At 50.7% G+C, this 92,745-nt stretch carries 68 protein-coding genes, 2 CRISPR repeat arrays and 1 riboswitch; of the genes, 14 read left to right on the top strand and 54 right to left on the bottom strand.

Annotation, left to right across the window (positions count from 1 at the left end):
- Positions 1–6: 6 nt before the first annotated feature.
- A CRISPR array of direct repeats spans positions 7–562; the repeat unit is 32 nt; unit sequence GTTTCAATCCACGCTCCCGCGTAGGGAGCGAC.
- Between the two features lie 193 nt (positions 563–755).
- The 12 genes from M6D81_RS22080 to M6D81_RS22025 all read right to left on the bottom strand — a co-directional run bounded on the left by M6D81_RS22080 (position 756) and on the right by M6D81_RS22025 (position 17,025).
- Entirely contained in the window at positions 756–1,730 is a 975-nt protein-coding gene (locus tag M6D81_RS22080; RefSeq protein ID WP_262679221.1) for a DUF6602 domain-containing protein, read from the bottom strand.
- Complete coding sequence (gene cmr6 / locus M6D81_RS22075; RefSeq protein WP_262679220.1) at positions 1,724–2,512, bottom strand: type III-B CRISPR module RAMP protein Cmr6; 789 nt, start codon at positions 2,510–2,512, stop codon at positions 1,724–1,726. Before cmr6 ends, M6D81_RS22080 begins: the two co-directional genes overlap by 7 nt.
- Positions 2,513–2,517: 5 nt before the next feature.
- Positions 2,518–2,868, bottom strand: coding sequence for a type III-B CRISPR module-associated protein Cmr5 (gene cmr5 / locus M6D81_RS22070; RefSeq protein ID WP_262679219.1), 351 nt, complete (start codon positions 2,866–2,868; stop codon positions 2,518–2,520).
- Positions 2,865–3,815 (bottom strand): type III-B CRISPR module RAMP protein Cmr4, encoded by a 951-nt coding sequence (gene cmr4, locus M6D81_RS22065; RefSeq protein WP_262679225.1) that lies wholly within the window; start codon positions 3,813–3,815, stop codon positions 2,865–2,867. Before cmr4 ends, cmr5 begins: the two co-directional genes overlap by 4 nt.
- A complete protein-coding gene (cmr3, locus tag M6D81_RS22060; protein WP_262679218.1) occupies positions 3,799–5,115 on the bottom strand; it encodes a type III-B CRISPR module-associated protein Cmr3 in 1,317 nt (438 codons plus the stop codon). Before cmr3 ends, cmr4 begins: the two co-directional genes overlap by 17 nt.
- Positions 5,084–6,916 carry a type III-B CRISPR-associated protein Cas10/Cmr2 gene (gene cas10, locus M6D81_RS22055; RefSeq protein ID WP_262679224.1) on the bottom strand — a complete coding sequence of 611 codons (1,833 nt, stop codon included), beginning with the start codon at positions 6,914–6,916 and terminating at the stop codon, positions 5,084–5,086. Before cas10 ends, cmr3 begins: the two co-directional genes overlap by 32 nt.
- Entirely contained in the window at positions 6,898–8,358 is a 1,461-nt protein-coding gene (cmr1, locus tag M6D81_RS22050; protein WP_262679217.1) for a type III-B CRISPR module RAMP protein Cmr1, read from the bottom strand. Before cmr1 ends, cas10 begins: the two co-directional genes overlap by 19 nt.
- A gap of 287 nt (positions 8,359–8,645) precedes the next feature.
- Positions 8,646–9,663: direct repeats of the CRISPR family, unit length 32 nt; unit sequence GTTTCAATCCACGCTCCTGCATAAGGAGCGAC.
- Positions 9,664–10,164: 501 nt separating this feature from the next.
- Positions 10,165–11,727, bottom strand: a complete 1,563-nt coding sequence (locus M6D81_RS22045) for a response regulator (protein WP_262679216.1) — start codon at positions 11,725–11,727, stop codon at positions 10,165–10,167.
- Entirely contained in the window at positions 11,724–13,391 is a 1,668-nt protein-coding gene (locus M6D81_RS22040) for a sensor histidine kinase (RefSeq protein WP_262679215.1), read from the bottom strand. The genes M6D81_RS22045 and M6D81_RS22040 overlap by 4 nt, the downstream gene beginning before the upstream one ends.
- A 220-nt stretch (positions 13,392–13,611) precedes the next feature.
- Positions 13,612–14,499 carry a carbohydrate ABC transporter permease gene (locus tag M6D81_RS22035; RefSeq protein ID WP_262679213.1) on the bottom strand — a complete coding sequence of 296 codons (888 nt, stop codon included), beginning with the start codon at positions 14,497–14,499 and terminating at the stop codon, positions 13,612–13,614.
- Between the two features lie 17 nt (positions 14,500–14,516).
- Positions 14,517–15,464 (bottom strand): ABC transporter permease, encoded by a 948-nt coding sequence (locus tag M6D81_RS22030; protein ID WP_262679212.1) that lies wholly within the window; start codon positions 15,462–15,464, stop codon positions 14,517–14,519.
- Between the two features lie 37 nt (positions 15,465–15,501).
- On the bottom strand, positions 15,502–17,025 hold the full coding sequence (locus M6D81_RS22025) for an ABC transporter substrate-binding protein (protein WP_262679211.1): 1,524 nt from the start codon (positions 17,023–17,025) through the stop codon (positions 15,502–15,504).
- Positions 17,026–17,232: 207 nt separating this feature from the next.
- Here M6D81_RS22025 and M6D81_RS22020 point away from each other — a divergent pair, with 207 nt between their 5' ends.
- Positions 17,233–17,988, top strand: coding sequence for a sugar phosphate isomerase/epimerase family protein (locus M6D81_RS22020; RefSeq protein ID WP_262679209.1), 756 nt, complete (start codon positions 17,233–17,235; stop codon positions 17,986–17,988).
- Positions 17,989–18,487: 499 nt separating this feature from the next.
- Here M6D81_RS22020 and M6D81_RS22015 read toward each other — a convergent pair whose 3' ends face one another.
- From M6D81_RS22015 to M6D81_RS22005, 3 genes are all read right to left on the bottom strand, one after another.
- Complete coding sequence (locus M6D81_RS22015; protein ID WP_262679208.1) at positions 18,488–19,363, bottom strand: DMT family transporter; 876 nt, start codon at positions 19,361–19,363, stop codon at positions 18,488–18,490.
- A 64-nt stretch (positions 19,364–19,427) separates the two neighbouring features.
- Entirely contained in the window at positions 19,428–20,591 is a 1,164-nt protein-coding gene (locus M6D81_RS22010) for a CAP and S-layer homology domain-containing protein (RefSeq protein WP_262679207.1), read from the bottom strand.
- A gap of 48 nt (positions 20,592–20,639) precedes the next feature.
- Positions 20,640–21,863 carry a GNAT family N-acetyltransferase gene (locus M6D81_RS22005; RefSeq protein ID WP_262679206.1) on the bottom strand — a complete coding sequence of 408 codons (1,224 nt, stop codon included), beginning with the start codon at positions 21,861–21,863 and terminating at the stop codon, positions 20,640–20,642.
- A 127-nt stretch (positions 21,864–21,990) separates the two neighbouring features.
- A riboswitch (ZMP/ZTP riboswitch) is annotated at positions 21,991–22,075 on the top strand.
- Positions 22,076–22,168: 93 nt separating this feature from the next.
- On the opposite strand from M6D81_RS22005, the gene M6D81_RS22000 reads away from it, so the two are divergent.
- The gene (locus tag M6D81_RS22000) at positions 22,169–23,026 is read left to right on the top strand and encodes a bifunctional 5,10-methylenetetrahydrofolate dehydrogenase/5,10-methenyltetrahydrofolate cyclohydrolase (RefSeq protein WP_262679205.1); all 858 of its coding nucleotides are present in this window, start codon (positions 22,169–22,171) and stop codon (positions 23,024–23,026) included.
- The gene (locus M6D81_RS21995; protein WP_262679204.1) at positions 23,023–23,664 is read left to right on the top strand and encodes a cyclodeaminase/cyclohydrolase family protein; all 642 of its coding nucleotides are present in this window, start codon (positions 23,023–23,025) and stop codon (positions 23,662–23,664) included. The genes M6D81_RS22000 and M6D81_RS21995 overlap by 4 nt, the downstream gene beginning before the upstream one ends.
- 347 nt (positions 23,665–24,011) lie before the next feature.
- On the opposite strand, the gene M6D81_RS21990 is transcribed toward M6D81_RS21995, so the two are convergent.
- The gene (locus M6D81_RS21990; protein ID WP_262679203.1) at positions 24,012–24,215 is read right to left on the bottom strand and encodes a zinc ribbon domain-containing protein; all 204 of its coding nucleotides are present in this window, start codon (positions 24,213–24,215) and stop codon (positions 24,012–24,014) included.
- Positions 24,216–24,408: 193 nt separating this feature from the next.
- Here M6D81_RS21990 and M6D81_RS21985 point away from each other — a divergent pair, with 193 nt between their 5' ends.
- The gene (locus M6D81_RS21985) at positions 24,409–24,915 is read left to right on the top strand and encodes a P-loop NTPase family protein (protein WP_262679202.1); all 507 of its coding nucleotides are present in this window, start codon (positions 24,409–24,411) and stop codon (positions 24,913–24,915) included.
- Positions 24,916–24,978: 63 nt separating this feature from the next.
- On the opposite strand, the gene M6D81_RS21980 is transcribed toward M6D81_RS21985, so the two are convergent.
- Positions 24,979–25,311, bottom strand: coding sequence for a winged helix-turn-helix transcriptional regulator (locus tag M6D81_RS21980; RefSeq protein WP_262679201.1), 333 nt, complete (start codon positions 25,309–25,311; stop codon positions 24,979–24,981).
- Positions 25,312–25,479: 168 nt separating this feature from the next.
- On the opposite strand from M6D81_RS21980, the gene M6D81_RS21975 reads away from it, so the two are divergent.
- Positions 25,480–26,403, top strand: coding sequence for a DsbA family protein (locus tag M6D81_RS21975; protein ID WP_262679200.1), 924 nt, complete (start codon positions 25,480–25,482; stop codon positions 26,401–26,403).
- Positions 26,404–26,491: 88 nt separating this feature from the next.
- Here M6D81_RS21975 and M6D81_RS21970 read toward each other — a convergent pair whose 3' ends face one another.
- From M6D81_RS21970 to M6D81_RS21955, 4 genes are all read right to left on the bottom strand, one after another.
- Positions 26,492–27,094 carry a Uma2 family endonuclease gene (locus M6D81_RS21970; RefSeq protein WP_262679199.1) on the bottom strand — a complete coding sequence of 201 codons (603 nt, stop codon included), beginning with the start codon at positions 27,092–27,094 and terminating at the stop codon, positions 26,492–26,494.
- 108 nt (positions 27,095–27,202) lie between these two features.
- Positions 27,203–27,808, bottom strand: coding sequence for a LysE family translocator (locus M6D81_RS21965; protein ID WP_410795776.1), 606 nt, complete (start codon positions 27,806–27,808; stop codon positions 27,203–27,205).
- A 68-nt stretch (positions 27,809–27,876) separates the two neighbouring features.
- Entirely contained in the window at positions 27,877–28,212 is a 336-nt protein-coding gene (locus tag M6D81_RS21960; RefSeq protein ID WP_262679196.1) for a hypothetical protein, read from the bottom strand.
- A 142-nt stretch (positions 28,213–28,354) separates the two neighbouring features.
- Complete coding sequence (locus M6D81_RS21955) at positions 28,355–29,104, bottom strand: hypothetical protein (RefSeq protein ID WP_262679195.1); 750 nt, start codon at positions 29,102–29,104, stop codon at positions 28,355–28,357.
- Positions 29,105–29,358: 254 nt separating this feature from the next.
- Between M6D81_RS21955 and M6D81_RS21950 the strand changes: the two genes are divergently transcribed.
- Complete coding sequence (locus tag M6D81_RS21950; RefSeq protein ID WP_262679194.1) at positions 29,359–30,108, top strand: WecB/TagA/CpsF family glycosyltransferase; 750 nt, start codon at positions 29,359–29,361, stop codon at positions 30,106–30,108.
- A 313-nt stretch (positions 30,109–30,421) separates the two neighbouring features.
- On the opposite strand, the gene M6D81_RS21945 is transcribed toward M6D81_RS21950, so the two are convergent.
- Positions 30,422–31,195 (bottom strand): alkaline phosphatase family protein, encoded by a 774-nt coding sequence (locus M6D81_RS21945; protein WP_262679193.1) that lies wholly within the window; start codon positions 31,193–31,195, stop codon positions 30,422–30,424.
- Positions 31,196–31,493: 298 nt separating this feature from the next.
- Between M6D81_RS21945 and M6D81_RS21940 the strand changes: the two genes are divergently transcribed.
- Positions 31,494–33,530: a 5'-nucleotidase C-terminal domain-containing protein gene (locus M6D81_RS21940; RefSeq protein ID WP_262679192.1), complete on the top strand. Its 2,037-nt coding sequence runs from the start codon at positions 31,494–31,496 to the stop codon at positions 33,528–33,530.
- A gap of 61 nt (positions 33,531–33,591) precedes the next feature.
- Here M6D81_RS21940 and M6D81_RS21935 read toward each other — a convergent pair whose 3' ends face one another.
- From M6D81_RS21935 to ligD, 5 genes are all read right to left on the bottom strand, one after another.
- A complete protein-coding gene (locus M6D81_RS21935) occupies positions 33,592–34,164 on the bottom strand; it encodes an SF0329 family protein (RefSeq protein ID WP_262679191.1) in 573 nt (190 codons plus the stop codon).
- Between the two features lie 21 nt (positions 34,165–34,185).
- Complete coding sequence (locus tag M6D81_RS21930) at positions 34,186–34,491, bottom strand: RNA polymerase alpha subunit C-terminal domain-containing protein (RefSeq protein ID WP_262679190.1); 306 nt, start codon at positions 34,489–34,491, stop codon at positions 34,186–34,188.
- Between the two features lie 176 nt (positions 34,492–34,667).
- A complete protein-coding gene (locus tag M6D81_RS21925) occupies positions 34,668–35,624 on the bottom strand; it encodes an ABC transporter permease (RefSeq protein ID WP_262679188.1) in 957 nt (318 codons plus the stop codon).
- On the bottom strand, positions 35,617–36,537 hold the full coding sequence (locus M6D81_RS21920) for an ABC transporter ATP-binding protein (RefSeq protein WP_262679187.1): 921 nt from the start codon (positions 36,535–36,537) through the stop codon (positions 35,617–35,619). Before M6D81_RS21920 ends, M6D81_RS21925 begins: the two co-directional genes overlap by 8 nt.
- A 119-nt stretch (positions 36,538–36,656) precedes the next feature.
- Positions 36,657–39,086, bottom strand: coding sequence for a DNA ligase D (gene ligD / locus M6D81_RS21915; protein WP_262679186.1), 2,430 nt, complete (start codon positions 39,084–39,086; stop codon positions 36,657–36,659).
- 242 nt (positions 39,087–39,328) lie between these two features.
- On the opposite strand from ligD, the gene M6D81_RS21910 reads away from it, so the two are divergent.
- Both M6D81_RS21910 and M6D81_RS21905 read left to right on the top strand, forming a co-directional pair.
- Positions 39,329–41,002, top strand: a complete 1,674-nt coding sequence (locus M6D81_RS21910; RefSeq protein ID WP_262679184.1) for a methyl-accepting chemotaxis protein — start codon at positions 39,329–39,331, stop codon at positions 41,000–41,002.
- A 123-nt stretch (positions 41,003–41,125) separates the two neighbouring features.
- Positions 41,126–43,693, top strand: a complete 2,568-nt coding sequence (locus M6D81_RS21905; RefSeq protein ID WP_262679183.1) for a winged helix-turn-helix domain-containing protein — start codon at positions 41,126–41,128, stop codon at positions 43,691–43,693.
- 61 nt (positions 43,694–43,754) lie between these two features.
- Here M6D81_RS21905 and M6D81_RS21900 read toward each other — a convergent pair whose 3' ends face one another.
- On the bottom strand, positions 43,755–44,273 hold the full coding sequence (locus tag M6D81_RS21900; RefSeq protein WP_262679182.1) for a VOC family protein: 519 nt from the start codon (positions 44,271–44,273) through the stop codon (positions 43,755–43,757).
- 216 nt (positions 44,274–44,489) lie between these two features.
- Between M6D81_RS21900 and M6D81_RS21895 the strand changes: the two genes are divergently transcribed.
- Both M6D81_RS21895 and M6D81_RS21890 read left to right on the top strand, forming a co-directional pair.
- Positions 44,490–46,019 carry an MDR family MFS transporter gene (locus M6D81_RS21895; protein ID WP_262679223.1) on the top strand — a complete coding sequence of 510 codons (1,530 nt, stop codon included), beginning with the start codon at positions 44,490–44,492 and terminating at the stop codon, positions 46,017–46,019.
- 78 nt (positions 46,020–46,097) lie between these two features.
- Positions 46,098–47,075 carry a helix-turn-helix transcriptional regulator gene (locus M6D81_RS21890; protein ID WP_262679181.1) on the top strand — a complete coding sequence of 326 codons (978 nt, stop codon included), beginning with the start codon at positions 46,098–46,100 and terminating at the stop codon, positions 47,073–47,075.
- Between the two features lie 236 nt (positions 47,076–47,311).
- On the opposite strand, the gene M6D81_RS21885 is transcribed toward M6D81_RS21890, so the two are convergent.
- From M6D81_RS21885 to M6D81_RS21795, 19 genes are all read right to left on the bottom strand, one after another.
- Positions 47,312–47,923, bottom strand: a complete 612-nt coding sequence (locus M6D81_RS21885) for a Uma2 family endonuclease (RefSeq protein WP_262679180.1) — start codon at positions 47,921–47,923, stop codon at positions 47,312–47,314.
- Positions 47,924–48,062: 139 nt separating this feature from the next.
- Positions 48,063–48,917, bottom strand: coding sequence for an alpha/beta fold hydrolase (locus tag M6D81_RS21880; RefSeq protein ID WP_410795777.1), 855 nt, complete (start codon positions 48,915–48,917; stop codon positions 48,063–48,065).
- Positions 48,918–48,977: 60 nt separating this feature from the next.
- A complete protein-coding gene (locus M6D81_RS21875; RefSeq protein WP_262679178.1) occupies positions 48,978–49,562 on the bottom strand; it encodes a TetR/AcrR family transcriptional regulator in 585 nt (194 codons plus the stop codon).
- A 76-nt stretch (positions 49,563–49,638) separates the two neighbouring features.
- Positions 49,639–50,346 carry a DNA alkylation repair protein gene (locus tag M6D81_RS21870; protein WP_262679177.1) on the bottom strand — a complete coding sequence of 236 codons (708 nt, stop codon included), beginning with the start codon at positions 50,344–50,346 and terminating at the stop codon, positions 49,639–49,641.
- A 285-nt stretch (positions 50,347–50,631) separates the two neighbouring features.
- A complete protein-coding gene (locus tag M6D81_RS21865) occupies positions 50,632–51,402 on the bottom strand; it encodes an ABC transporter permease (RefSeq protein ID WP_262679176.1) in 771 nt (256 codons plus the stop codon).
- Positions 51,403–52,161, bottom strand: a complete 759-nt coding sequence (locus M6D81_RS21860) for an ABC transporter ATP-binding protein (protein ID WP_262679175.1) — start codon at positions 52,159–52,161, stop codon at positions 51,403–51,405. It lies immediately after the preceding gene.
- A 13-nt stretch (positions 52,162–52,174) separates the two neighbouring features.
- Positions 52,175–52,525: a DUF1048 domain-containing protein gene (locus tag M6D81_RS21855; protein WP_262679174.1), complete on the bottom strand. Its 351-nt coding sequence runs from the start codon at positions 52,523–52,525 to the stop codon at positions 52,175–52,177.
- Between the two features lie 9 nt (positions 52,526–52,534).
- The gene (locus tag M6D81_RS21850; RefSeq protein WP_262679172.1) at positions 52,535–52,882 is read right to left on the bottom strand and encodes a DUF1048 domain-containing protein; all 348 of its coding nucleotides are present in this window, start codon (positions 52,880–52,882) and stop codon (positions 52,535–52,537) included.
- A 5-nt stretch (positions 52,883–52,887) separates the two neighbouring features.
- Positions 52,888–53,187 carry a PadR family transcriptional regulator gene (locus tag M6D81_RS21845; RefSeq protein ID WP_317259157.1) on the bottom strand — a complete coding sequence of 100 codons (300 nt, stop codon included), beginning with the start codon at positions 53,185–53,187 and terminating at the stop codon, positions 52,888–52,890.
- 210 nt (positions 53,188–53,397) lie between these two features.
- Positions 53,398–57,669 (bottom strand): S-layer homology domain-containing protein, encoded by a 4,272-nt coding sequence (locus tag M6D81_RS21840; RefSeq protein ID WP_262679171.1) that lies wholly within the window; start codon positions 57,667–57,669, stop codon positions 53,398–53,400.
- Between the two features lie 1,063 nt (positions 57,670–58,732).
- A complete protein-coding gene (locus M6D81_RS21835) occupies positions 58,733–61,789 on the bottom strand; it encodes a sensor histidine kinase (protein ID WP_262679170.1) in 3,057 nt (1,018 codons plus the stop codon).
- Complete coding sequence (locus tag M6D81_RS21830) at positions 61,786–62,928, bottom strand: response regulator (protein WP_262679169.1); 1,143 nt, start codon at positions 62,926–62,928, stop codon at positions 61,786–61,788. Before M6D81_RS21830 ends, M6D81_RS21835 begins: the two co-directional genes overlap by 4 nt.
- Positions 62,929–63,203: 275 nt before the next feature.
- Positions 63,204–66,212 (bottom strand): flagellar hook assembly protein FlgD, encoded by a 3,009-nt coding sequence (locus tag M6D81_RS21825; protein WP_262679168.1) that lies wholly within the window; start codon positions 66,210–66,212, stop codon positions 63,204–63,206.
- A gap of 22 nt (positions 66,213–66,234) precedes the next feature.
- Positions 66,235–67,989: a type 2 periplasmic-binding domain-containing protein gene (locus tag M6D81_RS21820; RefSeq protein ID WP_262679167.1), complete on the bottom strand. Its 1,755-nt coding sequence runs from the start codon at positions 67,987–67,989 to the stop codon at positions 66,235–66,237.
- Positions 67,990–68,024: 35 nt separating this feature from the next.
- Positions 68,025–68,912, bottom strand: a complete 888-nt coding sequence (locus M6D81_RS21815) for a carbohydrate ABC transporter permease (protein ID WP_262679166.1) — start codon at positions 68,910–68,912, stop codon at positions 68,025–68,027.
- A 22-nt stretch (positions 68,913–68,934) separates the two neighbouring features.
- Complete coding sequence (locus M6D81_RS21810) at positions 68,935–69,873, bottom strand: ABC transporter permease (protein ID WP_262679165.1); 939 nt, start codon at positions 69,871–69,873, stop codon at positions 68,935–68,937.
- Positions 69,874–70,044: 171 nt separating this feature from the next.
- Complete coding sequence (locus M6D81_RS21805) at positions 70,045–71,880, bottom strand: cache domain-containing sensor histidine kinase (protein ID WP_262679164.1); 1,836 nt, start codon at positions 71,878–71,880, stop codon at positions 70,045–70,047.
- Positions 71,870–73,495 (bottom strand): response regulator, encoded by a 1,626-nt coding sequence (locus M6D81_RS21800; RefSeq protein ID WP_262679163.1) that lies wholly within the window; start codon positions 73,493–73,495, stop codon positions 71,870–71,872. The genes M6D81_RS21805 and M6D81_RS21800 overlap by 11 nt, the downstream gene beginning before the upstream one ends.
- Before the next feature lie 219 nt (positions 73,496–73,714).
- Positions 73,715–76,627, bottom strand: coding sequence for a glycoside hydrolase family 78 protein (locus M6D81_RS21795; RefSeq protein ID WP_262679162.1), 2,913 nt, complete (start codon positions 76,625–76,627; stop codon positions 73,715–73,717).
- Between the two features lie 164 nt (positions 76,628–76,791).
- On the opposite strand from M6D81_RS21795, the gene M6D81_RS21790 reads away from it, so the two are divergent.
- From M6D81_RS21790 to M6D81_RS21780, 3 genes are all read left to right on the top strand, one after another.
- Positions 76,792–77,688 (top strand): AraC family transcriptional regulator, encoded by an 897-nt coding sequence (locus tag M6D81_RS21790; protein WP_262679161.1) that lies wholly within the window; start codon positions 76,792–76,794, stop codon positions 77,686–77,688.
- A 173-nt stretch (positions 77,689–77,861) separates the two neighbouring features.
- A complete protein-coding gene (locus M6D81_RS21785; protein WP_262679160.1) occupies positions 77,862–78,842 on the top strand; it encodes a zinc-dependent alcohol dehydrogenase in 981 nt (326 codons plus the stop codon).
- Positions 78,832–79,836 (top strand): alcohol dehydrogenase catalytic domain-containing protein, encoded by a 1,005-nt coding sequence (locus tag M6D81_RS21780; protein WP_262679159.1) that lies wholly within the window; start codon positions 78,832–78,834, stop codon positions 79,834–79,836. Before M6D81_RS21785 ends, M6D81_RS21780 begins: the two co-directional genes overlap by 11 nt.
- A 122-nt stretch (positions 79,837–79,958) precedes the next feature.
- Here M6D81_RS21780 and M6D81_RS21775 read toward each other — a convergent pair whose 3' ends face one another.
- The 7 genes from M6D81_RS21775 to M6D81_RS21745 all read right to left on the bottom strand — a co-directional run bounded on the left by M6D81_RS21775 (position 79,959) and on the right by M6D81_RS21745 (position 92,350).
- The gene (locus M6D81_RS21775; RefSeq protein WP_262679158.1) at positions 79,959–83,384 is read right to left on the bottom strand and encodes an S-layer homology domain-containing protein; all 3,426 of its coding nucleotides are present in this window, start codon (positions 83,382–83,384) and stop codon (positions 79,959–79,961) included.
- Positions 83,385–83,435: 51 nt separating this feature from the next.
- Positions 83,436–85,043: a hypothetical protein gene (locus M6D81_RS21770; protein WP_262679157.1), complete on the bottom strand. Its 1,608-nt coding sequence runs from the start codon at positions 85,041–85,043 to the stop codon at positions 83,436–83,438.
- Between the two features lie 25 nt (positions 85,044–85,068).
- Positions 85,069–86,847 carry a type 2 periplasmic-binding domain-containing protein gene (locus M6D81_RS21765; RefSeq protein ID WP_262679156.1) on the bottom strand — a complete coding sequence of 593 codons (1,779 nt, stop codon included), beginning with the start codon at positions 86,845–86,847 and terminating at the stop codon, positions 85,069–85,071.
- A 161-nt stretch (positions 86,848–87,008) separates the two neighbouring features.
- The gene (locus M6D81_RS21760) at positions 87,009–87,932 is read right to left on the bottom strand and encodes a carbohydrate ABC transporter permease (RefSeq protein WP_262679155.1); all 924 of its coding nucleotides are present in this window, start codon (positions 87,930–87,932) and stop codon (positions 87,009–87,011) included.
- Entirely contained in the window at positions 87,926–88,834 is a 909-nt protein-coding gene (locus M6D81_RS21755; RefSeq protein ID WP_262679154.1) for an ABC transporter permease, read from the bottom strand. The genes M6D81_RS21760 and M6D81_RS21755 overlap by 7 nt, the downstream gene beginning before the upstream one ends.
- A gap of 214 nt (positions 88,835–89,048) precedes the next feature.
- A complete protein-coding gene (locus M6D81_RS21750) occupies positions 89,049–90,608 on the bottom strand; it encodes a response regulator (protein ID WP_262679153.1) in 1,560 nt (519 codons plus the stop codon).
- Positions 90,605–92,350 carry a sensor histidine kinase gene (locus M6D81_RS21745; protein WP_262679152.1) on the bottom strand — a complete coding sequence of 582 codons (1,746 nt, stop codon included), beginning with the start codon at positions 92,348–92,350 and terminating at the stop codon, positions 90,605–90,607. The genes M6D81_RS21750 and M6D81_RS21745 overlap by 4 nt, the downstream gene beginning before the upstream one ends.
- Positions 92,351–92,745: the final 395 nt, after the last annotated feature.

The raw sequence follows: 92,745 nt of genomic DNA, 5'->3' as shown, positions 1-92,745 counted from the left end.
GAGAATGTTTCAATCCACGCTCCCGCGTAGGGAGCGACTGATAGAAGCGTTTATTGGTCTTCCAGGACAAGGGTTTCAATCCACGCTCCCGCGTAGGGAGCGACCCGCCTGCCAGTGCAGCAAGGTATTGTCCTTGAACGTTTCAATCCACGCTCCCGCGTAGGGAGCGACAGCTGCTGCTGCTACCTTGTGTATCGAAACCCATGTTTCAATCCACGCTCCCGCGTAGGGAGCGACGACTTCGCTCATATCGAACGATCGCCTAAACGTGTTTCAATCCACGCTCCCGCGTAGGGAGCGACTTGGCGGCGCGGGGAAAGCAATCGGCGGGGATGGGTTTCAATCCACGCTCCCGCGTAGGGAGCGACCGATTTACGCCATCAAAGTGCAAGTATTATGTTGTTTCAATCCACGCTCCCGCGTAGGGAGCGACTCTCCGAAAAGATACAGTTAAATTCAAAAAGGTGTTTCAATCCACGCTCCCGCGTAGGGAGCGACCTAGGGCAGCACTGAACATGTACCTGCTACGAGTTTCAATCCACGCTCCCGCGTAGGGAGCGACTGTACCCCATGGGAGGCTTGGTGGTACTAGAGGTTTTAAGCGAATTTGCGCGAACCCCTTTGCTTCGCAACAAAACGATCTGTCCAATTTCCTACAAAACAGCCGCAATCCCAGTCTTATCAAGGGATTGCGAACCCCCCTGGATTTTAATGTTCACTTGGGGTTCGCACCGGACCACAAATCTCATCTCAATCTAGCTTGTAGTTTGTGAATCCTTCTTCTTATCCTTTGCAACCACATTATCAATAACGTCATTGAACATTTTAACATACGCGATATGTGGAAAAAACATTGGATTATTAATCAACATTAATAACTGATTTAATTGAATGGTTAGCGATAGAAGTGAAACTTCTTCAGAAGCAATTGTCCCACCGCCAACACGGAAATCCTTCAATGTGGTCGTTCGATCTGCCGAATTATCAAACTTACTATCCTCAGAAGCATGATTCAACTCATGGCACCAGCGCTCCAATGAGTACTCCTCTTCCTTTGATACTTTAACCCGAAGTCGATCTCCCGACAAACATATACTAATGTCAAATCGATCTTGAATATCCGCCGATGTTTTATTTTCCATATGACACAATATTCGGATTGGTCTGGTCGCTGTTTGTGATGCTTTTGATTGTTTATCACCACTTATGAGCTCTTCAGATTTTCCCTGACCATATAAAATCCCGGATACAGTTCTGACAACTGACTGAGATGACGTGCGCAGATTTGTAATACTTTTCACCCACTCATTAAGATCGTCGAATACAACCTTTTTACTTTTGCATTGAACAACTACCGCTACAGCTTCAATCGGTATGTACTTGATGTTGCCATGCCGGAATACATACGGCGTATATTGTTCATCAAATATAACGAGATCGACTTCCCTGGACACACGAGCATTAGAATCTACGATGAAGACAGATTGCTCTATGGCAAACTTGCGCGGAATGATCCGTTCAAACATCTCCCTCCATACTTCTTCACGATATGACCCCGTTGTTAAATGATGATCCACTATTCCAATCTCTAAAGCCTCTACAATGTTGCGTTCAATTATTCGATAGTTCTCTACTACTCTCCCCATTTTTTCATAGGACTTAACGTCATTAAGGATTCCCTCACTTGTTTTCTCCTCAACCCCATTAGCCTCTTTCAATTGCTCTACCATAGCTGGTCCCCCTGCAGAGTCATTATTTCAAATCGCCCATATCCTGAATTTGTTTTGCTGCCTATTCCTTCTTGGGCAAGGGCTTGCATTAAAATATCTTTCGCAATCTGCAACCAATATGTCCCCGCCTCATCTTGCCTCTCGCAAGTGAGCATCACTCTGAAAGCCCCCTTCGCAGCAATGAATGGAATAGGCTCAGGCGAGTCATCATCTCTAGGCGCTGGCACGGTACGCCCATGTTCATCGCTCACCTGATAGTACGTTTTGTGATGCGGAGTGATAAAATCTAACTTGAGTGCATTCTTCACACAACACGGATGTGGGAACGCATCGTAAAAGCAAATAAAACCTTGCTGTCCTTGCGAGCCAAATAATATGTTGAAATAGTCTCCGCCTTGTTGAAATCGATTATCTTCCCTTCCTAATCGGCTATGGCAGTAATTAGCCGTCAATCCTTTCAACGCCGTACCTGGAATATATGGCACGCCATATAGGCGATGCAACGCCAGCCCTGTCTCCAATACGGTCGTCGCACTCGTCCCTATCAAAAGATTTGATTGCGCAATAATAGAGAAGTCTTCATTGGCCGCATGTCCAGCAAACGGTCTATAAAGCAAATCTTGAAATCGTTGACGATACAATTTCATTGCATCGCCCATATCATCTTCATAGCCTTCTTTATGCTTATCAATTGCATATGTCATGACATCCGTCTTGTACTGTTTGCTTCCCATCTTACTTTCTATATCTCTATACTTCGACAATAAGTAATAGGCGTTCACTTGATTCACTCCCCATCGCCGGCATTTACCTCCAGAATAACCTGCGCATATCGCTTGAACCAAGCTGACGCTCTGAGCGATCTCTTCGTAAGTACCCGATAATCCGTGCTGCTCTTCTGTTTCAACGCTTGGTTCAGATCCATCCCCAGCACTGTCTCCAAGTCCTTCAAAAACTGCTTGTGTTCCTCCTTGTATTTGGATTGCAAAAATGCGACAGTCAATCGCAAACCATTAGCCAAAACCATATAAGGAAATTTGTGACTCAGTGCTCCATATTCCTTCTCATAACCTTTACCAACTACCTCATGGACGCAAGCCATCGCTCTCTCTGCCAATTGCTGCTCCAATGACTTCATCGACCATCCTCCCGACTGAAGCGACAGCTTACTCTTCCTTTGCCCACTGATGCATTGCCGCCTAATTGCAAGTACATTGTCCCGTCGAGCCGTTCATAAACATTCTCCCGATGAAGAGCGCTCTGCTTCAAGTGAATATTGTCACACCAGACTACCCCGTATAATAAAGACTCTGACGGCAAATATTCCTCATACCATAACGCTCCATCCTCAACAATCTTCGTCTCTGAACTAATCCGTATACGTGGTGTAACTTCACAACATACAGTTGAAAAATATTGAAATGCCTCGTCACTGACAAGCATGAATCGTTCTCGAAATAATTGCCGCGCGTCTTCAGTAGGGAATACACACCGGGCAAGACTGCTAGCACAATTCACCAGCCTATCGTCGTCTTCCAACACAACAAATTCAAATTCATCTATCGCGATACGCTCATTCCGAACAATAAGCGATTGGGAGCGCTGTCCGACAATAGCACCACTATCATCCCCTCGTTGACGCAAGACGTTATCCCACTCGTCAACAGCGTCTATTTGAAGGTGGTCGATCGTCACTCCCGCCGCTGCAGCATCCCTGAGTAACCGACGTAAAGCCATAGGACAGCTAACATATGCGAATGTGCCGTGCTCGCTCGCAACCGGGAAAGCCAGTAATCTGCTGTCTGTGAATGATAATGCTCCCGCACTGGTATCCTCTGCTTCGCTACCGCTTCCTGCCGCTTTGCCGAATGCAGCATCCACCCAACGTTGCGATTCCATACTATCACCTGAGAGCATATAATATTCCCTAAGCACGCCTTTCACCGAACTGCCGGGTATCAACGGCCATTGCGTTATTCGCTCTCTCATTATTGGCATGTCAATAATGCCGACTCCTTGCCCCGCACCTATATGTGTCGGCGTCATGCAATGGATGAAGTATAATTGATTATAATAACTCGCCATCACGTTTCCCCTCTCCTGTCATTCCTTCGGCCGGTCGCCATGCTCCCCACAGAGCAAGTCCGAAGCCATCCTCTTGATCAAAGCTTCCTTTCCGTCTATCCGTATCCGATACTGATGCAAGCCAGTATGACTCAGCGAGTACTCCGGCATCACCTTCCAGTACTTCAAAGAAATAGACGCTTCCAGCAGGAACCATTCTCCGCACTGCTTTCTCATGCCCAGTCTGCTTCTCATTCTCATCACTCTTCTGATCATTGCGCTTCGAGCCACCGGAGTAGCTCCAGCCGGATACAGGCACATATCCGGGAACACATGCCCAGCGCAGTTGAAGCTTCAGCTTATTCTTGCACATCCACTCGTCTTTCGTGACCAACGACTCGTCAAGCCAGTTCGGCTTCCATCCTTTGCGAAAGTAAGCCGGTGTCGACAATACCATACGTACGTAACGTGCTTCACGCAGTGATGTAAGGATCGATTCATTGCACGCAGGGAAAGTCAGGCTCTCCTCCTCCTGAAAGTGTGCGAGCCTTCTCTTCCCCCCCATAGAATGTATTGTCGTCAACCCATGTGGCCACTCCCACTCTTCCTTCCATTGCACTTCTGCCAATAAGCTTACATCATGGGGCAACGCTAACATCTTCACTGTAAACAATGCTGAATCCTTGGCAATATATGTATTGCGGTCAATAGCCGTAGAAGTTCGCTCATCCATTTGGAAAGGCGCTAAATAATGCTCGGAACTCTGCCCCCTCGACCACTCTTCCAATTCACTAGCCAATCGAGTCTGCACCGCCTCATCATCACTGCGAATTAACCATTCATACAGACGCTCTTCTGATATATAAGAAGGGGTATCCAAGCAAGCTTTGCCCCGCGGCATCGCTATTGGCCATAATTCCGATTCATGTGCTCCCTGTTTGCCTGTTCCAAGAAAGCCTCCCCTATCCCCTTCTTCATACTGCCCATCTACAGGGCGGAGAGCGTACACATCGATGCTGTTATTCCCTTTATGTACAAACATATCAATTGGCATCGGGTAGAATCGTCTGCCATTGCACACATAGATCGGTCCCTTAACAACTAATTGTCTGATCTTTTGAGATTGCTTGGTATGGAACACTTCTGCTATGTGCTCATGAGCGGATAGTGCTTTCGCCAGCATCGTGCGAATCGAACCTGCCAGCACACTAGGCATGACATCGCTCATGGAATGTGCCGTCTCTCCCGGAGTCGCGTCGAAAGGACGTCCGTCCCGCAGCAATAGCGGATCAAGCGGTCGGACCTGAATATATTTCCTCATAACAGCCTCCTTCTTTTTCGATTGTAATCGCGATGATCATCTTCTCGGCTAGCTCTTGTATAAGCTGTAAAGAGTTTTGCTGCTCATTGTGAAAGCCATTCTGAAAAAATAGCCCTAACCACGTGGACATATCTTCGAGCTTCTGGCGTGAAAATGAGGCGGGCTTCTTCTTCATGAGCAATCTCATCACATCCTGCTGCATGAATTGCATCAGCGACTGGAAGTTATCTCCCGATGAAGTAAGATCCGGAATTAAGCGATTATATTGCAAATATAGTTCCCTCAACTCATGCGGAAACTTAGCGGAATAATAGCCTTCCCGATAACATTGCTGCAAATGCTTGATCTGCTCTGTTGGAAATGAATGAAAGCGATCGGGAGCGAACTTTGCCTCTTCGGCTGCTGCTGGAAATGACATACTGACGGTCGATAACGTTCCTCCATTGCGCTTCTGCAAAATGAACGCAAGCTTATTTTTACCGTCCGATTTGGCTTTACGCTCCGCTTGCCGGGCAAGCTCGCAAGCTACCTCAAGCCGTTCAAGCATATGGACAATCGCAACTCCAATCGATAATGTTGGTCTGCTTATCCCTTCAGGCAACGATTTATCGATAATTTCCGAGAAGCTTCGTTGCAGTTTTTTGCACACATCCATACATTCGGCTAAAGACACATACGCCATCACATCGTCTCCGCCGCTATAGACTAACTTCCCTCCCGATGCGATCAATTCCGCCTCCTGAGCGAATTGCGACAAACCTCTAGACAAGTCAATATGCTGCTTGCTGTCTTTCAATTGACGTAGCGTCTCCCCCATATTATCTCCGTCGCACATAATGAATGCGTAGTAATTTGGCAGCCCGGTCAATTGAGAGGAGTGTAGCAAATCGGCAATTTCCTTGACTGTTTTAGTTATCTGTTCACTACTCTCCTGTTTGTTCGATAACCGCTCCGTCACGAACTCTTCCATTCGGCTTTCGTAGAACAAAGCGGACTCGTAAGCTTCTATATTTCCGCTAACCAACTCCAAGTGTGCATTTACGCCGCATACGCGACTATAGTATCGTGAAACTTTCTCGTTCAAAGCATCGTCCCGCTCCAAGCGCTTACGATATGACTGGAATGCGATGTCACATACCGATGGAAATTGATTGAGAATTGTTTTATTGGATAACCGCTTCACTAAAGAAATAGCATCGAGAGATTCTTTCTCATATACACCAAATCGCGAAAGATTCTTCAAACGTCTCGGATAAACAACAGATTCACGTCCTCCATCCAACTTTGACTTTTTATCTCCGTATAACGCCCCTGGCTCATTCTGCTGAAAGTCTCGTAACGTCTTGCGAGATGCCATTAATTGATCGGCCTGTTCGACTGCAGCAGCGTAATTAGATGCGATGGGAACCCATACGGCATAGCATTCAATAAAATCTTTAATTTGCCGATCCCACATAGATTCGTTAATATATGGGCTTAATTTGCTCTTAACTTTATTTGCAATATCTATCCATGCACTTGCCACGGCTGTACGCGCTTCTATAGCTAACCTTCTAGCATCCGCTCCTCCGTGTACAATACCTACGATTTTGTTTGCTACTTTCATCGAATCCCATGACATAACCCCATCCACACTTGGAAAGATTAATGTCACTTCTCCGCTTTTATGTAATTGCCGTGCAGCCGCCTTACTTAACTCTGACAAGAGATAAGACCCATACCATAAGTCTCTCGTCTTGCGGGCCTGAGCGATAAAGGACTGAACAGGTCCGATCGTCATAATTATGATCTGTTGCTCCACCAATGGATGACCTCCTTACTGGATAGAAACGCCTCAATCGCTGAAGTGGTTGACGATTTTTCTGTAGCTCCTAGTTGTTTAGTGCTATACCCATGTTGCAGCGGATTACGATGACTATACTTCTCCAAATATTGATAATCAGGATATATATGTTCCTCTGTAATAGATAGGCGTTCGAGTTTCCTCTGAATGTTCTTCCAATGTCTTTTGTGAGAGGAGTGACCGTCATGGACAAGCCGCAGACTTAACTGTTTTAGCTTCGGCTGCTTCAATACTGCTATTATTGCTTGACCTCTCCCCTCCCATTTTGACTTTGCGGTAGAGCCAACAGCCAGTGCTTTCAATATTAAAGGAGATGCCAAGCGATTTTTATTGTCCGCAGGGATTAGTTCGGATTTATATGGCTCCCGATGTTTCTCATCTAAGTGTCTCTTGCTACGATTGCACTTGAATTGAAATTGTATAGGAAGACCGAACTGGGCGCGTGGGAAAGCCGGCTGCACTTCCGCAACTTGATCGAGTGTTTGTGAGTTTTTATGATCAGGCTCTGCCATGTCCGTATACTTACGGATGAAATCCGCCTCTGGCCAAAAACTTCTGCGTGGCTTTTTATTCGCAGTCTCTTTTTTCGGTTTCGGATTCGGAAGACGCCGGAAGTTCTTATAAACCGTAATTACTCTTTTCCAAGCATCATTGAAGGAATCTTTATGCGGATTGCACAGCAATTGGCTGCAAAGAACCGGCCATTCGTGCTTTGATTCTGTTTGAATGGAGGGAAGTTCAAGCTTATAACTGGATGCCTTATGTTGGTACCATGCATGTATGTTCTCATTTTCATTAGGAGAGAACTGTTGACAGTACAGACTGCCGCACCCTCTTCTCGTTCTTGCACCAATCCCCCCGAAATTAATCCATGCCCATATTGCCGGGCAAATCTCTTGTTCGTATGTTTCTTTCATATCTGATGGGACAGTAATCATTAATTTAAATGTACCGTATACAGCCTCTCTCATGCTTTCTTGGAATGGGAACGTCACATATCGGGGCAAATCAGAAAAACGGGAGTATTCATAATTCTTCTTCTCTTCCCCGCCTAGCAGTCGCTTCTCAAGCTCTTTTACTACCACCTTTAACGGACTAGGAAAATCGGGATCCCCGAATAGAATCGTTTCCTGCTTCCTCAGTTCGGCCGTGTTGTCATAGGCCGCACCTCGTGTCGCTCTCCACCAGAACCTTAATTGTCCCCGAATGGAAGTGCTGCGGAATGGGGCATCATCAATTATAGACTCCCTACTACCCTCATCCCCCCAAATCATTGGTGATACAACATGAATAGTATACTCTTGGGTAAACGACTTATCGTCTGCTCTAGCTGCCTTTAACAGTATCGATGCGATATTTTGTTTCTCTTCCTCATTCGGAAGCACTAAACTCCTTTCCATTCTGCATTCCCTCCTTCACTGAACATATCATCCACTATTTTCCTGCATGATGTGTTATTTCGACTTAGTGCTCTAATGTCCTGCCGGAAAAGATCTTTTTTTGTCAATTCATCTACGATTTTGCGGATAAAAAAGAGACCAGATGTTGGTCTGGTCTCTTAATTGACGTAATCTGATGGAGGTGGCTAATAAGAACGAGTTGCCGTACTGAGTTGAGATGAAATTCAATTCACACTTCTGCATGTGGAGCAAATTGCTAAGCGAGGCAATAATTCTAATAGCAAAGAGTTTCATTCCACGCTCCTGCATAAGGAGCGACGACTTACAACCTCAGTACGACGGTTTTTGTTCGTGTTTCAATCCACGCTCCTGCATAAGGAGCGACCCACTAGATAAACCAGAGCTTGGATTCTATGAAGTTTCAATCCACGCTCCTGCATAAGGAGCGACCCACTAGATAAACCAGAGCTTGGATTCTATGAAGTTTCAATCCACGCTCCTGCATAAGGAGCGACCACTAATGAACAGTTGGCGGAAACAGCAAAAATAGTTTCAATCCACGCTCCTGCATAAGGAGCGACCTCGGGCTTGGTCCAGAGAGCTTGAAGGATTCGTTTCAATCCACGCTCCTGCATAAGGAGCGACAAACATGATCGAATCAATTAAACACGCTGATGCTGTTTCAATCCACGCTCCTGCATAAGGAGCGACTCAGCCATTGAAGGATGCTGCTGACAAAGCAGCTGTTTCAATCCACGCTCCTGCATAAGGAGCGACTCCAGGCAGCGACACATGGGACAAGTCCAAAGGCGTTTCAATCCACGCTCCTGCATAAGGAGCGACCATCGACTCATACGCTGCATGAGCAGACGCAACGGTTTCAATCCACGCTCCTGCATAAGGAGCGACAACCGCGTCCGCAACAGCGCAGCCCATTCGAAGAGTTTCAATCCACGCTCCTGCATAAGGAGCGACTGGCGGTAAATTATGCGGATGGCTATACGAAAGGGTTTCAATCCACGCTCCTGCATAAGGAGCGACAGCCTCTTACGCTCTGCTGGCGGAAGCGAATATGTTTCAATCCACGCTCCTGCATAAGGAGCGACGGATGCCGCTGCCCGAAAAACCAACGGAGGTGTCTGTTTCAATCCACGCTCCTGCATAAGGAGCGACTTTTTGTAGATGATGGGTATAGCGCTAAAGACATGTTTCAATCCACGCTCCTGCATAAGGAGCGACTCCGCTATCAGTCAAGAAATTTGTGGAGGTAAGTGTTTCAATCCACGCTCCTGCATAAGGAGCGACGCGCCCACTATAATCCCTTGCTAGGCAAGAGATTATAGGACCGAAAGTGCGAACCTCTTTTTTGAAGTGTTCACTATTTCAATTTGATCGTTCAAAAACCGCTAATCCTTTGTCCTGCTTGAGGTGCGAATTCCCCAGGGTTTTCATGTTCACTTGGGGTTCGCACTACGTAAATGCGATAACCTTGCTTAACCTATCTAAGAAAATACTTATATCACACACTGAACTTGCAGTCCCTCTATCTCTTCCATCATTTTCATGTCATGAGTATACCATTTAATCAGATAGAATGCTGGATGAAAGTATAGAGAAAGATTCTGCGCGACCTTTGCGGGCAGTGCCCTCGGAGATATACATGGTGGCTGCCGATCGACTGAATATACGCTTCTACATACCAATTCAGTATGGCCCTGATCATGAAGACAGACAAGGCGGACCTCAGAGGCCCGCCTTTCCGTGATTTGATATCAATCCACGCCTTCTATAATAGGCGACTGCGTATTAAACATCGGATTGCTGGCGGTATTCCAGAGGAGTGAGGCCGCAATACTTCTTGAACACTTGCGAGAAATAAGAGAAATTGGAGTAGCCGACCTTGGAGGCGATCAGATGGACGGGAATCTTCGTGCTCGTAAGCAGCGACTTCGCAATCTCCATCTTTTGTGTAGCAATGAAATCGTTCAGCGAGATGCCCTTCGCCTTCTTGAACAGGCGCGACAAATATTCCGGATTAATGAAGATCGCTTCCGCAATCTCCGCCCGGCTGCAGTTCTTCTCGATATTCTGGTTAATATAGGCGATCGCCCGATCCACGGGAGAGTGGACGTGATGCTCGTCTTTGGCATGCTCCTGCACGTAGTCCAGTACGAAATCGACAAGCTCCAGCATCTTGTCCAGCGACGTATAAGCCCCGATGTAATCGGTATAGGAATACCGCTCGAAGAAGATGTCGCTCGGGTCCAGCTTCATATGCTTGGCCGCAGTCAGGAATACTTGAATGAAGTCCTGGTGGAACCGCGCCAGAAATTCAGCGGAAATAATGCCAAGCCGCTTCTGCTGCAGCAAGTAATCGTGTATCTCGTCGCGCACCGTCTTGCCGCTTCCGTGCGAGATGAGCATCGCCCAATTCTCCATGTCGGGGAAGGAATAAGAACTATCCTTCACATGCATCAGATGGTGCATGGCGAACACTTTGCTGTACAACGCCACATTATGCTGACGCATATGGCAGAGCGCTTTATAATGCTGCTTCAGCTTGTCGGCTTGTCCCATATCCGAGACGTAGCAGGCGACCGGGCATTGCAGCTCCCGCTCGGCAGCCGCAACGAACACCTTCATCTTGCTCTCTACTGCCTGAGCGGCAATCCCATCGCCGTAGAAGAGAGCCAGGCAATTGGCGCGATCCAGCTGTACGAACAGGAGAGCGCCTTCCATCGATCCTGCAAGGCTGGACAGCAGCCCCTTCAGCTCCGTCTTCATCGACGACCCGCCCGGCTTCAGCAATTGGATCAGAACCGAGCAGAACGGCGTGGAGGCTCCGATCAGAATGCCCAGATTGCTTAAGTCCCTCATCAGTTGTCCGGGATGCTTGCCGGAATCCAGCAGGAAGCTGCGAATGCAGTTCTCCAGCAGGAACTCCTCATTCTCCCGCCAATACGCGCCGTATTCGTAGATTTGCTGCATATGCGCCTCTGCATGAATTTTGTGAATGGCACGCTCGATCGACGCCTGAATATCCTCGTATCGGGCAGGCTGGAGAATGTAATCGAAGCAGCCCAGTTGAATCGCCTCCTGCGCATACTCGAACTCGGAATGCGAGGACAGGAAGATGCACTGCAAGGCGGGATAATGCGCCTTCACCCACTTGAACAGCTCCAGCCCGCTCTCCAGCGGCATCTCGATGTCGCAGAGCATGATGTGAATGTCATGCGCCGAGAGCAGCTCTCTCGCTTCATCCGCGCTGTAAGCGGGATAGATGTGCGCAATATGGAGCGACTCCCAGTCTATGCCGGCAATGACGCCTTGCACGACATCGTATTGATCATCGACGACTAGCACATTCATGATGCTTCCTCCTGACGGTTCATTCTGGAATTAACGGGCAATATCATCTCGGCGGCGGCTCCTTCCCCGATATTGAAGAAGGCGAGCGTCGCCCTGTCGCCGTACAGCATGGACAAGCGGTGCCGCACATTGCTTACCCCGACGTGAATGTCCGTGTAGAAGGAGCTGTCTCCGCAGTTAAGCTCCTCCAGTATCGACGGCTGGAACCCGTCGCCATTGTCCTGAATCGTTATATCGACATAATCTCCCTCGTCGCTCTGCAGCAACACGGCCTTCACGCGAATGTGAAGCTGTACTCCAGGCTTGGTCGCGTACTTCACACAGTTCTCGACGAACGCCTGGATCGACAGCGGCGGAATGACGAAGTCGTGCAGCTCGCTGTCGACGCTCCATTCGCATAAGGGAGGAATATGATGGGCAATATGCTGAATGCGGATGTAGTTCTGCACATGCTCCACTTCCTGCTGAAGCGAGACGAGCTGCAGATTGTCCCTGAAGTTGTAGCGCAGATGGCTGGATATGGCCAGAATCATGTTCTGCATCCGTTCATAACTCTGCTGCTGCGCCATGCCGTACAGACTCTTCAGGCAATTCAAGAAGAAATGCGGCTTGATCTGCAGCTGCAGATGCTGCAGCTCCGCCTTCTGTCGTTCGATCTCGTGCTCGTAGGCGACGATCTTCAACTGATTGATCTCGCTGGTCATCTGGGTGAAAGCTGCATCGACCCGCTTGAATTCCTCAACCCGATACTCCTCTTGCTGCTCCGGATCGGAGCCCTTGCCGATACGCGTTACCAGCCGTTGCCACGGCGACAGGATGGAACGATTCAAGTAGAACAGTCGGGTCATGACCAACAATACCGATAGCAGTGACAGCAAGAACAGGATGGCGAATCCTCCCCGGAACACTCCCGGCTTCGGCACGGCGAAGATGAGCTGCACATCGGTTCCGCCAATGGGCTCGCCTACGACAATGTAATCGTCGTTGCTCCATACATTGTGTTCGGTGACGAACTCGGCATTAGTCAGAGGAGCATATTCGTTCGTCGCATAGATGACCTTCGTATCTTCATGAATGAGATGCATGGCCGGAATCTGCTCGAAGTCCACCATAACGGCCGCGTACGTGCCGTCCTTGCCCAGCAGCCGGAACAGATAATAGTTCCCTTGTACCTCGAAGCTCATCCAGCCCTTGTGATAATAGTTGGCCTTCGTATACGTCAAGTGCCGCATCTGCATGCGGACTGCTTCCTTCAACTCATAGCTGTAGTTGTTCGCGAATATATCCCGGTAGGTGTTGTTCACCGCACTATAGATGAAGAAGGCATCGGCTATATCGTAGGAATTGAGCGCTGCCTTCAGCTGGGTCATTATTTCATGGGACGCCACATGGGACTGCAGGGTCTTGGCAGGACTGCTCAATATGCGGAAGTTATAATCGTTCACCGTGACATGGGTAAGAAAGGCGTCCAGCGTCTCCAGGTCCGTCTGCATGTTCTGCGCATAGAGCGACAGCGACTGCTGGTTGGATTCCACGAATTTATTGTTGAATGCGTTATAGGAGTAAATATTGAAAGCAAGCAGCAAGCCGATTAACGGCAGCGTAATCAGCAGCAGCGCGCGGAATACGTTCATCTTGAATGAAGCGCCGTACGTTCTAAGCATGTTCTCACCTTGCCCCATCACTTTGAAATGGTTAAAAACATTATAGCATGCGGCTTCGGAAGTAGTGTGTGAATAACTGTCAGAATGCGTAATATGCACGATGGAAAAATCTGAACATCCCAACAAGACAAAAGGCCAACACGGAGAAGGCGAGGAGTCTTGTCCGTGCTGGCAATATGGGAGTTGTTATGAGAGTTTCGCAGCACTGCTGGCCCTGGCCTTAGCCCTTGACCGCGCCGACGGTAATGCCTTTGACAAAGTACTTCTGGAAAAACGGGTAGACGATCATAATCGGCAAGGCGCCGACGACGGCGATCGCCATCTTGATGCCGACGCTCGGCATCTGAGCCGCGATCTCGCTTGCATTGCTGCCCGCCCCGCCGCTGGCCAGGAACTGTACGTCCTGCAGCATCGTATTCAGCATATTCTGGATGCTGAACAAGCTGGGATCGGTCAAGTAATACAAGCCGTTGCGCCAATCGTTCCAGTAGTTCAATCCGATCAGCAGCGATAGCGTAGCAACCATCGGCAGCGACATCGGAAGCACGACCCGGAACAGGATGCGGAATTCGCCCGCGCCGTCAATTCTGCCTGCTTCGATGACTTCATCCGGGATGTTGGTACTGAAGTATGTCCGCATCATAATGACATAGAAGGCATTCACGAGCAAGGCCGGAATAATCAGCGACCAGACCGTATTGTCGAGATGGAAATACCGCGTGTACATAATGTAAGTCGGAACGAGACCGCCGTTGAACAGCATCGTGAAGAAGACGAAGAACGCGAACGTTCCGCGATGCGGCAGATCTCTTCTGGACAGCGGGTACGAGAGCAGCACAGTCAGCAGCAGACTGCTCACTGTACCGACTACCGTCACGAACACCGTGATGGAGTAAGCCCGTACGATTGTGTCCAGCCTTTGAAACATATACGCATAGCTCTCCATGCTGAACTTCTCCGGGAAGAGCGAGTACCCGTTGCGAATGAGCGTACCCTCATCGGTGAAGGAGGATACGACGAGCAGGACAAACGGGAACAGGCAAAATATCGTCAGCAGAAACATAATCGCGTTGGCAAATATTTGAAATGTTCTACCATTCTCAACCATGGTCGATTCTCCTTCTATTAGAATAGGGCATTCTCTTTGCTATATCGGGTAACCAGCCGGTTCGCAATGTAGACGAGCGTGAAGCCGACCAGCGACTGGTATACGCCCGCCGCCGAGGACATGCCAAGGTCGTTCAGCTTGATCAGGCCGCGATACACATACGTATCTATCGTATTGGTCACGTCGTAGAGCGGACCGGAATCCATCGGCACCTGATAGAACAAGCCGAAGTCGGAATAGAAGATCGTGCCGATCTGCAGCAGCACAAGCGTAATCATCGTCGGCTTGAGCGCCGGCAATGTAATATGGACCATCTGCTGCCAACGGTTCGCGCCGTCGATGACTGCGGCTTCGTAGTAGCCACGGTCAATGCCGACCACCGTCGCGTAATAGATGATGCAGCTATAGCCGACCGTCTTCCACAAGTGCACGATGGTCAGAATATAAGGCCAGTACTTCGGCTCCGTATACCAGGACACCTTCTCAAGGCCTAGCGCCGTCAGAATACTGTGGTTGATGAAGCCCGACTCCGCGCTGAACATGGCGAATACGAGATAGCTGACGACGACCATCGAGATCAGATAAGGAAGAAGAATAATCGTTTGATAGCTCTTCTTCCAAAATTTCGATCGAATCTCATTCAAAATAATGGCGATGGCAACCGCCAGCACTGTGCCCAATATAATGAAGACCAGATTGTAGCCGAGCGTATTGCGCGTAATAATCCAGGCTTCTTTCGTCTTGAACAAATATTCGAAATTGCTCAGCCCCGCGAACGGGCTGTCCAGGATGCCCATGTTCCAGTTCACATGCTTAAAGGCGATGATAATACCTGCCATGGGCACGTAGTTGTTGAGCAGCAGGTATATCAGACCTGGAAGCATCATGATGTACATAGGAATGAACCGTCTATAGTTGTGTTTACGTCCAGCTCTCTTCGCCTTAAGCGATGTCATCATGGTCATTCTCCTTTCCCCCTACTGAAGCTGCAGCGCTTAGTCTTTATTGCTTCCGGTTCGCCGCCCACTTGTCCAGCTGAGCTTGTTTCTCTTTAATGATGTCGTCGATACCCGCAGCCTTCAGTTCCTTCTGGAAGATCGGCAGTGTTTCTTCCGGATCAAGCATGCCTGTCATAAGCGCGTTATGATACTTGGCCACGACGTTGGAGGTTGCCGTTACCTGGTTGCGTACTTTGCTTGAGTCGTACGTAAAGCCGTAAGCTGCCGAGCGGATAGCGGTGTTGTTGAATTCTGTCTGCACTTCCCAGTAGTCTTCCGGATTGCCGTTCCATACATGACCGATCGTCTGATTCGGCCATATCCAGCCGCCGCTTGGTCTGTACCCGCTGTTGGAGCCATCCATGCCTTCCGGATAGTCGATGATCGATTGGCCGTTAGCTGCATCGCCAACTTTCACATAGTGCTTGTCTTCAATGCCATAGATCAACAGGTTCATCACATCGGGGTCGGTATACATCAGATTAAGCAGCTTCATCGCTGCCTCTGGATGCTTGGAGCCGCTGCTGATCGCCCAAGTCGCCATCTGTACGTCTGATGTTGTGGAATATGCCGGAACGATCTCCGATACAACAATTTCCGTACCGTAGTTTCTAGTCTCCTGTACGTCGAAGCCTGGCTTCAGGTTAACGAAGCCGCCGAATGCGCTTCCCGCCTTCATAAGCGTGCCTGAATTTTCGGTATTGTTGATGGCGTCTTGCATAATGAGACCGTTCTTATACCATCTGTTCATGCGCGTAATAAAGTCCTTGTAGAAATCCGTCTCATAAAGGTTGACAACCTTCAGTTCCTTGCCGAAGTCCATCAAAACGCCTAGATTCGTCATATCGTCGCCCAGCGTGTCCCAGCCCCAGTTCCGAACCAGCTCGCCATTGGATGGTACGACCGGAATAATGTTAGGCTCATTCTCGTGAATCGTCATCAGCGCTTCTTCCAGTTGGTCCAACGTTTTGATGTTCTCGTAATCGATGTTGTACTTGTCCGCCAGATCCTTCCTCATCTCGAAGCCGTATGCCTTCGCCAGATCACGGCCGGTCGTGATGCCGTAGACGTCGTCGCCTACGCGGCCGCTCTCGATATATTCGGCTCCGATCGCTTCCACCAGCCCCTGACCGTATTGGTCTAGCAGCTTCGTCAGCGGAATGATCTGCCCATTGTTGGCAGCCGTCGCAAGCGGTGTCATATAGATCGGCAGCAAGTCTACGCCTTTGCCGGAGGACAGCATCATCGTCGTCTGCTGCACGTAGTTGCCGTACGAGATGAACGTGACATCCATCTCGATGTTCAGCTTCTCTCTCGCAATTTCGTTAACCGCCTTCACTACCTCATCTTTGTCGTCCTTGTTCGTGCTCATCATGACGACGTTGAGCTTGACGAGCTTATTCTCCTTCGCGTCGCCGTTGGCAGCGCCTTCACCGTTGCCGGCGGCATTGTTGTTCGGACTTCCGCATGCCGAGATCAAGGATAGCAGCATAACCATCAGCAGTGTGCTTGACAGCAGTCGTTTCATCGTTATTAACATCCTCTCCTTATTGAATTAAGAACTATATTAGCAAATATGATGTCCGTCTATCTGTAAAAATAATGTCTTAAATAATCAGAAAAATGACTTGTTGGGGCGCGAGCGCCCACCGGGTAGTTCCCGTGCGGCAGAATTGTGCTATGATATGGCTGCAATTGCTGCAATTACAGACATAACGATAGGAGTGAATCGGACATGGCAAGTTTGAAGGTGGCATTGCAGCTGTACACGCTGCGCGATTACGATAAGGGAGATTTCGCCGCGAAGCTGAGGAAGGTGCGCGAAGCCGGTTATGACGGCGTCGAATTCGCAGGCTTCGACGATGTTCCGGCGGAAGAGATGAAAGCGATGCTGGAGAGCAACGAACTGCAAGCGATGGGAAGCCATACGCGGATCGAAGAGTTGCTGGAGAAGCTGGACGAGGTGATCGCTTACAACAAGGTGATCGGTTCCTCTTATATCGTCATTCCTTACTATAAAATCGAATCCATGGACGATGTGCGATCGCTTGTCGGCATCGTGAAGGAGATGGGGCCGAAGGTTCGGGCCGCCGGCATGGATCTTCTCTACCATAACCATTACCATGAGTTCGTCAATGACTTCGGGAACCGACCGGTGCTGGAGATGCTGCAAGACGCGACAACCGACGAAGAGCTGGGCTTCGAGATCGATATGTTCTGGACGACACATGCGGACCGCGAGCCGGTGAGTGTGATGGACGAATTCGGCATGCGCTGCAAGACGGTGCATCTGAAGGATATGGTGAGCCGCGAGGAGAAGGAAATGACGGAGCTTGGCACGGGCATATTGGATCTGGGCGGCATTGTGGCGAAAGCTCAGTCGGCGGGCTACGAGTGGGTTGTCGTGGAACAGGACAGAATCAAGATCGACGGCTACGCCAGCGTGAAGCAGTCTCTCAACAATGTGAAGGCGTTGCTGGGAGGGAAATAATGCTCTCACCTCTCGGTGAGCTGACTTCCCCCCTCTTCTGGCGGAACTGTGTTTTCTCGATAGCCGCTAACTGGGCTCTGTCCTTACATTCTTTCGATAGCTAATGGATCTGCGCTTATTCTCCTGTAAGAGCCAATCGGGATACCTAACGGAATCCTGTACTTAAATTCTTTCGATGGCTAACGGGTCTCTGTGCGCTTATTTGCTCCGTAGTAGCCTGTTGGTATAACTAGCGGGTCTCATTGCGCTTATTTTTCAGGATGTGGTTAATATGCACGTGGAAATGTCGGAATAAGCTCCACTGCATCCTTTAGAATGCTGAAAAGGGCATTTCGTGCATATTAAGGCTACTGACATCCGTTACATTTCACAATATGCCTCCGGTTCTTCCATCGGCCGGAGGCTGTTTATTGCTGTTGTTGCTGTTGTTGCCGTTGTTGCTGTTGTTGCCGTTGTTGCTGTTGTTATTGTGCCGATATGCCGATCCATATGCAACCTGTCAGCTTCCCCATAAGCCGAGAACGATCACTCCGGCTGTAATCAGCAGAGATGTCACCATACGTCTCGCGCCTTGCTTCTCGCGAAGGATAAATACGCCCAATATCGTTCCGAACACGGTGCCGATCTCTCGCATCGGAGCGAGCTGCGCCACTGGAGCGAGCGACAAGGCGAACAGGAACAACAAGTAACCGCCCGGAGCGATAATACCGCCAAGCAGCATGCTTCTCCAGCTTGACTTTACCTCCGCTCTCACGCCGTCGCCGCGGAAGGCCGCCAATGTCAACGCCAATAAATTGCCGATATGCGTGATCACAATCAATACGGCAGGCGATACATATTGCAACGCCACTTTGTCCACGACGATGTAGCCGGCAATACATATTCCCACTGCCAAAGCCAATAAAGGAGCTTGCGCCTGAGGCAGCGGTGCAGCAGACTCAGCCGAGCTCTTTTTGACACCGAGACTTACATTGCTCAAGAACACAATACCCAACACAATGAGTGCAACGCCTAGCCATCCCATGGCGCTCAACCTCTCGCCCAGCAGCGTCACCCCAAGCAACGGCACGAGCAGCGGGCTTGTCCCTCTCATAATGGGATACACCTGAGACAAGTCTCCGATCGAATAAGTCTTCGCCAGCAGTATGCTATACAACCCGTGCAAAGCAATGGAACCGAGAAGAACGGTAATCCCCGTTAACGTCAACCGGCTTACGTCCCACTCTAACACCGCCCATGGTATGAACACAATGATGCCGATGAGGTTCACGAACCAGAGAAACAGATTCTTGTTGCCGCTCTTCTTCGTATACAAATTCCATATGGCATGCAGCAGCCCGGAGCTGAGCACCAGCAGCACAGCCGTTCCGACCATGGGCATCCCCTCCTCTACCGGACACATCTCTTATTAGCCAGGATGCCTGGATTCATTCATTTAATCATTCCGAATAGTAACCCGCCGGGTCTTCTTCGATGCCGAACCACACATGGCTATACCCGCCGTGGATGCCTACTCCTATGACGTTCAATCCGCTCCAGTAGCCCTCTCCCGCGATAACGCTGTTATGCCCCGGAGATCCCTTCCACAAGTCCAAGGCAAGCTGCGGAGTCATCGCAGCCCCGTATTGGGCGGCGGATATCTCGAATCCGCTATCCGGATAATCCGTCAACTCCGAAGGCTTGCTCCACATCAGCTCTGCATACTCGTGATCGGGCGTATAAGCCACCGCCTTCCATAGGCCTTGATCGGACCAGCTGTGCAGATTGGCTTCCATGCCTCGCGCGTCAACCCCGTCCTCGGGACGGTGCGCGTTGGAGTCATATACATGATAACGGGCCACCTTCGTGAGCGACTTCGAGATTCTCATCGGTTCCAGCCCCAGCGATATCCGATAGTCGTTGATCAGATCGGCCAGTTCCCGCTCCTTATCCGTCAATGCATCCGGCAATTGATCCGGATGATAGTCGACCATCGCATTGCCCAGCCGCTTGAACGTAATATAGGCTTGCTGCCTCGTATATCTGCCATTCGGTTCGAAGCGGTCTTCCGATACGCCTCCCATTACTCTGGCATCATTCATCCTATCCGACGTCGAATAGACGAAGCCAACGGCTTCCCCGGCCCAACCCGCCACTTCATGGCCGTCCGCGAACCGATAGACCCGATCGCCTGCTTTCATTCCGAATAGCTTGGCCGTCCGATACAACATGACCGCCGCTTCCTGCCGCGTAATAAGCTCATCGGGCTTGAACAGTCCTTCTCCCTTGCCGCTTACAATCCCTAAGGCATGCGCGGCCAGAATAGCCGAATCATCCGTATCGCTGAATGCATCGGACATCGCTTGCTTGCCCTTGTCCGCTACAAGCTCCTCGGCCGTCTTCTCCAGCTTCACTGACAGGAAGTGTATCGCAAGCCGCGCGAATTCGGCGCGAGGTATATCGCCGCTGTAATCTCTCTGCATATCCGGTGGCACAATCCCTGCCGCAATCGCGCTCTCCACCTCTTGCTTCGCCCAGCCGGAAGGCTCATCCTTTGCTGCATATACGGCTGCGGGTACAGCCGTTAACATCATTATCACGACCAAGCAAATCATTCTTTTCATGTGTGCCTCCATATGTAAGTCATAAGCTATTCCGAAATGAGACAGCGATCAAAAGTAATCCGAGAAGTAAGGCTTCTCGCGCCTGATTAGCTGCTCAAGCAGCTCAATAGCCTCTTCCTCCGCCTGAATCCGGCCAATACGAGCCAAGTATGACGGCCGCTTGTAGCCCATCAGCATCGTCGATAAGGTCTGTATATCCGTCGTAACAGCCGGAGCGGCATAATTCCCTTTGACAAGCTTTCCTTCCCCCGCCGCATTCACTGTCAAGACAAATGTGCCTTGATTCCAATCCAGCAGAGGATCATCTACTTTCCATACCAGCTCGCGATCCTCTCCAGTCGGTCGGAACGGATACTGTTCAATGAACAGAGGCAAGTCCACAATTCGAGCCATATAGTAAGGAGCGATCGTCTCTGTTATATCGCCGTCATCCAACAGGAAGGCCAACGGCTCATTTTTATAAATATCCCCCTTTACCTTCGTAATCATCGAGAAGTGAGCGCTGATAAAGTTCCACAGCCCAATCCGCGCCTCTTCATCGATATGAACCATCTCTTTCACATGGAACACCTCTTCCGCCACCCAATACAACAGATAACCCGCCGGCTGATCATGGCCGTCATAATAGATCGCGGCTATCATCTCGTCCAGGTCCCAGCGTAGATATTCCTCCCAGGCCAGTTCATTCCTGAGCATCGCTCCATGATTGTGCAGGGCGAAGCGCTCGTAAATGAGCCGAATATGCGGATGATCGATGGCAACGCGCTCTACATTGCCGGGAACCGCCTTCGGCTTGGGCAGCTGCGTGTCCCGTACCTCGTATGATATTTTATTTGAGATGATCTCCCATCCCTTCCTTCGATAATACGGAATGGAGTAGGGATATAAGTAAGAGATGGACTGCTTCCGCTCCCGCATATGGCTAAGCGCTTGCAGCATCAGCTTGTTCATCAAGCCCATATTGGCGTATTCAGGATAGGTGCCCACGCCGGTCAGTCCGCCCATCTCATAAATGCGCCCGAACATATTGATTTGGAACGGATATACGGCCAGCTGCGAGATCAGCTTATCTCCGTCGAACCAGCCCAGCACATCCGCATGCTTCAGAACGGGCAGCTTGGACTTCTCGATCTCCCTATTCTCCCAGCCGAACGTCTGCAGATCGCTGTTCGTGACTTGGAACACATAGCGCAGCAAATCGTTGAACTGCTCGCCATGCACTGGCTCCACTTTCTTCAACTTCAGTCTGTCTTGAAGCTTCCGGCGACTCATATCGCACGACCTTTCTAATTAGGTTCACCTCGGTCACTCTTGTCCCATTATACCTTAACCAATTACGGGAGAAAAAGAAGGTCGTGCGCCATTGCCCCCCTTGTCATGGACTGATATAATTAGAAGAAATGCTGCATGCGACTGGCGATGAGAGTGGAATCAACCACAAGGGAGCATGCGGCTGGAACGTACCGTTCGCCTGGGAAAAGTATCTTTGCGCGGCTCTTCATGTATGAAGGGCTGCGGGAGATGCTTTTTTTCGTTTCAACGTGACGCTTGATCATTTCTTGAGGGAGGTAATCAGTATGACCGTCATAATGAAAGCTAGAGAAGCCGCGGATGATGCATATGCATCCATTAAAAGCAGGGTTGCGGCTATGAAGGAGAAAGGGATTCAGCCGCTTATGGCCACGATATTAATCGAAGGCGATCCCGCTTCCGCTTATTACGCCCAAGCCAAACAGAAGATTGCCGGGAAGCTGAGCGTTGCCTTCCGACTGCATGCGCTCCAGATGGACGTCTCGGAAGAAGCCGTCCTGCAGCTAATCAACGAGTTGAACCTGGACCCGGATGTGCACGGCATTATGCTGGAGCTCCCCTTGCCTCCGCACTTGTCGGCAAGCCGCATCGAACAGGCTATCTCGCCAAGCAAGGACGTTGACGGTGTCTCGCCTGCCAATAAGCTCGCTACAATGACAGGAGCCGCAGGCCTTTACCCCGCCACTCCGCAAGCATGCATCAGACTTCTCAAGCATTATGGCTACAGTCTGGAAGGCAAGAACATTACCCTGATCGGCAGAGGACAGACCGTTGGAATGCCGCTGTTCCATATGCTCCAACGGGAACAAGCTACCGTTACAGTCTGCCACTCCCGCACGCCGGACATCGCTTCCCATCTGCGCCATGCCGATATCGCTTTTGTCGCGGTCGGACGTCCCGATACGGTAACATCGGATATGGTTCATAACAAGCTTATCGTCATCGATGCGGGAATTAATGAGAGGGAAGACGGCGGGATTACGGGCGATGCCGCCCCGGATATCGATCAGTATGCGGCTGCCGTATCTCCGGTGCCGGGCGGCGTCGGCACCTTGACGACCGCTATATTGTACGAGAATCTAATGCGAGCCGTTGCCATGCAATGTGAGGAGGCTGGAATATGACGAAGAGCGCCATCACTTGGGAATCTTCCATCAACAGCTTCTTGCAGCAGGCAGGCAGCGCAAGCCCGACGCCAGGCGGAGGAAGCGTCGCCGCTCTTGCCGCTGCTCTGGGAGCTTCCATGACCTCCATGGTCGCCCATCTCTCGCAAGGCGAGCGGTTCGCGCCTATCGCTTCTGGGGTTGCTGCCGCCATAACGGACATGAAGACTTTGACTGTGGAAAGCGAGCGGCTGATGCAGGCGGATATCGCCTCATTCGATCAATACATGGTGGCCTTGAAGCTGCCGAAGGGGACGGAAGAAGAGCGGACGCAGCGGCTGGCGGCCATTCATCAGGCCGCGATTCAAGCGATCGATATCCCCCTTTGTCTAATGGACCTGTGCAAGCAAGGGATGAGCAGAACGCATAGCTTGGCGGAAGCCTCGAATAAGAACGTCGCCTCCGATCTGGCGATCGGGGCTATTCTGTTGGAGGCTGCTGCGCAATCCGCCGCCGTTACGATCGAGATCAATCTCGCTTCCCTGCGCGATGATGTGCTTGCGCAGCAATATCGGGACAAGCTGGCGAGTTTGCTGCAGGACATGGCGGAGCTGAAGCAAGAGACGCTGTCCATAGTGCGAAGGAGAATGCAGGAGTAAATTGCAACCCCGAGCAGGTGAATGTGCTGGAGGACTGGATGGCCGAGCGTCCGGAGCGTGAGCAATGACAAGGCCAGGCAGCGTGAAAGAAATAAGCCTCCAACTCTCGCGCTTCATGCGGAGTTGGAGGCTGCTTAGCTGGATTTTGATCACACGAAATCTAGTCTCTCGGCCAGATGAATAGCATAAAATCCAGTTCATTTGTCATAAGTAGGAGTATCTTGATAAATTAATGACATGAAATACAGTTAGATAAACCTCCCCAGCTTCATTGCTTCATCCTATTTTAAGCGTAAACGGCTGTCACCGTCCTTTGACGACATTAGCTTACGTTTCGCAGTGATCCTCTATCCAAAAAATAAATCAAGTACGTTGGAGCCCGTAGAAGATCTCCGATTGTAGAACTCCGAGTAACCGCAGTTATTGCAATACACGACGACGAATTTGTTGTGTTGGATATCGAACATTTTGGACAAGCCCGTTCCCGTCATCGCGACTTCCTTCGTGGATGCGTCTCTGCTGCCGCATTTCATACAGCCCTTTTCATTCATGCCGCCATCACTCCTTCGGTTTTTATCTTTTACGAAAAAAGTCAGCGCCTCGTTTCACATCTGCTCACTTTCGAATGCGCCTCTGCTATACTGATAAGTAATTAGCTGGTCTGCAAAGTAGCAGGTCTGCTAAGCTAGAACCCCATCCAACTAAGCATGCGCCGCAACTCGGCGCGATCGGAGGCTCCCTTCCGTGAACAAAATTCTGATTACAGGTATTGTCGCCAGCGGTAAAACGACGCTTGCGAAGCAGTTATCTTCATCACTCGGCATCCCCTGGCACGAGCTGGATGCCATCGTTCATCATCGAACCTCGGAAGGCAGGCACAAGAGAACTGCAGAAGAACAGATGGAGGTCATTCGCGGCATCGATCAATCCGGGGCCTGGATATTCGAAGGAGTAGACAGGAAATCCTATCGGCTTCTATTCGAAATGGCAGACATGGTCATCTTCCTCGATCCGCCGCTGTGGAAACGGAAAATGAGAATCATGACCCGCTTCATCAAGCAAAACCTTGGCCTGGAGAAGTGCGGCTACCGCTCTGATATCGTCATGCTGAAACTGATGTATCAGTGGACGCGTGAATTCGAAAGGAACCGGTCAGCGTTCGAATCCTTTTTGCACCCCTATCAAGAAAAAGTCATCCGGCTGGCGGACAATGATGTACGAGAAATCCCTGAGCTTCACAAAATGAAATAGGGAAGGCGATTGTATATCGGCTTGAGGCTTTCCGCGGCTTGAAGCCCTTCATGGCTTGCCGCTTCATTCCCGCCCTACTTGCTGCTCTATATAGGACAAGCTCCACTCTTTCAACTGCAGCAGTAACGGAATCAAGCTCTCTCCCGTCTCAGACAGGGCATACTCCACTTTAGGCGGGATTTCCGCATACACTTTCCGGTTCACCAATCCGTCTTCTTCCAGCTCCCGCAATTGACGCGTTAATGTACGCTGAGTAATATCAGGGAATATCTTGCGCAATTCATTGAATCTCTTCGTACCATGTGTGGCAAGTTGATGCAGAATCACAAGCTTCCATTTACCCCCGATTAACTTGACCGCCAATTCCACTGGACATTCCTTGTAGCACTCCTCCATGATTGCCTCCTTCCCAGTATCCTATTGGACACTAGGTATCCTTAATGTGCGTACTTACATAAACTGCTCCTTTCAACTAGTATAAATACAATCACAGAACATGTTCAACCATTCCCAAGGGAAATCAAGCAGGCGCTATACAATGAACAACGAAATGAGGATAGACGAATGAACAGCAAACAGATGATGTGCGATTTGAAAACGGGACTGTGTGGAGAAGCGGAGAATGACGCAATGGAAATGATCGATTTTGAAGACCCCTTCGAAAAGGCGACGCTTTATTATGTCACTGATCCGATCTGCTCCCATTGCTGGGCGCTTGAGCCTGTGTTGCGGCGATTGCAGCTGCAGTACGGACATTACTTCGAATTTCATACGGTGATGGGCGGATTGCTGGAAAGCTGGGATGGTTTTGGCGATGCCAAAAACGGCATAAGCAAGCCGGCGGATGTCGCCGGCCACTGGAGAGAAGTCGGAGAGCATTCCCGCATGCCGATTGACGGCTCCTTATGGCTTGACAACCCTATCCAATCCTCTTATCCGGCTTCCCGCGTATTTAAAGTGGTTCAACAGAAGGATGAACGGCTGGCTCATACGTTTTTGCGGCGAGCGAGAGAAGCCGTCTTCACCTTTAACCGTAATATTGGAGAACGTCAGGTGCTCGGCGAGATCGTCAAGCAATTGGGACTCGACAGCATGGAGATATTATCGGAAGCGGATCTACCGCAAAGTCAGAATCTCCTGGAGCAAGACTTCACACTTGCGAGAAGGCTTGGCGTTCGCGGCTTTCCCACTATCGTTATGATGAATGCTGAGAATAAAGGCGTGAAAATAGTCGGGGCTCGTTCATTGGATGAATACGTTCATGGACTGGAGCAGGTTCTTGCACATGCGACAGAGCTTGATCCGAAGCCGCAACCCTCCATTTCAAGCCTTCTCACGCAGGAGAAGCTCTTATTTTCAAGAGAGCTGGAAGTGCTGTATGATTTGGAGCAAAGCGAAGTTTCATCCTATATCCAGGCAGAGCTTTCTCCTGAACAATACGAATGGGGAGAAATCCTTGGCGAAGTTTACATTCGGGCAAAGGAATAACCTGCATAGGCTTCATGCCCTTAAGAAAACAACGAAGACGTTGATGCACTCAACGTCTTCTCGTACTACAACCACTCCATCCGCCCCTTTACTCCCAATCCTTCACTTCCCGAAATATATCTTCAATGACAAAACCAATGCACGGAATCTTATCCGAAACAACGGGATCGTTGCCCTCGAACAGATTCGCAAGCTCATAACGTCCATCTTCGAGCAGCTGGTACTGATCCAGCGTACGTGCTTCTGTGTCGACGACCCAATATTCCGGAACGCCATGTTCCGCATAAGCTCTTCGCTTTATCAGCTTGTCCCGCTTATGAGAGCTAGGCGACAGAATCTCGATGACTAGATCCGGCGGTCCTTCAATCCCTCTCTTCGTCACAATATGCTCACGGCTGCGATGAATCATGAGAATATCCGGCTGGACGACTGTCGTTTGGCTCAAAATAACATCGATTGGCGCATGAAACACGAGATAGTCCTTCCTGCAGCTTTGCTTAATTATTAACGCTAATTCTCCGCTAACAGCTTGATGCGTTGTAGAGGGACCCGGCGATATCATCTCCATAATCCCGTTCACGATCTCATAGCGCTGCCCGTCATCCGGCCATTCGGCATACATCTCATAAGTGACCGGCGGTTCCAGCACCTGATCGGCAGTTTTCTTCTGAGCATCACGATTCATTCCCATAACTTCCGCTCCTCTCCATATGAAAAGCACCTCCAATAGCAACACAAATTGTGTGTCTACGAAGGTGCTTCCTTGTTACTCCTATTATGATCAGCCCTGTCGTTATTGTCAATGAACCAATAAGGCGTACACACCGAATAATAGGATAACAATGCCGGAAATCCGGTTAATCCAGAGTAGTCTGCCCTGATTCAAAGCCCTGTTGAACGAGCCTACTAACAAGCTAAGTACTAGCCACCACAATGCCGATCCTAAAAACACGCCAAAAACAAGGGTCAACGCTGAGTCTGTATTCGACTGGGCAAAGCCTAATCCGGCAAATATGCCGGCGAAAGCGAGTATAGTGACAGGGTTCGTAAGCGTTAAGAAAAATACGGACAAAAATGCGCCGAATAGATGCCCGCTTTGAGCTTTTGCCGGCTGCTCTGAAGCCGACGACATCCAGGTTCTAATTCCTAAATAACATAGGAACAGGCCTCCGACCAGTTGAAGCCACAGCCGATGGCCAATTAAAAACTGGGTAACGATGGATAATCCAAACCCGGCAATTAGTCCGTACACTGCATCCGCGCTTGCTGCTCCCAGTCCCGATAGTATGCCGTATATCTTTCCTTGCGTTAACGTCCGCCTGATAACAAGCACGCCGATCGGCCCTACCGGAGCAGCAATGGACAAGCCAATGACGATACCTTTCATAAGTACTGACAACTCCATCTTTGAAATGTCCTTTCAATAGTCAATAAGAACATTATCTTCAATCTTGCAGGATTAGACAATCCCTTTTATGACTGAAGCTTCGGAACGAACTTCCATACCACCAACCCCAATACCGCTATGGCAACAATGCCGGCACATGTATATCCGGTCCACAATACTGCCGGATATGCCTGCTGCTTCACTCCTATCGCCACCAGCGCCCATATGAACACCAGCATGATAGCGACATCCCGATGACGCAATCCCAGTACCAGAGCAAGCAGAGCGGCTACGCATAACATCAGGACAGCCCAGGTTGCATCAGATAAACCGAACCCCTTCCAATCATTCGCGGATAAGGCCACTGCCACATTTACAATTGAAGCTACACAAATCCATCCAAGATAGATACTGAAAGGCAACGAGACCAGCCACCTCTCGGATGAGCTCCGGAGTCGATACATATACCCACAGTTGGCATAATATACGCGCGAAGAAGCATTTAGAAATAAGAATAGCCCTGTAGAAGGCTCTACAAGGCCAGGCGGCATTAGCTTGCCGTAATTAGGCGGAAGTAAGCTTATATAGGATAGGCATTGCCGCAATTCCGTTGACTTCGAAGTTCTCCAGCACGTACTTGCCGAATGTCGGCCGGAACAGAAGATCCGGAACGATGTCGGACAAGTTGTCCCATCTGCAGTGATTAATGAGACCATATTGCGACTGCTCCCCTTCATTCGGCAAGAGCAACGTTGAATTGTCCAGATCGGTTTTTACCGTGAACCACCCTGCAGTGTATTCCCAGACGGGCAATAATTCTTTCACGTCATCCGCATAGAAATAGTTGAATAAAAATACGCCTTGCTTCGACTTATCCACGTCTCCAATTCTACGGACATTTGTAGCCGCTACTTTGTGCATGTATTTGGAGTTCTGGGTAAGCAGTTGAAGAAGCTCTTTGAACAACGGCTGTTCTTGTACTTGCTTTGTTGCTTCCTTCCGATTCGTCTCGATCAGGACCACTACATCGAACTGTGCCACATGCACCTTTCCTTTACGCTCTTCCAGAAGCTTGCCTCTTCCGGGAGGAATGACCACAGCTTCGAAGACATGCACGTTGTGAACATCGGGAAGCTGCCGAAGACGATTTGCTATTTCTTTGGATTGACGAATGACCTTGCGTTTACGTTCGGAGCTTTGCGGGAACGGTCCGATTGGCTTCTCGATTTCTGCTGCGACGTGAATATAACCGTAGTCGTTACACTTCTTAAGGCTCGCTTTAGGAAATTGCAAGTGATTGTTCACGATTTTCATAGGTGCTCCTCCTCGATTCAGCTCATTATTTGAGTATCCATTCATACATTTCCAACCCTGTTGTTGTCGCTTCTTTGCCCGTCGTGCACCTCTCCTCAAAATACTTAGGAAACTTTTATATTATTTTTAGTTTCCTTCATTTTAGTATGCTTCCTTGTTGCTGTCAAGAATATTCACAGAAGAGTTTCAAATTCATTTGCATGGATATTTATGGTAAAATAACTCTACAATCTGCATATTGAAAGGTGATTGCTATGAGAGGCTCAGTTCACATATTAGGAGTTCCCTTCTCCAAATTAACGTTGAATGAAACAGTACAGCAGCTAGCCGCACATATTCAGACAGAACAGCCGAAGTTATTTCATTTGATCACAGCGAACCCGGAGATTGCAATCGCTCACCAAACAGATAAAATGCTTCAAGCCATCGTAAAAGAGGCAGACTTAATTACACCTGATGGCATCGGGATTGTCTTGGCTGCAAAAAGAAAAGGCGATCCGATCCCTGAACGGGTTACGGGCTATGATTTGCTTCTTCAACTGTTGGAAAGAGGGGACGAACAAGGCTGGAGCTTCTACTTTCTTGGTACAGATGAAGAGACCAGCCGCAATGCTGTGAATGAAATACGCTATCGATATCCTAATGCAGCCGTCGCAGGCCGACATAACGGATTCTTCTCCGCTGCCCAAGAAGCCCGCATTCTTGAGGACATTCAACAATCCAAGCCCAATATACTCATCATTGCGATGGGAGCCCCCTATACGGACAAGTGGATTCACAAAAACAGAGGAAAGCTTAATGGCGTTAAAGTTGTTTTCGGTGTTGGGGGAAGCCTTGACGTCATTGCCGGCAAGGTAAAGCCCACTCCTGCTATTTGGAAGACTATGCATTTAGAATGGCTTCATCGCTTGCTTACTGTTCCCGTTGCCAAGGGGCAGAAATCGCGTTGGCGGCGGCAATCCGCGCTGCCTAAGTTTTTTTATCGGGCCATCCTGAGGAAGTAAGAAAATCATAAAATAAGAAAAATTCCTGCAGCGCCTTTTTACTATTCCTTTCCGGCACGCACGGGATTTCACCAATTTAGTGTTGGCTACATACACTGCAGGCGCGCTCGCACGGGATTCCGCCAATTTAGTGTTGGCTACATACACTGCAGGCGCGCTCGCACGGGATTCCGCCAATTTAGTGTTGGCTACATACACTGCAGGCGCGCTCACACGCCCTTCAGCAATGAAAGGACGCCAAGAAGCTATTCGCTCCTTGGCGTCCTTTTTTCACCTATTTATAATGCCCCTTGCAGTTCATCAATCCGCTCTCTTACACCAGGCAGTTGCCCTCCCAGTCCTTGTTGCCCGGCACACCGAGCAATTTCGCGACAGTTGGCGCTATATCGAGAATGCTGGCAGTGTCAATCTGCTTCCCGGATGCAATTGTCGGCCCTGTCATTAATAACGGAATGGTCATATCCTCCGGCATATCCGTTCCGTGTCCACGCCCGTGGCCACCATGATCCGACGTGACGATAACGGTATATTGCTCCGGAATGGCACAAGCCGCTTGTTCGATGCATGCCCAGGAATCGTGGACGGCCTGGATATATTCGGCCGACATCCACCCGTACTTATGGCCGGCTTCATCGACATGCCCCAGATACAAAAACGTAAAATCAGGCGCATCTTGATTCATGTAGTCGATAGCTTGCTCGGTGATCTTCTTGTTGGAAGCCTCGTAGGAAATGTCGCCGGAAATATAAGAGCTGTAGGCTAGTGAGCCGGGACGCGTCAAATCGCGAAGCTCCGACCAGTTATAGAAAAAAGCGCATACCTTCTCATGGCTGCGCAGTTGCTCGCAAAGGCCTGCGACTGGACGAACCTGCGGCGTATACACATTATCCACAATGCCATGACGCTCAGGCGGCACGCTGTGGAACATCGACATATGACACGGCAAGGTTACGCTCGGCATAACCGTTTGCGCATGCAGCGTATAGCTCCCTTTCTTCATCATTTCTTTCACAAATGAATGCCCCGCCGCTTCCAAGCTGTCAGGACGCATCCCGTCTACCGAGATGAGCAGCACTTTTTCACCCATAGAATATTCCTCCTCGAAATTAAAAGCTTTGAAACACGTGGACGAATGCCCCAATACCCCAACATCCCGACACCCTGTAATCATCGATGGAAGCACAATAGCTGTAAAAATGACAGACGCTGAAGTCAACTAAAAACCAATAAAAAACAACAAATACCTCATGAATACACACTCATCTTAATCGCAAAGCTGCCAAACGTCAAGTCGGATTTTACATAATATTAACCTGCAATTTATGTTTCAAGAATACTCCATCCCTATAATCAGGCTTATCACCATACAAAAGGAGAGAATTATTTTGAAAAGAAAATGGGTTGGTCTGGGCTTAACAGCATTAATGGTTTCTTCTTTAAGCAGCCCCGCAGCTGTACTTGCCTCCGAATCTTTCGATTTAACCATCATGCACTTGAATGACCACCATTCGCACTTGGAAAGTCAAACTTACGATGTAAGCTTAGATTATGACGACGCACAAGAAGGCGAAAAAGTACGCTTGGAGTTAGGCGGAATGTCTTACATATCCTCGTTGATTAATGAATACAAAAACGACCACTCCTTGTATTTGCAAAGCGGTGAAGTGAACGGCACACTATATTTCAGCCTCTACAAGGGCGAAACGGACATAAAGGTGTTAAACGCCTTGCAGCCCGACGCTTACATGGTTGGCAACCATGAGTTTGACGAGGGTGACCAGCGCCTTGCCGACTTGTACGATATGGCAACATTCCCGGTATTATCGGGTAATATTAAACCGACTGAGAAATCTCCTCTCTATGGAAAACTGGACAAACCATACATGATTAAAGAAGTAAACGGTGAGAAGGTAGCCATTATCGGCGTTGTAAAAATTGAAAAAACAAAGGAATCCTCGCTTGTTAGCGATGATGTTGACTTCATTAACGAAATCGAGTTTGTAAAGTCTGCCGTTGAAGATGTAAAAGAGCAAGGCATAAATAAAATCCTGGTTCTGAGCCACCTGGGTTATGACTTCGATCAGGTTCTGGCAGCCGAAACCAACGACATCGACTTGATTATCGGCGGAGATACACACAACTTGCTTGACTCCTCGGGCGAAATGAAAGATCTGGGATTGCCTGTAACCGGCGAATATCCAACGGTTGTTAAAAATGCCGATGGTAAAGACACTTACATCGTTCAAGCATGGGAATATGCGAAGGTTCTGGGCAAAATTGATTTGACATTCGATGAGCAAGGCGAAGTTATCAGCGCAGCAGGAAAACCCATTGCTCCCGTTAACGGCCCTTATCAGATTAATGTAGACAGTAAGTGGGTCGACGCTGACGAGACTGCAGTGGCCAACATCAAAGCTGCGATTGCAAAAAGCAATGTGCTGGTAGAGGGCAATACCAATCCTGTTGTGGAGGAGATTATTGCACCTTACAAGGAAGCGGTAGAGGCAGAAATGGCGACCGTCATCGGCACTGTGAAAGAAACACTAACCAACGAACGGGTCCCTAAGCCATTTACAGATGTGAAGGACGCGAACGGCAGCTTTGCAGCACAAGTTGTTGCCGACTCATTCTTATACGGCTTGCCGCATGCTGACCTTGCCATTCAGAACGCCGGCGGCGTAAGGTCCACCTTTTTACAGGGCAGCTTCACAATGGCAGATGCCTACACTATGCTGCCTTTCTCCAACACAGTGACTACGCTTAAATTAACTGGCGAAGAAGTAAGCAATGTGCTGGATGAAGCGATTCGTTATTCGCAAGGCATCACCCAGTCCACAGGCGCGTTCCCTTACGCATCGCACTTGCGATATGACGTTTACTTGAATGCAGGAGATGACGTCAAGAGCGTATATAACGTAGAAGTAAAAGATAGAGAGACAGGCGAATGGTCTCCCATCGACTTGGATAAAACCTATATTGTAGCTACGAACTCCTTCACAGCTCTGGGCAAAGACGGCTATGTCACGTTTGAAAAGGCTGTGCAAAGAGACCCTGGTGTAAAAGAGGAAACTCACATTGAATATGCCGTACCGCTTGTTGAACTATTTACAAAGTACCTTAACGGCGGAGAACTTGTTAAGCCGAGTGCGGACAGCTATTCCATCAAATCGGTAAAAGAATGGCAATCAGAACAAACCGAAGGATCGGAAGGATCGGAATCAACCGAAGCTCCTGCCGGCGAGTCCTCGGAAACAACTGAAGAAGTTAAAACTTATACAGTCGTAAAGGGAGACACTCTCTATAGTATTGCTAAGAAAACATTAAACAACGGAATGCTTTGGAAACAAATCTATGAATTAAACAAGGATACGATTAAAAATCCTAGCTTCATTTATCCGGGACAAGTCATCGTACTGCCATAAATGGAAAATGCCGCTCTTCCGTATCGGGAGAAGCGGCATTTTTCTGTTTTTAAGCTGTGATTTATCGGTAAGTACTGAGTCTCAGCTCATAAAAATATTGTACGACGGGGTGCTTCAGCTTTATCGTCTTGCTCATGTTAACAATCCGTTTCTTCCCTACTCGCCTGTCCACCAATGCAAGAACATTCAATAAGATATGATGGCTTTCCAGACTTTCCTCAATAGAGGTAGATAGAAATCGGGTCGCAACATCGTTGAAATTGGACTTGCTTAATTCCGACTGCGCCATCCAGAGCTTCTTTGCATGTTCGGATTTTTTCCTGCCGCTAGCGATAACCTGCAGACGATCCTCCGGAACATTCCCTTTGATCTCCTTCCTGATGAGTTCAATCTCTTCATCCGTGACAGGAACCTGGATGGTTGGATCATTTTTTATTTCCAGCTCCGTCCCATACCATCTAATCCATTTAGCGGCATCGCTCATGTTGAGCACATTCTTTTTATCTACCGAAATATAGCATTGCCCTGCTTTGTCAGATACATAACGATAGCTCGTTGAGCGATATTCGTACGTTCCAACCAACGCAGGACAGAGAAAGCTCTCCAGCTGTTGCTTCAATTTGCTCCAGGACATGTATTCCTCCTATGTTTAGTTTCAGCCTTTATTCGCATGCTGGAACGACAAGCCTTGCGACTGCAGCGCATCCCGCAGCTTGGGCATTGAACTGGGACCTATTCCATGCAAGCGCAGAATATCGCGCTCAGTATATTCTGAGAGCTTCTGCAGAGTCGTAATGCCTTCATGCTCCAATGCGCGCCGGGCAGGATTGGACAATTGCGATAGAAATCCGGATTTCGGCTTCATATCCTGTTCGCAGACCGGACAGGTCGGACAATCGCTGCTTTTATAGTAGCGATGACCTTTTTCACAAACTCTCAATGTTTTATTCGAGGCTTCCATGACCACATTCCATCCTTTCCGCCATCATTTGCTATTATTATACCACTATTACAATCCATCCAACGCCCATCGTTGCAATACTTAGTTCATGCGAAAGAGGTCATCTCGTTCCAGCATCCATGATGCCTTGCGAGACAACCCCGATTCGCTATGCCATTAACAACCTCGCGACCCTATTAAGCGGCAACGTCGCGTCTCGTGAACAGCAGCCACGCTGTTACTTGGAACACGACATAATACAGCAGAAGCATGGTGATGGAGAACGACAACGTCATCTCCGGCCGCAGCGGCGTGCCACCCTCCAAGTAGTTGGTCAGATCAATATTGGAGAACAATAAATACTTGGACCATTCAAACTTGCTGAGCAACGCCGACAACGTACTGCCGAGCAGCATGAACAGAAGAGAGAACGCGATGGCCATCGAAGAGCTCCGGAACGCAGCTGATATCATGAAAGCCATTGTCACATACATGACAAGCGATACGACGGAGTAGCCGTAAGTTTGCAGCGCATGCGCCAGCATGGAGCCCTCTTGCACGATGCCGCTGGCATCAACGGTCACACGCGGCTCGGAAGCCGATGAGAAGCCTTCAAGAATGCCGCCAGCCAAGTAAGCGGAAGCGAAGCAGAGCAAGAGCAGCATCAATGCGAACGTCAAGGTCACCGCATATTTGCTCAACAGTATTTTCGTTCGCGATGCAGGACCGACCAGCAGCAGCTTGATCGTTCCCCACGTGAATTCCGCTGCCACCATATCGGCCGCGATAATGACGGTGAGCAGCGTCACCAGAATGATTATGCCGGCCGAATTTTGCACGTATTCCCAGTGCGTCAATGCGAAGGGATTTCTATCATGCTCCAAGTAATATTGGTTCAGCTTGATCTCATTCTCCAGCATGGTCCTCTCTTCTTCTCCGATATCCTCCTTCTCCGCTATATATTGCTGAAGTTCTTCGACATAACCGCTTACCCGCTGCTCCCAGCCGATCTGGTCGGTGCGGTTTTCTTCCCATTTCATCACACCGCTCATGAGCGCGACGGACATCAGCAGCACCGCAATCAGTACCCATGTTCTCGGCCTGCGATAGATTTTCATATTTTCGTTGCGAACCAGCCCTATGAAATTAGACAATCAACTCGCCTCCTGTCACTTCAAGGAATTGCTCTTCCAATGTTTGCCGAACGGCATGAATGCCCATGACGTCTACACCTGACTGAACGAGCAACTTCACGATATCGGGGATGCGGGCGGCCTCTGCGGCAAGCTCCAGCTGACCTCCATGGATCGCGATCGGCATCGTCTCGAAAGCCTGGGCGAGCAGAAGCTGGACGGCAGACGCATCCTTCACTTCCAGCAGGATCTTGCTCTGCGCTTGACCGCGCGCTTCATGCAGCGATCGAACGTCCACCAGCTTCCCGCTCTGAATGATGGCGATTCGATCACACATCAGCTCCATCTCGGATAGCAAGTGTGATGATACGATAACAGCGAGCCCCTCTTCCTTCGCCAGCATGCGCAGATAATCGCGCAGCTCGCGGATGCCCGCCGGGTCCAGCCCATTCGTAGGCTCGTCGAGAATCAACAAAGACGGACGATGGAGGATCGCTTGCGCCACGCCCAGCCGCTGGCGCATGCCGAGCGAGTATCGCTTCACCTTCTCGTGAATTCGATTCTGCAAGCCGAGCAGTTGCACGACCTCGTCGATCCGCTGCTTCGTTACGCCGTTGTGGCGTCTTGCGAAGTGAACCAGATTATCGTACCCCGACATGAACTTATACATTTCCGGATTTTCCACGATGGCCCCGACATGGGTCATCGCCAGTTCGAACTGCTTGCGCAAGGAGAACCCGCTAATCGTTATTTCTCCTTTGCTAATTGCGATTAATCCGACGATCATTCGAATCGTCGTCGTTTTGCCTGCCCCGTTCGGCCCCAGGAAGCCGAATACTTCCCCTGCCTGAACCTCGAAGGACAGCTGGTCAACGAGCTTGCGACTGCCGATCGATTTCGTTACTTCGCGAAGCTCCAGCACTGATTTCGTCATGGTATTTCCCCCCAACTGGATTGTTCAATAGAACTATACCGCAAGGCGGAGGCATACAGAATAGACCTCGGTCAAGGACTAAGCCCTCCCGAGGTCTGGTTTTCATTGCTATGATGGAATCAGCGATCACGAAAAAAATCCTTCCAAGGATCGCTGCCGCCGATCCGCAAGAGCGCATCTGCCATATTGACGCCATCGGGAGCAACCGTGTCCAATTCGTCCCATAAGATAGGCATGGACACCTTGCCGCCTTTTCTCGCTCTTATAGAATAGGGGGCGATGCTCGTAGCGCCTCTGCCGTTGCGAATCCAGTCGATGAATATTTTGCCGGCGCGATTAGCCTTTCTCACATTGCTTGTGTAACGGTCAGGCCACTTCTGCTCCATTACCTGGGCAACCTGTCTGGCAAAGTCATGGAACTGATCCCAAGTCATCGCCGATTGAAATGGGACGACGACATGGTAGCCTTTCCCCCCGCTCGTCTTGAGGTAGGAATGCAGCGAGAGTTCATCAAGCACACTCTTCATATCCCGCGCCCCCTGTCGCACCCTGCCAAGATCCATTCCTTCATCCGGGTCCAGATCGAACACCATCATATCGGGCTTTTCCAGCTCGTCGATGCGGCTTCCCCAAATATGAAATTCCAGCGTGCCCATTTGCGCTTCGGCTATAAACCCCGACGAGTTCTCTATATAGAAGTAGTCTTCCCTCTTCCCACTGCCAGTCGTAATCGGTATGGTGACAATTCCCTTGTTGTCAGGTCCGGGGTGCTTCTTATAGAAGCAAGCCTGAGATATTCCCTTGGGACAACGCACAAGCGTGAGAATTCTGCGGCTTGCATAGGGCAGCATATGTCCCGCGACCTTGGCGTAATATCGGATCACATCTTCTTTCGTAATTTCAGGGTCGTCGAACAGCACCTTGTCCGGGTTCGTAATCGGAATGCCTTCGATGACTATGCTGTTTGAATGGGCCATCATGGATCTCTCCACTTCTATAGCGGGAGCTTGAGGCTGCGATACTTCCTCCGCTTCTTCCCTTTTGATCTCTCTTGGTTCCTTATCCAGACGCAATCCTTTGAAGCTGGCTTGCCTTAATTGATGTTCCTTGGTCCATTCGGCGAACTTGATTTCCGCCACCAGCTCAGGCTCAAGCCAGATCAACTTTTCCAGCGCTCTAGATTTCGGCGCAAGTCTAAAAGGCGTTGTCTCTCTCTTTAATTGCTCGAATTTCCCCGCAAGCTCCAACACATCAGCCTCACTCATTCCGGTACCGGCACGTCCGGCGTAGACCAATTCCCCATCTTCATAGACGCCAAGGAGAAGCGAGCTTATTCCGCTCGTTTTTTTGTCGGACAGGGCATATCCTCCGATGACGAATTCTTGCCTTCGATCGCATTTCAGTTTAATCCAGTCACCGGTCCTTGTGCCGCTGTAGAGGGAACCAGCCTTTTTGCCGATAATTCCTTCCATGCCAGCCTCGCAGGCAGCAGCGAAGCTTTCTTTGCCGCTCCCTCTAATATGACGACTGTAATAAAGGTTGCCCGGAGCATTTTGCAGCAATGACTCCAGCCTTTCTTTCCTCTCCGTCAAGCTTGTGCTTCGAAGGTCTTCACCATCCAGCGCAAGGAGATCGAAGACGATATAGGTCAGATTCCGGGCTTTGGGATTTTTCAAATAGTTCTGCAGAGCCTGAAAATCCGTCTTTCCCGACTCGTCTGTGATGGCAACTTCGCCGTCCAGCACCATTGCCCTTCCGGCTGCAAGGTCGACGAGAGCGGAGGCAATATCATGGAATCGCTTGGCATAATCATTGCCGTTCCTCGTTAACAGCCGAACATCGTTGCCCTCCACAAACGCAATGATTCTATAGCCGTCGTATTTCATCTCGTATAGCCAATCCTCGCCTCCGGGTATTGCTTGAACGGATTTGGCCAGCTGCGCTTCGACCTTGCTGAAGGGATTCCTTACGAATTTCTCCTCTTCCCCCGCTTCGATCTCCGCCATGGTGCGTCCGGTTCTTATACTGATGCCGAATTCCGATATCCCGTCATCCGTTTGCACATACTCATCCTTTTCCTTCATGAGCAGCCAGTTATCCTTCTCTTCGCCGGATTTGGCATGCCAGCGGACCAATACCCACTTCCCCCGAAGCCGCTTCCCTCTTAGAACAAACTTCAACTCGCCTTTCTGAAGCCCGTTCTCCACGTCACTATACGGTTCCCAGATGCCTTCATCCCACAGCATGACCACTCCGCCGCCGTATTGTCCCTTCGGTATCGTTCCTTCGAAGTTCCTGTATTCCAGCGGATGGTCCTCCACCATGACGGCCAGCCGTCTGTCATGAGGATTATAGGAGGGGCCCTTGGGCACCGCCCAGCTTAGAAGAACGCCCTCCCATTCCAGACGCAAGTCGTAGTGTTCTCTTCTCGCCATATGATGTTGGACGACGAATTTCAAGCCTTCTTCCGAAGTCGCTATTTTCCCTTCCGGCTCCAACGTTCTTTCGAAATTCCGTTTTTGGTTGTACTCGCTTAATTTCTTGGTCACACCATCACGCCGTTTCCATGTCCATTGTCGACACCTTCAACGGGTATTGTTTCCAGTTGATTCGATCATATTCCGAAATGAGTCGATTAATCTCTCCCCAACAGCAGTCAGATTAGGGGCATCCAGTTCCGGCATGAGGGTGGCATTCGATGGTACGGCTGTTCTATTCTATTCGACATGAGCCTAAAGGTATATTTATAATATAGGTAAATAAAGCTATAACATCACGGAGGATGGCATTCATGAAAATTCGCAACAAGCTTATTATCGGGTTCGGTTTGATTTTTGCAGTTATGATGGCAGTTTTTGTGATTCAATATGTAAATACCTACAAAGGGCTCCATCATGTGGAGCAAGTCGAATCGAGAAAGCTTCAGTCGGCTTTATTAGCCAGCGATATGAAGCTGGCCGTCGTTCAGGTTCAGCAGTTTCTTACAGACGTTGGCGCTACTCTTGACAATGCCGCTCTTGCTGAAGCAGAACAACATGCAAATCGTTTTGAGACAGACCTCGATCAATTTGTGACAATCAACCCGGCTGATCAGGAGCATCTGGAAGAGATTCGACAATCTTTCCGCGCTTATTATGACATGGGCAAAAAAATGGCCGCAGATTATTTATCCGGCGGAACGGTCGCAGGCAACAAGACCATGAGAGAATTCGATAAAACTGCCGAAGATATCAACACGAAAGTCGATGCGCTTCGCCAGTCGCAGATCGGGGAAATCACTCAGGCCATTACAGAGATCAAAACTTCTACTCGCAGCATGATCGTGTCGCAGCTGTGGTCAATCGGCGCGATTGTCATACTGGCTTTGGCGATTGTTTATGGACTTGTTCGCGCGATATTGGTTCCTATCCGCAAGCTGGTTGACGTTAGCCGTATGATCGCTGCGGGCGATTTAAGCCGGCCTGTTACATCTTCCGGCAATGATGAGTTTGGCTTATTGTCCGACGCGTTCGAACAGATGAGGAGCAAGTTGGCCTCGCTAATCGGCAATGTACAGAACGCTTCGCTAACAGTAGCCACCTCCGCAGAGCAATTATCCAGCGCTGCCGACGAAAATACGGGTTCCACAAATCTCGTCGCGAGCACGATTCAGCAAATATCGAATGGGGCGGAACAGCAATCACAAAGCACAACTGAAACAGCGCGCGCTATGGAAGAGATGGCACAAGCGATTCAGCGTGTTGCAGAAACGACAGGGATGGTGGCTGAATTGTCCGTCGATGCGGAGCGACAGGCGAAGCAAGGTGTCGAGCGAATCGATCGGGCCATTGGACAGATGCGCACGATTGGCGATACTTCCAGCCGCTCGAAAGCAACGATTGAAGAACTCAACGAGCATTCCGCTCGAATATCCGAGATTGTAGCAACGATAGCCGACATTACGCAGCAAACGAATCTGCTAGCATTAAATGCTAGTATTGAAGCGGCACGTGCGGGAGAGAACGGGAAAGGCTTCGCGGTTGTCGCACAGGAAATCCGCAAACTGGCGGATCAAACCAAATTCGCTTCAGAACAGGTGGCGGAAATTTCAACGCAAATTCAGCGCGGCAGCAAACTCGCCGTATCCGTTATGGATGAAGGCACAAAGGAAGTAGAGAACGGCATGCAAGTGATGGAACAAGCCGGTCTGTCCTTCGAAGAGATCCTGAAGGCAAATGTAGTAATTGCTCAACAACTTCAAGAAGTGTCGGCCTCGACGGAGGAGATGTCGGCCGGCTCCCAGCAGATTGCGGCATCTGTGGAACAATTGTCGGTCATCGCTGAGCGTTCCTTCGGACAATCCAAGCAAGTATCCGACGCTATGCAAGACCAACTTGCTTCAATGAAGGAGATTGCCGCCTCTAGCCGCTCGCTAAACGAATTGGCGGAGCAATTGGAACAGATGGCGCTTCGTTTTGAAGTTTGAGGAGCTTCTTCCCAAGAGGAAGAAAGGCTTACTAAAGCCAGCAATTTCAACGTATTTTATATGAATCGCCATTCTTCTTTGTTATAATTTAAAAAACGACACGTTTCAACAAAGGGGATAATAATGACCGCATATCCTGTATTGTCCCAGAAATTTTTTGTTCCTCCGCCCGACCCGAAGATGCTCGTCAGGCAGCGTCTATGGCCCGATTCGCGGCAAAACCGAAAGAAACTCATTACCGTTATTGCGCCTGCGGGTTACGGGAAATCCACTTTTCTTGGCGACTGGGTGCGCCATTCGGACAATCGGGCGTGCTGGTATTCCCTGCATTCGAGCGACAACGATCTTATTCTTTTTTTAAGCTGTGTCATCGACAGCATCCGAAGCTTATATCCGCAATTCGGCCAATCGCTTGGCAAGCTGCTTCGCGTCTCGCAACCGTCAATCGAAACGGTACTCGTACTGATGATTCAACAGATTGCCGATATAGAGGAAGCCTTCTATTTGATTCTGGACGACTATCATTTCATCGAAAACCCGCAAATTCATGAAAATCTTGCTTATCTGCTCCATTATATGCCGGAGAATATAACACTCATTGTCAGCAGCCGTTCGGCTGTGCCTTGGTCGTTGTCAAAATGGCGGCTCGCAGACCAATGCTTGGAAATCGGAGCGCGGGATTTGGCGTTTACCATGGATGAAACGTCCTGTTTAATGCGTACTTGGCCTGTCCAAGTGGATGAGGAGCAAGCGAAGATTGTCTTTCAACAGACGGAAGGCTGGGCAACCGGTTTACAACTGGTGCTGCTTTCCTGTCAACAAACGGAATCTCGGCATCCCTCTTTTCTATTGGGCGTATCCAAACATCACATTCACGATTACTTGTTCGAGGAAGTGTTCCACGGACTGGACAGAGAAATCCGCGAATTTTTGTTAGCCACGGCATGCCTGAATCAATGGAATGAGAGCCTGTGCCAGGCCGTAACCGGACGACCGGATAGCCGACATGTTTTCAACCGATTGGTGCAAAGCAATTTGTTCATCATCTCATTGGACCCCGAACGGACGACGTTTCGCTACCATTATTTATTTACCGAATTTCTGCGGAATTACTTGGCTTCGCATCAACCGGACGATGTCCAAATGTACCATGAACGCGCAGGTCGCTGGTATGAAGCGAATCAGCAGTATGAGGAAGCTGTCGAGCATGAGGCAGCCGCCGGGAACGACGAGAAGGTATTTGCGCTGCTGGTCAAGCTTGCTCCGAGCATGCTCAGACAAGGACAAGCTGTGCCGCTCATCGAGCGCATTCGCCAACTTGACTTCAACCTTGTTCGAACGATGCCCGAGTTGCTGCTCTATTACTGTTGGGCGTTGCTGCTGTGCAGACAGATCGAAGAAGCCCGGGATATTATTCGTGATCTGGAAGACCAGATCATGCAGCAGTTGGACGCTGACGGCAGACATCCATATGTCCCTGAGCTTTGCCTGTTGCAAAGCCACGTTTGCTATTTGCAATACGATTTCGAAGGTATGAAGGCTTATCGGATAAAGCACACCCGTTATCTGCCGTACGAGAGTGAAGTCGCCGGCTCTGTAGAATTCAACCCGGGTTACGCGCGATTAATTCGAAGCAATCTCGGCAATTTCGGCGATTACAGCGCTACCGGAGCCATGCTGGAACAAACGATGGGGTATATGGAAAATACCGAGCAGGCCAATCAAGAAGTTCAAGTGGAACGACACGTGTGGGGCTTAATGAACGCCTTGAACAGCGAATGTCTCATGGAGAAACAGGAATTCGCGGCGTCCGAAGCTTACTTGCAGGAAGCCATGCAAGTCGGTAAGGAACTCGGCATGCTGAGCATTTATTTGCCGGCGATCTTTACCTTCTTGCAAATGAAAACCTTCCGTGATCCCGGCTATGATCGAGAGCCGATGCTCCAGGAGCTCCTTTCCTTCATTCGCGAATATGAAGCGCCGCAATGGCAATTGGCGTTGGAGGCTTTCCAAATCTATATGGACTTGAGACATGGACGAATGGACCGGGTGGACGCTTGGCTCAACCAATCGAAGCTGGCAACGGACGGCCCGCTCACCCTGCAACGCGAGTACGAATATTTGGTGCTGTGCCGGGTATGGGTTGCGCGGGACCGCCTGCCGCAAGTCGTCTCACTTATCGACCGATTGTCCATCATCGCTCTCAACGAGCGGCTTCAAGGCGCATGGATTGAGCTGAATCTGATCAAATCAATCGCCTTGCACAAGTACGACCGTACGTTCGAAGCCCGCGATGCTCTGCTCGTCGTATTGCGTAAGGGGAAGAAGAAAGGCTACTTCATGACCTTTGTGTACGAGGGAGAATCGCTCCTGCCTATACTGGCTGAAGTACTTCAAACCAAAGAGGAGCCAGCGCTTCTGGCTTATGCTCGTTCCATTATGGAGCAAATCCAGATCCATTCCAAAAACGGCGACGAGTTCTCCGTGAAAAACGAATATATTCGTCAACTGCTGACCAATCGGGAATTCGAGCTGTTGACCCTGATGGCAGACGGGCTTACCAACCAGGAGATTGCCGAACAGATGAAGCTGTCCATTGGCAGCGTGAAGGTATACTCCCATCGTATCTATCATAAGCTTCATGTCTCCAATCGCATGCAAGCTACCCTGATGATCAATAAGAACCAATGAGGTCTCATGGCCAAAAATGAGGAGAGCCTCCCCGCTTGGGGCGACTCTCCTCTTTCCGATTCTATTGAGTCTGGCTTTTGCTCCATTCCGCTACTCTGCGATAGCTTTCTTCCTCCGAAATATCCTCGACCCGCGTCATGATCGACCAGCGGATGCCATAAGGGTCCAATATGCTGCAATATCGGTCTCCCGACACAAAGTTCGCCGCTTGCTCTCTGACGGTTGCTCCTTGCTCTATGGCCAAGGCCAATGTCTTGTCTGCGTCGGGCACGTAGATTCCGAGCGAATAACATGCGTTGCCATCCCCCGGAGGCAATACGAGACGATAGGCAGGGTTTGCAGCTCCAAGCTGCAGGAATCCGTTGCCGAAATCGATATCCGCATGAACGATCATTTTGTTGCCGTCAATTTCAAATTCCGTTACGCTTTTCGCCTTTGCTCCAAAAACAGCTTCGTAGAACTCAATCGCTTCGCTCGGCTTGTCCACAACTATAAAAGGCGTCAGGGTGGTACAGTAACTCGGCTTCCCCCCCTGAACAAATTCCCCCGTTATTCCCTTATTTTTTATGCTCTCATCCATATCCATTCCTCCGCTTCAATTGGTTGGCCCTTCCTTGTTTCCCCATTCTAGTCGCTTCATGGAGGGATGTATTGTAAAAAGACGACATCGCCGATTTTTATTTATTCTAAATTGCTGCATTCCCTTCCTGACACACAGTTGTCAACAAGGAAGGATTACAATGGCTTTAATACAATTCACTATACTCCGTACGAAGAAAGGATCGGAAACATGCACATGAACAACGCGCAAAACAAGGTAGGATTAATCATTGCGGGGCTTCTGCTCGCGATTCTGATGGCCTCGATGGACAACACGATCGTAGCGACCGCAATGGGTACGATTGTCGGAGAGATCGGCGGACTCGACAAATTCGTCTGGGCGACATCCGCCTATATGGTGGCCGAGATGGCAGGCATGCCGATTTTCGGGAAGCTGTCCGACATGTACGGCCGCAAACGTTTTTTTGTCATCGGAATTATCGTCTTTATGATCGGCTCCGCCTTATGCGGCATGGCCGAATCGATCGTGCAGCTCAGTCTGTACAGAGGCATTCAAGGAATCGGCGCCGGGGCGATGGTCTCAATTGCATTCACAATTATGTTCGATGTTATTGCCCCCGAGCACAGAGGGAAGATGACCGGCATGTTCGGCGCTTTATTCGGATTATCCAGTATCGCGGCGCCATTGCTTGGCGGTTACATTACCGATTATATGAATTGGAAGTGGATCTTCTATATTAACTTGCCGCTGGGCTTGATCGCCTTTGTCTTTATCGCGTTCTTCTATAAGGAATCCAATAAGCATTCCAAGCAAAAGATCGATTATGCGGGCTCTTTCCTGCTGGTAGGCGCTATTATATGTCTTATGTTCGCCGTTGAGCTGGGAGGCAAAGTGTACCCTTGGGACTCACCGCAAATAGGGGGATTGTTCACGGGCTTCGCGGCGCTTGTCATCCTGCTGGTCTTTGTTGAGAGGAGAGCCGAGGAACCAATTATCTCGTTCCGAATGTTCCGCAGTCGTCTCTACACAACAAGCAATCTGGTCGCCATGCTTAGCGGTGCTTCTTTCATGACCGCATCGATGTTCATACCGATCTACATTCAAGGCGTTCTGGGAGGGACGGCGACGAATGCGGGGCTCGTGCTGCTGCCGATGATGGTGAGCTCGGTCGTCACAGCAACCGTAGGCGGATTCTTGTTATCCAGGCTGCCGTACCGGACGATTCTTATTCCGACGCTTGCTCTTCTGGTCGGCGGGCTTGCGCTGCTGGCTTCGATTACGGCTGAGGCGCCGCGCTATCTCATAACAGTCTATATGATCCTGGTAGGTCTCGGCATCGGAGCTTCCTTCTCGGTACTGAGCAATGCCGCCATCCATTCCTTCCCTGCTACACAGCGTGGAGCCGCCACTTCGACGCTGAACTTCAATCGCTCGCTTGGCATGACACTGGGCATTACGATATTCGGAATCATTCAGAGCCACTCGCTCACGGGAAAGCTGACGAATGCGTTCGGCGGCGGTACAGCGAATATGCCGGCTAATGTCGACTTCGGCGACCCCTACGTATTGCTCAATCCCGAACTCCGCTTAACGATGGACGGGAATGCGTTGCATAGAATCACGGAGGGGCTGTCCTCCTCCATCGCGGATACTTTCGCCTGGACCCTGATTCCGGCTGTGCTGGCCTTGGCCTCGGCGCTTGTCATGAGCAGAGAGAAGCTGGACCCGACGGCTCAAGCGGACGGAGAGTATGCGGCGCATTAATCCCCCAGCCGAATACATACAGCTGTTCGGGAGTATCGGTTATACTGGATGTAACATTCTCGAAGCTGGAGGTTCAAGATGAAGCTCGAACGTTTAATGGCCATCACAATCTTGTTATTGAACCGGAAGCGAGTACAAGCCCAGGAGCTTGCCGAGCGTCTGGAAGTATCGCTGCGTACGATATACCGCGATTTGGAATCGTTAAGTCTCGCGGGCATCCCTATCGTCTCGTATACGGGAACGGAAGGCGGGTATGAGATTATGGAAAGCTTTCGACTCGATCGACAAATGCTGTCTCTGGATGAGCTGAATGTGCTGGTTACCGCCCTGCGCGGTCTTCAGTCCACACAGGCATTGACTCATTCCCATATGGATCGCCTGCTGAACAAAGTTGGCGCTCTGGTGTCGCAAGCGGAACAAGGGCGGTTCGCGGCCGGCGATCAAATTCTTGTCGACTTCACCCCCTGGAGAAGCGGCGAGGCCGAACGAGTCAAGTACGAATCGCTGCAGCAGGCGGTACAAGATACAAAGCTGATCCGCTTCGCGTACACCGACGGAAAAGGAGAAGAAACCGAGCGCCTCATCGAGCCGATGGGGCTGGTGCTCAAAAGATACGCCTGGTATCTGCATGGATATTGCTTGGAGCGCGAGGATTACCGGATCTTCAAGCTGGCTCGCATGCGGACCTTGCAGATCCAGTCGGAATCGTTCCATCGCCGGGCCATGACAATCTCCATGCTGAATGATCGATGGACGGCGCCCCGAAGTGAACGGAAGGTCGATCTGGTCCTTCGCTTCACGGGGGAAGCCAAAGTCCGCGCTGCGGACTACTTCGATGAAAGCCAGATCGAGCGGCAGCCGGATGGAGCGCTTCTGGTCCGTACCGCACTGCCTGATGAGAAGTGGCTGATCGGCTTCTTGCTTCGATTCAGAACGGATGTGCTCGTCGTTGAGCCCGCTCATCTTGCCGATGCCTTACGAGACACGGCCCTGGAAATCGCGGCCTTGTATGAACCCACTTCATCTGTAACAATCGATGACATGCCTAAAATGTGAGCCTGATCTGACCGTCAAATAGGAGCAGCCTCTGAATGGCTGCTCCTGGCAGAGTTACGCTTACTGTACACTACTTGCTCCGTTGCTCCAACATTCGAGTAATATTTTATCATCGAGCAAATCACTCATCTTTTCCTTCGGTCGACAGATTATTCTTAGGTGACTCTTTTGACAGCCATTATACCATAGCATGAATGGACTCGTTGCATCTGGTTCGTCAACCACTCATGCCACGTTTATCCTGGCAAACCTTCCGCCGCAGCCACAATTTGTCCCATCGTGAAGGAGACGCACGGCAGACGATCGGATTGAACTTGTTCCTCGCAGCTGTACAAATTGTGCAACTCGTATTTGTCATTTGCCAGCAAATACTGCTCTAGCAACTCGTTAGCCGAGTCAACAATCCAGTATTCCGGTATGCGATAGGCAGCATATGCAGCGAGCTTCTGCACCTTGTCCCGCTTGGCAGAATGAGGTGACAATATTTCTCCTACGAGATCCGGGATTCCTTCAATTCCGCGCCGAGTAATGATTTCCATTCTATTGCGATGAACCATGAGCAGATCCGGTTGGCGAACTTCTGTCGCTGACAATATCAAGTCAATCGGTGATGCAAATACGATATACTCCATCTGGCAACTATTCGTCAATATCGTCTGCATTTGATTACTAATAACCTGATGCTTCGGCGTTGGAGCCGGCGACATAAGTTCCAGTACACCACTTGCAATTTCATAACGATTACCATCATCAGGCATTTGAGCATACTCATCATACGTAAATGGTTGTTCTCGCACCATAAATTTATCGTCAGATTGATGTGTAGATAGATTGTCTCGCTTTTTCATACGGCAGCCTCCCTACTATTTCTTGTTGCCGTTCACGAATGTACGTTCTTGTTTATTGTACCATTTTCAATTTAAAAAGGGAAGTCACCGATTCGACATACTCTGGCTGCCCAATCATCTTGCCGCTGTCAGCCATGAACTAACCTTTCAGAAATTCGAAAAGCTTGGCATGCATATCTGCCGCATCCTTGCCCATCCATATTAAATGACCCCATGTGTCAAGAATGATGAGTTCCGAGTTCGGAATATATTGTTGGGCGTAATAGGCATGTTTGACCGCAACAAGACCATCATTCTTGCTATGCATGATTAAAGCGGGACATTGAATCAATGATAATTCGCTTTCGAGATTTTGGCTTGTCTGTACCAGATCGATCATAAACCCATGACCCGAACGCTGACGGTTCAGCATGTTCCCGAACTGCCGTTTGTCGTCATCGTTGAATTGAAGCAGCAGCTCATCCTTTCCAAGGTTGCTGAAAGCGGGTATCATGCTCTTGAACAGCACATCCGAGAAAATCTTGTTCATGCTTCGAATAAGCAGCCAAACACCTTTTTCTATCGAAGGCCGGAACATGACTTGAGCCGACTTGTAAAATGTATCATCGACAGTCAACCACCGATGCGTAACCGCCGACTGGAGCGTTAGACTCCTCACTCGCTTCGGATACCTTGATGCAAAATGAATGCCGCTGGGACCGCCTGCGGAAATCGCGATGACATGAACACGGGGAACCTTCAAAAAATCCAACAGCTCCAGGTACGCTTCACACGCCGTCAGTGCATTTTCGCCAAGCTCTTTAGAGGTACTCCCATACCCCGGCCTGGATGGCGTAATGATACAATATCCCTGCCCGGCGAGCTCACGATAGCCGAATTCCTCCTTACAGTTTGAATGTCCGCCATGCATGATCAGAATAGGTTCTCCCTGTCCGGCTATGGAATATTCCACTACGGAGCCTTTTCGGGTAAGAAACCGATCAGTTTTTCGAATCATAAGCTCCCCTCCCAAAAATGAATTTCGTTTCATTATTAAGGCAGGCCGAATGCCTTCCTAGACAAACGACCGTAGTCCTTGATACCAAAAAGAGACATACTGACTAAGCACACTTCTGCAATCCTTCGGGTCAGGGCAACGTCTGATGATTTCAAAATAACCTTGCATAAAGGCAACTCCTATGGGCCACGATACTTGCTCAGTGTATACTTCTCCAGATTGTCTGCTGTTGTACGCGATCAAATGTTCAGTGACATGGTCCGCCATCATCTTATGCAATTTCAGAACGCCGTCTTCATGCCGTGTGCCTTTGCTGCCGTCGATTAAAATTAACAGCGGTTCACGAAATCCTTCGATGAGAGACATTAACGTATTCACAACGAGATCGAAAACATCTCCTTCCGTCAGCGAGTCCTCACCGTTAGCGCCAATCACACCTTCCAACTCGGCATAGACCGGATTCACCACGGAATCGAATAAGGCTTCTTTCCCATCGTAATATCTGTACAAGTTGCCCGCGGATATCCCTACTTTGGCAGCGATCCGCTTGACAGACGACAGAAGATAGCCATATTCTAAAAACTCATTCTGCGCAGCCCTTAGAATAGCCAGACGCAACTCTTCCTTCAACACTTGAGCCATAAATGAACCTCCATTCATTTTTAAAGTAAACGAACTTGACATTGCTGTCAAGTTCTCCGCATATGTCGCATTGCGCCTAGCATCTTACATAGTTGCGCTTGAAACCGAGCTGCCCTCGATCCAATGCCTTTTGAATATTTTCGGTTGCGTTCAGGAGCTTGCTTTTTTTCTTATCTTTCTGGACTTCTACCGGACCGACTTCCTGTGCCGTCTCGACCGCACGTTCGTGAAGAGGCGTGTAGGATGTTGCCACCGTGTATATAAAGTTGTTCATCGCGTATTTCGTTCGTTCGGGAGAGTCGTGAATCGTATTTCCCACCACTTTAAGCATATCTGCCATTTTACTTTCGGAAAACTCACTGTCCGGGCGACTGCCCAGCAACCAGCAATAACAGCTCCAGCCCGCCGACATTCTCAGTTCTTCTCCGCTGGCTATCCACTTATCGGCAACTTCCTGGGCAATATCCGTCTCAGCCAATGTGACAGCAACAACATAATCGGACAGCATATAGAAATATGCCCCGTCCATCCAGCGCTCGAAGTCCGCTTCAGTCATGACCCCAGGATCTGCGATAACCCCCGCAAAGTACATGGCGTCATAGTTCCCTGTGTCGTAAAGCTGATCGGCTAAAGGCTGATTCCTCTTTATGAGCCTGGACATTGGCTTCATGGCGCCTGTAGCCACTCCAAACAACGGTTCGTGCGCGCCATTGGACATGTACATTTTCTTGGTTCGTTCCTTGCCGAGCGCTTCAAGCTCTTGCATAACTGTATTCAGATCCAATCACTTCTACCCCCTCTTGCATCAATTTCATCTATTGCTTGATTTCATTGTACTCTTAACGAGCGGTATAAAGAAAGTAAGCCCTGCCTGGCTTCCTGCAAACATTTATTAGCGCAATAATTATCAAATCAGAACCCCGTAATTATGTTAATCTATCATCGAAAGGGGGAATACATTATGCTGCGTTGAATTTGAACAACCGCTTCGAGGGGACGTGAAAGATACGTTCAAAGTGAAGGTGAAAGCCGATTGCATTTCAAATCGTCTCGCAAATGAAGGGGCCTTTTAAGCTGCAGTCCGTTTGTATGCGCGCACCGCAAATAGATAGGCAACCATTATCACCCCTAAGCACCATGCTAAAGCAATCCAGATATCATTGCCTACCGGTTGATTTGACAATAATGCGCGGATAGTTTCTACAATCGAGGTCACCGGCTGGTTTTCGGCAAAGGCGCGAACAACTTTCGGCATAGAGTCGGTCGGCACGAACGCCGAGCTGATAAATGGCAGGAAAATCAACGGATAGGAAAAGGCGCTTGCTCCCTCCACCGTTTTTGCCGACAGTCCGGCAATGGCCGCTACCCAAGTCAAAGCCAGCGTAAACAACACGAGTATACCTGCTACAGCAAGCCATGACAGTATCCCTGCCGACGAGCGAAAGCCCATCATAAGCGCTACGAGAATGATGACGGCAACAGAAATGACGTTGGATACTACCGAGGTCAGAACGTGCCCCCACAGCACAGTGGAACGCGCAATCGGCATGGAGTGAAACCGTTCAATAATGCCCCGTTGCTTATCCAAAAACAGGCGGTAAGCAACGTAAGCCACCCCGCTGGCAATCCCTATAAGCAGTATGCCAGGCAACAGGTAGTTCACATAGTTTTCCGTACCGGTTTGAATTGCGCCGCCAAATACGTAGACGAACAACAGCATCATAGCAATTGGAGTGATGCAAACCGTGAAGATCGTGTCCATACTGCGGAAAATATGGCGCATAGAACGTCCAAGCATAACGCTCATGTCGCTGAAAAAATGTTTCTTTGTCGCCTCCATTTAAATGGCCTCCTTTTTACCGACGATTGCGAGGAATATCTCCTCCAATGTCGGCTGTTTCTCAACATATTCTACCTTCGCCTTCGGGAACAGCTGCTTCAGCTCCGAGAGCGTGCCGCTGGCGATAATCCTGCCCTCGTGCAGAATGGCAATCCGGTCAGCAAGCTGCTCAGCTTCCTCCAAATACTGCGTAGTAAGTAACACCGTCGTGCCGCCGTCGGCAAGCTCCTTCACAATCTTCCAGGTCTCAATGCGTGCCTCGGGGTCGAGCCCTGTGGTCGGCTCATCGAGGAAGATGATCTGCGGATGGCCCACGAGGCTCAAGGCAATGTCAAGCCTGCGGCGCATACCGCCCGAATAAGTGGACACCCTGCGCTCGGAGGCATCCGTCAAGCCGAAGCGCCTCAGTAAATCATCCGCGACCTGACGCGGATGATCAAGATGCCGCAGCTTTGCAATCATGATCAAATTTTCTCGACCATTCATGATCTCGTCCACGGCGGCGAACTGCCCTGTCAGGCTGATCGACTGCCGCACATGGTCGGGCTTTGACGCAACGTCAAAACCATTTACGGTAGCGGTGCCTCCGTCCTGTTTGAGAAGCGTAGTGAGGATTCTGACCGTCGTCGTCTTGCCCGCACCGTTGGAGCCAAGCAGAGCGAATATTTCGCCTCGCTTTACATTGAAATCAACACCCTTTAGAACTTCTGTGTTTTTATACGACTTGCGCAGACCTTTCACTTCAATTGCTTTTTCCATCTTGATCCCCCTTTTACTTTGTTTTATTCGCAGCCTTGTGTATGGCCTCGTGAACTTTTCGGTCAACAGATTCTTGATACAAGTCCGCGTAAGTTTTTGAATTTTTGATTAATTCGTCGCAGAAAGCCGCTACGTCGCTTCCCGTCACTTCGAGCACACCTTTCCCCATAACCGCGCCCTCTTCAAAAAGCTCGACAATTCCTTCAAGCAACCCCATATCCTCAGCTATTTCAACTGGGCCGACCTTAAAGTAATATTTTTGAATCTCCTTGTAAACCATCTGATAATCCTGCGGCAGCGCTTTGACGCGCGCCACTAGTGCACGCCACTTTTTTTTGCCTTCGATGATATCACGTATGCTCATAGTGCCCTCCTATTTGCCTAATTTTTTTGCGATATTATGGTTCAATTGCTCACGCCATTTGTCGCGAACCGACTTCGCCCCTTCTGCTCCGACCAGTGCCGAACAGAAGCCTTTAATATCGTCACCCAACACCTCATGGACCATCTGACCGTCCGCCGCCGATTGTTCCAGCAGGCCAAGCACCCCGTCCAAAATCGGCATAAGGTTGCGACCGGTGAAATCGGAGTACTGCCAAACATTGGTGCTTATTTCCTTCCATGCCGCTTGATAATCGGCCGGCAGCCTTTGGGCGCGCGATTCAAAAGCTTTCACTTCTTTCGTCATGTCGCTGCCTGTGATCTTTTCCCAAAAATTCATTTGTTTCACTCCTTTAACTCGTTCATTTTTGTCGATATGAACTCCCATTTCTCCCAGAACCTCTGCAGCTCCTCGCGTCCCGCGTCGTTGAGTGTAAAAAATTTTCGCGGCGGCCCCATGTCGGAAGGCTTCTTGGTCGTCTCCACCAGCTTGTTTTTTTCAAGCCGAATCAGAATTGTGTACACCGTTCCATCTACAACATCTGTGAAACCGAGAGCGTTCAGCTGCCGTGTAATTTCGTAGCCGTAAGTTTCCTTTCTGCTTATAATTTCTAGCACACAGCCCTCAAGCACGCCTTTGAGCATTTCCGTTAGGTTTTCCAGCACAATCACCCTTCTCTATTCTGTATGACTGGTATCAAGTATCACTTACTACAGCTATAAAGTATCACGTAGTAGTTTGTTTGTCAATACTTTTGCGATTTATCTTTGCGATTCAATGATAAAATCCCTTCCCGACATTGAAAGCTCTTGTCAGGAAGGGATCATAACTTGTCACTTGGCCGATATTTCGGCTTAAATCAGATCTGATGTTTGCAGAAGTCTTTGAATGATGGTTGCAACCTCAGCCCGGGTAATAGGTGCTTTCGGCGCAAGCTCAGCTGCGCTTCGGCCGGTTACAAGACCGGCTTGCACGCTGTCTGCAACACCGCTGAGTGCCCAACCGGATACGTTTGACGCATCTTCATACAGAAGAAGTGTCGCAGCTTCGGATTGAGCGGACAGCTTCGCCTTCAGTCCGGTAATCGTCATTGCTCTGGAGAGAATCGTCATGGCTTGTTCTCGAGTTATTTTGTCGTTCGGTCGGAACGTACCGTCCTCAAATCCTCCAATTAGTTGATACGCATATGCCGTGTTGATCGCGCCGCTGAACCAATCCGATGTTTTTACGTCAGAGAATACCGTTGACCCGTCTTCCCGCTTAAGTCCCAATCCTCGTACAACTATGGCTGCAAATTCGGCTCGGGTAATATCGCGATCGGGACTGAACAGACCGCCGCCCGTACCGTCAATGACCATCCGTGATCCCATGTCGTTAACTGCAATGCTCGCCCAGTGATTCACGGCATCAAGGAATTCGAGCGGATGCCAGACAACAGAGTAAGTGCTGTTGGTCAAGCTGTTGATCCGGGCGTAATACTTGCCGTCGATGATAACGATCTTAGTTGGTACGTGGCGTACCGTTCCATCCGGCTCGACAACGACGCCTGTCGTAATCTTGCTCGGGTCAACTCCGGCCGGAATGGCGATCGTTCTTTCTACGTAGGCGTTGAACTTCGATACCTCAACGCTCGTATTGCCGTATATGGCTCGAATCGTAAATTCCAGAGGCGGGACCATAATCGTGAACGCGCCCAATGTCGCGCTCTCTACAACCTTCCATGTATCCGTTGCAGGCTCGGCAATTTCGATTTGCACCTTGATGTCTTGCAGGTCGACCGACTTGCCCAGTTTGCCAGCTATATCGCCGATTTGAAATTGTTGTGCCGGAATCGTATATGTCGCCTGATCGGTCTTGATTGCAACAATTGCTTGCTTGCTTTCCATGCTTTTAACCATCTGACCGTTGAGTTCGCCAATTACGACATTCGAATTCGAACGGTCCGGAATCGTGATAACGGCTCCTTGCCCTTCCGCCGCGAGTTTATCCTCCAGTCTCTTCTGGTCGACGGCAATCGTCCTGACGCTCTGGCCGTTCCGAGTGCTTGTTGTGGCCGTTCCCGCATGTTCCACTTTCCCATTAATCAGTACGTCTACATTGGTTGTGTTCGGTATCGTAGTAGCAGGGAGTGAAGGCCTGCTGCTCTCTCCTCTTGGTACAACGGCATTGGATTCGGCAGAGGATATGCTTATTCCGACTGCGTTAATCGCCTTAACCGTAAAGGTGTAGCTCGTACCGTTGCTTAAGCCTGTAACGACAATCGGACTAGACGAATTGGATACAACCACACTCCCTGGAGCTGCCGTCACCTCATATCCCGTAATCGGACTTCCGCCGTCATCAGCTGGAGCTGTAAAAGTAACGGTTGCTTGTCCGTCCCCCGCAATTGCCGTCATATGTGTCGGCGCTGCCGGAACGGTTGCCGGAGTCGCGCTTGCCTCATTCGACATCGCACTCAAACCGCCTTCGTTGCCGGCCTTCACCGTAAAGTAATAAGTGGTGCCGTTAATCAGGTTCAGTATGTTGTAGGTAGCAGAAGTAACCGTCGCAGCTTCAGACTCGATATATTGGCCTGGTGATGTCGCGATATAGATGTTGTAATAGGTTGCTCCCATTACTGTATTCCAATTCAATACAGCTTGACGATTGCCACCGACAGCAGTCAGACTTTGCGGATTGGCAGGAGCATTCGGCAAGTTTACGGATTGTGAGACGGTAAAGGTTACAGCTGTCATCTGATCCGCCGATACCGTGACCGTCACCGTGTAGGTGCCTGCCTGCAAGCTGTCTTGTGCTTGTATCGTAAAGCTTGTCGATTCATTGCTATTCAAGGATGAACCCGGCTGCGTAATCTCAAAATCGTTGGCATTTGCACCGCTAATCGTAACCGACAGGTTCGTCAAATGGCCTGTGCCCGTATTCGTGACGGGAATTGTTTGGGCGTCTTGCGTGCCGGACGCATATCCTTGAGTAAGTGCCGTTAACGTTTGATTCGCTATAGAAGCAATCGTGTAGGTAGGCGCTGCGGTAACGGTGATCGTCGACGTCCCCGTCTTGCTGCTGTCTGCCGTCGAGGTGGCGGTAATCGTATAAACCCCCGGTGTCGCATCCACTGCGACCGTCACATTCCCCGTCTCGTCCACCGTCACCTTATGGTCAGCGTCGCTGCTGCTCCATGTCACCATTGTCGCGGCGCCTCCCACTGTGTCTACTGTCGCTGCGAGTTGACGGCTTTCTCCTTGCATGACGCTTGCGCTGTCCGGAGTGACGGTTACGCCGTTCACAGCCGGCGCATAAGTAACCGTGATCGTCGCCGTCCCCGTCTTGCTGCTGTCTGCCGTCGAGGTGGCGGTAATTGTGTAATCACCTAGCTCTGCGTCCGATGCTACAGTAACGTAGCCGGTTCCGCTCACTTGCACCTTATTGTCAGCGTCGCTGCTGCTCCATGTCACCGTTGTCGCGGCGCCGCCCACTGTGTCTACTGTCGCTGAGAGTTGGCGGCTTTCTCCTTGCATGACGCTTGCGCTGTCCGGAGTGACGGTTACGCCGTTCACGGACGGCGCATAAGTAACCGTGATCGTCGCCGTCCCCGTCTTGCTGCTGTCTGCCGTCGAGGTGGCGGTAATTGTGTAATCACCTAGCTCTGCGTCCGATGCTACAGTAACGTAGCCGGTTCCGCTCACTTGCACCTTATTGGCAGCGTCGCTGCTGCTCCATGTCACCGTTGTCGCGGCGCCGCCCACCACATCAACTTCAGCAGTAAGTTGACCGCCGGCTCCCCGCGCGATGTTAGCGGTACCCGGGCTAACGCTGACACTGTTGACGGCAGGCGGAGGCGGAGGCGAATATTGGGCTACCCGCACTTGCTCTTCTGTGCCGTTCTGTTCCTGCCACGCTACATATAAAGCGCCGTCAAGCACCGTTACCGCAGGATAAAATGCAGGTCTTGCTCCATCCACATTCAAGCCGTTTCTACCGTCCTCGGCGTTCGTCCACTTCGTTCCGTCATATTTCTTCACGCGTATTTTAAAAACATATTTCCCATTTACAAAAGTCCCTGTATTTTCTGTCCATATTGCATACAATTCGTTATGGATTGCTGCCATTTCAACATAATACGCGCGAAAATAAGGACTCACATTTATGCCCTGTTCTCCGCCGCCATCTATGCTCGACCAGACGCCCTCCTCAAACTTTTTAACTCTTATTTGATCATCCGTGCCGTAGAGACCGCTAATAGGTTCGTGCCATCCCACATACAGAGCATTGCCGATGACGGTTGCCGATGGGTAGAGTGCACTGCACCAGCTGCGCATATTCAAGCCGCTTCCACCGCCGTCAATCAATTCCCAGCTTTGACCGTTATACCTTTTCACTCGGAGTTGATAATTGGCCCCGGACACTTCAGACCACACCAAATATAAATCATCGCCCATTACTGCCATAACAGGAAATGCTGCGTTAGCAGCCGATATAATATTTAAACCGTTCGTTCCGCCGCCGTCAACGCTCGTCCACTCGACACCGTCGTATTTCTTGACTCGAATTTGGCTCGCTTCTGACCATGTCGCATACAGATCACCTCTGTATACAGCCAGCGCGGGAAAGTCGGCCGTCTTGGAAGCATCCACATTGATTCCGACCGAGCTGTTGCCTTCGGCACTGGTCCAGCTTAAGCCGTCATATTTCTTGATCCGAATTTGGCCAATGGACGGTGTCTCCATTTCCTTCCATATGATATACAATGAACCGTCGTACACGGCCATAGCAGGCCGTGAAGCAACTTTGGAGACATCCACATTCAATCCGTTCGGCCCATTGCCGTCGACGCTTACCCAACCCGTTTCATTATATTTCTTGACTCTGATTTGGTTTATGCTGTTCTGGGTGCCTCTTTCTTGCCATGCCACATAAACCTCTCCGTTCCATTCGACCATGGCCGGATTCTCCGCTTTGTAATTCGGGTTAGCATTAATCCCGTTGACTCCGTTGCCATCTATTATCGACCAGCCAGCAGACGCCGCCGAAGCCGTGCCTCCAATCGATATGAGCGGAATGAAAAGAATAAAAGCAAGTAATAAACAGACTTTTTTTCGAATACTCTCATATTTCTTGCTTGCTCTCATTGCCGGAACCACTATGCATCCGTCCTCTCCGTGTTATCGTTCAGTCGCTGTGTCCGCATATTCCAGCCCAGCATAATCGACGGCACATTAAAAAAACCTTAAAAACCGACATGTTTCGCTAAGAAATACGACTGACGGTGTAGGATTCATACACTAATCTAGTTCGCATGCCCCTTTTCGGAGCTCCAGTGTAGGATTCATACACTAATCTAGCTCGCACGCCCCTTTTCGGAGCTCCAGTGTAGGATTCATACACTAATCTAGCTCGCATGCCCCTTTTCGGAGCTCCAGTGTAGGATTCATACACTAGTCTAGCTCGCATGCCCCTTTTCGGAGCTCCAGTGTAGGATTCATACACTAATCTAGCTCGCACGCCCCTTTTCGGAGCTCCAGTGTAGGATTCATACACTAATCTAGCTCGCACGCCCCTTTTCGGAGCTCCAGTGTAGGATTCATACACTAGTCTAGCTCGCACGCCCCTTTTCGGAGCTCCAGTGTAGGATTCATACACTAATCTAGTTCGCATGCCCCTTTTCGGAGCTCCAGTGTAGGATTCATACACTAATCTAGTTCGCATGCCCCTTTTCGGCGCTCCAGTGTAGGATTCATACACTAATCCAACTCGTATGCCCCTTTTCGGCGCTCCAGTGTAGGATTCATACACTATTCTAGTTCGCATGCCCCTTTTCGGAGCTCCAGTGTAGGATTCATACACTAATCTAGCTCGCATGCCCCTTTTCGGAGCTCCAGTGTAGGATTCATACACTATTCTAGCTCGCACGCCCCTTTTCACAGCTCCAGTGTAGGATTCATACACTAATCTAGCTCGCATGCCCCTTTTCGGAGCTCCAGTGTAGGATTCATACACTAATCTAGCTCGCACGCCCCTTTTCAGAGCTCTAATGTAGGATTCATACACTAATCTAGCTCGCACGCCCCTTTTCGAGCTCTAATGTAGGATTCATACACTAATCCAACTCGTATGCCCCTTTTCGAAGCTTACATACAAAAAAAGGCCCCATCGATAAACGATGAGACCTTGTCGCGATTAAAGTATGGCTCGTCAGATCCGGGAGACGGGAATGCGAATGGCGACTGTGGTTCCGGATCCCAGCTCGCTCGCAATCTCCAGCGAAGTTCCGTATTCGAATTTCAGCCGTTTGTTGATATTCCGCAAGCCGACTCCTTCCACTCCCTCTTCGCCGGTTCGTTCAAGCAGCGTCTTCAAGCGCTCGAGCGGAATTCCGACGCCGTCGTCGGACACGACGAACACCCACTGCCCGTCCGACTTCTCCGCCGTCATCCTCACGGTTCCGCCTTCGATACGATCGCCGACGCCGTGACGAATGGCATTCTCGACCAGCGGCTGCAGCAGGAGCGGAGGGATTCGCAGGCTATAGGCAGCCTCTTCGATCACGCATTCGAAGCGAATGCGATCCCTGAATCGGGCCCGCTCGATCTCCACATACGTCCGAATAAGGCTTAATTCCTCTGCGAATCCGATACGTTCCTCCGCATTGCTGAAGCGGAAGCTTCCCCGCAAGTAATCGGCAAGCGCTGCAATCATCTTCCTCGCGCGCTCGATGTCCGTATAACTGGATGCAACGATGCTGTTCAGCACGTTATACAGAAAATGAGGCTTGATCTGCGATTGCAGGAACGCCACCTCCATATGAACCGCTCGGCCCAGCGACTCCTTCATGGCAAGCAAGCTGCCGATTCTGGCCTTTAGCTCCTCCAGGTCAAACGGCTTCGGCAAATAATCGTTGGCGCCCGCCTGGAACGCCGCTACCTTATCTTGAGGTTGAATAGCAGCAGTTACCATCAGGACGGGCAGCTCCAGCAGCGAATAGTGCCTGCGGATCTCCTGACACACTTCGTATCCCGACATGCCCGGCATCATCATATCCAGAATAACGAGATCAATTCTGCCCGATTGGTCGATCTGCTCCAGCGCCTCATACCCGTTTTTGACCGCGATGACGCGATAATCCAGCGTCTGCAGCGCATCCAATAAAACCTTCAGATTCACATATTGATCGTCGACGATCAACACCGTACGCTTGCCATCGGCATTCGTCACATAGGGCGTTGCAAAGGAATATTCATTTTCCTTGGACGCGGCTTGAGACGCCGTCGAATAGGCCAAGGACATCGACGCTTCTTGCCGTTCTTCGGCAACGGGAAGCGTGAACGTAAAGCTGGTACCGACACCGGTCATGGAACTTACCGATAGAGTGCCTCCTTGCAGCTCAACCAGTTGCTTCGCGATCGACAGCCCCAGTCCGAAGCTTCGCTGCGGCGCTCCCTCCGACGACTTGAACGGCTCGAAAATATGCGGCAAATCCTCCGGCTCAATTCCCGCACCGGTGTCCCGCACCTTGATTTCGAGCATGCCTCCTCGTTCCCTCCCGGCAATGGCAATTGTGCCGTTCTCCGTATGCTTGATTGCGTTGTCCAGCAAATTCCCGATGATCTGACCCAGCCGAATTTCATCCGCATACGCATAAGACAGCCCCGCAGGCACCTGGTTGATCAGTTGATTATCCTTCTCTGTACAGAGGTAGGAATAGAAGCGCACCTGAATCTCCGCGACCGCGCGAACGTCGATCGGCGACGGTACGATTCTGAGCTCGCCTTGCTTCAGCTTGGACAAGTCCAGAATGTCGTAGACAAGCTGCGACAGCTTCCTTGTAATATCGGTCACGAGCTGCAGCTTCTCCCGTTGCTCGCCCGTTGGCGGATTCGCAGTATCGTCCAGCATGGACCGGGATATATTCATGACGCCGTGCAGGGGTGTCTTGAATTCATGCGAAGTACGGGCCAGAAAGTCATCCTTCATCCTGTCCGCCTGCAGCAATTTCCCGGATAACTCCTCGATTTTTTGGAATGCGTTCGAAAACCGGAGGGACATCAGAAGCGCCAGCATCAGCAACACGAGAAAAGGTTCGATCGGCGCCAGCGTATAGATCGGCACGCCGAAATACACGTTCATATTCTGGTTCAGCACCAGTGCATTCAAAGCCAGGGCAGCCACGGCCAAATACCGGCTGCCCGCCACTTTGTGCAGGACCGCGTAGACAAACACATACGTAGCGTACAGCAACGCGAACGTCACGTATAGCGACGTCAGAAGTCGAAACGGTCCCGTCGTAATCTGAGAGGCGAAGCCGGCATTCAGCGCGATCAAGACAGCCCCTGCAACCATTCCGCCTTGCGTAAGCCATTTGAAAGTGTAAGGCCGGAAAGCGGTATATACATACAAGAAGAAACCCGCTCCTACGCCAACCGTCAGCACCATCTGGATGCGAAAATAAAGCCAGAACGGAATCGCGCCGACCGCATCGAACAAAACCCTCTCGCCGCTGACGCTTGTAAACGCGGCGATAAATAAGCAGACAAGGCCGAAGACAATGAGGGAATGGTCATTTCTGCGCTGGGAGAACAATCCGATAAAATACAGCCCCATAATGAGGAAAGCGGTTAACGTGATCCAGTCATGGGCCGTCGCCCGGTCGCGCAGCTTGGCTATTTGCTCGGCCTTGCCGAAGCGAAGCGATTCGCCAATTCCGCTTCCAACCCGAAATTCATGGTTGGCCGCTTCGATGAGAATTTCGTTCCGGCCCGGCTTCAGCGTGAAGTAGCTGACATACGGCTTGTTAAGCGCCTGGTAATGCTCCCTCTCGTCCGGAATGCCGCTGGAGCCCACAACCTGACCGTTGACGATAAGCCGATTGGAGAGGAGGATCGAAGCCGTCTTCAGTCCATATACCGCGCTTGCGTCGTCGATCAGGAGCTGCAGCCGGTAGGTCGCGATGCCCAGCGTCTCCATCTGTGCGCTCCATGACCCGGGAACCTGTATCCACTCGGGCGCCGCTCCCTCTGCGGCAACGGATATGGGAGAGGACTGCCGGGAGAGGAGCTGATGGGGATAGAACTCCCATTGCCCGTCCAGCCGAACGACGCCGTTCTCTTGAAATGCCCATTCGGTCAGGTCTATAACTCCGTTTTGGGCAACAGGCATGGGCTTCTTGTGAAGAGAGGCGTAAGTCAGCAGCAACCCGTAGACTGCGAACAACAAAGCTATTGTGATAAACAGCGCCGCCAATTTCCGACTCATCGGGATAACCGCTCCGTCTTCTCCATCGTGTGCCGGAGCAGCCGCTGCGTCTCTTCCTCCAGCTCCGCGCCCAATTGAACGCGCACCGCCTGCTCCAATTGCAGACAGACGCGATAAGCTTCATTGCGATTGCCCAGCTCCAGGTGGAGACTGATCAGCTCGCGCCCGTCAAGCTCGGAATCGGGAGCCAACGACAGCAGCTTCTGCAGGCTGTCGATGGCAAGCGCCGGCATGCTCCGGCTTCGATAATGCGCGTACCATCGGCGAAGCGCCCGGATATACGAAGATTTGAGCTCCAGTTGTCTGGAAGCTGCCCAGCCGAAATCACACGCTTCCATGTATTCACCTTGGTACAGCTCGTTCATCTGATCGTACATATCGTCGTCCATTTTGCCATCAGCCAGAACATTGCCCAGCAGCCGCTTGAATTTCAATACGTCAACTGCAAGCCCGTCCATTTCCGCAGCAAAGCCTTGATCCGCTTTCCGAATCCGAATCAGTTCTCCTCCCTCTGCCAAGCTTTTTCGCAGATAGGATAGACAGGTATACAGATACGTCTTGGCTTTGTTCAAATCGTAGCCCGGCCACAGCGCTTCGATAATCGTCGCGGCATTTACCGGCCTGCCTTCGTAATGAATCAGGAGCGCGCAAAGCTCCCTTTCCTTTTTCGTTTTCCATGTCAGCGTTTTGCTCGTTTCACCGGGCAATGCAATATGGAAGCCTCCCAGACAACGAACCGCAGGGCCGGCGCTCGGAGGTAATGGGGCGGCGGGTTCGGGCAACGATTTCGGGATGCGCGCCATCGTGTTCTGCAGCCGCTCTATCGTGAACGGCTTCAGCAGATAGTCGGTCGATTGAATTTCGAACGCTTCAACCGCATATTGCTCATACGCCGTTGTAAAGATGATCGACAGATGAGGAGAGATCTTTCTTATTTGCCGAGCCGCCTCCGTGCCCTTCAACCCCGGCATCTCGATATCCAGGAATACGGCATCTGCCGTCGTATGCCTCAGCTCTTCCAGCGCTTGGATCGGATTAATGTACCTGCCCGCAATCTGAACATTCCCGATCTGACCGAGCAAGATTTCCAACAAATCCAGCGCATCTTCTTCATCGTCAATCAGCATGACACGAATCATCAGCTTCTGTCTCCTTTACGCTTCATGCTGCCATCCCGCATCATAAGCGCGGAGCAGAATATACTTACTTCACTATAGTACATTGCTCTCTTTAATAGTAGCAAAATTCGACAAATAACTACGAGAGCGATTTGAAAACGCAATTGTGGAGCCGGGAGGCGCAACGTTCGCTGACCTGTACAGACACTGTCAAGCCTAAAGCGCCTTCCGATAAGAGAATGGACGGCTATGTAAGCCATTCCATTCTTTATCGATAAGGCGCTTCTCCTATCATCCTATTGCTTCACAAAATAAAATTGATCCACATAAATTTCCGAAATGTTGCTCGGATTATTCCACGGCATAATATACACCACTTCATTCCCCGTTTGGGAAGGGACGAAGCTGCCGATCTTAACGGTGTGCCAGAACATGTTCTCCATGCTGGAGGCCGTTACAGCCGCCTCCGCTACCGGATACGTATTCGTAGCCAGATCATATACCCCGAAGGAAAACGCGGTGCCGGAAGGCTGGAACGGATGCTCCGCTCCATTCGCGTCCAGATAGGTGTCCTGCGCATATTTCACTTTGACGACCGCGTACAAATCATAAGCAGCGCCTGGCGTAAATTGAGCCTTATCCCAGAACCACTGGATGTTCCAGGTGCGTGATCCTGTTATCGTGTGCATCGCCGTCTTGGCATCCGAAGCCGATACATCAAGTACATTTTTAGATGCGCCATTATTGACATGGAACGCGCTGTCTTGCCCTGTATATACAACTTGGGACGCTTTCGCCAGCTTCAGCAGCCTTCCGTCTCCAGGCGCCATATTTGACAGCGTTATCGTATAGCTGGTGGAGTTCGTCGTAAATGCAACGCTATCGCCGCTTAGCATATTGGTTACGGAAGCGACATCCATACCAAGCTTCTCGCGATCGATTGTAACGGTCACGTTGGCCGGATTGATACAATCATGATTCACGATCACCAAATATTTGTCGCCCGTCGCCACATCTTCATGCGTCGTAATGTCCGCATCCGGATAATAAGCGTTTCCTCCCCCGCTGACTGTAGCGGCGGCTCCAATTTTTCTCATGTTTTTGATCGTCGGCTTCAACGTTTCAATCTCGCTGAATAAGCTCTGCACGGTTGCGAAATCCTCCGTGTGATTGTAATTTTCGTCAACGATGCCGATCCAGTCCACCTCGGTTTGATAGACGAAATATGTAAAGCCCTTTGAACCGTAACCAATCGCCTCGTACGTCATAGCCCTGATCTCCGCGGAGGTTGGATTGCGCAGCCAGCCTGCCGTATTGTTTGTTTGCAGAATGGTCCACATTGGCGCTGCATCTTCGACCCTTTTTCTAATCTGCAGAGATGAGAAGTCCATATATTGCTCGAACGAGAAGCCCGGATATTTATAAATATGGCGGAAATCGCCGATCGCGCTTCCTTCGCCGACGCCGTAAGGGTCAATGTTCAGCACCTGCGGTCTCTCCACATCATAATGAAGCGGTACTCGATCCAAGCCGACATAGGTCATCAAGACCGGACGAGCGGGATCAATCGTCTCCAGAATTCGTTTCATATCCTTCAGATTATCAGCCAACCGGAGATCGGCAGCAGGCTCATCGTACAAGTAATAGCCGTACAACGCACTGCTGGTGCGCACAGGATCGATAACAGAGTTAATGTGAGCATACATGGCATGTTCATCGTTATACAACGTTTCGTTAAAAAGCGAATATGCGTCCGGCATGCCGACAATTCGGAGCCCGTTCTCCTCCGCTTGCAACAAGGTCTCATCGTAGATCGCCTGCGGCTTCGCGTGCCAATTGGCCAAAAAGACAGTATCCGCTCCCATCATGCTTATATCGCGGAACGTTGAGTCCAGATAAGTTTGCGCATCCGATAAGCTATACGGTATTTCTCCCGCTTCATAGAAGATCCCCTTCGGAATGTCATTCTGGACTGTGCTTTGCGGGCTCGTCAGCGAAACTCCCGCAACGACCTCAACATTAGTTCTCAGCAGCTCCATCCCGCCCGAGCTCACCTTCACCATATATAATCCGTTTGCTACGATTCCTCCGCTGTCGCTTCTGCCATCCCATACAATCGAATGCATACCGGATTGCTGCAGCATATTGTCGAGCAGCGTCCGCACCGTTGATTGACTGTTATAGCGATAGACCGACACATTCACCGTCTGAGAAGTAGCGAGCGTATAGGAAATCGCAGTGGAATCGTTAAGTCCGTCTTGATTGTTCGGCGACAGCTTATACGGGTAACCATGTATAACCTTAGCCGCACTCTCATCCGCAGGCACTTGGGACAGCGTGACCCGATCGACCTTGAAGGATGGGAAGTTCGCCGCATTATTGACGGGAAAGAAGCATACGCGAACGTCATGTGCAGGATCAATCACAATCGGAGCGGTGGTCCATTGCGGATAGAAGACGACCTTAGAGGAAGCATCCGTAGGGACCGTCGTCGGATCGATCAGGTAGGTTCCAGTTGTAAGATCATAGACCATATAGCCGAACATATCTCCCGTCGACGTCTCCCAGTCCTCTCTCTCCGGCTTTACTTGCATGGAGATCGTATAGGACTTGCCCGATTCGATTTTGGAGCCGTCAATTTTGGCTTGAATGTTCCAGCCGCCGCCCGTGCCGTTCGCCATACGAGTCGCGCTGTTGTCGACAGCCATAGGATCGGCAACATTAACGGCATCGTTAAAGCGATAGAAAAGATTGTTTTCAATGACGTAATTTTTATGCTCCTTGAAAATGAAAGCATCCACATAAATATCCGATACTTGCGCCGCGTTGGCTGTTCCGGCTACGTAGAAGCTGAGCCAGTTCACCGAAGCGTTTGGCTTGAACGTGCCTATCTTCACTTCTTTCCACGCATCATCTACCGTTTCCGACGCGGCAATCGTTTTTTCGGTGATAGTGTGATTCCGATCCGTATTATCGTATACGCCTATTTTGAACGCGTCGCCTGAAGGATTGGATACCGCATGGTTCACCTTTACCTTGACATAAACATCATATAGCGCGCCAGGCTTCCATTGCGAGAAATCCCAATTCATATACTGAATATTCCATCCCGAATTTGTGTTGGCCGTTCGAGCGGATTGTTGATCGGGAGCTGTAGCGTCCGCGACGTTCGAAGCTCCATTGAAGAAGGTAAACGAGCTGTCGTTGATGATGATATCGTCCTGTGCATAAGCAGCACTTGTCCCTAGCCAAAAAGCCCCAATCAAAACCATTAAGACAGTTAATACTTCCCCTTTCATCTTCATCCCCGATCATCTCCCTCGTCGCTTATAATTCCCGTGTGCTGGCGAATGTCTCGGCTGCCTTCTTCAAAGTATCCATCCAATAATCGACGGCCTTCTCGGCATCCATCTTCCGCAATTCTTCCATCATACTTTCCTGCAGCCCCGCATACTCTTCATCCGTCTTGGCGTAGATCAGCTTGGGCGCCATCCGAATCAGATAATCGGTCACGTTGGTCTCAATGCGCTTAATATCATCCGGCATATTCTGATCCATGCCCAGCTCATTGTCCATGTCATAATAGAGGAGCCCGATCTCGCCAGCTTCCACCCGCTTCTCCACCAGTTCTCCGGGGTATGCTACTCCGTAATGCTGGGAATAATCCTTATCCAGCTCAGTCATTTGCGTCTTCCAGAAGTCTACATTCAATGTGTAGTTGAACGGAACGTTATATTCAGGGTCTTGATATCCATCCACAAAGCCCGCCAAATTCCAATAAAGGCCGATTCCCGTGTTCAATTGGAAGCTCGGGTCATTCTTCTGGGCGTCAATCGTTTCCTTCTTCCATTGCGGCTTGCCGTCTAGCACATCCCAGTTCTCTCCCTGAATGCCATTTAGGATGAGCCTGCTTCCTTCCACCGACTGCAAGTAGCTGATGAGCTCCATTGCTCTCTCTGGATATTTGCAGTTTTTGGAGATCATGAACAGTCGGTTGGAGAAGCCATTCGACCCAAATTCTCCTGCATACACGGTCTGCCCTTGCGGCATCGGCATCGGCATCCAGCCCGACGTCGGATTCTTCTTCGCAAGCTCCACGTTGGCGTCGGCTGGACCCGCCCATTGCCACTGAGAGAATAGGACGCGATTGCTCTTCACCTTTTCCGTGAAATTATCGTATTTCTGTGTGAACGAATCCGGGTCCAGCACGCCGAGCTGATTCGCCTTGCGGTAAAATGCGGTGCCTTGCCAATAAGCGACGTTAGGATCCAGAATGCCGCCACCAGGCATGAAAGTTTCAGGCTCCAAATATACGAACATATTGTTTCGGTTAATCCGGTTGAAGAACCGGTCAAACAGTTCGTAAGGCACAAGCCCCCAATCGAACAACGGAGCCATTCCGTACACCTTCTGCCCCTGCTCGTTCACAGGATGCTTCTTCTGCATCTCCGCCAGCAGGTTCAGGAAATCGTCCATATTGTTGACTGGCGGATAATTCAATTCTTTATAATAATCCCAGCGGATGTTATAAGCCGGCGACGCGTATTTAAACTGCGGCACAAGCTGGCTTGCAATGCCTGGAATCGCGTACAGCTTCCCTGTTCCGTTACTGAAAAACTGTCTGCTGTTTTTGATCTTCTGAGGTGATTCTTTCAAAAGATTGCCGCCGTACTTCTCTAATAGATCGTCCATTGGAATGACTTGGTTGCCTTCTATGAGCTGCGTTAAATACTTTTGAGAGTTTTGCAGAACCAATATATCCGGCAGATCGCCGCCGGCGAGCATAGCGTTAAATTTCTTGTCGTCCGTTTGCGTATCCAGCTTAAGCGTGACGCCGGTTTTCTTCTGTATTTCCTTCATGACAGGATCAGATTGCTCACCTGAAGCGATAGTTGCGGTGAACAGCGCATTGTCGCTTGTCAATTGCAGCGTAATTGGGCTTTTCTCATTAGACTGGCCGCCCTGCACGCCACTCTCGCCATTTGTTCCCCCCGTATTTTCACTTGTACAGCCGGTTAAAGCAAGTAGAACCGTCAACATGCTAATGGCGGTCATCCTTTTGATCCGTTTGCTCTTTATCACTTGCAACGCCTCCTGTCGTATATTGGGAATAGCGCTTATCCCTTAATAGAACCTAACATAATGCCTTTGACAAAATACTTTTGCAAGAGAGGATAGACACATAGAATAGGCGTCGTCACAATCATCGTAATCGCCATCTTGACGGTTTGCGGTGTAAGAGCGTGCTCGCTGATTTGGCTTCCCAGCAGGCGCCGGGTCGTCTCACTTGCGAGCGCCTCCGATTGCTTCAAGTATTGCAGCAGTGTAAGCTGCAATGTCTGCAGCCTGGGGTCGTTCACTAGAAACAAGTTATCCATCCACGAATTCCATTGATTAACCGCGTTAAATACGGCAACCGTTGCCACGATAGGAAGCGAGAGCGGGAAGATAATTTTGCTAAAGATCGTATAGTAGCCTGCACCCTCCATCGCAGCCGCTTCCTCCAGAGCCACCGGAATCTGCTCGATGAACGTCTTCATCAGAATAACAAAAAAACCGATAATGGCAGATGGCAATATGTAGAGCAGAAAATGATTTTTGAGCCCCAGCCACTTCATCGTCATATACCAAGGTATCAATCCCGCATGGAGGTATAAAGTAAGAACGACGAAGCGATATACCGTTTTGCGAAGCGGCATTTCCTTCTTAGTGACAATGTAAGAGAACAATGAACAGCAGAAAACGGTAACGATCGTCCCGATAACTGCCCGCGATAGCGAAACGCCGAAGGAGGTCAGGATCGCCTTCTGAGTCAGCATTTCCTTGTAGACGACAAATGTGATGTCCTTGGGCAAGAGGTACACTCCCTTGGCCGCCATCATGGGATCGCTAATGGAGTTAATGAAAATATAATAGAATGGATAAATGCAGCATAAGGAAAACAATCCGAAGAAGGCATAGTTTCCAATATGGAAAGCTCTATCAAATAGTCGTTCGCGCAGCATTCCTTTCACCTCCTCTATGTCGTCAAATAATGCTTTCGCCCCGCACTCTTCTGGCTATCCAGTTGACGGTAAACAAGATGACAACGCTCACAACCGTCTTGAACATGCCGAGCACCGTCGAATAAGAAAAGTCATTGCTCTGCAACCCGACTTTGTACACATAATAATCGATGACCTCCAGCTTGTCGGCAACAAGAGCGTTGTAGAATACGTAAAACTGTTCGAAGCCGTTGTTGAGCATATTGCTGACGTTCAGCAGCAGCAGCACGACGAAGGTAGGCATAATGCCGGGAACCGTAATGCTCCATATCGTGCGGAACCTCCCCGCCCCATCCACCTTGGCCGCTTCATACAGCTCTGGATCGATGCCCGCGATCGCAGCTAAATAAATGATGGCTCCCCACCCCAATCCCTTCCAAAGACCGACGATCGTTTGAAAGTACCAGGCAATACCGCTGTCCCCCAGAAAATTAAACGGAAGCTCAAGTAAATGAATCTGCACCAACACCTTGTTGACAACACCGTCCGACACGGAGAAAAACACGTAAAATACGGAATAGACCAGCACCCAACTTATAAAATTGGGAAGTGTGGTCGTCGTCTGCACCCACTTCCTGAAATATTTCCCCCGCATTTCGTTCAGTAAAATTGCAAAAACGACATACAGCGGTGAGACCAGAATATTCAGCAGACTGAGCGCAATCGAGTTCTCAAGCACTCGAAGCAAGTCGCTACCCTGCTCCATAAAGGCGATCTTGAAATACTTCAATCCAACGAAATTCGATTGTTCTAGCGGAATGCCGGGTTTGTAGTCAAAAAAAGCGTATACCCATCCGAAAAGAGGCACGTAATAAAAAATAAATACTAGAGTAATAAAAGGGATAGCCATCAGCAGCAGCTTCATGCTGTATCTCGGCTTGCTTTCCCGTACTGAGAATAATGCCTCTTTTTGAATACCCACCTCTTCACCTCCGTTGCTTTCACGTTCATCGTGCTTTCCAAGCATAACAAAGGAAAGACAGCCGCAAAATGACCGTATCTTCGAAAATGTGCCGCTTTTTCGGAAGAACGTCTTTTATTTGCAGCTGCCTTATGGCGACTAGTTGATTTTTCGGAAAAACTGTTCTAAATCTCAGTTTGTCGGAATAACAAGCTCTACCTGTATGCCGCCCGTCTTCACTGGAGCCATGGATAGTCCGGGTGAACTCGGGAACATCAGGCGCATTCGTCGATGAACATTTCTAAGTCCGATGCCGAAGGAAGACGGCGCTGCCGTTTCCTCCTCCTCGGCAATCTCCGCAGAAATCCATTCTCTGACCCGAAGCAGCGTTTCCTCCGACATTCCCTGACCGTCATCGATGACGCGAATGAAAAGGAAGGATGGATTGGATTCCGCTTCGATCCGGATTTGACCCGCATATCCACTGCGCTCGAAGCCGTGAAGCACGGCATTTTCGATCAATGGTTGCAAAATAAAGCGAGGCACCACACACGATTCTGCGAGGGGCTCTACCACAAATTCGACTCTGATACCTTCCCCGTATCGGTAATTCATAATTTGAATATAATGGCCGGCGTAATCAATCTCCTCTCGCAAAGGACAGAGCAATCCGGGCTTCTTGAAGATCGGCTGCAGCAGACTGCCCAGCGCGGCAATGCTCTTCATAATGTTGTCGGCTTTATGCATAGCCGCCATCCATTTAATGGTGTTCAGCGTGTTGAATAAAAAATGAGGATTGATTTGAGATTGGAGCATTTGAATTTCGATTTTACGCTTTTTGTCCTCGACGACTCTATTCTGCTCAATCAACTCCTTAATGCCCACCGACATCCGGTTGAACCCGATACTGAGCCTTCCGAACTCATTCCTGTCACTCTCCGCTATGGTGAAGTCCAGATTCCCTTTCTCCATTTCCCCCATCGCTTCCATTAAACGTTGCATCGGTTTCGTTATTTTCTTGATCCAGATTGAGGAAATGACGAGCGCGGCTATCAAGCTGACGACCAATATCCATATCAACTGATAACGCAGCTTAAATAAATCAACGATGTATTCTCTTACCGGGACGGCCTGAATCATGGTCCAATCTGTGTCGGCCAACGGATAGTGCACAATCTGCTCTTCGTTATGCTTGAAGCTTCCGCTTTCCATTGCGACAGAAGTCAGCCCGCAGACTCCGTTTTTTGTCCCCAGCAGCGACTTATCGGAGTGTGAAATAATTTGGCCAGAGATGTCGCACATATAAAGTTTGGCCCTGCCCGGTGAATTGTTGTTATTGTACAGAGAGAACAGCTTCTCCTCCTTGATGTTGATCATCAAAGTGGCTGAAGGCAGGCTCTGATAGAGCGATTTGATCGCGCGTGCGGCCGTTACAATGTTTTGCGAGCCTCCCTTGGAGGCGTTAGGCATCTCTCCAAATTCCTCGCTTCGTTTGGCCCCAACCCAGATGATTTTCGGGAAAGAGTTTTGAATATCATGATTCATCACTTGTGTATGCAGGTAAGAAGAATAGTAGGCTCCCTGCTTCAATGGATCTTCCAAAAGCGCCGTTTTATTCTCCATCACGCCGACAACTCTGCCATCCTCAGCATACAAAAAGATAGAGTGAATATAGTCATGGCTTTCAATAAATTCATTCATGAGAGCCATTATGTCTCGATGCAATATAATTCTATCTGCGATTTCGAGCGGATGATTGTCGAGAAACTCTTGAATCTGCGAGTCGATCAGCAACTGCCTCGATATTTTGTCAATCTCCTCTCGAAAGGCGTTTATCGCGTTTCCGGCTTGCGTCATATATTGCAAGGAGGAATCATTCGTATTTTTCTCCAGAATGCCCATTACCCCGTTATACGTAAGCGCCGCGCTCATGGCCAGGACAATTAACGTGATCAGCATAAAGGACATCCTGAGCTGGACGCGCAGGTTCCGGCCAAAGCGGAAGGAAAGCCGTCGCTTATTCTTCATCGTCTGTATCCTCTATCGCGGAATCGCCCACCCAGCGCCTGCGAAATTCACGCGGGCCAAGACCGGTATACTTTTTGAACACCCGGCTGAAGTGACTATGATTTGTGAAGCCCGTACGCTCCCCGATTTCATAAGCTTTCAGGCTGCTGTTCAGAAATAGCTCTTTCGCTTTCTCGACGCGGAAATGCAATAAGTAATCAATAAAGTTTATGCCCATTTCTTTCTTGAAGATCGTACTGACGTAATTGGCATTCATAAGCACACTGTCGGCCGCCGCCTGCAGCGAGATGCTATCCGCGTATCGTTCCTCAACAAACCGCAGCACTTGTGCCACAGCCGGGCTAGTCCGCTTCTGCTCTCGCAGCTTCCGAACGATTTCGCCAACATAACACTCATACTCGTCAATCATTTGATCCAGAGTCTTAGCTCCCGAGATTCTCTCCGCGTAATAGGAACAGCGGGCGGACATCTCTTCATCGGCCAGCCGCAGGGACAATAACGGACTATGCAGCAGTTGGGCGAACAGCTTCCGCACTTCAGTCCTCGCCGACCAGTAATGCGCTTTCATATATCGACTTATTTGCTCCTTGCACGCCTCGCGATAAGATATCCCCGAACGCTCCCATATCTCTTCCACGCGATACAGCTTTGCGGCAGCCTCTTCCTCAACCGCCTTGGACCTGCTCTGGCAGTAGGTGTAGTTTCGATTCGGACCGCCAACAAATGCGTCTTCAAGCGCTTCCGCGCATTCCCTATATTGAGATTTCAACTTGTCGTATCCGTCCTGCCGGCTGCTTATCCCGAACGACACAGACACATTGAAGTATGTAGCCAATACTTTGCGCACATGTTCTATTATTAGATGAAGCTCTTCATCCGCTTCCTTTTCGCTTGTGAGGTTGCCGAAGCTGAACAAAATGACGTACCTGCTGCCCGAATCATGGAAGGCTTCGCAACAGTCATAAGATTTAAGCATTTCCTCAAGCACGTTAAGCAATGACAACCGGATGAGCTGGCCTTTGTTGTCCTTGAATTTTTGCTGCAACCGCTCATACGGATCGATTTCCATCATGCACATCACCATTCGTCTGGGTGAAAGAGAGAGCGACAAGCAAGCGGCCTTGTCCCCGAACTCCTCCGCCGAATAACGATGAAGGAACAAATAATCTTTGAATAGTCCTTCTTTGGCGGCCGCCGCATCGGGCAAAGGAACGAATGGGCGCGACGGCGTGTCCCTCAGCCTAAGCTCCCCCTCCATCTTGGCTAGTACCGCTTCCATCTGCTCCGTGGTCATGCTCAGCTTGACGATATAATCGCTGACATCGAGCGCAAGCGCCTCTCTGGCCAGCTTGAATTCCTCCAGACATGTGAGTATAACGATGCGGGTATGCGAATTAACCGACCTGATCTTCGCGATCAGCTCCATGCCACCCATCATCGGCATTTTCAAATCCGTTATGACCACATCCGGCATTTCCTTCGAAAAGAGACTCCAGGCCTCCTCTCCATTGGCAACGTCCGCAATGACTTGCATCCCGTATTTGGACCAATCGATGGAATGCTTCAGTCCAAGACGGACGAGTATCTCGTCCTCTGCAATTAGTACACGGTACATTACGGGCCCCCCGCTTCCAAAGTTGAACATACGAAGAACATCTACGAACTAGAAGGAATTCTAGTGTAGCACCAATAGATAACTTTGCCAACGCCGCTCCAGACGCGCCAATCCGCGCCGCAAGACGATTTATTCGTCTTGCTTGCGCCGTCTTTGAATCTCTGCCCAAAAAAAGGATGGCCCAAGATTTACTCTCGGACCATCCTGCCGACCCGCTCTTCAGCGGCGTTCAACGCTCATCTCGTATCCTTCGGGCGCGACGGTTGTAATGTCCACATGCGCGGGCGCCCCGATGCTCAGCTTCAACCGCCCTTCCCCTTCGACTCGCCAGGATACATCGACACGGCCGCCGTCTGGCAGAGGCACCGAGCCGGATGCCCACTGAAGCCCGCATGTCTGGGGCGATATCACTACTTTGGACCAGCCCGGCTCCGCCCCCTGCACGCCAAGGACATAAGCGCCGAGGAAATAAGCCGGACCTGCCGACCAAGCGTGGCAATGGCTTCGAGTCAACACCCTCGGGTCAATATAGCATCCGCTCCAAGGGTACATTTCCCAACAGGCAGTCGCTCCATTATCGACCATATAGCCGTAATTGCGGTGCATATCCTCCATTAATACATCCAGCCGTCCCAGCTTGGCCAGCGCTTCGTAGTAGAAGAAGGACATGAAGGGACTGCCCACCTGCACGAATGCTTCGGGCGGCTCAACAATATAACGCTGAACGATCTCCAGCCTTTCTCCGAACGCGATGTCACACAGATAAGCGACAATTTGCGTTTGCGCGCTTAACGTAGATGATAAGCTTCCGTCGCTATGGATACAGTCCACATAGGCATCTCGCTCTTCATCCCATAGAACCGCATTAATCGATCGGCTCAGCTTCTCCGCCTCCTCACGGAAACGCTCCGCTTGCGACTTCTCGCCCGCCAGCTCGCCGATCTCGGCGGCGTGACGCAGCGCTCTCGCAAGAAACATGTTCTGCGGCGTCACGATTCCTTCAGCAGGCTGCTCGAAAGGGGCCCAGTCCAGCAAATTCCAGCCTTGGAATTCAAATACGCCCTTGGCATTGATATAGCGCAAATACTGCTCCATCGTCATCCTCACATGAGGCCAAATGTCATGAAGGAACGTGTCGCGTCCGTCATAACGATAATACTCCAGACAAGCCGTCACCCAGAAGAACGTCCAGTTGGGAATGACGCTGTTCCAGCCGCTCGGCACTTGATCCGCGTACAATGGGGTCTGAAAGGCGGAGCCGGGAACCAGCTTCAGGCATCGCTCTACGATCTCCTTGGAGCCGAAGACGTAATAATTGACGAGCGCTTCATTGCGCGCGTCGCCGACCCAGTAAGCCTGCTCGTATGCCGGACAATCCACGAATGTGTCCTCCATGCAGAGGCGGGTCGTATCCCGGCTAATCGTCCAGATGCTGTTCAGCATAGCATCGCTGCTGCGGAAGCTTCCGACGTTCGCGACGGGATAGTTGCTCTGAAGCATCTTCACCTCGAACAGCTTGACCGGTCTGGAAGCCCCGCGAACGGTAACCGTCAGATAACGAAGGCCGCGCCTGACATACGATACGTAGCTCTGTCTTCCTTCCCGGCACACATAGCGAAGCGTGTTGTCCAGCGAGTACGTATGCTGAATCCATCCTTCCTTCCTGTATTCAACCCCGTACATATCAACGACAGTTCCTCCCGATGCATCCAGATCGAACGCGATGTAGCCCGACAGCTCCCTGCCGAAATCAATGACGATCTCGGTATCCATCCCGCTGACGACAGGCAGCAATGCGGCGTTTGATCCCGCCAGAACGGCATGCTGCAGGGATGGAGGCATCGGCTGCGGCGACTCCGCTTTCTTCCAGATACAAGAAACGAACACGGCATTTCGGTTCATATAACATTCAGGGAACGGTTGAATCCATGCTTCGAACGGCTGTAGGTCGTTCACGGCGGCAACCGCTTGAACAGCTTCATAGACGGGATGTGCGGAGTTGAAAAGCGGCTCTTCCCGATGATCGATATATTCCGCTGTATCGAACGGTCCGATTAGAATAAACGGCACCGGGGAGGATTCTTCGCCGTACCCTGCAGGCGCCTGAAGCCGGAACGGCGCATCGCTATCGAAGCCGATATGGAAGCCGTGCCCATGACTGCGCCCCGTTACGTCAATCAGAATGAGATGCTCTCCTGCATCCAGCTCGACATTCAAATACCGCTCGGGGTCCTCGCCCCGATAGCTGTCCTTCTGGTACAAACGTCCGTCGATGCGAATGACAGGGTCAATACGTCCGGGATCGGGAATGCCTATTGTGAAAGAAGCGGACTTGTCCATCACTACCGTCACCGCGATATAAGCGCTGAAGGATGCATTGTTGGAATGATTGCCGCTGTTCGGAGCCATCAGTCCATACAGATCAAGGACAGCGCTCCAGGCAGGCGGCTGAACGCCGCTTATCCCCTCGACCCGCGAAGGATAAATCGGCTCTTCGGTCAAATAGGGAATGTCTCGCTCGATCAGACTTCTCCAAGGCTCCATTCCGGCCGAGCCAATAACCGTCGCCTCTTCCCATTGGCTATCGTCGAACCCGGGCTTCACCCAGGCATCGTCCCATGCTCTCGCGTCAACGACTTCCGTGAAGGAGAGCTGACACGATATGCGCGACGTGTTGGAATCGTACCCTTGGTGAATCGCGGTCTTCCACGAAGCGTCAGTCACGACGGTCTGCCCGGTGGAATCGCACAAGTCCCCGCCCGCTTCATTGTGCGGCTTCTTCATCTGCAGCAATAGTCCGCCGCGACCTCTTAAATATTGGAAAGTGGAGATGCCGTAATGCATGACCAGCACCGCGATGACGGCTTCCTCCCCTTGCTTCAACAAATGTCCAATTTCATATTCGTCATACGCCAGCTGAGAAGGCCAGGAGCGAACAGGGCCTCTCCCAAGCTGCGTGCCATTGACGAACAAGACGTAACGGGAATCCGCGGTAATACGTACCGTTGCCCCTTCCATAGTTTCCATAGGCGTAAAGGACCGGCGAAAGCAGCGCCATTCGTTTCTTGGGCTTGGCTCCCCGGACCCCCATATCCATGATGCCTGCCAATCTGATAATAAAGTCCCATTCATGTTCATATCTCCTCTCCTTCTTTGACGCCAAATGAATAATGCCAATTTCGGAATATTTTTATTATAATGGATGCATCAGACGAAAGAAGGGGCGATCCGGACCAATAGCAGGTTCGTTCCGGACATGAATAGGCCGATTACGGCAGCCATTAGGGGGGACTATCTTGAAAAAACATGTGCTTGTGACTAGCAACGGTATGTATCTTTATCCCGGCCAGCCCGTATATGTGAACCGCGTAACGGAGTCATTCCGCCTGGAGCAGCATCGACACGAATTTACCGAGCTGTGCTACGTAAGCGAGGGAAGAGGCTACCATTACATTGAAGACGTCACCATTCCAGTGGCGAAAGGCGATCTGTTCTACTTGCCGGAAGGGGTATCCCACGTGTTCCGCCCCTCCACGCCCGTTCCCGGAGAAGGACGGTTAATCGTATACAACTGCATTTTTGATCAAAGCTTTGCGGAACGACTCATACAAGCCTATGAACCTGATCTCCAATTGCGCCGACTTATTCAATCGGGCTTTCCCGAGCAATCCTGGAGCCGGCTTCACGACCGTGACGGACAGTTCCAGAACAGCTTCAATGTCATGCTGGAGGAATTCCAACGACAACACGCCAATTACATCCCGCTTATTCAAGCGGAGCTGATCCGGCTGCTCATACCCTTCACTCGCCTAGATGCCGCATCACTCCCTCCCGGCCCCCTGCTCCCCATCCGAAGAAGGGATACGGATGAGGTAATGTACGTCATCGCCAAGAGGCTTCGCGTGGACGCCTCCAATCCAGGCAGCGCGCAGCAATACGCGGATGAAGCCGGACTCAGCGAGCGGCATTTCCGAAGAAGATTCAAGGAATGCTTCGACATGACCTTTCTGGAATACATCCACAAGTGCCGCATTGAGCAAAGCTGTCGGCTATTAAGCTCGACCACAGCCAAGGTGACGACAATTGCCCAGCAAGTCGGGTACAGGGACATCAAATTTTATAATCGACTGTTCAAAAAATTGACGGGCATGACGCCGAACGCCTACCGGATTGCTCACCCTCTGAATGCTTAACCTTCCATAATGTCAATATCGTGCAAACCTGAATCCATTATCGCCGTCACGTTGCTTCTCCATTGAGCTGTACGATCACGGATAGGTGTATAGCGTGCAAAGACACACTTTCCACTCCCCTGTACACTTAAAACAGGAAGATGAAAATATGTTGTGACAAAGGATGGGTTGGGATGAAAGCGTTACAGATCACCGGGAAAGATGCGTATCAAATAATTGACCTGCCGCTTGCTGAACCGCGAGAGGATCAGGTGACGGTAAAAATCGAAATCGCCTCCACATGTCCGCGTTGGGATATGAGCATGATGGGCGGCAAGGACATGTTCGATGCGGCCAAACAGCCGGACTACCCTCTTCTTCCCGGATTTCCGGGGCATGAGATAGCGGGAACTGTCGTTGCGGTAGGCAGCGGGATCAGAGCTTTGAAAGTTGGCGACCGAGTAGCCTCCCTGGAACATTTGGAAGGAAACGGCGCCTACGCGGAATATCTGCATTACCGCGAGCATGAGCTGATCAAGCTGCCGGATGAGGTGGAATGGAAGCAAGCGGTGTCATTCGAATTGTTGAAATGTGTGTTGATTGGCTTGCTTCAGTTCGGCGATCTCGCCGGCAAGTCGATGCTGGTGTCCGGTCTTGGTCCAGCCGGCATGTTGGCTATGCAAGCTGCCAGACTGCTCGGCGCAACCAAGGTAACCGCCATTGATATTAATCGTGAACGGATCGAGCTGGTGAACGGCTTGGGGCTTGGACTGGCCAAGCATGTTGACGACCTTGGAGAGGAACGCTTCGATCTGGGCTACGATTGCGTCGGAGCCTCCGCTTCCGTGCAAGGATTGCTTGAGAGAATCGACAGTCATCTCGTTATCTTTGGCGTATTGAAGGGCGAGGTACGCTACGGGGAGCATCTTTGGTTCAAAGGAATTAGACTTGAATCCTACAGGTACCGGAAATTCGACGAGCAAGATCAAGCTCTTCTGCTGGATCTTGTGGTGAATAAGGGGCTTAATACGGATTGCCTGCAAACGCACCACGTCCCCTTCTATCGCTATCGCGAGACGATAGAGCTGCTGAACAAACAGGAAGCTATCAAGGTATACGCATATCCGCCAACTGACTTTGTCGATGCAGCCGAGGGCAGCCGAAATGAGAGCTAACGCCGTCGTATTCAGGGATGTCAGACAGGTTCGCTTTATGGAAATTGAGGTTCCGGAACCGGGGCCGGAGGATGTCGTTATCGATCTGGACTATTCATGGATCAGCAATGGGACGGAATCCTCCTTTCTGTATGGCGAGCGGATTTCGGGGGAACAAGTGACGCGGCCCGGCGACGAGCTGCCCTTCCCACAGGTAGCGGGTTATCAGAAGGTTGGCATCGTGAGGAGCATAGGGGAACAGGTGCGCCATCTGAAGCCGGGCGACCGGGTATTCGCATCCATCAGCGCAGTGAATGGCATGAAATTTGATTACGGCGGGCATGTCAGTCCAGCCGTCACGCCCGCGAGCCAGGTATGGAAGCTTCCCGAAGGCGCCGATCCAATCGCCTATAGCGGCATGGTCCTAACGCAGGTCGGCTACAATTGCGGCATTCGCCCCGCCGTCGCAAGCGGCGAACAGGCGGTCGTGATCGGAGACGGCATGGTCGGGCAATGGGCCGCCCAGACGCTGGCGCACCGGGGAGCGGAAGTTACCGTTCTGGGACGGCATGATGAGCGATTGTCCTTGCTTCCTCCCGCTATCCACTCGATTAATGTAAAGAAGCAATCGTTGGAGCAATGGCTCGAAGGCAGAACGGATCTGGCGATTGTCGTCGATACGGTCGGCAGCATGGATACCTTCCGTATGCTGAAACCCGCGATGAAGCTGAACAGCCACTTCGTATCCGCCGGATTTCTGGGCTCCGAAGGAATGGTCGATATTCAAGAGCTTCGCGGGCAAGAGATAACGCTTCATTGCCCGTCCGGCTGGACGACCGAGCGGATGGATGAGACGCTGGCAGGAATTCGCGACGGATGGCTTCAGCCCGCGTCTCTTATTACGCATACGTTCCCGGCGGCACAGGCTGCGGAAGCCTGGCAGTTGATTATGGATAGGTCCGCTTTCTATCTCGGTGTCGTACTGGATTGGCGAAGCGATAACAAAAAACTATAACAGGCAGAAACAAAGATAAGAGCCGGGGTGTACATGCCCCGGCCCTTCTTATGTTTGATTGACATGTTACGGTAGAAGCCGCTTTTGCTCCAAAATCGTGCCCCACCGCATATGAAGCCCGCTTACGAAGCGTTGTCCGTCAAGCGAACCAGCAGCGTTACCGCCTCTGCGCGAGACAGAGGGGAAAGCGGATTAAAGGAATTGTTCGATTGGCCTTTCAGCAATCCGAGCTTTCTCGCCGCTTCTACAGCCCCTTTACTCCAGACCGGAATAAGTCCGTCATCCGCAAAACCCGTCCGCTCGGCCGGCTCAAGCGCTAGAGACAGAGCCCGCGCCAGAATAACCGCTACCTCGGCTCGACTGACAGGATCATCGGGCCGCAAGGTGCCGTCCGTATAACCGCCAATCCAGCCGGCCTCTACCGCCTTCAGCATGCCGGACCGAGCCCACTCCCCGGCCTTATCCAAATCGGAGAAAGTTGCATTTGACTCCGCACCTTCACTTTTCATCGCCCGTTGCAGCATCACAACAAACTCCGCTCGGGTCACTCGGCGATCGGGCTTGAACGATCCATCCGCATAGCCGTCAACGATTCCGCGTTCGCGAGCCGTCACAATGGATGAATACGCCCAGTGATGGTCTGCGTCATGGAATTCATGCTGAACGCTTGTAGAGGGACCTGGCGCTCCCGAATTCTCATTGCCCGGTTGTTCCGTGCTATTCTCTTCCCCCGAATTATCCGTATCCCTCGGTGAGTCAGGCCCCGAGCCACCGCCGGTAACGGGAATATAGACGTACCCGCTGCTGCTGCCTCCTTGCTTGATATGACTGGCCGACAGTTCGACGGCTGCGAATTTCACCACACGACCAAGGGGATCCAGTTCATAAGCTGCGATATGCTTGCCTGCAGCAGCCGCACCTATTTCAATTCTCGCTGCGGAGGATGCAGCATCGCCCGTCACTTGCTCCGGGATTCCCCCGACAGAAGGAACGGGGACAGCTTCATCCTCCAGCGACACAGCCAGAGTATGATCGGCCGCTACGGATGCCGACACTTTCGTGCTGCCCGTCGTCGTACCCGGCTCAACCGTTACAGCCAGCTCCGGCGTCAAGTGAATCGTTACAGTCGCAATGTTGGAATCCAGATTGCCGTCGTTCACCTGGAACGAGAACGTATCCGAGCCGTCAGCAGTCGCATCAGGCGTATAAATGAATGCACCGGTAGCCGCATCGACAATCGTCGCCACTCCTTTCTGCCCATTGGAAACAATGGAATAAGCGAGTGGACTGTTCTCTATGTCCGACCCTTGCAGCAAGCCGGCTGCAGGATGATTCTGCAGCACATTCAGTGTCTGATCCTGAGCTGTCGGAGCATAATTCACAGGTTCCTCTTCGATGGCGAACAATTTGCCTTCGCCCGGCAGGAAGGTTCCAGCATTCAGTACGCCAGACAAATAGTTGTAGTCGGTTCCGACCTCCAGTCCGCTCGCCTTGGACACTTCCGTCACTTGTCCCGGATTCGTCGTCAACGTGAAGGTGCCGGTCTGATTGGCTGTCTCATTACGGTTGACGACCATCACATACTTGCGATCGCTTTCGTCCTTGAAATAAGAAATAATCCATGGCTGCTGCATATCCGCGGGCTGCCAAAAAAACTCTCCAGGCAACGTAGTCGTCTTTGCCGGTGCCGCGCCCGTATGATACACCGCCAGCGAATGCAGTCGGTTCAGCGTGTCTCCCAGCCCGAGCACCTCTGCATTCAGCTCCTGCGCCCAATAGTAGGACGGATTCCGATTACCGCTCGGATCGATAATGGAGTCGATGAAGCCTTCATAAACAGGATGCCAGTAGGTAAAATAAATCAAACCTTTGGAGCCGTAAGCCAAATTCGTATAAATATTGTGTCGCAGATCGTCCTTGCTGGGCGGTCTCAGCCAAGTGCCGACGCCGACAGATTGCAGGAACGTCCAGAAATCAATCTCGCCGGCAAGCGCTTGGCGCCGGACAATCTCCAAATTGTTGTAGTATTCATCCGAGACGGTGCCGTCGTAATAATACGGATAATAGTCATGCAGCATCACATCGGGATCGGCTCTGACCCAACGATAGACGTAATCCTCATAGGAGAAAGGCTCGACATCCAGGTTGAAGGCATGCCAGAAGTCGGATTCCATGGCGCTGCCGCCTGCATAGGCTTGGCCGCCCGCATACCATTCCACTCCCGGCGCGGAACGCCAAACGCCAAAGAAATTGTCATGGCCGCCGTTGTGCGTCAGCTCCATATAATAGGAAGTATTAGGTTCGACCATTGCGTTCAACTCGAAGGTCTGATGCAGCGTTTGCGCCGTAGGCGCTCCAAGCGTGGTCTGCGCCAGCTGCTGACCTTTGCTCACGGAATCGTATAGCGTTAAGGTGACGGCTTCCCCTGGTCCCCATTGATCGTATGGAATAGCCCATTGCACGGTTGTAATTTCATTCTCGTATGCTTTGGTTGTGAAAGTCTGTCCGATCGGCGTGGTGCTGTTCAGCACCGAACCGTCGCGATTCAGTTCCATGCCCGTCAAGCTGACGTCCGCGTCGCTGGGCCACAAATTGACCAGAGACATGGCATCGGTGTCCAGATCCCGCAGCGTACGAACCATATTGCCAAGTTGGGGCATCAGAATAGAGCTGGGCTCGTCATACAAGTTGTAACCCATCAGAGCAGGATGATCGCCATAATCGTCCACGATTTGCTGCAGTGTTTCCAACGAAGGTTGGCCGCCGTCTTTGAAAGCGGATTCAGAAAATAACACTTTGAAAGCCAGATCGCTGCCCGTCTCCAGAACGCCATCCCGATATGCATCGCCATCCGCATACGGATTCTCGTCACTGAGACGAAGTGACGCGCTTGCCGCATTGTCGCTCGTCAGCTCCATATAATATGGTGTTCCCATCTGCACGCGAGTCAGCAGCCAGAATACTGTAGGTTCGTCAGCGGGAGCAGTCGGCGTAACACGCGAAGCAGATGCAATCGTCGTCCCTTTGGCCGGACTGTCGTACAAGGTCAATGTCAAGTTGGTATCGGCCGGCCATGTCGACTGGTCGATGTCAAGCGATGCATAATTGAGTCCCCAATCCGTGCCGCGATTCGGTGCTTGGAAGGTTTGGCCCCAGGACTGCGATTGGCTGACCGTACCCCACTCTTCTCCCTCGTTCTGGTCCACGGTTGGTTCATCCCAGCTGAAGCGTGCGTCGGATACCAGAATCTGCAGCCCGTTCTGCTCAGCCAAATCCAGCGCTATGTGATTGACATCGTAATAATGATTGCTGTTGCCGCCGACGATGAAGTTGACGTTCATGTCGGCGATCTGCCCGTAAGTAACTTGGTTCGTATGAATGGGTGCCGGCGGATTGAATATTCCAATATGGAAAGGATCGGTCGGCGGATTAGCGCCGCCGGCGCCGTGAGATATCTGGATAGCAAAGCCGGCGGGCATCATGGTTACTGCCATGGCCGATACGGCGGTTGCGACTACAAGCTTGCGAAATCTGGAATAATAATGCATTAAACGAACATCTCCCTTCAAGAGGTGGAATGAAAAGGGCGCCAAAACGCCCTAGAATCGAAACGATATCGCATTGCCTTGCGCCATGGCGAATAGAGAGCCGGAAATCGAATGCGTGTCGCTTGCAGTCGATTCCAATCTGCTAAGGTTCGTTGTCTCACACGGTTCGTCAACCAGCAACGCTCCTTGCACGCCTACACCATAAGACATGCCTTCGTACAAATATTGAATCCGATCAATCGAATGATGAATCTCGGCCGTGGCATTGCCCCAGACCAATTGCAGCCCCCAGTCCGTGAAGTCTGACCGAATCGTAATGAAGCGTTCCTCCATGACAATCGCCATTTCCGCTCCCCCCGCGAGGATTAACGTCAGCGCTAAGCGGTCGCCCTCGGCTTCGACGCGCTCGAGCCTGTCTGCCTCCACAGGCAACCACTGACCACTTTCGTCCCGTACGATCGGCAGGATGCCGGGCCGGACTTGCCCGTCCGTCCATCTGCCGCCGTCCATGATCGGCAACGTATCGTACCAGCACTCCTCCGTCTCGCACACGTCCCGCAAGTAACGCTCTTCGTAACGCTCGTCAAACAGATGAATATCCCGCAGTCGGAACCTCGCCCCATCCTTCAGCAGATTGACGCGGAAGAACCGGCTGCAATACCAGAGCGACTGCTTGCCCGAATGTCGCCAGTCCTCCAGCGCTATGATTGACGAAGCCGGCGTCACCGGATACTTCTCCTTGAACCATGCTCCCGATTCCGCCAGCGTCTCCACCAGCACCCGTCCTTCCCGGTGCCAATCGGCGAGCATGGCGATCTGATCGGTCAAGCCTGCGGATATCCGTTCCCAACCGAAGGAGTTCTCCTGGCCGATCTGGGTGTAGCCAAAGGAGAGCTGCGGCACGTTAAAGCTGGTGTCGAAGAACCAACGCACCCACTCCGGGCTGCCTCCGCCTCCTTCGGCTCCCGTATAGACCGGCTCCAGCGTAATGACGGATTGACCGTAGCCGTGATCGGCGGCATCGTATTGATAGATGGGATCGCTTCCCAGCATCCGGAAGACGGGCACCGGAATTTGGCCCTCTGCCGTCTGAGCCGGCATAAATCCGTTCAGGCGACTTGGGTAGTAGGCCTGATTATAATAACCGCCCCATAACGTATATCCATCGGTGCCCCATTGATCCTTGCAGTTGCAGGAAGCGACAATGCCGTACCGGTCGGACAAATGCCCAAGCAGGTGCGCGTCCATAAACCATGAGCCCGCCGACCGCGGATAATAGCCGAATTGGCGCCGGAATTCGTCCATGAACAAATCCGCCAACAATAATCGCTCTTCCGGTGTATAGCCGATCGAAAAACCGACATGGGCATGCCAATCCCACGGATAACGCCCGCGCCATGCCAGTCCGGCCCGATCAGTCAAAGGTTGAACGACTTCAAACCAGATGCCGATTTCATGCCGATCGTCCAGCTCTTTCAGCACCTCCGTGAACTGCGGGTTGATCAATGCATCATACTGAATGAGCCAGGTCGCGGGCAAGCCGTATTGGTTGACCAACCGAATCTCCCTTTTCAGCGTATCGAGCAGGTCGATCGGCAGGCGAGGTTCGACGCCCCGTACAAAGTTAATAATATTGACGCGATTGTTGGCTGTGCTCATCGTTTTCGCTCCTAATAATCGTGAATTAGCGGCCTATTGCCTCCGCTTTGTCGCTGAATACATTGCGCGGCATTGAACGCGTGACATTTATTTCGACCTGCCCGGCAGGTGTTGCCACGTAAGCCGCATATTGCGCGTTGAATTCGGCAATCGTTTCTTCGTCATGACCGCGTACCTTCATTTCGTTCAAGAACTGCTCGTATGCTTGCTCGAATTCCGCATCTGACTTGGCAAGCAGCAGCTTGGCATAATATTGCAGGCGAATATCGGTCTGGACAGGGGTATACTTCTCAACCGCTCCACCGATCAGTGCCTTGGTCCGGAACGTAGCCGGCAAGAGGCCGAATGTCCCCTGCTCCTGATTAATTTCCTCAGCCTTGTACAACATAGCGTTGGTGGCAACCCATGGTGCTTCCAGAGTCGGAATATGTGTACTTAGCGTGCTGCCTAGCTGCTTCCACCAGAAAAATCCCTTTTCCGTCACGTTAGCCATCCCTTCGCCGCCCCAGAATTCCGGTCCCTGGAACACATCTTGATTCACAACGACGACGCCGTCTTCCATCTTGTAAGCTCCCATCGATTCCAGACCGTATTCCATCAGAATGAACGCTTCCGGCGTTTGCAGCCAATCCAGCCCCTTCATCAACGCGTCGGGATTAATTGTGTCCTTGCCGACGCCAGTTCCAAGACCACCGAAAGGATTAAAATTGGCGTATTGCGCGGGTTTGATATTGTCGACGGTCGGCAACTTGACAGGCGTGAACCAGCCTTCAGGGAAACCTTGCTTTTCCAACTCGCTGTAAGTAATGCTGGGCGGCAAATTATTGTTGGCCAGAATCGTTCCGTTCGGGTTGTCCCAGCCATTAAAGATCATAGCTCCGAAACGCAAGGAATTCGTTTTTTCCAGGTACAGATCACGTTTATGGAATGCCGTTTCCGGATCAAGCATTCCTTGCAGATGCATCTTGTTCAACCATTGGAAGCCTCGCTTGAAACCTTCCGTCATATAGTCGGGCACTTGCGTGCCGTCGCCTGCTTCGTTCCACGCCGCCACGCCGAACATCGACATCACGAACTCTAGTCCAGCGAAGTTTTCTCCGCCCAGCGACAACGGAATGAGATCCCGACCTTGCACATCCTTCAATTGCTTCACAGCCGCCAGGTAAGCCTCGAGACCTTCAATGGTGCCGAGACTGTCAACGCTGAGACCGGCCTTCTCCGCGAGACCGCTCTGAATCCACAATCCCTGCGAGTTGCCCTGCCAAGCCGACGGTTCCTCCGGCTTCGGCTCATACCCCATCGGCACGAAATAAATATGACCGTCTGTTGCACGCCAGTTGTCGATGATTCGTTTATCAATTTTCGCCAAGTTGGGGAATTCGTCCGGCTGATTAAAATAATCGTCAAGCGGCAATAATCTTTCTTCGTCGATTAATCTGGACCAGATCGGGCTTTCGGGACTCAGAATGATAGCATTCGGGAAATCGTCTCCCACCAGCTTCAAGTTCACTTGCTGGGCAATGTTGCTGCCGTTGCCAATTTCGATTTTCTCAAATTCGATGCCCATCTTATTCAAAACTTCCCGGGTAACCGGGCCGTTAAGATCAATCGGCGTCGTCTGGTGAGGGTGATAAAGCGTATACTTAGGTTTGACAGCCGAAGTGCTGCTTTCTTGTTCGTTAGGCTCTGCAGTTGCATTGCCCGCAGTCAGACTGTTGTTGTTGGAAGTACATGCGACCATAAGCGATATGGCAAGTCCAAACACGATGCTCCTAAGCAGATATTGTTGTACGCGTTTTCTCATGTCTGCGTCCCCTTTACTTGTTCTTCTTTATATAATCGGCATCGTCCGGGGCAATCCTTGCACGACAATGGCGCGGGCCCGGCATCACTGTCGTTGTAGCACCCTGGTTAACCGGCTATACCATTCACTGACGGTTGTCTTGCTTGAGGCTCTTGCGGTCCCTACTCTTTTACCGAGCCTATTAATACGCCTTTGACAAAATAACGCTGCAAAAACGGATATACGAGCAAGATGGGCAGTGTCGTCAGCATAATCGTTGCCATGCGAACCGACTTGGTCGTCACCACGGCCGGATTGTACATGCCTGCCTCTCGGGCGGCAGTCATCTGGCTGGCACTGATCATATTGGATGCCTCCACCGAGCTCATAACTCGCTGCAAGTAGGTAGGCAACGGCTGTAATTGAATGTCCTGTACGAAGAACGCACCGGTAAACCAGTCATTCCAGTGACCTACTGCCGTGAACAAGCCCAGGGCGGCCAACAGCGGCAACGAAAACGGCAATATGAGCGTAAAATAAATGCGCACATAGCCGGCGCCGTCGATTTTCATCGACTCCACGACAGTTTCCGGGATGTTGCTTCGGAACGACGTACGCATGACCAGCATGTTCCATACGCTGAACAAGCTTGGAAAAATATAAACCCAAAACGAGTTGATCAGATTTAATTGAATGAGTTGAATATAGAAAGGGATAAGTCCCCCGCTAAACAGCATGATGAGCAGAAAAAAGAGCGTAAACGACTTGCGACCCGGCAGCTCCGGTCGCGAAAGCGCGTAAGCGACCATAGAAGTGACAAGCAGAGAAGCAATCGTACCAATAAACGTCCTCAGCACGCTGATCCAGAAAGCATTGACGATGATGCTGCTGGACAACACGACCAAATAATTGCCCAACGTAAATTCACGCGGCCACCAATAAATCCCGCCCGTCATGGCATCTTGCCCCTCATTGAACGACAGGACCAGAATATACCACATAGGGTAGGCGCACAAAAACGAAAACAACAGCATGCCTATTGTGTTGGCAACCGTAAATGTGCGATTTCCCAACGTCTGGCCAAGCCCCCGGCGTCCCTCTACCATATGCCTTCACCTCCCGCCCGTTTCGACAAATAATTGCTGCCCAGCAGCAAGACGGTTGCCATCACACTGGTTACAAGCCCGATTGCCGTTGTCATCGAATATTGAGCCTGACCAATGCCTAGCCGCAATATATACGTATCGATCACTTCCGCCACACCGATATTGGCAGGATTAATCAGGGGATAAATCTGGTCGATGCCCGCGCTAAGCAAGCTCGGAATCTGCAATATAAAAACGATGGAGATAATCGGCAATATGCAAGGCAGCGTAATGCTCCACATCTGACGCCAGCGTCCGGCTCCGTCAATTGAAGCGGCTTCGTACAATGCCGGATTGATGCCGGCAATCGCCGCCAGATACAGAATCGTGCCCCAGCCCAGTTCCTTCCACATGCCGCTCAGCAGGAATATCGGTCTGAACCATGTCTCGGATCCCATGAAGGGAACCGCCTGCATACCGATGCTGCGGAGCAAGGAGTTGGCGCCCCCGCTGTCCAGCGACAGAAATGCGTCCAGAAAGCCGATCACGACAATCCATGAAATAAAATGCGGCAAATAACTCATCGTTTGGACAAAACGTTTGAAGGCATAGGATCGAATCTCGTTGATCAGCAACGCGAGCAATATCGTTGACGGGAAAACCATAGCCAATCTCAGCCCTGTAAGCAGAAACGTATTGCCAGTCGCTCGCCAGAAATCAGCGCTTGCGGCAAACTCTCTGAAGTTCTGCAAGCCTACCCACGAGCTGCCCCAGACGCCTTCCCTGAAGCCAAAATCCTTGAAAGCGAGTTGCAATCCCAGCAACGGAATGTAATTGAACAGAATGACCAATACGATCCCAGGAATAAGGAAGAAGTAGAGCGGCAGCAGTCCTTTCCACCTTATCCATGAATATTTCACCACATGTAATTCCTCCCAGAAGCGCAAGTTGATTCATGAATCTGCTCTAAGTATAGTTAATTATCGTAAGCGCTCTCAATAATCGAATGGCATGATAAGTGCTGCTCACGCATGAAGATATGCAACCGGCCGCAACACACGTTCGAAATTCATAACTGCCTAAACAAGAACAAACCGCCACTCATGAAGAGATGGCGGTTCATTAAGGGACAGTGAATCATTCACGATCCAGTGTGCTGTGGAATTGCCGGTAGTCTTTGGGCGTAAACCCGGTCATCCGTTTGAACAGATTGGAGAAATGGCCGAAATTCTGATAACCGATCCGATCCGCAACTTCGTACAGCTTCAAATCGGGTGACAACAGCAGCTCCTTGGCGCGGGCGATTCTTATCTTCACCAATTGATCGGTAAAAGAGATGCCGAGCTCCGAACGCAACAGAGCGCCCAAATAATTGGGGCTCAAATAAACGGCATCGGCCACGGATCGCAAACTAAGATTGTTCATGTAATTGTCGTTCATATATTCGATGGCGCGCTGAACGATGCCTTGCGCGTGGCTGCGCTTGCGGTCGCCGATCAATTGGCAGCAGCCGGCGAGCAGATGAACAGTCGTCCGAATCAGCTCCTGATCATCACTGCAGGCCAGCAGTTGTTGCCACAGCTCCTGCTCGGTGCCCATCTCCTTACCCGCAACCCCGGCTTTCCGGGCGATCCTGCCCGCCTTGGTCACGAGGTCGAGGCAGAAAGCTCGCAGCTCGCCTTCCCGCTGACCAGCGTTATCGACCAGCCGTCGCGTCAGACCGCCGAGCACTCGGCGTGCGGCCTCGCCTTCCCCAGAGGCCAGCAGATCGATCAGTTGCTGAGACTGCTCCTCTATCGGTATGGCATTGTGTTCATCGTTGCCGTCCATATTCAATTGATTCCAGTCATAGAGCGGACCTTCCACACCGAGCATTCGTTGATTGACGGCGCATACCGCGTGACGGTAGCTGTTCGCCAGCTTGGACGGAGAAGCGGCTTCCCCGCCGATTCCGATGGCAATGCCGGGCACTCCGGCCTCCTGCAGCATCTCTGCCAACCGCTCCAGTTCACCGCGAGGCCTTCCCTGCTCCGTCCCGGTGCGCACGATAAAAGCCAGCTGTTGCCGGGAGGTCGATACATACGCTTCCAATGACTCATCAAACACCGTTTGCGCACAGGCGATCATTGCTTCCTCCGCCTCCGTGCAATCCTCGACGCAGACGGCAACGATAACCATGTAGTAACCTGCATCCGCAAATAAGCCATACTGTGCCGCTTGAGATTCCAATGTGAGCTCGTCGATAAGCAAGCCGTGCAACAAATATTCCAGAAAGCTCGCCCGTTCCTTGTGCGCGTATTCCTGCAGCTTCTCCAGCAGCCGTTGTTCCTGCTCCCACTGCTCAGCGATCTGGAGCAGTATCTCCTCCAGTTTCACAAAATCGATCGGCTTGACGAGGAAGGCTTCCACGCCAATATCCAGCGCCGTCTTGGCATATTCAAACTGTTCGTAGCCTGTTACCATAACGACCTTCAGTTGCGGATTACTGCTCCTCATATCCGCTGCCAGATCCAAACCGCTGCTGCCCATCAGCCGAATATCGGTGATGAGCACATCCGGCGTTTCGTCTCGCTCCAGCGCTTGACTCGCGTCCTCCGCTTCACCGATAACGATCATCCTCAGCTTCTGCCATGGTACATGCTTGATAATCGATTGACGCTGACGAATCTCGTCGTCCACCACCAATACCTTGATCATCTCGTCGCCCCCTCTGGTTGTTTGTTCAGCTGCGGGATTTTTAGACTTACGGCAGTTCCTTGCTCCGGCTCGCTTGCGACCGTCATTTCGAATCCGGCGCCATAGAAGCGGTCGAGTCTCTCGCGGACGTTGTATAAACCGAATCCCCCCACACTTTCTTGTACCGGCGAACGCATCAGATCCCGAAGCTGGACCTCGTTCAACCCTTTTCCGTCGTCTTCGATGACAATATGCAGCAACTGATCCACAAGCTGTGCGGAAATTCGCACTTCGCCCCTCCCGCCGCGATGTGCAAAAGCGTGCAGCAACGCATTTTCCACAATGGGCTGCAGCGTTATTTTCACGATCTCGCAGGGAAGGGCGGCTTCTTCGACATCGTAATGCACGGTCACCTTGCCCGGATAACGCCATTCATGAATGTCGAGGTACGCCTGAATATGCTCCAGTTCCTCTCGTAGCAGAAGCACATCTCGTCCCTGGTTAAGCGCCAGCCTGAAAAACTTGGCAAGTGCGTCCACCGTACCGCTAATTTCCGCCGAGCCGGCATCCATCGCCATGCTTTTGACCAGCGCCAGCGTATTGTACAGAAAATGGGGATTGATCTGCGCTTGCAGAAGCCGGAGCTTCTCCGTCTCGGCCGCGCTTCTGGCCGCGGCGTTCTCGAGCATCGATGCCTCCAACTGCCGGGACATCTGGTTGAACGCCGCCTCGACGTCGCCCAATTCATCCTTGCCGTTGATCCTCACCGTCAAGCCGAGCGTTCCTTCCCTTACTTTGCGCATGCTGCGAATGAGTACATTAAGCCGGCTCGTGATCCTTTTGCCGAAGCTGATCAGCACAACAAGCGTCAGCACAACGAACAGAATGCTGGCGGTTATAGCGGCATTCCTAACGAGTTGCAGCCTCTCCCACAACGCTTCCTGGCTGACAATCGTCATGATCTTCCAACCGAGCGATGTCGTTTGATACACGACCAGATGGTTTTTGCCATCAATGCGCGTAGTATAGGAACCGGATTCACTGTCGTAGGATTTTTGCAAATAAGTCAAATCGGCAATGGAATTCCCCGTTTTGAGCTCTCTGTAGTCAATGAGAGCGTTGCCGTTCTGATCGGCAATGACGATCCAGCTTTCCTCGAATTCCAGCGGATTGGCCAGATTCTCGAACAGCGCCTGAGTCGTCACTTCGAAATCGATAATGCCGTAATTGTCGTTACTCATGTAGTCGACCAGCCATTTTCCGATGTGAAAAGCAGGCTGCGGGTTCGCTGCATCAAAGTACCAGTAAAAGGACTGCCGTGATTCCGACATCGCCGCCGTCCATGGCAGGAGTTCCGCTCTCTCCATGTTGAGCACAGAACCTCCATCCTCTCGCAGCGTCGGGTTGTTTTTGTAGAATCGGATCGATTTAATGGGAAAATAGGAGCGAACGCGACTTATGGAGGCATTGATCTGCTGCAGGGCAAGTACCTCGTCCTGCAGCTCTGAATACGTCTGCGTCAAGGAAGCCGACAGCCGGGGATCCATAGCCATCTGCATCAGCATGTTCTGATAACCCGTCGCCCGGTATTGCACATTCTCGTGCAGCTGATCCACCACTTTGTCGAGCATATCACGCGTCTCGCGTTGCGCGAGCGGCAGCGTAATGGAGAACAGACTGATGCTTGCCACAAGCACGGGGACGATCAGGAACACGATCAGCACGAAGATCAGTTTTTGCAGCAATCTAATTTGGGACCACAATGGGGATCGCCCTCCCGGTTTGTTCAAGCTGTTAAGCGGATTGTAACGGCTTACAGGATTTGCGTCAAGACTTGGCGATTGCGCCAATATCATACACACAGCAAGGATAACCCGCGTTTTTTCCCCAAGGAGTCTTTATTGATGAACGACTAAAGCCAAGTTTACATGGTGCAAAGGAATACGTCTTTGCAATCGATATTGATCATGCCGATTCAGCGCACAGCGTAAACCCTTATGTCCCCTCCATATATTCGTAACCGTTTGCATTTTATTGATATCCGGGCGTCATGCGGCTTGACGCAGGAGATCGCGGAACGGCATTGCGTGTACGAGGTCTGGAAATTTGTGCTACAATGAGAAATGGATAGAGTTGGTGAACCTCTCGTCAATCAATT

The sequence above is a fragment of the Paenibacillus sp. J5C2022 genome, from assembly GCF_025567625.1.
Lineage (GTDB): Bacteria > Bacillota > Bacilli > Paenibacillales > Paenibacillaceae > Pristimantibacillus.
Note: the sequence above shows the minus strand (reverse complement) of the source record. Positions and strands in the feature narration are given on the sequence as shown.

Excerpts from the sequence above, each read along its gene's own strand:
- M6D81_RS22080 (WP_262679221.1), bottom strand. The coding sequence starts at position 1,730 with ATGGTAGAGCAATTGAAAGAGGCTAATGGGGTTGAGGAGAAAACAAGT.
- cmr5 (WP_262679219.1), bottom strand. The coding sequence starts at position 2,868 with ATGAAGTCATTGGAGCAGCAATTGGCAGAGAGAGCGATGGCTTGCGTC.
- cmr4 (WP_262679225.1), bottom strand. The coding sequence starts at position 3,815 with ATGGCGAGTTATTATAATCAATTATACTTCATCCATTGCATGACGCCG.
- cmr3 (WP_262679218.1), bottom strand. The coding sequence starts at position 5,115 with ATGAGGAAATATATTCAGGTCCGACCGCTTGATCCGCTATTGCTGCGG.
- cmr1 (WP_262679217.1), bottom strand. The coding sequence starts at position 8,358 with ATGGAAAGGAGTTTAGTGCTTCCGAATGAGGAAGAGAAACAAAATATC.
- M6D81_RS22045 (WP_262679216.1), bottom strand. The coding sequence starts at position 11,727 with ATGAATGTGCTAGTCGTCGATGATCAATACGATGTCGTGCAAGGCGTC.
- M6D81_RS22040 (WP_262679215.1), bottom strand. The coding sequence starts at position 13,391 with ATGCTTAGAACGTACGGCGCTTCATTCAAGATGAACGTATTCCGCGCG.
- M6D81_RS22035 (WP_262679213.1), bottom strand. The coding sequence starts at position 14,499 with ATGGTTGAGAATGGTAGAACATTTCAAATATTTGCCAACGCGATTATG.
- M6D81_RS22030 (WP_262679212.1), bottom strand. The coding sequence starts at position 15,464 with ATGACCATGATGACATCGCTTAAGGCGAAGAGAGCTGGACGTAAACAC.
- M6D81_RS22025 (WP_262679211.1), bottom strand. The coding sequence starts at position 17,025 with ATGAAACGACTGCTGTCAAGCACACTGCTGATGGTTATGCTGCTATCC.
- M6D81_RS22020 (WP_262679209.1), top strand. The coding sequence starts at position 17,233 with ATGGCAAGTTTGAAGGTGGCATTGCAGCTGTACACGCTGCGCGATTAC.
- M6D81_RS22015 (WP_262679208.1), bottom strand. The coding sequence starts at position 19,363 with ATGGTCGGAACGGCTGTGCTGCTGGTGCTCAGCTCCGGGCTGCTGCAT.
- M6D81_RS22010 (WP_262679207.1), bottom strand. The coding sequence starts at position 20,591 with ATGAAAAGAATGATTTGCTTGGTCGTGATAATGATGTTAACGGCTGTA.
- M6D81_RS22005 (WP_262679206.1), bottom strand. The coding sequence starts at position 21,863 with ATGAGTCGCCGGAAGCTTCAAGACAGACTGAAGTTGAAGAAAGTGGAG.
- M6D81_RS22000 (WP_262679205.1), top strand. The coding sequence starts at position 22,169 with ATGACCGTCATAATGAAAGCTAGAGAAGCCGCGGATGATGCATATGCA.
- M6D81_RS21995 (WP_262679204.1), top strand. The coding sequence starts at position 23,023 with ATGACGAAGAGCGCCATCACTTGGGAATCTTCCATCAACAGCTTCTTG.
- M6D81_RS21990 (WP_262679203.1), bottom strand. The coding sequence starts at position 24,215 with ATGAATGAAAAGGGCTGTATGAAATGCGGCAGCAGAGACGCATCCACG.
- M6D81_RS21980 (WP_262679201.1), bottom strand. The coding sequence starts at position 25,311 with ATGGAGGAGTGCTACAAGGAATGTCCAGTGGAATTGGCGGTCAAGTTA.
- M6D81_RS21975 (WP_262679200.1), top strand. The coding sequence starts at position 25,480 with ATGAACAGCAAACAGATGATGTGCGATTTGAAAACGGGACTGTGTGGA.
- M6D81_RS21970 (WP_262679199.1), bottom strand. The coding sequence starts at position 27,094 with ATGGGAATGAATCGTGATGCTCAGAAGAAAACTGCCGATCAGGTGCTG.
- M6D81_RS21965 (WP_410795776.1), bottom strand. The coding sequence starts at position 27,808 with ATGGAGTTGTCAGTACTTATGAAAGGTATCGTCATTGGCTTGTCCATT.
- M6D81_RS21955 (WP_262679195.1), bottom strand. The coding sequence starts at position 29,104 with ATGAAAATCGTGAACAATCACTTGCAATTTCCTAAAGCGAGCCTTAAG.
- M6D81_RS21950 (WP_262679194.1), top strand. The coding sequence starts at position 29,359 with ATGAGAGGCTCAGTTCACATATTAGGAGTTCCCTTCTCCAAATTAACG.
- M6D81_RS21945 (WP_262679193.1), bottom strand. The coding sequence starts at position 31,195 with ATGGGTGAAAAAGTGCTGCTCATCTCGGTAGACGGGATGCGTCCTGAC.
- M6D81_RS21935 (WP_262679191.1), bottom strand. The coding sequence starts at position 34,164 with ATGTCCTGGAGCAAATTGAAGCAACAGCTGGAGAGCTTTCTCTGTCCT.
- M6D81_RS21930 (WP_262679190.1), bottom strand. The coding sequence starts at position 34,491 with ATGGAAGCCTCGAATAAAACATTGAGAGTTTGTGAAAAAGGTCATCGC.
- M6D81_RS21920 (WP_262679187.1), bottom strand. The coding sequence starts at position 36,537 with ATGACGAAATCAGTGCTGGAGCTTCGCGAAGTAACGAAATCGATCGGC.
- M6D81_RS21910 (WP_262679184.1), top strand. The coding sequence starts at position 39,329 with ATGAAAATTCGCAACAAGCTTATTATCGGGTTCGGTTTGATTTTTGCA.
- M6D81_RS21905 (WP_262679183.1), top strand. The coding sequence starts at position 41,126 with ATGACCGCATATCCTGTATTGTCCCAGAAATTTTTTGTTCCTCCGCCC.
- M6D81_RS21900 (WP_262679182.1), bottom strand. The coding sequence starts at position 44,273 with ATGGATGAGAGCATAAAAAATAAGGGAATAACGGGGGAATTTGTTCAG.
- M6D81_RS21895 (WP_262679223.1), top strand. The coding sequence starts at position 44,490 with ATGAACAACGCGCAAAACAAGGTAGGATTAATCATTGCGGGGCTTCTG.
- M6D81_RS21890 (WP_262679181.1), top strand. The coding sequence starts at position 46,098 with ATGAAGCTCGAACGTTTAATGGCCATCACAATCTTGTTATTGAACCGG.
- M6D81_RS21885 (WP_262679180.1), bottom strand. The coding sequence starts at position 47,923 with ATGAAAAAGCGAGACAATCTATCTACACATCAATCTGACGATAAATTT.
- M6D81_RS21875 (WP_262679178.1), bottom strand. The coding sequence starts at position 49,562 with ATGGCTCAAGTGTTGAAGGAAGAGTTGCGTCTGGCTATTCTAAGGGCT.
- M6D81_RS21865 (WP_262679176.1), bottom strand. The coding sequence starts at position 51,402 with ATGGAGGCGACAAAGAAACATTTTTTCAGCGACATGAGCGTTATGCTT.
- M6D81_RS21860 (WP_262679175.1), bottom strand. The coding sequence starts at position 52,161 with ATGGAAAAAGCAATTGAAGTGAAAGGTCTGCGCAAGTCGTATAAAAAC.
- M6D81_RS21855 (WP_262679174.1), bottom strand. The coding sequence starts at position 52,525 with ATGAGCATACGTGATATCATCGAAGGCAAAAAAAAGTGGCGTGCACTA.
- M6D81_RS21850 (WP_262679172.1), bottom strand. The coding sequence starts at position 52,882 with ATGAATTTTTGGGAAAAGATCACAGGCAGCGACATGACGAAAGAAGTG.
- M6D81_RS21845 (WP_317259157.1), bottom strand. The coding sequence starts at position 53,187 with ATGCTCAAAGGCGTGCTTGAGGGCTGTGTGCTAGAAATTATAAGCAGA.
- M6D81_RS21840 (WP_262679171.1), bottom strand. The coding sequence starts at position 57,669 with ATGAGAGCAAGCAAGAAATATGAGAGTATTCGAAAAAAAGTCTGTTTA.
- M6D81_RS21835 (WP_262679170.1), bottom strand. The coding sequence starts at position 61,789 with ATGAGTCGGAAATTGGCGGCGCTGTTTATCACAATAGCTTTGTTGTTC.
- M6D81_RS21830 (WP_262679169.1), bottom strand. The coding sequence starts at position 62,928 with ATGATTCGTGTCATGCTGATTGACGATGAAGAAGATGCGCTGGATTTG.
- M6D81_RS21825 (WP_262679168.1), bottom strand. The coding sequence starts at position 66,212 with ATGAAGATGAAAGGGGAAGTATTAACTGTCTTAATGGTTTTGATTGGG.
- M6D81_RS21815 (WP_262679166.1), bottom strand. The coding sequence starts at position 68,912 with ATGCTGCGCGAACGACTATTTGATAGAGCTTTCCATATTGGAAACTAT.
- M6D81_RS21805 (WP_262679164.1), bottom strand. The coding sequence starts at position 71,880 with ATGAAGAATAAGCGACGGCTTTCCTTCCGCTTTGGCCGGAACCTGCGC.
- M6D81_RS21800 (WP_262679163.1), bottom strand. The coding sequence starts at position 73,495 with ATGTACCGTGTACTAATTGCAGAGGACGAGATACTCGTCCGTCTTGGA.
- M6D81_RS21795 (WP_262679162.1), bottom strand. The coding sequence starts at position 76,627 with ATGAATGGGACTTTATTATCAGATTGGCAGGCATCATGGATATGGGGG.
- M6D81_RS21785 (WP_262679160.1), top strand. The coding sequence starts at position 77,862 with ATGAAAGCGTTACAGATCACCGGGAAAGATGCGTATCAAATAATTGAC.
- M6D81_RS21780 (WP_262679159.1), top strand. The coding sequence starts at position 78,832 with ATGAGAGCTAACGCCGTCGTATTCAGGGATGTCAGACAGGTTCGCTTT.
- M6D81_RS21775 (WP_262679158.1), bottom strand. The coding sequence starts at position 83,384 with ATGCATTATTATTCCAGATTTCGCAAGCTTGTAGTCGCAACCGCCGTA.
- M6D81_RS21770 (WP_262679157.1), bottom strand. The coding sequence starts at position 85,043 with ATGAGCACAGCCAACAATCGCGTCAATATTATTAACTTTGTACGGGGC.
- M6D81_RS21765 (WP_262679156.1), bottom strand. The coding sequence starts at position 86,847 with ATGAGAAAACGCGTACAACAATATCTGCTTAGGAGCATCGTGTTTGGA.
- M6D81_RS21760 (WP_262679155.1), bottom strand. The coding sequence starts at position 87,932 with ATGGTAGAGGGACGCCGGGGGCTTGGCCAGACGTTGGGAAATCGCACA.
- M6D81_RS21750 (WP_262679153.1), bottom strand. The coding sequence starts at position 90,608 with ATGATCAAGGTATTGGTGGTGGACGACGAGATTCGTCAGCGTCAATCG.